Below are 112,000 nucleotides of genomic sequence, written 5' to 3'. Positions count from 1 at the left end.
GACGGCATCCTCGCCGTGCACGACCGCATCGAGGACAGCCGCGCCGAAGGCCTCACTCTCGTCGAAGCTGCGGCCAAGAACAATCTGAAGGCCGTGACCGTCGAGGCGATCGATGCGCAGGGCAACGACCAGAAGGGCGAGGAAGTCGCCGGCCTGCCGGAAGAGGCAGCGCTGCTCGGCGAAGTGTTCAAGACAGATGTCGGCATGGAAACGCAGCCGCTCAATGTCGGCCGCGAGGGCTATGCCTGGTACGAGGTGCTCGACGTGATCCCGGATCGCGACCGCACGCTCGATGAAGTTCGCGACCGCGTCGTCGCGGACTGGACCGCCGAACAGCAGCGTCAGGCGCTCGCCAAGAAGGCGGAAGAGCTGGCGGAGCGCGTGCGCAAGGGCGGCGACCTCGCCGCGATCGCCGGCGAACTCGGCATGGCGGTCGAGAACAAGACGGGCCTGCACCGCGGCGCCGAAGATCCGGTCCTCGGCCCGGCCGCCGTGGCTGCCGCCTTCGCCGGCCCGCTCGGCCATGTTGCCAGCACGCCCGGTGTCGACGGCGAAGGCCAGATCCTCCTGAAGGTGACCGAGGTCAACGATGCGGCGACCGACGCGCTGACCAACGACGAGCAGCAGATCCAGGCCGTCGCGCGCACCAGCGGCGATGACATCCTCGACCAGATGGTCAGCTCGCTCCAGTCGGCCTACGGTGTCTCCATCAACCGTGCGCTCGCCGAACAGAGCCTCGCGCGGTAAGGGAAAGGGAGCCGCATGTCCGACCTGAAACCCTATATCGCCAAGGTCGCCGCCGGCAACGCGCTCGACCGCGAGGATGCGCGCGGCGCGTTCGAGATCATCATGTCGGGCGCCGCCACGCCCTCGCAGATCGGCGGCTTCCTGATGGCCCTGCGCGTGCGCGGCGAAACCGTGGACGAGATCTACGGCGCCGTCGGCTCCATGCGTGCCCGCATGCTGCCGGTAAACGTGCCGGCAGACGCCATGGACATCGTCGGCACGGGCGGCGACGGCGCGGGCACCTACAACATTTCGACGCTCGCGGCGATCATCGTCGCGGGCGCCGGCGTTCCCGTCGCCAAGCACGGCAACCGGGCGCTCAGCTCCAAGTCGGGTACGGCGGACGCCCTCTCCTGCCTTGGTGTCAAGCTCGATATCGGCCCGGCCGATATCGCCCGTTGCGTGCACGATGCCGGCCTCGGCTTCATGTTCGCGCAGTTGCATCACCCCGCCATGAAGCATGTCGGCCCGTCGCGCGTCGAACTGGGCACGCGCACGATCTTCAACTTGCTCGGCCCGCTCTCCAATCCCGGCGGTGTCAAGCGCCAGCTCCTCGGCGTCTTCTCGCCGCAATGGCTGGTGCCGATCGCCGAGGTGATGCGCGACCTCGGCTCGGAAAGCATCTGGGTCGTGCATGGTGAAGGCCTCGACGAGGTCACCACGACCGGCGTAACGCAGGTCGCGGCGCTGGAGAACGGCAAGATCCGCACCTTCGAGCTGACGCCCGCCGATTTCGGCCTGCCGCAAGTGAAGCTCGATGACCTGCGTGGCGGCGACGGCGCGCACAATGCGGCCGCTCTGCTTTCCGTGCTCGGCGGCGCGCATATGCCGTATCGCGATATCTCGCTGGCGAACGCCGCCGCATCGCTCGTCATCGCCGGCAAGGCTGAGACGCTCGGCGACGGCATGAGGCTTGCGAGCGAATCCCTCGAAAGCGGTCGCGCCCGCGCCGCGCTGGAACGCCTCGTTGCGGTTTCCAACGAGGGCGGGACGGACTAGGATTGGCCATGACCGACATTCTGAAGAAGATCGAAGCCTACAAGCTGGAAGAGATCGCCGCCGCCAAGGCGCGCGTCGCCCCCGCCGAGCTTCGCGCGCGCATCCGTGATCAGGAGCCGCCGCGCGGCTTCTTCGCGAGCCTGAAGGACAGGAAGGCCGAAGGCCGCTTCGGTCTCATCGCCGAGATCAAGAAGGCAAGCCCCTCCAAGGGCCTCATCCGCCCGGATTTCGATCCGCCGGCCCTCGCGAAAGCCTATGAGGCCGGCGGAGCGGCCTGCCTTTCCGTGCTGACGGACACGCCGAGCTTCCAGGGCGCGCCGGAATTCCTGACCGCCGCACGCGGCGCCTGCGCGTTGCCGGCGCTGCGCAAGGACTTCATGTTCGACAGCTACCAGGTGCTGGAAGCCCGCGCCTGGGGTGCGGACTGCATTCTCCTGATCATGGCCTCGCTTAGCGACGATGCCGCGAAAATGCTGGAAGACGCCGCCTTCTCGCTCGGCATGGACGTGCTGATCGAAGTGCACGACGAACCCGAAATGGAGCGCGCGCTCAAGCTGAAGTCCAAGCTTGTCGGCGTCAACAACCGGAACCTGCGCACCTTCGAAGTCGATCTTGCGGTTTCGGAGAAGCTCGCCGGCATGGTGCCGGAAGACCGGCTGCTCGTCGGCGAAAGCGGCATCTTCACCCATGCCGACTGCCAGCGCCTCGGCAAGGTCGGCATCTCCACCTTCCTCGTCGGCGAAAGCCTGATGCGCAAGGAAGACGTGGCGGCCGCAACGCGCGAACTCCTGACCGGCAATGCCGGCATGCTGGCCGCCGAATGACGAAGCTCACGCATATCGACGCCTCCGGCGAAGCCAACATGGTGGATGTCGGCGACAAGGGCGAAACGGTGCGCATCGCTGTCGCCGAGGCCTTCATCCGCATGGCGCCTGCGACGCTCGACCTCATTCTTAAGGGCGACGCCAAGAAAGGCGACGTGATCGGCACGGCGCGCCTTGCCGGCATCATGGCCGCCAAGCAGACCTCCAGCCTCATCCCGCTCTGCCACCCGCTGATGCTGACCAAGGTGGCGGTGGAAATCCGCGAGGATCTCGCCCTTCCGGGCCTGCGCGTCGAGGCGATGGCAAAACTTACCGGCCGCACCGGCGTCGAGATGGAGGCGCTGACGGCCGTCAGCGTTGCCTGCCTCACAATCTACGACATGGCCAAGGCCGCCGACCGCGAGATGGAGATCGGCGGCGTGCGGCTGCGCGAAAAGTCCGGCGGCCGTTCCGGTGACTACAAACGCGGAGACGCCTGATGGCCCTTCTGCCCGTTGCCGATGCCCTTGAACGCCTGCTTTCCGCGGCAAGGCCGGTGCGACGGACGGAAAAGGTCCCGCTTCATGAGGCGGAGGGCCGCGTGCTTGCGGAGGATGTAGCCGCCCGCCTTACCCAGCCGCCCTTCGACAATTCCGCGATGGACGGCTACGCCCTGCGCCATGCGGACATCGCCGTGCTCGGCGCCGTCCTCAAGGTCGTCGGCACCTCCGCGGCCGGCCACGCCTTCGAAGGCTCTGCGGGTCCGGGCGAGGCCGTGCGCATCTTCACCGGTGCGCCGCTCCCCGCCTTCGCCGATACCGTGCTTTTGCAGGAAGATGCCGAGGTGCTGGAGGACGGCCGCATCCGCACGACCTTCCTCACCCCGAAGGGCCGCCATATCCGCCCCCGTGGCCAGGATTTCTCCGAAGGAGAAATCGTCCTCAAGGCCGGCGACATGCTCGATCCGGGCCGCCTCACCGTCGCTGCCGCGATGAACCATGCGGAGCTGACCGTATATACCCGTCCCCGCGTCGCCCTTCTGGCGACCGGCGACGAGCTGGTACCGCCGGGCACGTCGCCGGGTGCAAGCCAGATCATCGCATCCAACACCTATGGCGTCGCCGCCATCGCCCGCAGCGCCGGCGCGGAGATCGTTGATCTCGGCATCGTCCGTGACGACAAGCAGGCAATTCTCGAAGCGGTGCGGAATGCCCTTTCCCTCGACATCGATGTGCTGGTGACGCTCGGCGGCGCATCCGTCGGCGATTTCGACCTTGTCCAGCCAGTGCTTGGCGAAGCCGGCATGGAGCTCGACTTCTGGCGCATCGCCATGCGTCCCGGAAAGCCGCTGATGGTCGGCCGCCTCGGCGAGATCCAAGTCGTCGGCTTGCCCGGCAACCCCGTCTCCAGTCTCGTCTGCTCGTTGCTGTTCCTCGAACCCCTCGTCCGCCGTCTTGCGCATCTGCCGCCGAAAACCCGCCTGCGGGACGCCGTCACGGCGGTGCCGGTCAAGGAAAACGACCACCGGCAGGACTATGTCCGCGCCCGCCTGGCTCGCGGCCCCGCCGGCGAACTGCTCGTCACCCCCTTCGGCAAGCAGGATTCCTCGATGATGAAGACCTTCGCGGAAGCGGAAGGCCTGCTGGTCCGGCCGCCCCAGGCTCCGGCCATGGCCGTGGGAGCGCCGTGCAAGGTTCTGCTTCTGCGCGAACCCGCACCCTGAGAAACATTATTGTATCAGCAGCCCCTTGCGGAACACATATGGAACAGATAGTGTCTGTTCTGGATTTGTTTCACGATTCTCGGTGGAGAGGCCATGCTGACGCGCAAACAACAGGAACTCCTGCTGTTCATTCATGAGCGTATGAAGGAATCCGGCATTCCGCCCTCCTTCGACGAGATGAAGGATGCCCTCGATCTCGCCTCCAAATCCGGTATCCATCGCCTTATCACGGCGCTGGAGGAGCGCGGCTTCATCCGCCGCCTGCCCAACAGGGCGCGCGCGCTGGAGGTGATCAAGCTTCCCGATGCCTATTCGCCGAGCCTGCAGCCTCGCCGTGGCTTCTCGCCGTCCGTCATCGAGGGCAGCCGTGGCAAGCAGGCCGCCCCGCCGGCCGCTCCCGCGCAGCGCACGGCCCCGGCGGAGATTTCTTCTTCCGTCTCCGTTCCCGTCATGGGACGCATCGCCGCCGGCGTGCCGATCTCTGCCATCCAGAACAACACCCACGACATCACCGTGCCGGCCGAGATGATCGGCAGCGGCGAGCATTATGCGCTGGAGGTCAAGGGCGACTCGATGATCGAGGCCGGCATTCTCGATGGCGACACGGTGATCATCCGCAATGCAAGCAGCGCCAATCCGGGCGAAATCATCGTGGCGCTCGTCGATGACGAGGAGGCGACCCTGAAGCGTTTCCGCCGCAAGGGTGCCTCCATTGCCCTGGAAGCCGCCAACCCGGCTTATGAGACCCGTATCTTCGGCCCCGACCGTGTGAAGATCCAGGGCAAGCTCGTCGGCCTCATCCGCCGCTACAATTGATCATCCGCTTCCGGCTCGAAGGTTGCCTTGCGCCAGTCGTAGGTGCGGTGTCGTGACCATGGGCGGCTGAGCGTCCCGACCGCGGCCGTGAATTCGGCGTTGGAGAGCGCGGAAGACGCTTCTCCTTCGGCAGGCTGGATTTCCATTGCGCCGCTACGCCGCAAGTGCCGGGCGGTCATAAGTCGCGCACCGGAGCGGCAGGTATCGAGCCGCAGGGCGAAGGGTACGACGACGAGATCCGACCCGTCGCAGGCAACGCCGAGGAAAGCGGTGTCCTCGATCGTGACGATCCGCCAGCCGCTGGGCGAGACGGCGGCGCAGAAGGCCTTTGCTTCGCAGACGAAGCGGCCCGTCTTCTTCGAGGCATCGATTGCGCCGGCCAGCGCGGCTTTTGCCTTTTGCCGATCCGCCTTGCGGCGAGGCTGTTCCCGCCCCTCCGCTTTCACCTCGGTCTCCAGCGTCAGTCCCGCCGTCTTGCGCATGTCCGGCTTGACCAGATCGCCGAGCCGGAGCGCACGCCGCCATTGATCGTAGATGAAGCCCGGTGGCCGGACCCGGTTCGTCGCCGTTGCCTCCCCGGACAGGATGGCGACAAGGCGGCCGTCCTCCGAGACCAGGACTTCCGGCGCGGGGCGGCCGCCGGGCGAAAAGGCGACGCCGATACCCGACAGGACAAGCAGCGCGCCGACATGGCGCAGGCGTGTGCGCAGGATGCAGACGAGACCACCGCCCACGCCGATGAGCAGGAAGGCGAGCGGTGGAATTCGGCCGGTGACGACCTCCCCCTTCCAGCCGGCAACCCAGTTCGACAGGGCAATCATCCACTCGATGCCTTTTCCCATGATGGCGAACGGGACCGCATCCAGGCCGAAGGGCATCAGCAGCACGGCGATGAGGCCGAAGGGCATCACGATCGTGCTGATGACCGGCATGGCGAACAGGTTGCCGGCGAGGCCATAGGCCGGGATACGATGGAAGTGGCCGATGGAATAGATCAGCGTCGCAAAGCCGCCGATCAGCGACGATAGGAGAAGCCCGCCGAAGAGGCGCCCGAGCGAACCACCGAAAAGCCGCAGCGGCCCTCCCCGGCTCTCCCGCCGAACCGGCCTCTCCCGCCAGGCCGCATAGCCGGCGACTAGGCCGAGCGTCGCCGCATAGGACATCTGAAACCCGGGATTGGTGACGGCCGACGGCGTGGCCGCCAGAATGAGGATCGCGGAGATCGCCACATTGCGCAGGCTGATGGCGGAGCGGCCGGCGAGCACGGCGACGAGCATCACGCAGATCATGATCCAGGACCGCACTGCCGAGATCGCGCCGCCCGAGACAAGGATATAGAGCGTGACCATGACCAGCGCGCCGGCGGCGGCGATCTTCCTTACGGGGTAACGCTCGGCGAAGCCGGGGATCGCGGCCATGAGCACGCGCGCGCCGACCAGGAACGTGCCGGCGGCCAGCACCATGTTGAGACCCGAAATGGCGAGGACATGGGCAAGCCCGGCCTGCCTTAGGGCCTCCACTGTTTCGGGATCGATGGCGCGCTGTTCAGCCGTCACAAGGGCGGCGGCGATCGCGCCGGCATCGCCGCCGATGCGGCCTCGAATATGCTCGGTAAGGTTGTTTCGCCAGGTGGCGATCTCCTGCCGTATCCGGTCGGTCATGCGCGCCTGAGCGACCGGAAAAGTTTCCGGCTTGCTGTAGAAGTAACCGACCGCGCCATTACCGGCGAAATAGGCGTCGAAGGCGAAATCGTTGAGACCTGCCAGTGCCGGCCCCGAGGGCGGATTGAGCCGCGCCCGTCCCTTGATCCCGCCGCCGATGGGAACAGAGGGGTGCCGGCTTCGGGCAAGCAGCGTCACGGTCTCCGGCATGCGCTTCAATGCGGGGTCGCGCGTCGTCTCAAGCGCGATACGATAGCGGATGGCGCCTCTTTCGTCGCTTTCCCGCGACAGAACCCGGCCGGCGATCTCCGTCGTTACCGGCGCATCGAGGATGACCGTATCGAGTCGCTGGCTCTCGGCCGCCGCCAGCAACATGCCGACGGGGATCAGGAACACGCCGCCCGCGGCCAGCGCAGTCCAGTCTTCCCGGTGACGCAACCGCCAGGCAGGCCAGAATGTCGCGAAGGCGAGCAGTCCCAGCATGAGGGGCGACGGGTCGGACGCGATGGCAAACCAGAGTGCCGCCCCCACTCCAAGGAAGACGGGAACGAACAGGAAGAAATGCCCATGCGCCCGCTCCTGCGCAAAGTCGGGAGCAAGTGTCCGCCGCTCCGGCAGCCGACTGCCGAGCCGGGCGACCATACGCGACAGTCGGGCGGACCATGTTCTTCGAGGCGACGGCGGCAAGGACACCGGCGGTGCGCCGCCATGTTCGACCGTTGCCCGCCAGCCATAGGCTTCGGGCGCCTCCTCGCGCTCCGCGATCTTCCCCTCGGCCATGTCCCGGCCCCTCTATCCCCTTTCCATTGTGCAATCGAACGAGGAAATCTTCAATCGCCAGTATATATGACAATTGCTAAGCCAGACAGAAAGGATGCGCCCTCCATAATCTGAAGAGCACTCTCAAAGGTTGCTTGCAACTTCGCATAAAGGGTAGATATTGCGTTGCCGGAAAGCCTGTTTCCGCAATGCACAATTTGCCTTTCGTATCGCTTGGCAGGGTGCCGTAAATGGGCTAGCAAAACGAACATGTTCATGGCCGGGCACGCTTTCGTGCCGCCATTCGAAACAACGGAGGATCGTTATGACAGGAAAAAGCGCGGGTGTATCCATCGGTGACAAGACGGTCGACCTGCCGACGAGATCCGGGACGATCGGCCCCGATGTGATCGACATCGGCACGCTCTACAAGCATACCGGCGCCTTCACCTACGACCCCGGCTTCACCTCCACCGCCTCGTGCGAATCCAAGATCACCTATATCGACGGCGACGAGGGCGTGCTGCTGCACCGCGGCTACCCGATCGAGCAGCTTGCCGAGCATGGCGACTTCCTCGAAGTCTGCTACCTTCTGTTGTACGGCGAACTGCCCACCAAGACCCAGAAGGACGACTTCGACTACCGCGTGACGCACCACACCATGGTGCATGAGCAGATGAGCCGCTTCTTCACCGGCTTCCGCCGCGACGCCCATCCCATGGCCGTCATGTGCGGCTGCGTCGGCGCGCTCTCGGCCTTCTATCACGACTCGACCGACATCACCGATCCGCACCAGCGCATGGTCGCCTCGCTGCGCATGATCGCCAAGATGCCGACGATCGCTGCCATGGCCTACAAGTACCATATCGGCCAGCCCTTCGTTTATCCGAAGAACGATCTCGACTACGCGTCGAACTTCCTGCGCATGTGCTTTGCCGTTCCGTGCGAGGAATACACCGTGAACCCGGTGCTCTCGCGCGCCATGGACCGTATTTTCATCCTGCATGCCGACCACGAGCAGAACGCATCCACCTCCACCGTCCGTCTTGCCGGCTCCTCGGGCGCCAATCCGTTCGCCTGCATCGCGGCCGGTATCGCCTGCCTCTGGGGTCCGGCCCATGGCGGCGCCAACGAGGCGGCGCTCAACATGCTGGCCGAGATCGGCTCGGTGGAGCGGATTCCTGAATATGTCGCGCGGGCCAAGGACAAGAACGATCCGTTCCGCCTGATGGGCTTCGGCCATCGCGTCTACAAGAACTACGATCCGCGCGCGCGCATCATGCAGAAGACGACGCACGAGGTTCTGGGCGAACTCGGCATCAAGGACGACCCGATGCTGGAAGTCGCCATGGAGCTGGAGCGCATCGCGCTGACGGATGAGTACTTCATCGAGAAGAAGCTCTATCCGAACATCGACTTCTATTCCGGCATTACGCTGAAGGCGCTGGGCTTCCCCACCACCATGTTCACGGTGCTCTTCGCGCTCGCGCGCACGGTCGGCTGGATCGCCCAGTGGAACGAGATGATCGAGGACCCGGAACAGCGCATTGGCCGCCCGCGCCAGCTCTATATCGGCGCGCCCAAGCGCGATTACGTGCCGGTTTCCAAGCGCTGAACGCAGCGACGCTGAAAACACGAAGCCCGGCCGTCTCGGCCGGGCTTTTTTCGTGCCGGCCCCGTGGGAGCCGCCGGCAGGCGCAACTTCCTGTGGCGGGCGGACCGTTCGCCCACACTCCGCCACGTTCTTCGCCATGAGGTAACCTTGCGGCCGGGAACCAATGCACCGGATTCGCCATTATCGTGCCAGCTAGAAGGAGTGCACAGATGAACAAGAAGCTTGGAACCGTGCTGGCCCTGACGCTTGCGCAGGCTCTCGCGACGACGGCCGGCGCAGCGGACATGGTTTACCGCGACAAGGCGCCGACCTATGTGGACAACGGCGCACGCGGCGGCGTGAAGATCGGCATGCTGACCTGCGATGTCGGCGGCGGGGTCGGTTATGTGCTTGGCTCGGCCAAGACCGTCGATTGCGTGTTCAGCGCGAGCAACGGCGAGCGTGACAGCTATAGCGGCGTTATCCGCAAGATGGGCGTCGATCTCGGCTTCACCACGCAGGGCCGCATCGTCTGGGCGGTCTTCGCGCCGACGGCGGGTTACCATCAGGGCTCGCTCGGTGGCCTCTATCAGGGCGCCACGGCGGAGGCGACGGTCGGCGTCGGCATCGGCACCAACGTCCTCATCGGCGGTACGTCGGGATCGATCCACCTGCAGACCGTCAGCATCAGCGGCCAGATCGGCCTCAACCTCGCGGCGACCGGCACCTCGGTCACGCTGACGCCCCAGGGCTGAACATTCCGGAACGGGCGGCCTCGGCCGCCCGTTTTCTCTGGCGTGCAATGTGCTAGATTATACGGTGAGAGGTTCCCGACATGATCCGCACCGCCCTGTCCCTGTTCGCCGTCCTCGCGCTTTGCGCCTGCACGCCCACGACTGGCGTCGGCATCGAGCCTATTCCCGGCAGCATCACCTATGGCGGCCACCAGCCGCGCACGCGACTGACGAAGGCGCCCGTCGGCAGCACGTTCGAACACCGGTTCCGCGATCGCCCCGGCCGGGAGGTCTTCGAGACCTACCAGATCCAGCCGGACCGCTCGATCCTCCTGATCCGCCGGCGGGTGCGGCTCGATTACTTCTGACCCAGCAACGGCAACGGAGACAGACATGCTGGAAAGCACCGATATCGAACTCGAGGACGAACGGCTGAAACAGCTCGACCTTCTGGCGGACGAGCGCGCCATGACGCCACCGGAGCTGCTGGCGCACTATGCGTCCGGCTCCTTCGGCTTCCACGAGGCGGTGCACACGACGTCCATCGTGCTCGACCTCGTCGACGACCAGCTCCTCCACCACCCCGCCATTGCCGGAAATCCCGACTGGTTCCGTCTCGCCGCACGGGCGAGCGAAGCGTTGTTCAATCTCTATCAGGCGATGGGGTCTGCACAGCTCGTGGCGGCGCATGCCTCCAGCGAGGGTAAGCGGCCGGAAGAGCTGAACGCCAGCAACGACGATTGATTCGCCAAGGCGGCCCGTCATGCGGGCCACCCGTTTCCTGCCGGGCTATTCTTCCTCGCGCAGAGCCTGAACCACGCGTTCGCGGCCGACACGGATGACGTTCTCCATTGCGCGGCGCGCGCCCTCCTCATCCCGCCGGTCGATTTCCTCGACGATGCGGATGTGAGTCGCTGCCACCTCGCCCATCTTGCCGAGATCGGCGGCGGGGGAGCTGAGCTTGAAGGCGCCGACGAGCGCGGCCTCGATCAGGCTGCCGACCGTGCGCAGGAAGGGGTTGCGCGAGGCGTCCAGCACCGAGAGATGGAATTTCAGGTCCGCCAGCGCGAGCGATTCGGCTGTGTGCGACGTATCGCCCATGGCCACGGCAAGGCGCATCATCTGGCTGATGTCGGCCTCGGTGGCGTGGCGCGCGGCAAGCGCCGCCGCATGCGGCTCGAAGGCAAGGCGCACTTCGGAAAGGTGCAGGAGGAAGCTTTCGTCGATACCGACGGCGAAATACCAGGTCAGGATATCGCTGTCGAAGAGGTTCCATTGCGTGTTGGGCGTGACGCGCGTGCCGATGCGCGCGCGCGGAACGACAAGGCCCTTCGCGGCAAGCGTCTTCATCGCCTCGCGCAGCACGGTGCGCGACACCTTGAAGCGCGCCGCAAGCTCCGCATCGCCCGGCAGCGTCGCGCCGACAGGATATTCCCCTGCGATAATGGCAAGGCCCAACTCGTTGACCACCTGCGCATGACTGGTGCGCGTGTTCAGCCCGTTGATGACCGTCTCAAGCAATCCCTTGCGCAAAAATCGTCCCCTCCTCCGGTCCGAAACACCCCTTCTGTTCCGGAAGCCTTGCGCTGGTATAGAGCAAATCCAACAAAAGTGCGAAGCGGTTTTGCACTTGCAGCCACGTACAAACAAGGGGATAGGGCCTCGCCCGCTTCCGCGCATGCGGCCCTCTCGCCAGACGAGAAAGGCGCTCCCGTCCGGAGCGCCTTTCCGCCGTTCCATAAGCCGCGACTTACTGCGGCAGCTTGTCGTCCACGCCGGCGACGTAGAAGTTCATGCCGAGCAGCGTGCCGTCATCCGAAACCTGGCCGGCAGCCAGCCATTCGGAGCCGTCCTGCTTCTTGACCGGGCCGGTGAAGGGATGCAGCTCGCCGGAGCGGATCTTCGCCTCGACGTCTTCGGCGGCCTTCTTCACGTCGTCGGGCATGTTCGTGTAGGGCGCCATCGTCAGGATGCCGTCCTTCAGGCCGTCCCAGATCTGCTCCGACTTCCAGGTGCCGTCGAGAACCGCCTGCGTGCGCTTGATGTAATAGGCGCCCCAGGTATCGACGATGGCGGTGAGCTGGGTGTTCGGGCCGGCGGCAATCATGTCCGAGGCCTGGCCGAAGGCATGGATGCCGCGTTCGGCGGCGACCTGCATCGGGGCGGTGGAGTCGGTATGCTGCGTCAGGATGTCGACGCCCTGGTCGGCCAGCGCCTTGGCGGCGTCGGCTTCCTTGCCCGGATCGGCCCAGGTGTTGGCCCAGACGATCTTGACCTTGAAGTCCGGGTTGACGGACTGCGCGCCGAGCATGAAGGCGTTGATGCCCATCACGACTTCCGGGATCGGGAAGGAGGCGATGTAGCCGGCGACGCCCTTCTTGGACATCTTGGCGGCGATCACGCCCTGGATGTAACGACCTTCGTAGAAGCGGGCGTTGTAGGTGCCGACATTCTCGGCGCTCTTGAAGCCGGTCGCATGCTCGAACTTCACGTCCGGGAACTTCTGGGCGACCTTGATCGTCGCGTCCATGAAGCCGAAGGACGTGGTGAAGACCAGCGCGCAGCCCGAGCGCGCCATGCGCTCGACGGCGCGTTCGGCATCCGGGCCTTCCGGTACGTTTTCGAGGAAGGCGGTCTCGATCTTGTCGCCCATCGCCTTTTCGAGCTCCTGGCGGCCGCGGTCGTGGCCTTCCGAATAGCCGCCATCCGTCTTGGAGCCGACATAGATGAAGCAGATTTTCGTCTTGTCCTGTGCGCTTGCCGCGACGGCGAAGCCGAGGACGGCGGCGGAGGTTGCGAGAGCGAGAATGATTTTCTTCATTTTATCCTCTGAGGTTGGAGTGGTCGTTTTCCGTCTTTCTCACCGGTCGGGAACGAACGGCTTGCCGAGAGAGGCGGGTGTGTTGATCAGCGTCATGCGTCGATTGTGCGAGATCAGGATGAGCACGATGATCGTGGCGGCGTAGGGCAGCGCCGACAGGAACTGCGAGGGGATGCCGATGCCGAAGGCCTGCGCATGAAGCTGGCTGATCGACACGGCGCCGAAGAGATAGCCGCCGAGCAGCACGCGCCACGGCCGCCAGGAGGCGAAGACCACCAGCGCCAGCGCGATCCAGCCGCGCCCGGCTGACATGTTCTCCACCCATTGCGGCGTATAGACCAGCGAGAGCTGCGCGCCGGCAAGGCCCGCGCAGGCCCCGCCGAACATCACGGCGAGATAGCGCGTGCGGATGACATGGATACCGAGCGCGTGGGCGGAGGCATGGTTGTCGCCGATGGCGCGGATCTTCAGGCCCGCACGGCTTTTGAACAGGAACCAGTTCACGCCGATCACCAGCGCGATCGAAATGTAGAAAATGATATCCTGCCGGAAGAGCAGCGGGCCGATGAAGGGAATATCGGAAAGAAGCGGGATCGCGATCGGCTCGAGCCTTGCGCCGGACATGCCGACATAGGGTTCGCCGATCTGGCCCGAGACGCCGAGGCCCAGAATGGTCAGCGCAAGGCCGGTCGCCACCTGGTTGGCGACGAGCGTCAGCGTCAGGAAACCGAAGAGCAGGGAAAACAGCGCGCCGCCGGCAATGCCGGCGAGGATGCCGACATAGGGCGAGCCGGTGATCTGCGTTGCGGCGAAGGCGATGGCCGCGCCCATCACCATCATGCCCTCCACGCCGAGATTGAGCACGCCGGTGCGCTCCGTGACGAGTTCGCCGACGGAAGCAAGCACCAGCGGCGTCGCCGCCGTGATCACGGTGAGAAGGATTGCCTCGATCATGCCCATCAGTGCGCTTCCCCCTCGTTGCCGCGGCCGAGGCGGGAGAAGACCAGCCGGATCTTGTATAGAATGAGCGTGTCGCAGGAGAGCACGAAGAACAGCAGCAGCCCCTGGAAGACGCGCGTGACCTTGTCGGAGACGCTGAGAGTCAGTTGCACCGCCTCGCCGCCGACATAGGTGAGCGCGAGGAAGAGGCCCGCGGCGACGATGCTGAGCGGGTTGAGGCGGCCGAGGAAGGCGACGATGATGGCGGTGAAGCCGTAGCCGGGCGAGATGATCGGCTGCAGCTTGCCGATGGTGCCGCTGACCTCGGAAATGCCGGCAAGACCGGCGAGCGCGCCCGAGAGCAGCATGGAGAACCAGATCATGCGCCTGGAAGAGAAGCCGGCAAAGCGCCCTGCCCGCTCCGACTGGCCGAGCACGGTGATCTCGAAGCCCTTCAGCGTGTAGCGCATCATGATCCAGAGCACGACGGCCGCGATGATGGCGAAGGCGAAGCCGAGATTGGCCCTGCCGGAGGAGACGAGTTCGGGCAGGATCGCTTCCGGCGCGAAGTCGCGCGTCACCGGGAAGTTATAGGCATCCGGGCTGCGCCATGGACCGCGCACCAGCCAGTCGAGGAAGAGCTGGGCAATATAGACCAGCATCAGGCTCGTCAGGATCTCGTTGGTGTTCATATGCGCCTTGAGGAAGGCGGGGATGGCGGCATAGAGCGCGCCGCCGACCATCCCAAAAATGAGCATCAGCGGCAGGACGAGCGGCGAATGCCACTCGTGGAAGACCACCGGCACGATGGCGCCGGCAATCGCGCCCGCGATGAACTGCCCTTCCGCGCCGATGTTCCAGTTGTTCGAGCGGTAGCAGACGGACAGGCCAACGCCGATCAGGATCAGCGGCGCGGCCTTGATGGCGATCTCGTGCAGCGACCAGACGTCGAGCAGCGGCTCGATGAAGAAGCTGTAGAGCGCCGATGCCGGGCTCTTGCCGAGCAGCGCGAACATGATGCCGCCTGCGATCACCGTCAGCCCCAGCGCGAGGAACGGCGAGAGGACGGAGTAGAGCCGGGACGGATTGGGGCGTTTTTCGAGTTCAATGCGCATGGGCCGCCCCTTCGCCTTCCGTCTTGCCGTGCATGCCGCCCATCAGGAGACCGATCTTTTCGCGTGTCAGTTCATGGGCCGGATAGGCGTCCGACAGCCTTCCCTCGCTGATGACGGCGATTTCCGTCGCCACCTCGAAGATCTCGTCGAGGTCCTGGCTGATCACCAGCACGGCGGACCCCGCCTTGGCGAGGTCCACCAGCGCCTGGCGGATGCGGCTCGCCGCGCCCGCGTCGACGCCCCAGGTCGGCTGGTTGACGATCAGCACGGCCGGCTGACGGTCCAGTTCGCGGCCGACGATATATTTCTGCAGGTTGCCGCCCGAAAGCGAGCCGGCCGCAGGATCCTCCCCGCTCTTGCGCACGTCCATCGTTTCGGAGATGCGGCGCGAGGCGAGGCGCACGACGGCGTGGCGGATGACACCGAGGATGCCGCCGGCAAGGAATGTCTTGCGGTCGGACTGGCTGCGCGCCAGCACGAGATTGTCGGAAAGCGGCAGGCCTGGAACGGCCGCATGGCCATGGCGCTCCTCCGGCACGAAACCCGCGCCCATCAGGCGGCGGGCGGTGATGCCGAGATTGCCGGCGGCTTTTTCACGGATGAAGACGGCCGATGCGTCCGCGACGGGAAATTCGCCGGAAAGCGCATCGAAAAGCTCGCCCTGCCCGTTGCCGGCAACGCCGGCAATCGCAAGGACCTCGCCGCCGCGAACCTTCAGACCGACATCCTTCAACGCGACAGCGAACGGCGTGCGTGCCGGCACGCTCAGATGCCGCGCCTCCAAGAGGACATTGCCCTTGGCGTTCGTGCCGGCCGCGCTGACCGAGGCGACGTCGCTGCCGACCATCATGCGGGCGAGCGAAGCCGGCGTCTCCTTGCGTGGATCGCATGCACCGGTGACCTTGCCGTGGCGCAGAACCGTGGCGCGGTCGCAGATGCGCTGCACCTCTTCCAGCCGGTGGCTGATATAGAGCACCGAACGGCCCTCGGCCTTGAGCTTGTCGAGCGTTTCGAACAGCCGGTCCGCCTCCTGCGGCGTCAGCACGGAGGTCGGCTCGTCGAGGATGATGAGTTCCGGGTTCTGCAGCAGCGCGCGCACGATCTCGATGCGCTGGCGCTCGCCCACCGAAAGATCGGCGACATGCGCGTTCGGATCGAGCGGCAGGCCGTAGAGATGCGAGAGGCGGGCGGCCTCCTCGGCGACTTTCGACAGGGAGATTCCGGGGCTCAGCGAGAGCGCGATGTTCTCCGCCACCGTCAGCGCCTCGAAAAGCGAGAAGTGCTGGAAGACCATGCCGATGCCGAGACGCCGCGCCGCGCCGGGGCTTGGGATGCGAACGGACTCGCCCTTCCACAGAATCTCGCCGCTCGTCGGCGCGAGCACGCCGAAAAGCATCTTCACGAGGGTGGATTTGCCAGCCCCGTTCTCGCCCAGAAGGGCATGAATTTCACCGGGCTGTATGGCAAGGTCGATGCCGTTACAGGCGGCGAACGAACCAAATAGCTTTGTCAGGCTGCGAACAGCCAATAACGGACTGCCCATGCCCTCGGATGCTCCAACGGCTGACACTCTGCCCCCTCTTCCCCTGCGATCCCATTCCCCAGCGCCCGTTCGGGTCCTTGTCAGGGGATGAGCAATGTCGTTCCGCTCGTTTTTCTTGTTTCCAGATCCGTGTGCGCCCGCCCAGCTTCGGCCAACGGATAAGTCTGATTAATATTGATACGCACTTTGTTGCCTTGCACAACATCAAAGAGCGAGTTTGCACATGCATCGAGTTCCGCGCGCGTCGCAATATAGGCGAAGAGCGTCGGGCGCGTGGCGAAGAGCGAACCCTTCTGTGCGAGCAACCCCATGTTGAAGGCATCGACAGGCCCCGAGGAATTGCCGAAGCTGACGAAGAGGCCACGCGGCTTCAGGCAGTCCAGCGACCTGGGGAACGTATCCTTGCCGACGGAATCGTAGACGACGTCGACGCCCGCGCCGTTCGTCAGTTCACGCACCCGCGCGGCGAAATCTTCCTTGCCGTAATCGATGACATGATCGTAGCCATGGGCCAGCGCGAGATCGATCTTCGCCTGCGAACCGGCCGTGCCGATCACCGTCGCGCCGAGCGCCTTCGCCCATTGGCCGGCGATCAGGCCGACGCCGCCGGCCGCGGCGTGGAACAGGATCACGCTGCCGGGTTTCACCTTGTAGGTCTGGAGCAGCAGATATTGCGCCGTCATGCCTTTCAGCATCATGGCCGCCGCCGTCTCGAGCGGGATGCCGTCCGGCACCTTCACCAGATGCTTCGTCGCGACGTTGCGTTCCGCCGCATAGGCGCCGTCCGCGGACGCATAGGCGACCCGGTCGCCAATCGCAAAATCCGTGACACCTTCGCCGAGCGCAGTAACCGTGCCGGCGCCTTCCTTGCCCGGAACGAAGGGCAGATCGGTCTTGTAGAGGCCCGTGCGGAAATAGACGTCGATGAAGTTGAGGCCGACCGCTGCCTGCCTGATCTGCACTTCGCCCGGTCCCGGCGCGCCGAGCGGCACGTCTTCGAGCTTCAGAACCTCCGGCCCGCCGAGACTGCGGATGACGATCGCCTTGGTCATGTCATGCTCCCGATTGTTCTAGCGCCGGCCGAGGGCGGGAAAGGCCTGCAGCACCGCGCCGATGACATAGAGATAGACCCCCGTCGCGACGACGCCCCAGACGACCCAGGCCGGCGTATCGAAGTGAAGCAGAAGCGCATAGCCGCTAAGGCCGGCCCAGAGGAAGAAGACGGCGAGGTTCACCGACCTCAGGCGCTCGACGCGCACAGGATGCAGGAAATTGATCGGCATGAAGGTGAGGAAGACGGAAACGAAGACGATGATCGACGCCGTCAGCTCGCTCGCCTTGATCACGAAGAGCGTGAACACCACCATGTTCCAGACGACCGGGAAGCCGGAGAAGAAATATTCGTCCGTCTTCATGCCCATGTCGGCATAATAGATGGCGCTGGACACCACGATGGCGCCTGCGGCGACAAAGGACCACGGCTCGCCGATCATGCCGCCCTGGTAGAGCGCGAAGGCCGGCAGGAGCACGTAGGTCACGTAGTCGATGACATTGTCCAGCGTGTCGCCGGACCAGTTGGGCAGCACTTCCTTGACGCGCACCTTGCGGGCGATCGGCCCGTCGATGCCGTCGACGAGCAGCGCGAGGCCGAGCCACCAGAACATGTCGACGAAACGGTGTTCCGCCGCGGCCACGACGCCGAGAAAGGCGAGGAACGAGCCGGACGCCGTCAGGATATGAACGGAAAAGGCGCGAATCTCCGCGTAGGGCACGCGCTTGTAATTGAAAAACTTCATTGCCGTTCGCTGTCCATCCCTTGGGGCTTTTGCCCGGCCGCGCGCCGCCGAACCTGCCCTCTTGTGCGGTTACTGCCGGTAATATGCATTGATTGTCCGACGCCGCCAGAGAAAATCGCCTGTCCGCCCGGCGGTTCTTCCGGCTGCGCGGATTCATCCCATGGAAATTGCCCCTTTGCGGGCCTAGTCTTGGCGCAGTACAAGCACCGCAAATCTGTGGGTAACGCTTTCCGCCTCGGAGGCCGGTCATGAGACAATTCGATATCGCCGTCGTCGGCGCCGGCCTTGCCGGCAATCTCGCGGCCCTCGCGCTTGCCGATTCGGGACGCAGCGTCGCCCTTGTCGCCCCGCCCGCCCGCGCCGCCGATGGCCGCACGACGGCGCTCATGGACCAGTCCATCGCCTTCCTCGGCACGCTCGGCCTGTGGGACGAGATCGCCCCCCATGCCGCCGCGCTCGAGACCATGCAGATCCTCGACGGCACTGCGCGGCTGCTGCGTGCGCCGCCGGTCGCCTTCCGTTCCAGCGAAGTCGGGCTTGCCGCCTTCGGCTACAACATTCCGAACGCACCGTTCCTCGATGTGCTGGATGCGCGCATCGCCGCGACGAACGCCATCGTTCGCGTCGAAAGCGGCGTGACGGCCGCCAACGCCTTCGAGACCGGCGTGGAGCTGGCGCTCGACAATGGCGAGCGCGTCATGGCCTCCCTCGTGATCGGCGCCGACGGCCGCAAGTCGAAGATCCGCGAGAGCGCCGCCATCGGCGTCAAGGCATGGTCCTATCCGCAGGCCGCGCTGGTGCTCAATTTCTCGCACGAACGGCCGCACGGCAACGTATCCACGGAGTTCCACACGGAAAGCGGCCCCTTCACGCAGGTGCCCCTGCCCGGCCGGCGCTCCAGCCTCGTCTGGGTGTTGCCGCCGCAGGAAGCGGCACGGCTGCGCGCGTTGCCGCTACCGGACCTCAGCCGGGCCGTTGAGGAGCGCATGCAGTCCATGCTTGGCAAGGTTTCCGTCGAAGGCGGCGTGCAGAGCTTCCCGCTTTCCGGCATGACGGCGGAGCGATTCGGCAAGGGGCGCATCGCGCTCGTCGGCGAGGCCGCGCATGCCTTTCCGCCGATCGGGGCGCAGGGCCTCAACCTCAGCCTTCGCGATATCATGGCATTGCGCGAGCTTATCGCCGATCGTGAGCCGGCGAACGATATCGATATCGGCGAGCGCTTCGACCGCAAGCGGCAGGCCGATATCCGCTCGCGCACCCTCAGCGTCGATCTGCTGAACCGTTCGCTGCTTTCGGATTTCCTGCCCGTGCAATTCCTGCGATCCGCCGGACTGCACCTCTTGTCCGCCCTCGGGCCGCTGCGCGGCATCGTCATGCGCGAGGGTATCGAGCCGCTCGGCTCGCTGAAGGCCCTGCGCAGCGGTCTACGGGAACGGATCACCCGGCAGCAGGCCTGACTTGATGAGGTAGAGCAGGATCGTCACCGTCGCGACGGATAGCACGGTCGTGATGAGGATGGTCGCGGAGGCCCGCTCCTGCCATACGCCGTATTGCTGGCCGATGACGAAGACATTCGTGGCCGTCGGCAGGGCCGCGAGCAGCACGGCCGTGAATACCCAGACCGGATCGAAATTGCCGGCAAGTCCCAGCACGAGATACATCGTCACCGGCAGCAGCAGCAGCTTCGCCGGCACGATGTAGCCGATCTCCACCGGCACCCGCTTCAGCGGCCGCAGTGCGAGCGTCACGCCCATGGCGAAGAGCGCGCAGGGCGCGGCGGCCTGCGCGAGATAATCGATCAGCCGCTGCAACGGCGCCGGCGGCTCGAAGCCGGCGAAGGCTGCGGCAAAGCCCGCCGCCGTCGCGATGATGAAGGGATGCGTGACGATCTTGTGCAGCACGCCGCCGGCAATCCTGAGCGGGGGCTGCTTCTCGCCGCCCGCAAGCGCCATCAGCGCCGGCGCGACCGTGAAATGCAGCATGTTCTCGAAGCAGAAGACCAGTGCGACCGGCACCGCCGCCGGCTCGCCGAAGGCCAGCAGCGCAAGCCCCGGCCCCATATAGCCGATATTGCCGTAGGCGGCAGCAAGCCCCTGGATCGTCGCCTCGCCGACCGTGGCGCGGCGCAGCCAGAGGCCTGTGGCGAAGATCAGTCCGAAGATCAGGTAGGTGGCGCTGATATTGGCGAGGATGAAATCGACGCGCGTCAGTTGCTCGACCGGCGTCTTGGCCACCAGCTTGAAGAAGAGCGCCGGCAGCGCGATGTAGATGATGAAGGTGTTGAGCCAGCCGAGCGCCTCGACCGGCTGCTTCGTGATCCGCGCGACCACGTAACCGAGCAGGATCATGCCGAAGAACGGCAGCACGAGTCCGATAATGTCCGCCATGGGCCGAGGCCTGCTCCCGCTCGCTGAGGCTGATACCTCCGACTAGCCGATTTGCGAGAGGATGGGAAACGTTTGCTGGAACCAGATGGCGACGGCGCTGATATATCCGAAGATGAAAGCAAGGCCGGTGAGGATCAAAAGCACGCCCATCACCTTCTCAACCGTGCCGAGATGGCGACGGAAGCGCACGAGGAAGCGCATGAAAGCCCCCGAAAAGCCCGCCGCGATCCAGAACGGCACGGCCAGACCCAGCGAGTAGACGGCGAGCAGGATCGCCCCGTCGCCCACGGTCTCGCGTGCTGCCGCGACGCCGAGGATCGCGCCGAGCACCGGCCCGATGCAGGGCGTCCAGCCGAAGGCGAAGGCAAGGCCCATCAGATAGGCGCCGGACGCCGTCGCCGGCTTGCCGCCACCTTGGAAGCGCGCCTCGCGGGCAAAGAGCCCGATGCGCAGCACGCCGAGGAAATGCAGGCCCATCAGGATGATGATGACGCCGCCGATCTGCGCCAGGACATCGAGATGCCGGCGCAGCACCATGCCGATCGTCGAGGCTCCCGCGCCGAGCGCGATGAAGACCGTGGCGAATCCCAGCGTGAAGAAGAACGCCGCCAGAAGCACCGCGCCGCGCGTATCGCGCCGCACGGCCACCGCCTCGTTCCCACGGAACTGATCCACCGAAATGCCCGCCATATAGCACAGATAAGGCGGCACGAGCGGCAGCACGCAGGGCGAAAGGAACGACAGCGCCCCGGCAAGAAGCGCGCTCAAAAGGGAAATATCGGCAATCGACAAGGGACCACTCCGAAAGGACCGGAGGAATGCGGCCAGGGCTGTCCGACAACCCGCCCACGCCTCCGTTTGCGCTCTCAGATAGCCGCCGCGAACCTCTCCTGCCAATCACCTTTTGGAGAACGCGGCGAAATGCAGCAAAAGCTGTTTTCCGCCCCATTTTCTGGGTTGACCCGGCAAATCGTCCTGCCTATGTTCCGCGCACTTCCGCGGGGCGCCCTTCGCACCGCTTGGGAGCGCGTAGCTCAGCCGGTAGAGCAACTGACTTTTAATCAGTAGGTCCAGGGTTCGAATCCCTGCGCGCTCACCACCACTCAGCCCGTAACGTCCTGAAATTTGCAGAGATCGCTGGGCACACATGGACCGCTATGACGATAAGCAAGAACATGCCGGATTCCGCCCTGGACCTGCTGAACGACGCTATCCGTGATGTATATGAGTCCGCTGGAATGAGCGTGACTCACCCGGCCCGGCGCGAGGCCGAGAGCGCGGAATACGGAGCCTGCCGCTTCGGTCTGGACGGTCATGCCGTTGCCTTCCGCATCGCGAGGACGACGCCGACCAAGGTCGGGCAGTTCGTGACGATCTGGAAACGGCCGACGACGGAGGATGAGATCGCGCCGCTGGATATCGCGGACGGCGTGACGTTCGTCGTGATCAGCGTTTCGGATGCCGAACACCGAGGGCAGTTTATCTTCAATCGGGAGATCCTGCTTGAAAAGAACATCATGTCGCGCAACGGCAAAGGAGGAAAGCGGGCCATCCGCGTCTATCCTCCTTGGTGCCGGCCGACGGCGAAAGATGCGATACGAACGCAGCAATGGCAGGTTCAGTACTTTCTTTCCCTTGCTGCGGACGGGACACCCGAATCCTCCGAGCGGGTGAGAAAGCTCTTTCAGGCCTGAGGCACACCCGGATCAGCCTCTCAATAGACCGTGTATTTCAAGAGCCCGAGCGACCAGTTCACGCTGCGGTTCTCGGTGTCACGGGTCCAGGTCCCGTTCAACGTGCCAGCGATCTCGGCGATGGTGGTTCGGGCGTCGAGTTCCTTGGTGAGACCGTAGTCGCTCGGGGCGATCCTGGTAAGGTCCACGTCGTCGGCGACGACGATGGCCACCAGTACGTTCTCGCTCGGGCCTTCCGCCTCGAAATCGAAGCCATAATAGTCGTCGGGGATGGTGATCGGGGTATTTGCGGCAAGGCGGGTGATCTTCTGCGCCGCTTCGTTGGGGAATATCTGCGTCGCCTTGCCGTCCTTGTCCACGTCGTAGAGGACGAGATGCCCGCCGGTGACGCTCGTCACCGTGATGCGGAAGGTGTCGCCGCTCTTCAGGCGGTCGGAGGAAAGCGCAACCGTGACATCGCCGGTCTGCGCCTTGCCGAGGATATCGCCGACGGCCTCGACCGGGTCGGCCGCGACATAGGCGGTTTGCTGGGTATTGTCGATCTTCACCTCCTCGACCTTGCCGGAATCCGATGTCTGCTGGCCGGTCTCGGCGGCCGGGGACACGGCGCTGGCGCCGAGTAGCGCGTAATTGACCTCGAGTTGGGGATCGAGGCCCTGGCACTGGTCCTGTCCGGCGCAATAGGCCTGCGACTGCTTCTTCACATAGTCGAGCAACTCGGCATTCGAGACGATGCCGTTGCCGTTGCTGTCGGATGCGGCGATCTCGTGGCCGTCGACATAGGAGAGCGTGAAAACACCGTGGCGCTCCTCCGGCGGCAGGCGCGTATCGTCCCAGGCGACCTGATAGGAGGACGCCGCGCTCCAGGCCTCGACACCGCTCTGCTTTGCGACATCGGGCTTGTCGACGATCGCCAGATCGACGCGCAGGCCGCGCGTCTTCACCTCGTCCACCGGCTTGGCGCGGGGGCGCGGCAGGAAGCGCGCGCTTTCCATCGCATCGCCCACCTGTGCGGAAAGAGACCGCGAGATCGTGCCGGAGTGGCAGGCGTCGATGACGATGGAGACGGCGCGGTCCTTGAGCTTCGCGAGCATCGCGTCGATCTCGTCATCGAGAATCACGTTCGTCCAGTCGCCGTCGCCTGCGACGATGTCATAGGTCGACAGCGCCTCGTCCAGCCCGTCCTCCTCGTCGCCATCCTGATCCTTGACCTGAAGGCCGTGCCCGGAAAAATAGAGATAGACGCGGTCGCCGGGCTGCGTGCCGGCGACCAGCCATTCGTCGATACTGGCGAGGATCGCGGCGCGGCTCGCATCCTTGTCACGCAGGATGCGGATCGAATCGGCCGCATAGCCCTGCTTTTCCCTGAGCAGCTTCTCGATCAGCGGCACGTCATTCTTCGGCCCTTCGAGGAATAGCTTCTCCGGCAGGGTGGCATAGGTGCCGATGCCGATCAGGAGCGCGCGGTCGGCCGCGCTTGCGCCGGACGCCAGCAGGAGCGAAAGCAGGACGGCGGCGCAGCGGATCATCAGAGCGTTTCCCGCGTATAGAGAGGCTGGATGGCGACGCTCGCCGCCTTGCCGTCGAGGCGCGTCGCCAGTGCCTGCAGCAGGGCGTCGGCGGTCACGTTGCTGTCAGCGAGAACCGCGCCGATGGCATCGATCGGCTCGGCGGTCCAGATGGTGACGAGATGGTCGGCACCGAAGGGCCTGACGACCTCGACATCCGTCAGCTTGAACTGCGAGGCGCCGCTGCCGGCCACCTGCATGTCGAGGAACTGCACCTCGCCGGTATTGGCGAGGTTGAAGACCAGCATGTTCGGATAGCGGCCCGGCGGCGCATCGAAGCGCAGGCGGTCGCCGGCAGCGTAGATATCCTTCGCCGGCGTCAGGGAGACGGAGCCGGGATTCTGGCTCGCCATGGCCTTCAGGAAATCGAGGAGGACGAACTTGTCCACCACGGCCTGGATGCGATCCGGCCCGACATTTTCCGCCGCGACATCGCCGTTCGGCGTGTAGAAGACGCCGCTTGCCACATCCCAGAGGAAGGGCGTGCCGGTGCCATCGGCATTGTTCGGCCTTGCAGCGTCGCCATCGATGCGGAGGGCGATCCTGCCGGTCCAGCCGAGTTCACCGGCCGATTTCACGATCCTGTCGGCGGCGGCCGTATCGCTTGCGGCTCCGGCCGGAAGGCCGCGGGTCAGCGTTACCACGACCTCGCTCTCCGAACGCGCCACCTGCGGCATGAAGTTCGGCACCTGCAGGGCCTCCGAACGGTTCTTCACGTTCGAGAAGATGTAGTCCTCCAGCTCGATGCGCGTGATAAGGCCGTTGCCGTCGCGGTCGGCGCTGCCTTCCACGGCGCGGGCGAAGCTCCAGCTCAGCGCGCCGCGCGGCTCGCCGTCGATGATGACCTCGGGGGTCGGCTGGCTTTCCAGCGAGGCGGCGAGCACGGTCACCTGCTTGAAATCGATCTCCTTGAGGCTCGCCCCGTCGATCGCCTCCTGCGAGGGGGCCGAGAGCTTGACCGTCACGGCAGGCGCAAGACGGCTCTTGCCCGTCACGGACCGGCTCATGCCGCCGGAAAAGCAGCTATCGGACACGAAGAGCACATGCACGCCCTTGCCCTCCGCCTCGGCGAACCAGGCATTCATCTCATTGTCGACGATGATCTCGTTCGACGTTTCCTCGTAGCGATTGCGGTCGAAGCCCGGAAGCTGGAGGAATTCGTCCAGCCCGTCCGCCTCGTCGCCGGCGACAAGCTCGGGCATCTGCGCGCCATGGCCGGCATAGGTGAAGATGATCGTATCGTCCGCCGTCGCCGTCGCCACCATGTCGGTCCAGGCCTTGCGGATCACGTCCTTGCGCGCCTCGGCGTCGGTGAATTTGACGACCGTGAACCCCGCAGCAGTCATCGACCTGTAGACGTCCTCCGCATCGCGCACGGCGCCGTCGAGACTCACATCGTTCGGATAATGGTCGGCGCCGACTACCAGCGCATAGGTCTGCGCCGCGAGAGCCGGCCCGGGAAAGGCAAAAGCGAGGGAAAGCGCCAGCAGGCGGGGTAGCGTCCGCATCATTCCACGTCCACCTCCACCCGACGGTTGAGCTGGTTCAGCATTTCCGTGTCATAAGTGGTGGCGTCGTCCGGCTTGAAGGGCTGGTCCTCGCCCCTGCCCTCGGTGGTGATCGCACCCGCATAGCCGACATCGGCGAGATAGGCTTTCAACGTTTCGGCGCGTGCCAGCGAAAGCGTATAGTTCGCCTCGGCCGAACCAACCGAATCGGTGTGGCCGATCAGCCGGATCGAGGCGGGCTTGACGGCCTTCAGGCATTCGGCAAGGTCCTTGGCGGCCTCCACGCCCTCGGGCGTGAAATCCGCAGTCCCGAAGACATAGCGCACCGGCGTCGATTTCTTCTTTATCTTGACGCCGCGGAAGGAAATCTTGCAGCCGCCGCGCATGGCGAGCTGCACGGGACGCGGCGCGGCAAGGCGCATCTCGCTGGCCAGCCTGTCGAGGCGCAGGATGTATTGCGCGTCGGGCGCCATCCAGTCCGGCGTCAGCGTCTCGTTCGCGCTGTCTTCCAGCGCAAGCTGGTAGAGGCGTGCGGCCTGCTCGTAGTCCTTGCGTTCGCGCGCGAGATCTCCAAGCGCATCGTAGACCTGCCAGGGGCCGCCATACTGTTTCTGAAGCTCCTCGAGCAACGCCTGATGATCTGAAAGTCTCTCCCCGTTGCCGACTGCCGTGGTGATGCGGTTGAAGGTCGTCAGCGATGCGATGCGGCCGATCAGCGTGCGCTCGCCTGCGCGGCAATTGGCGGTGCCCGCCGCTGCGGCAAAGGCGCGGGCCTTCGCCTCGTCGCCCGCATTGAACGCCTCGACGACGCCGGTGAAGGCCTCGCAGGCGGCAGCCGCCGGCGCGGCGCCGGCCAGCAGGAAGAGTGTCGCCGCGACGGCCATTCCGGCAAAGGCGCCGCGCGGCCTTACATCTGTAACTGCCCCGCAGCGAAGGGATTGCATCAGCATCGTCGGCCCTGCCTTCATAGCCTTTGGAAATGACAGGGGCGTAAGGCCCCTGCCGTTCTTATCATCGGATCTCGAACGTCACCATCTGCAGGCCGCTCGCCCCGTTGTCCTCCTCCGCCTGCTTGGCAAGGTTGATGGCAAGCCCGCGTGTCGTCGGCTGCTTCGAGCCGGCGACGAGCTGCCTTGCCCTGTCCACCGTAAGCTTGCGGTCGCCGAGACCGCCGGCCTTGCAGACGGCGATCATGGTTTCGCCGGGCGACGGCGAATCGAAGGTCAGGTTGCCGGTGCCGGGCTGCGGGATGAGGCGGCGCTCGCCCGGGTTCAGCGTCGTGCTGCCGATCATCACGTCCGGGATGATCTCGACATTGCCGGTATCCTCCACATAGACGACCTGGAGTTCGCAGGCATGGTTCGTGCTCAGCTCGAAGCTCAGGCGGTCCCCGACCCTTGCCCGCGTCGAGGCGACATGCAGGGCCAGCTTCACCTTCTCGGCCTGCGCCTTGTCGTCCTGCTTGTAGGCCGGCACCATATAGGCCACGCTCGCCTGGTCGCTGGTTGCCACCTGCTGCTGGTGCGTGATGTCGGCGGGCATGTCCGGATTGACGCCGTGCTTCAGCGGCCTGAGCTGGCGAAGCGGCTCCAGCATGAAGGCGTATTGCTCTTCCAGTTCCACGCGCGGGATCGTCGCGCCGGCCTCGAGCGTCGCGACCCAGTCGAGCCCGATGCGCAGGGCATTGACGTCGGCGATGCGGCGGATATCCGAGGCGAACTCCTCAGGCGTCATCTCGAACTCGGATGCAAGCTGCTCGAAATCCAGCTGGTCTTCGTACTTGTCGGCGAAGTAGGTGAAGATCTCCGCGCCGCCGGGCGCCTTCAGGCCGGTCTTGCCGCCGCCTGCAGTGGTTTCCGTGATGCCGAGGCGGTCGAGCGCGGCGACGAAGCGATCGGTGTCGCGCTTGTAGACCTCATTCAGCTTCTCCTGCGGCACATAGACGGCCAGCAGCTCGTCCTGCTGGTCCTTGGAGAACAGCGTCGAGGTCTCGATATGCTCACGAAGCTGGTCGCGTTTCGACAGGATGCCGTCGAAATGGCAGTCGAAGCAGGACCGGGCGTTGACGATCTCCACGCCCTTGCCGATCGGCCGCTTGCGGAAGGACACGATCGAGGTCGGGCCGACGTCGAGCTGATCGCCCTTGTTGGTCGACAGATAATAGCCCTGCAAACCGTTCGGCAGCGAGAAGATCATTTCGCCGCCGTCATGCTCGAAGGGTTCGAGGCCCGCCGCCAGCGGAACGCCGTGCGGCCCCGCCGGGAAGCGTTTCAATACCTGGCGGCCGACATCGCCGGCAAAGTCGTAGGACTTCCAGTAATAGCCGCCGAAGGGCATGTCGTGGCGTTCCAGCATGCGGTTATGGTCGGAGACGCCGGATGAACCGTCGGCGAAGCCGGCGCGGACGATGCGGCGGCGCACGATATTGTCCTCGACATTCACCCCGAAGCGCTGTTCCAGCTCCAGGATGTTGGTCGGCAGCTTCATCAGGCGATTATAGACCTTGGGCCGCGCGCCGTTGCTCATGAACCAGTCGACGCGCATGATCGGTAGCTGGGTCTGCGTCGCCTTTGCCAGCGCATGAAGCTGCGCGTCGCTTTCCGGATCGACGCCGTAGACATATTCGTTGATCAGAAAATCGTAGTCGTCCTGGCTCCATTCGAGATCGCGCAGGTCGATGCGCACAAGCAACCCATCCGAACCTTCGACCTCTTCGGGAAGCACGAGCTGCGGACCGTAGGACAGCGAGTTCAGCAGCTTCTTGAAGCCGCCCGCCAGAACCTTCATGCGCTTCAGGAAGGTCTCGTGCGTCTCGCAGCTCATCATGCCGTTATACTGGTCGCGATAGCTGAAATAGCGCATGAAGGGCTGGTCGTGCTCGCTGACCTTCGAGATATCGCGCAGCGCCAGTTCGACGAAATCGAGATATTTCAGCATCGGGCGGGCGCGCTTGACCTGCGTCGCCGACACGGCGGTGGGGATGGCGGATTGGTTCAGCGAATTGATCCAGTTGGCCAGGCTCTGCACCTCGGCGTCGTCGGGGCGCTTGCCGAGCGGCATGCGGCCGCTGGTGACGCTGGTATAGAGCAACGACTTGGCGGCGTCGCCCGGCGTCACGAAAGCCGGATTGGCGGCAATCGAGGCAAGATCGCCCGAGGGGAAGGAGCCTTGCGAGCTTTCGCCCGGGCCGTGGCAGTTGCGGCAGTATTTGCCGATGAAGGCATCGGCCGCCGAGGCGAATTCCGTGCTCCCCCCACCCGCGGCGAGCGCGCTTTCGGAGGTTGCCTCGCTGCAGACCGGCGTGGCGCTGGTCTCGACGGGCGTCACCTTCACCTCGCGGTCGGCGAGGAAGGCGTACATGGCCTGCTTGTCCTCGTCGGACAGCATCGACAGGCCATGTGCGATGCGGCGCATGACCGGATCGGACAGCGGCGATCCGGAGAGCTTGTTGCCCTCCGCGATGAGGCCCTTCGTGAAAATCTCATGCGAGGCGAGGCCGCTCATGCGCGCTTTGGTGATATCGGGCGCGACGGCGCCGGTCAGGCCCTTCTCGCCCTCGTAGGCGCGGGCAAGGTCGAGGCCGTAGGTCGTGGTGCGCGGCGTGTGGCAATCGCCGCAGCCGCCGACATTCTCCACCAGGTAGCGGCCGCGCTCCATCTGCGTTTCCTCGCGCGGCTGGTAGGCCGGAACGGTGAAGTGGCTGCGCTTCCAGAGCGTGATCGTCGTCTGGCGGCTGAAGGGGAAGGCGATCTCGTGTTCCTTCGAGGCGGCGTCGGATTGCGGCAGCGTCTCGATATAGGCCTTGATGTCCAGCACGTCCTCCGGCTTCATGCCACCATAGGAGGTGTAGGGCATGACCGGATAGAGGTTGTCGCCGTCCTTCTTCAGGCCGACCATGACGGCGTTCAGGAAGTCCGCATTCGACCAGCCGCCGATGCCGTTCGGATGGGCGGAGATATTAGGCGCGAAGAACTTGCCGATCGCCGTCTGCATCTCCATGCCGCCGGAGAGGAGTTCGGTATTGTCGCCCGAGCCGTGGCAGGCGCCGCAGCCGGCGGCGCCGAACAGGATCTTGCCCTTCTCGGCATTCGCCTGATAGGTGCCGTAGGCATCCACCGCGAACTGGTCGACGGCAAAGGCCCCCGCCGGACAGATGATGGCGGCGGCAACGCCGAGCGCAGCGCCAAGCCGGACGATGGATGTGCTGAACAGGCGCATGGCGTGTTCCCTCGCTTCATGAGGCCGGCGGGCCGGCCGGAATTCTCTTACCGAAACTCGAAACGCTCGAACTCGACGCGCCGTGGCGTCTTGCCCAATTCCCTCAACCCCTTTTCGATGGCCATCCGCAACGGCGGCGGGCCACAGAACCAGAGGTCCGCCTCGGCGGGATTCATGCTGGTGCCGGCAACGAGCCGGGCGGCGTCGAGACGGCCGTCCGTCGACGAATTGTGCAGGATGAAGCTGAAATTGCCGAGTTTTTCGGCCTGCGTCCTGAATGTATCGAGACCGATGGCCTCGGCCCCGTCGCGCACGCAATAGACCATGTGGATATCCTGCCCCTCGTCGCCCTTCAGCCGCCCCGCCATCGCGAGGAACGGCGTGACGCCGATGCCGCCGGCGAGCCATATCTGCTTCTTGCCGCCGCGCCTGTGGTTGAAGTGGCCGTAGCCGCCCTCCAGCGTCAGCCCGTCCCCGACCGCGACCGCTTCGCGCAGGGCCTTCGTGTAATCGCCCAGCGGCTTGATGGCAAAGCGCACGGTCCCGTCGTCCTCGATGCCGGCGATGGTGAAGGGATGCGGCTCGCGAAGGCCGGACTTGTTTACCCGGAAGAAGCCGAACTGGCCGGGCAGCGCCCGCAGCTTGCGGCCTGTCGGCCGCGCCGTGATGATGGTCGCGCCATCGTGGCGCTCGACTTGCGCCACCGCGTATTTTCGCGTGCGCAGCCATGGCAGGAGCTGCGTGTAGGCATAGCTGACGATGCCGACGAGGGCGAAGGCGTTGAGATAGGTGGCCAGCAGCACCGTACCGTCATAGGGGCGCTTGATGAACATCTGGTGGAAGGCGACCATCACGAACAGCAGGCCGATGAAGCGGTGCGTGAAGCGCCAGTACTGGTAGGGAATCTGGAGGCGCGTCTTCGGAACGCCCTTCAGGAGGCTGAGGACGAGCAGGAGGACGAAGCCGCAGAAGGCCCATTCGCCCGCCGTCTTGGCGAGCTTGTTGAGATCGCCCGTCAGCGAAAGCCCTTGGAAGTCCGGTGTGACGAAATAGTGCACGAGGATAAGACAGAGCACCGCGATGCCGACCTTGCGGTGGAACTGGTAGATACGGTCGAGGCCGCCGAAGAGCCGTTCGATGAAGGGCGGACGCGTCGCCATGAACTGCGCGAGGCCCATGGCGACGAAAGCCATGGAGGAGGCCATCAGCGAAACGGTGGTGCCTGCATTGGTGTGGCTGACGGCCGGCACGGCCAGAAGGCCGGCGAAGACGATCAGAAGCGTCGCGATGATTGAACCCGCAGTCAATCCATGCCCCCACAAATGCAACTGAACGGTTCGACGTGGCGGGCATGCTGGCAAGGCCCATGACATTCGTCAACCGCAATCCTCCTATCGACGGGCCGGTGCACGGCTTTATTCGGGTCTTTCCAGGGCACGGGGGAAAACGCGCAGGAAGGCTTCATACGCAAGAGAAAATGTCCGTGGAAACGCACGCGGCGTCATCCCGCTCAATGCATGCGCCGCCGATCGCTTCTCATGCACCTCTCGCCCCTGATATATCAGTTGGCTTGCCATTCGTTTTGCGACATGCGACCATGTGATATATCAATCAGGATACCGGAATGACGGATACCGCGGCGTCGCAAGCCCACCTCGCCTATCTCGCCCTTGAAGGCCTCATCGTCACGCTCAAGCTGAAACCCGGCTCGCTGGTCACGGAAAAGCAGCTTATCGAGCTTGCCGGCCACGGCAGGACGCCGGTTCGCGAGGCGATCCAGAAGCTGGAATGGCAGGGATTGATCGCCGTACGTCCCCGCGCCGGGCTGCAGATCGCCGCGATCCGCCCCGACGACCACGCCGAGGTGATGGCAACGCGCCGGCAACTCGAGCCGCTGGCCGCCGACCTCGTCGCCCGCCATGCCGGCGACGAGCATCGCGACCGCCTCATCGCCTGCGCGCAGACGATGACCGCCTGCTCGATCCAGTCCGACATGGAAGGGTTTCTCGCGGCCGATAAGTCCTTCGACGAGATCATGGAGGAAGCCTGCCCCAACCGCTTCCTGACGGCGGCGCTCGCGCCGCTCCAGACGCATTCGCGCCGCCTCTGGTTCGCCCGCGCCGATCATCGGCACATGGACCGCTCGGTGGACCTGCACGTGAAGGTCATCCGCGCCATTCGCAATGGCGACGGCCCCGCCGCCGCATCCGCGATGAGCGACCTGCTGAACCACCTGTCCGACTGACCGGAAAAGCGCCCACAAAAAAGGCGCCCGGAGGCGCCTTTTCAAGGAATATCTGGCCGCTCAGTCGACGAAGGCGCGCTCGATGACGAATTCGCCGGGCTTGCTGTTGGCGCCCTCGGTGAGGCCCGCCTGCTCCAGCAGCGCCTTGGTTTCCTTCAACATCGCCGCGGAGCCGCAGATCATGCCGCGGTCGACCGCCGGGTCGAAATGCGGCACGCCGAGGTCGGCGAACATCTTGCCGTTGGTGATGAGGTCGGTGATGCGGCCCTGGAACGGGAAGTCCTCGCGGGTCACGGTCGCATAGTGGCGCAGCTTGTTGCCGACAACTTCCGACAGGAATTCGTGATTGCGGATCTCCTCCATGAGGTCGAAGCCGTATTTCAGCTCGGCGACCTCGCGGCAGGTATGCGTCAGGATGACCTCGTCGAATTTCTCATAGGTCTCCGGATCGCGGATGAGGCTCGCGAAGGGCGCGATGCCGGTGCCGGTGGAGAACATGTAGAGCCGCTTGCCGGGCGTCAGCGCATCGAGGACGAGCGTGCCGGTCGGCTTCTTGCGCATCAGCACGGTGTCGCCCACCTTGATCTGCTGGAGATGCGAGGTCAGCGGGCCATCCGGCACCTTGATCGAGAAGAATTCCAGTTCCTCGTCCCAGGAGGGGCTTGCGATGGAATAGGCGCGATAGACCGGCTTGTCTCCGACCATCAGGCCGATCATCGCGAATTCGCCCGAGCGGAAGCGGAAGCTTTCCGGGCGCGTCATGCGAAAGCGGAACAGACGATCCGTATAGTGCTGCACGCTCGTCACCGTCTCGGCAAAGACGCCGGCGGGGATGGCGGGAACGAATTCTTCGGTCTTGGCAGGTGCGTTCATTTCGGGATCGATCCTGGCTTGCGTCGGAAAAAATTGACGATAGGCAGATATTACATGTTGAGCGGCAAAGGAAGGTATACCGTTCCAATGCGCCGATTGGCCGCGCAATAGTTTGCCGCACGCTTCTTTTCGCGCAGAGCGTCGGCGTTGTCCTTGATCTTGCTCAAGACTATACCGCGATTGCGGCCATTCGCTGGCCGGGAGCGGAAAACGGGCCTGAAATCAGGCCCGCCGCCGCCAGCTATAGGAGCCGACATCCTGCGAGGGACGCGCGGTCGGCTGGTAGTGGTTGTCGATGCCCGGCAGGCGGCTTTCCGCTAGTCGCTTCAGCGCCGTTGCATTGCTCACGGCGAAACTGTCGACGCCACAGCGCAGCATCAGCGGGATCTGGTCGATCAGTACGTCGCCGACCGCCCTCACCTCACCCGTAAAGCCGAGCCGCGAACGCAGCAGCGAGGCATGACTGAAGGCCCGGCCGTCGTTGAAGGCCGGAAACGCGACCGCCACCAGCGCCAGCCGGTCGAGATGACCTTCCAGCCTGCGTACGTCATCAGCCGGGTTGATGAGCACGCCGAGGCCCGTCCCGTCCGTCTTCGCAAGAAAAGCGTCGAGGCCGAGGATGGCCTTCTCGTTCGAGCCGGCCTGCACCTCTTCGGTCTCGATGATCCACGGGTCGTCGGCCACGAAGCCGGATTCGTTCCAGATTTTCGTCATGACCGTTCTCCTCAGGCCGCTTCCGCCGTCTTGTCGCCATAGAGCGCATCCTTGAACGGCTGCGGCCCCACACGACGATAGGCGTCGAGGAAGATTTCGGACGGGTCTAGACGCAGGCCGAGATAAGTATCGACGATCACCTCGATGGCGTCCGTCACCTTCTCCGGCTCGAAGCCACGGCCGATTATCTCACCGATGGACGTGTTCTCGTCACCCGAGCCGCCAAGGGTGATCTGGTAAAGCTCCTCGCCCTTCTTCTCGACACCCAGAAGGCCGATATGGCCGACATGGTGGTGGCCGCAAGCATTGATGCAGCCGGAAATCTTGATCTTCAGTTCGCCGATCTCGGCCTGGCGCTCCGGCGCACCGAAGCGCGTGGAAATCTCCTGCGCGACCGGGATCGAGCGGGCGTTCGCAAGCGCACAGTAGTCCAGCCCCGGACAGGCGATGATATCGGTGATGAGGCCGGCATTGGCAGTCGCAAGCCCTGCCGCGACGAGGCCGCGATAGATCGGCTCCAGATCGGCCAGCGCCACATGCGGCAGGATGAGGTTCTGCTCATGGCTGACGCGGATCTCGTCGAAGGCATATTCCTCGGCAATGTCGGCAACGGCTTCCATCTGCGCGTCGGTCGCATCGCCCGGAATACCGCCGATCGGCTTCAGCGAGATCGTCACCATGCCGTAGTCGGGGTGCTTGTGCGGCTGCACGTTCTGGTGCACCCAGCGGGCGAAGTCCTCATCGGCCTTCTTCCACTGCGCAAGGCTCGCCCAGCCTTCGGCACGCGGCGCCAGTTCCGGCGGCGCGAAATAGGCGGAGATGGCGGCGACATCGCGCTCCGGCAGCTTCAGCTCGCTGTCCCTGAGGTCGGCGAACTCCACCTCCACCTGCCGCGCAAGCTCCTCTGCGCCCGTCTCATGCACGAGGATCTTGATGCGCGCCTTGTACTTGTTGTCGCGGCGGCCATGCAGGTTGTACACGCGCATGATGGCGGTCGTGTAGGACAGAAGGTCCTCTTCCGGCAGGAAGTCGCGGATCTTCTTGGCAATCATCGGCGTACGGCCCTGCCCGCCGCCGACATAGACGGCAAAGCCGATCTCGCCCTTCTCGTTCTTCTTCAGGTGCAGGCCGATATCGTGCACCTGGATGGCCGCGCGGTCGCGCTCCGCGCCGGTGACGGCGATCTTGAACTTGCGCGGCAGGAAGGAGAATTCCGGATGGACGGAAGACCACTGGCGCAGGATTTCCGCATAGGGCCGTGGATCGGCGACCTCGTCGGCCGCAGCCCCGGCGAAATGGTCGGCCGTCACGTTGCGGATGCAATTGCCCGAGGTCTGGAGCGCGTGCATCTCGACCGTTGCAAGTTCGGCCAACGCATCGGGCAGCTCGGAAAGCTTCGGCCAGTTGTACTGGATGTTCTGGCGCGTGGTGAAATGGCCATAGCCGCGGTCGTATTTGCGGGCGATATGGGCCAGCATGCGCATCTGGCGCGCATTCAGCGTGCCGTAGGGAATGGCGACGCGCAGCATATAGGCGTGAAGCTGGAGATAGACGCCGTTCATCAGGCGCAGCGGCTTGAAGGCATCCTCCGCCAGTTCGCCGGAAAGACGGCGGGTGACCTGGTCGCGGAACTGCTCAACGCGGCCGGAAACAAAGGCGTGATCGAATTCGTCGTAGCGGTACATGCAAAATCCTCAGGCCGGTGCGGCCGTCGCGGTCAGGCCGACATAGCCGGCGGCATAGGCAATGGTCGGGCCGAGCGCGCGGATGCGCTCGCGCATGCGCAGCGGGCGCAGCACGCCGTCGATTTCCTCTACATCGACGACGTTGACGTCAACCACCTTGTTATCGGCGAAGGCCTGCTTGCCGGTGGCTTCCAGCGCCTCGACGGCCTCCTTGTGGCGCGCGACGAAAGCCGCCTGGAGCGATTCGTTCCAGGTGCCGGCGGCATCCAGCCAGACGGAAATTCCGTCGGAAAGGCGGTTGGCTGTCAGAACCTTGTCGGCCATGTCATGCTCCCAGTGCTGCTGTGACGCGAACCGGCGCGCGGGCGGCGAGCGGTTCGGAATGTTCGAAATTGGCGCCGGCGACGGCTTCGCCGATGATCACCATGACCGGGCCGGAAAGCTCGTCGCGGTGCTCGAGGCCCGGAAGGTCCTTCAGCGTGCCGTGCAGCAGCCGCTTTTCGCGGCGGCTGGCATTTTCCACGACGGCAACGGTGGTTTCGGCAGGAAGACCGGCATCCATCAGCCGCGCGGCGACGGAGGCGGCGACCGTGCGCCCCATATAGACGGCGACCGTAGCGCCGGAAATCGCAAGCCGCGCCCAGTCCGGCAGCACGGCGCCCGTCAGGTCGTGGCCGGTGGTGAAGACGAGCGAGGAGGCGACGCCGCGCAGCGTCAGTGGCAGCTCGAAATCGGCAGCGGCGGCAAAGGCCGAGGTGATGCCGGGCACGACCTCGTAAGTGATGCCGGCCTGGCGGAGCGCGGCCATTTCCTCACCGGCGCGACCATAGACGAGCGGATCGCCGGATTTCAGGCGCACGACGCGCTTTCCCGACTTGCCGAGGTCGACGAGCAGATCGTTGATCTCTTCCTGCGACTTGGAATGGCAGCCCTTGCGCTTGCCGACGGACAGGCGCTCGGCATCGCGGCGGCCCATGTCGACGATGGCCTGCGGCACGAGCGCATCGAAGACGATAACGTCGGCTTCCATCATCACCCGCTGGGCGCGCAGCGTCAGCAGGTCCTCCGCGCCGGGACCGGCGCCGACGAGCCAGACATGACCGGCAGCCCTGCCCTGCGAATTCAGGAGCGTATTGGCGGAACGGCGAGCCAGTTCGATATCGCCGTTGTTGACGGCATCGGCGACCGCGCCCCGGAAGAAGCGACGCCAGAAGACGCGGCGGGTGACACCGCGCGGCAGGATGCGGTCGACCGCTTCGCGGTAGCCGTTGGCAAGGCTCGCGAGCCGGCCGAGCGACGGTGAAAGAACCTGGTCGACCTCGGCGCGGATCATCTGCGCAAGCACCGGGCCTGCGCCCTCCGTACCGATGGCGACGGCGACCGGCGCGCGATTAACCAGCGCCGGCGTGAAAAAATCGCAATGGTCAGGCTGGTCGACCGCATTGACGGGAATATGCAACTCCCGGGCAGTCGCGGCGATAGCGCGGTCGGCGGCCGCATCACCGGTTGCCGCGAAGACGAGCGTCGCGCCCGCGATGGCATCCTTCGAGAAGAGTACACGGACGAGATCGAGGCCCTTTTCCGCGATGAAGCGGGCGAAATCGGCTTCCGGCTCCTCAGCCAGAACGACGATCCGGGCATCCGTATTGAACAGCAGGCGCGCCTTGGCGAAGGCTTCGTCGCCCGCGCCGACGACAACGACCATCCTGCCGCTGACGCGGAAGAATGCCGGGAATGTCGTAAGCTTGTCTTGCGTTTCGGTCATGGCCTGGTCCGGTTAAAGTGTGCGCACTATCGCGAAAACCGGCAAGGAACAAAAGAAACAGAAATTCCAATGGCCTTGAAGGGGCGTATTGTTTTGCTCAGAGGTCCCGCATTTTGAGCATAAGTCACCGGCCGCCCTTGCCTGCCCGCCGCAGCGACCGCTAAGGATGCCTCATAGACTTCAGAACCCGGGACTTCCGCCATGAATCAGGCCGCCCTCGCCAAACGCCTCCTCGACGTCATCGAATTCGACATCCTGCCGCTGACGCGCGAGGGCGTCGCTGCCGGCAACAAGGTTTTTGGCGCGGCCGTCCTGCGCAAGTCGGACCTCTCGTTGGTATTGGCCGAGACGAACAACGAGACGGAAAATCCGCTCTGGCACGGCGAGGTGCACACACTGAAGCGCCTCTACGAGCGCATCGAGAAGCCGGACACAAAGGATTATATCTTCCTCTCCACGCACGAGCCTTGCTCCATGTGCCTTTCGGCCATCACCTGGGCCGGCTTCGACAATTTCTACTATTTCTTCAGCCACGAGGATTCGCGCGACAGCTTCGCCATCCCGCACGACCTGCGTATCCTGAAGGAAGTCTTCCGGCTCGATCCGGGCGGCTATGCCAAGACCAACGCCTTCTGGCACTCCGCCGCCATCGCCGATCTCATCGCCACGTCCGATGAGGCCGACAAGCCGGGGCTGCGCCGGCAGGACGCCGAAATCCGCGCGGCTTACGACGCCCTTTCGGACAGCTACCAGTCCGGCAAGGCCGGCAACAACATCCCGCTGAACTGAGAACCGCCATGCAGCCGAGCCGCGACATCGACCGCCTGATCGAAATCATGGCCGCCCTGCGCCAGCCGGAAACCGGCTGCCCGTGGGACATCGTGCAGACCTTCGAGACGATCAAGCCATACACGATCGAGGAAGCCTACGAGGTCGCGGACGCCATCGAGCGCAACGACATGGACGACCTTTGCGAGGAGCTGGGCGATCTTCTCCTGCAGGTCGTCTTCCATGCGCGCATGGCAGAGGAGCGGGGCGAATTCGATTTCGGCAATGTCGTGGAGGCCGTGACGCACAAGATGATCCGCCGCCACCCGCATGTCTTCGCCCGCTCGGATGCGGAAACGCCCGAGGCGGTGAAGCTGCAATGGGATGCGATCAAGCAGGCGGAAAAGCAGGAGCGCCGGGAGCGCCGTGCGAAGCGCGGCCTGCCGGAAGACCCGCTCCATCATCATCTTGGCTCCGTCCAGCGTTCTTTCCCGGCGCTCGTCGAGGCGCTGAAGCTTCAGGAACGCGCCGCCAAGGTCGGCTTCGACTGGTCGGAGCCCGCGCCGATCCTCGACAAGATCGAGGAGGAGATCGGCGAACTGCGCGAGGCGCTGCGTGACGGCAACCAGAAGGCCGTCGCAGACGAACTCGGCGACCTGATCTTCGCGCTCGTCAATATCGGGCGCCATGTCGGCGCGGACCCGGAAATGGCGCTGCGCGGCACGAACACCAAGTTCCGCAACCGATTCTCGCATATCGAGGACACGCTCGCAGCCAATGGCGAGAGCCTTGAAGAGGCGACGCTGGAGCGGATGGAAGAGCTGTGGCAGGCGGCAAAGGGGATCGAGCGGCAGTTGGCGAAGTAGGAGGGATTGCCCCTCATCCCGCTGCCGCGACCTTCTCCCCGCTTGCGGGGAGAAGGTCGCGGCAGCGGGATGAGGGGCCGTGCGCGAACAGGCCCACTGTCTCCCTCAGCGCTCCCAATCCTCACGCACCGGCTTCTGACCGATGCCGAGACGACGATCCAGTTCCGCCGCTTCCGTTTCCGTCAATCGCAGTTCCAGCCGCACATTGCCGTCTTCGAGGTCCTCGCGGGCATCGACGATCGAATGGTCGTATATCCACGGCAGAAGCTGCAACTGCATGACCGGCACGATGACATCGCGGTCCACCAGCACGCCGGAAAGCCGCCGGTTGATCTCGGCCAGCAACGCATCGACGCCCTCGCCCGAAATGGCGGAGACGGCCATCACGTTCGGCTGGGTCCCGGCCTTCTGCACCAGCGCCTCGCGCGCCTCCGGCTCCAGCCGGTCGATCTTGTTCCAGACTTCGAGGATGCGTTCCGCGCCGTCCTTCTCGTCGATGCCGAGATCGGCGAGGATGCGCAGCACGTCCGAGGACTGCGCGCCGTTATCCGGGTCGGACATGTCACGCACATGGAGGATCAGGTCCGCCTCCAGCACCTCTTCCAGCGTCGCGCGGAAGGCGGCGACGAGGTGGGTCGGCAGGTCGGAGATGAAGCCCACGGTATCGGAGAGGATGACCGTGCGGCCCTGCGGCAGCTTCATACGGCGCAGCGTCGGGTCGAGCGTGGCGAAGAGCATGTCCTCGGCCAGAACCCCTGCCCCGGTGATGCGGTTGAACAGCGTCGACTTGCCGGCATTGGTATAGCCGACGAGGGCGACGATGGGATGCGGCACCTTCTTGCGCTTGGAACGGTGAAGCTGGCGGGTGCGGCGCACCTGCTCCAGCTCGCGCTCCAGCTTGACGATCTTGTCCTGCAACAGGCGGCGGTCGGCTTCGATCTGCGTTTCGCCCGGGCCGCCCATGAAGCCCGCGCCGCCGCGCTGGCGTTCAAGGTGGGTCCAGCTCCGAACGAGACGGCCGCGCTGGTAATTGAGATGGGCAAGCTCGACCTGCAGCGTGCCTTCCTTGGTGGAGGCGCGGCGTCCGAAGATTTCGAGGATGAGGCCCGTGCGGTCGATGACCTTCGCAGCCCATTCCTTTTCCAGGTTGCGCTGCTGCACCGGCGTCAGCGGATGGTCTACGATGACGAGGCCGGCGTCGTGCGCGTCGAGCAGCGCCTTGATCTCCGCGATCTTGCCGGTGCCGAGCAGCGTGCCGGGCTTCGGCTGGCTGACAGTCACGATGGCCGATGCAGCAATCGTCAGGTCGATGGCGCGCGCGAGGCCGATGGCCTCTTCAAGACGCGCCTCGTCGGACCGGGGCGCGGGCGCCGCCGGATCGGGTTTTCCGCGCGCGGCCTTCAACACCGGCACGATGACGACGGCACGCATGTCGTCCCGGTGCTTTTCAGCGTCCGGAACGATGGAATCCTTGGCTATGTCGGATTTGCTAATGGTCTTGGGTCCTGTCAGGAGCCGCTTTCCTCGGTCTCGAACATCTGCAGCGGCTGGCCGGGCATGATGGTGGAGATCGCGTGCTTGTACACGAGCTGCGAATGACCGTCGCGACGGAGCAGCACGCAGAAATTGTCGAAGGAGGTGACAACCCCGGTCAGCTTGACCCCGTTGATGAGGAAGATCGTCAGGGAAATCTTCTGCTTGCGAACGGTATTAAGAAAAAGATCCTGCAGGTTCTGAGAACGTTCCGCCATGGCGCCGCTTCTTTCTGATTGCCGGCCCTTGAGACCGGTTGACTGAAAATAAATGTCCCCAGGCCCGGCTTGACAGCCGGACCGCCGATTTTGGTATCAAATCGCGGTCTTCTCCGCAACGGCGAAAAAAGCCTCCCGGATTTTCTGCGCGGTCATGCCGGGATGGCCGTTGGCGATGGTCTTGCCGTCGACGGAAACGACCGGGAGGCAGATCGTCGTCGCCCCAGTGACGAAAACCTCCCGGGCTTCCAGCATTTCCGCGACGGTAAAGCGCCGCTCCTCGACCTCGATGCCGAGTTTGGCGGCAACGTCCATCAATGTCGTGCGCGTGATGCCGCGCAGGATCGCATGGTCGGCGGGGCGCGTGACGAGCTTTCCGGCCTTGTCGACGATCCACAGGTTCGTCGCGCCGCCTTCCGTCACATGACCGTCCGCATCGACGAAAATCGCCTCCTGCGCGCCCGCTTCCTTCGCCTGCTGGCGCGCCAGCACGTTCGGCAGGAGGCCGACCGTCTTGATGTCCACCCTGCCCCAGCGGTTATCGGGCGCCGTTGCCGCCTTGATGCCGGCGGCGTATTTCGCGGCGTTCGCCGCCGGGTTGAGGGATTTCGCCGTGACGACGAGCGTGGGGCGCACGTCCGGCGAGGGAAAGACATGGTCGCGACGGGCGACACCGCGCGTCACCTGGCAGTAGACCATACCGTTGACGACGCGGTTGCGGCGCAGCACCTCGCGCATGACGGCGACCAGCGCGGCGCGCGGCATCGGCGAGCGCATGCGCAGTTCGCCCAGCGACCGGTCCAACCGATCGAGATGGCGCGTCAGGTCCACGATGAAGCCCTGCTGTATCTGGCAGACCTCGTAGACGCTATCCGCGAAGACGAAGCCGCGATCGTCGATATGCACCGCGGCATCCGCGTGGCGGACATATCGGCCGTTGACATAGGCGAAACGGGGCATGGCTTTCCTAGAAATACTGGATGCTGACGCGGAAGAGCTGCTCGACATGGCGCACGGCCCCGGCGGCGGCAAAGAGCACGACGCGGTCCTTCGCCTTGATCTTCGTGTTGCCGTCCGGGCGGATCACCGTCTGGTCGCGGTAGACCGCGCCGATACGGATGCCGGGCGGCAGCTCGATCTCGCGCAGCGGCTTGCCGACGAGCGGCGAGGTTTCCAGCGCCTCGGCCTCGATCACCTCGGCCGCCCCCTTCTGCACGGCGTAGACCGAGCGGATGCGGCCCTTGCGGACATGCTGGAGGATGCCGGAGATCGTGACGGCGCGCGGGTTGATATGCGCATCGATGCCGAGGGTCTTGGTGAAGTCCTCATAAGCCGGATCGTTGATCAGGACGAGGTTCTGCTTGCAGCCCAGCCGCCGCGCCATGACGCTGCCGAGAATGTTGATCTGGTCGTTGTTGGTCAGCGAAACGATGAGATCCGCATCCTGGATATCGGCCTGCATCAGCATCTTCTGATCGAGCGCCGAACCGTGCAGGACGACGGTGTTGCGCAGCTTGTCGGCAATGGCGACGGCGCGCTCGCGGTCGCTCTCGATGATCTTCAGCCGGGTCTTCGGCTGGTAGTCCTCGATGGCCTTGGCGACGAAGTAGCCGATATTGCCGCCGCCGGCGATGACGATGCGGGCCGCCTCCTGCTCCTCATGCCCGAAGAGCGCGAGCGTGCGCCGCACATGCCCCTTGTCGCAGACCACATAGGCAAGATCGCCGGAATGAAGCTGGTCGGAAGAACTCGGAACCGAGAGCTTTCCGTTGGAATAGATGCCGGTAACGGTGGCGTTGAGGTCCGGGAACAGTTCGCTGAGCTGCTTCAGCGGCGTCTCGACGACCGGGCAATCCTCCATGCACTCGATGGCGACCATGACGATGCGGTCGTCGGCAAAGCGCACGACATCCGTCGCGCCGGGGAAGGAGATGCGTCGGAGCACCATCTTGCCCACCTCCACCTCCGGCGAGATGGTCACGTCGATGGGCAGGTTCTCACGCGAGAAGAGGTCGGAATACTCCGGCGCCAGATAGTTCTGTGAGCGGATGCGGGCGATCTTGGTCGGAACGTTGAACAGCGAATGGGCGACCTGGCAGGCGACCATGTTGATCTCGTCGAACAGCGTCACTGCGATCAGCATGTCGGCCTGGTCCGCGCCGGCCTTCGCCAGCACCTCGGGATGCGCACCATGGCCGACGATACCGCTGACATCGAGCGTTTCCGTGATGGCGGCGATGAGCGAAGGCTGGTTGTCGATCACGGACACGTCGTTGCCCTCTTCGGACAAGCGCTCCGCGATGCCGTAACCGACGCGCCCGGCGCCGCAGATGATGACCTTCATATCGTCGAATCCCTCAAATCCCGGAGGGGCTTATACGCCAAGCGACTTCAGTTTGCGATGGAGCGCGGAGCGCTCCATACCGACGAATTCGGCCGTGCGGGAAATGTTGCCGCCGAAGCGGTTAATCTGGGCGATGAGGTAATCGCGCTCGAACATTTCGCGCGCCTCGCGTAACGGCAGGGTCATGATGTGCTGATCGCCCTGCGTGGAGATCTTCGGCAGCATGTCGCCGACTTCCGTCGGCAGCATGTCGGCGGTGATCGGCGTGTCAGGACCGTCGCTGCGTGCGAGGATCATCAGGCGCTCGATATTGTTGCGAAGCTGGCGGATGTTGCCAGGCCAGTCGTGCGCCTGCAGGACGGCCAGCGCATCGTCGCCGATCTTGCGCGAGCGGATGCCGGCCTGCTCGCTGACCTGCCGCATGAACATGTCGACGAGGAACGGGATGTCCTCGCGGCGTTCGGCAAGCGGCGGCACGCGCACAGGCACCACGGCGAGGCGATGGTAGAGGTCCTCGCGGAAGCCACCCTCGGCGATCAGGCTTTCCAGATTGTAGGCCGTGGAGGAGATGATGCGCACATCGACCTTCACCCGCTTGGAGCCGCCGACGCGCTCGAACTGCTGATCGACCAGCACGCGGAGAATCTTGTTCTGCGTCTCGCGCGGCATCTCGCCGATCTCGTCGAGATAGAGGATGCCGCCATGGGCCTCTTCCAGTGCGCCCGTCCGGCGTGGCTGGCCGGGCGTGCCCTCCGTGCCGAACAGCGCGATCTCCATGCGCTCCGGGGTGATCGCCGCCGCATTCAGCACGACGAACGGCCCGCCCGCGCGGCTGGACTTGCGGTGGATCATGCGCGCCACCAGTTCCTTGCCGGAGCCGGAGGGGCCGAGGATCATGATGCGACTGTTGGTCGGGGAGACCTTCTCGATGTTCTGGCGAAGCTGCGAGACGGCGACGGAGGTGCCGATCAGCTCGGCCGGATCGCCCGAGCGCTTCTTCAGTTCCGTCACCTCGCGGCGCAGCTTGGAATTTTCCAGCGCCCGCTCGGCGATCAGGATCAGCCGGTCGGCCTTGAAGGGCTTCTCGATGAAATCGTAGGCGCCGCGCCGGATCGCCGAAACGGCGGTCTCTATATTGCCGTGGCCGGAGATCATCACCACCGGGAGGTCCGGATGGCGGCTCTTGATCTCGTCGAGCAGCGCGAGGCCGTCGAGCTTGCTGCCCTGCATCCAGATGTCGAGGAAGACGAGGCGCGGCACGCGATCGCTGATGGCGGCGAGCGCACTGTCGCTGTCGAAGGCGGTGCGCGTTTCATGCCCCTCGTCGGAAAGGATGCCGGAGACGATCTCGCGGATGTCCTCCTCGTCGTCCACCACAAGAATATCAGAGGCCATGGCTCATTTCCTTGTTCTTCTTGTCCGCATCGGCGGCCACCGTTTCCTCATAGGGCAGGATCACGCGGATCATCGCCCCGTGGCCGTGATCGAAGTCCGCAGGCGCATCATGCAGCTCGAGCTGCCCGCCGTGGTCTTCGATGATCTTCTTGACGATTGCGAGGCCAAGACCCGTGCCCTTCTCGCGCATCGTCATATAGGGTTCGAGAATGCGATGCCGGTTCTCGGTCGGCAGGCCCTTGCCGTTGTCGATGACATCGACCACGAAGCGGCGTCCCGCATCGTCCGCCTCGGCGCGGACGAGAATCTTGCGCTCGTCACGCGAGGCTTCCGGCGGCAAAGCCTCGATGGCCTCCACCGCATTCTTGATGAGATTGCCGAAAGCCTGGCCGAGCATGCGCGCGTCGAACAGACCCGACAGCGCCACATCGCCCAGCTCCTTGCGGAAGACGACATGGGTATTGCCCATCTCGCGCAGGAACACGGCATCCTTGAGGATACTGCGCAGGTCGGAGCGCTCCTTGGTCGGCTTCGGCATGCGCGCGAAGGCCGAGAACTCGTCGACCATGCGGCCGATATCCTCGACCTGCCGCACGATGGTGTCCGTGCACTGGTCGAAGACCGCGCGGTCCTCCTGGTCGATCTGCTTGCCATAGCGGCGACGGATGCGTTCGGCGGAAAGCTGGATCGGCGTCAGCGGGTTCTTGATCTCGTGCGCGATACGGCGCGCCACATCCGCCCAGGCGGTCGAGCGCTGCGCGATGACGAGGTCGGTGATGTCGTCGATGGTGACGACATAGGATTCCTGCGCATCCTTCGCCTCCTCGCGCGTCACCTGCACGTTCAGCGTCCGCTCCTTGCCACCGTGCATGATGTTGATCTGCTTGCGGTGGTCGTTGCGGTAGCGCGTCGAACCTTCGGCGAGCACGGCGGCGATCTCCGGCGCGGCTTCCGCCAGCGGCATGCCGATGAGCGCGTTGACGTCGCGCCCGAGCAGGATTTCCGCAGAAAGGTTGGCGATGGTGATCCGCCCGTCCTCCTCCACGCCGATGACGGCGGCCGTCACGCCGGACAGCACGGCCTCGATGAAGCGGCGGCGATGGTCCACCTCGTCCTTGGCGTCGAGGATCTGGTCCTGCTGCGCGCGGATCTCGGCGATCATCTTGTTGAAGGTACGCGAGAGATTGCCGACGTCGCCATCCGCCACGCGGACCGGCACGCTGACGTCGAGATTGCCGGAAGCGACGCTGTCGGCCGCGCCGATGAGCTGGCGGATCGGCCGCACGATCCGGTCGGCGACCGCGATGGCGGTCCAGATGGCGGCGAGCAGCACGATCAGCGCGAAACCGAGATAGAGGACGCCGAAGGCGATCTGCAGCGGCGTGCGGCCGGCTTCCAGTGCGCGGTATTCCGCCGTGTTCTCCTCCATCATCCGCATGGAGCGCATGACTTCGGGGTCCACCGTGCGGACCGTGTAGAGGAAGGCGTTCGGGATGTTCTCGAGCTTGATGATGGCGCCGACAAGGTTTGTCGTGCCCGGCGGGATCAGCGTCGGCTGTCCGGCGGCCGATGCCCTGAGGGCATCCTCCGGAATCGGCGGCAACGGGCTCTCGGTCGGGATGTTGGCCTTCAGGATCGTGGAGCCGTCGGCACGCAGCAGGAAGGCGCCGAGCATGCCGCGCCCGCGCGCCTGCCGCGTCATCAGGTCGATGAAGCCGGTACGGTCAAGGCTGTAGAGCTGCCGGTTGCGCTCGAGGTCGTTGGCCATGGAGACCGTCTGGCCCTGCAGGTAGCTCGCGTTCTCCAGCACATAGGCCTGCGCGACGTTCAACGAGGAACTGACGATAGACTGGGTGCGGATGGAGAACCAGCGGTCGAGGCCGACATCGAGCGTGATGGAGGCGAAGATGGCGACGAGCACCGCCGGCGTGATGGCGACGATGGAGAACAGCGCCACGATGCGCACATGCAGGCGGGCAGCAGCGCGGCCGCGACTGCGCGCGCGCAGCAGGCGCAGGATCTCGCGGCCGATCAGGAACATCAGGCCGACGACGAAGAGCGCATTGATCGTCGCCGAAGCGATGACGACATTGGGTTCGGGCTTGATCGGTGTCAGGCCGAGCAGGATGAACAGCGAAATCGTTGCGGCAACCAGCGCGCCGCCGGCCAGCATGAGGCCCGGCAGGGCAAAGGAGGCGCGACGATCGGAAACCGCGCTGCCACCCTGTTCATTCGAAAGCAGGCTATCGCCTTCCGTCATCTGCGGCTTCGCTTCCCCGGCCGTATGCCTTTCGGCGTCGGCATTATCTCTTGTTGTCCGGGATGGCGCCGGCTGAGAGAACCGGCCGCATCCGCCTCCATGGTCCTGACGGCCGGAAGAACGGACTTATTCGGCCGCCACCCCTCTGTTACCCTCAAGCAACAGATTGTGGCTAAAATGCAACGCCCCCTGCCGCAAAGTCAAGCAGAGCGGGAACTTCTGTACACAGACACGCCAAGCTCGCGAATTTTCTTGCGCAGCGTATTGCGGTTGAGGCCGAGCAAGTCGGCCGCCTTGATCTGGTTGCCGCGCGTGGCGGTCAGGGCGGCGAGAATCAGCGGATACTCCATCTCGGCGAGCACGCGGTCGTAGAGGCCCGCAGGCGGAAGGCTGTCGCCGAAGCTCGCGAAATACTGGCGCATGTTCTCCTCGACGGCCTGCGAGATGGACAGCGAACCACTGCGCGTCACGGTCTTTTCGATGGGGCTGTCGGGGATATCGGCGCGAAGCTCCGCCTCGATGATCTCACGGGTGATGACATCCTGCGGATAAAGCGCAGTCAGGCGGCGCACGACGTTTTCCAGTTCGCGCACATTGCCCGGCCAGGGGTGCGCCTTCATCAGCTCCAGCGCCTCCTGGTCGAAGCGCTTGGCGTCCAGCCCTTCCTTCTCCGCCTGCTGCACGAAATGGCGCACAAGATCGGGAATGTCCTCCGCCCGATCGCGCAGCGGCGGCAGGCGCAGCGGCACGACGTTCAGGCGGTAATAGAGGTCCTCACGGAAGAGGCCCTGGTTGATCGATTGCTTCAAGTCCTTGTTGGTCGCCGCGACGATGCGCACATCCGTGCGGATGGGCGTGCGCCCGCCCACGGTGGTGTATTCGCCCTGCTGGAGCACGCGCAGAAGCCGGGTCTGCGCGTCCATCGGCATGTCGCCGATCTCGTCGAGGAAGAGCGTACCGCCCTCGGCCTGCTCGAAGCGACCGGTCGAGCGGTTCTGCGCACCGGTGAAGGCGCCCTTCTCGTGGCCGAAAAGTTCCGATTCGATGAGGTCGCGCGGGATCGCCGCCATGTTGATCGCCACGAAGGGGCCGTTGCGGCGCTTGCCGTAGTCATGCAGCGCGCGGGCGACGAGTTCCTTGCCGGTGCCCGATTCGCCGGTGATCATCAGCGTCAGGTCCGTCTGCATCAGGCGGGCGAGCACGCGGTAGATTTCCTGCATCGCCGCCGAGCGGCCGACGAGCGGCATGCCGTCCTGCGTGTCGTCGTCGAAATGCGCGGGCTTGCGCTTCGGCTCGGACAAGGCTCGACCGATGATAGCGATCAATTCCGTGAGGTCGAAGGGTTTGGGCAGATAGTCGTAGGCGCCCTTCTCCGAGGCCTTGATCGCCGTCATGAAGGTGTTCTGCGCGCTCATGACGAGCACCGGCAGGTCAGGCCGGGCCTTCTTGATGCGCGGCAGGAGGTCGAAGGCGTTCTCGTCGGGCATGACCACGTCGGTCACGACGATGTCGCCCTCGCCGGCGGCGATCCAGCGCCACAGGGTCGCCGCGTTGGAGGTGATCCGCACGTCGTATCCCGCGCGGCTCAAGGCCTGGTTGAGCACCGTGCGGATCGCGGCATCGTCATCGGCAACGAGGACTGTGGCGCCTGTCATCAATCATGTCCTTTGATCTTGGAAATGTCGTCGTCTTCGCTGACGCCGCGGGAGGCCGGCATCAGCACGCGGAAGGTGGTCCGCGATCCCTGGCTGTCGCATTCCACGATGCCGCCATGGCCGCCGATGATCTTGGCGACCAGCGCGAGGCCGAGGCCGGAGCCATTGGTCTTCGTGGTGATGAAGGGATCGAAGAGATGGGGAAGCAGATCGCCCGGCACGCCGGGGCCGTTGTCGTGCACGCAGAATTCCAGCGGCAGCGATATCTTCTCACGCGTTCCGGCGACCGAGAGGCGGATGCCGGGACGGTAGGCCGTCGTGAGCTGGATCTCGCCGTCCGGCCGGTCGCCGATGGCCTCAGAGGCGTTCTTGATGAGGTTGAGGAAGACCTGCACGAGCTGGTCACGATTGGCATAGACCGGCGGCAGCGACGGGTCGTAAAGCTCGGTAATCCTGATCTTGCGTCCGAAGCCGGCCTTGGCCACAGCCTTCACATGGTCGAGCACGGCATGGATGTTGATCGGCACACGATCGACCGGCCGCTCGTCGGAGAACACCTCCATGCGATCGACCAGCGAAACGATACGGTCCGTCTCGTCGCAGATGAGGCGCGTCAGCGCCCGGTCCTCGTCGATGACGGAGGTTTCCAGAAGCTGCGCCGCACCGCGAATGCCGGAGAGCGGGTTCTTGATCTCGTGCGCCAGCATGGAAGCAAGGCCCGTCACGGAACGCGCGGCCGTGCGATGGGTCAATTGCCGATCGATCTTGTCCGCCATCGAACGTTCCTGGATGACGACCACCACCGATCCCGGCTCCGTCGTCGCCGGCGCGACATAGATATCGACAAGCTTTTCCGCGCCGAGCCGCGGCGAACTTAGATCGACGCGGTATTCGTTGACCGGCGCCCGGCGCTCGCGCACCTGATCGATCAGCGTCAGGAGCGGGCTGCCGAAGGGAATGAAGGTCGAGACCTTGTGGCGCGCGAGATGGCTGGCGCTCGCGCCGAAGAAGGATTCCGCCTCCCAGTTGGCGAAGGCGATCAGCCCGTCGGCATCGACGAGGATCACGGGGTTCTGGATGGCGTTGAGCACGGCAAGCGCCAGTTCCGGGGCCTTGGCCGCATTCGGGTCAGCCGGCTTTCCGGTCATGCCGCGTCTCCCAGGGTCTGCGCCGCGCCGCCCAGCAGGGCCTCCGCCAGCCGGCCGGCGACGAAATCGGTGTCGCGCGCCGTCATGATCTCGGCCTTGGCAGGTCCCGTCAGGGCCGGCGCGAAGCGCTCCAGATACCAGCCGACATGTTTTCGCGCATGGCGAAGGCCACCTTCGACGCCGTAGAAATCAAGCATCATGCGATAGTGCTCCACGGCAAGCGCCGCGACCTCTTCCGGCGAGGGATGCGCGCAAGCGCCGGCGAGAACAGCCGGATGCCAGGGGCGGCCCTGCGCCGAACGGCCGACCATCACGGCGTCGGCGCCCGAACGGCGCAGGATTTCCAGCGCGTCCGCGGCCGTATCGACATCGCCATTGGCGACGAGCGGGATGGAGAGCACATCACGCACCGCGCGGATCGCGTCCCAATCGGCTCTACCCTCGTAGAATTGCATGCGGGTGCGCCCGTGCACGGTGATCATCGCCGCGCCCGCCGCCTCGGCGCGCGAGGCGATATGCGGGGCATTCAGCGAATCATGATCCCAGCCGAGCCGCATCTTCACCGTCACCGGCACCTTCACGGCCTTGACGGTCGCCTCGATCAGGCCGAGCGCGTGGTCCGGATCGCGCATCAGGGCGGAGCCGGAATAGCCGCCGATCACCTTCTTGGCCGGGCAGCCCATATTGATATCGACGATATCGGCGCCCTCGCCTTCGGCGATCCGCGCCGCTTCCGCCATCCAGTGCGCCTCGCGGCCGGCAAGCTGCACCATATGCGGCTGGATGCCGCAATTGCGGATGCGCGACCAGCTTTCGCGGGCGTTCAGCGCCAGTTCCCGGCTCGCCACCATCTCCGTCACGACGAGGCCGGCGCCAAAACGCCAGGCGAGATCGCGGAACGGCAGGTCCGTAACGCCGGACATCGGCGCCAGAACCACGCGGTTGCGCAGGGTCTGGTTGCCTATCGCCAGCGGCGCTGAGAGATCGGGGGTCGCCAAATGCTCATCTTTCAAGCAGATCATTTCCGTGCACTATTTTTAGACATTGTTGTCGTTCTTGCCAAGCCGCAATCCTGCGATCCGGCATTTTTCCGTGAAGCGCTGGAATTGCACCGCCCTTCCGGCTAAACCACCTCAAAACGCTTTGAAACGGGAGGCGATGGACCGAAATGCAGGCGGAAAACGCGTTTTCCTGCGGTGTTGTGATCGTTGCCGCCGGTCGGGGCGAACGGGCCGGCAGCCATGCCGAAGGCCCAAAACAGTACCGCCGCATCGGCGGAAGGCCGGTCATCTCCCATACGCTGGACCTCTTCGTCAATTGGCCGCACGCCCGGCGTATCGTCGTGGTGATACACCCCGATGACGAAGCGCTGTTCGAGACCGCCCGCGCCGCCGCCCTGCCCGCCGGCGACCGCCTCACCGTCGTTCACGGCGGTCCGACACGCCAGCAATCCGTCCTCGCAGGCCTCGAATTGCTGGCCGCGGACGCCGTCAGCCATGTCCTCATCCAGGATGCCGTGCGCCCCTTCGTCGAGCCGGCCATCCTTGAGCGCACGCTGACCGCCTTCCAGCACGGCGCGCGCGCCGTCCTGCCGGCCATCGCCGTCGCGGATACGCTGAAACGGGCCGACGCCAACGGCAATGTCGCCGAAACCGTCTCCCGCTCCGGCCTCTTCGCCGCGCAGACGCCGCAGTCTTTCCACTTCCCGACCATTCTGGAAGCCCATCGCCGAGCCGCGGCTTCCGGCCGCGCGGATTTCACCGACGACGCCTCGATTGCCGAATGGGCCGGCGTGCGCGTGCACCTCGTCGAAGGCGGCGCCGGTAACGTCAAGCTTACGCTGCAGAAGGATATCGCCATGGCCGACCAGCGCCTTTCCCACGGATTGCCCGATGTGCGCACCGGCAACGGCTACGACGTGCACCAGCTCGTCGAGGGCGACGGCGTGACGCTGTGCGGCCTCTTCATCCCGCATGACCAGAAACTGTCCGGTCATTCCGATGCGGACGTGGCGCTGCACGCCCTGACGGACGCCCTGCTCGCCACCTGCGGCGCGGGCGATATCGGCGATCATTTCCCGCCGTCCGATCCGCAATGGAAGGGCGCCGCTTCGCGCATCTTTCTCGAGCATGCCGCCGGCATCGTGCGCGCCAGGGGCGGCACGATCATGAACGCCGACGTCTCGCTGATCGCCGAAGCGCCGAAGGTCGGGCCGCACCGCGATGCGATGCGCCAGAACCTTGCCGATTTCCTCGGCATTTCCATCGACCGCTGCTCGGTGAAGGCGACGACGAATGAGAAGATCGGTTTCATCGGCCGGCGCGAGGGCATCGCCGCCATCGCCACCGCAACCGTCGTCTACAGGGGAACCGACGCATGAGCATCTGGCCCGACGATATCGAGGATGCCGCCCGCCGCATCGTCGCGGATTTCACCGAGCGCAAGCTGATGATCGCCACCGCCGAATCCTGCACCGCAGGGCTGATCGCTGGCGTCATTACCGAGATCGCCGGCTCCTCGTTGGTCTTCGACCGGGGCTTCGTCACCTATTCCAACGAGGCCAAGCGGGAAATGATCGGCGTTGCCAATGCGACGCTGAAGGCTCATGGCGCCGTCTCCCGTGAGGTCGCCCTGGAGATGGCGGAAGGCGCCATCGGAAATTCCGGCGCCAACGTTTCCGTCGCCGTGACCGGCATTGCCGGCCCGGGCGGTGGCTCGGAGGAAAAGCCTGTCGGCCTCGTCCATCTCGCCGCCCGCAAAGACGGCAAGAGCATTCACCGCGAAATGCGTTACGGCGATATCGGCCGCAGCGCCGTGCGATTGGCTACCGTGCGCACCGCGCTGGAAATGCTGGTGGAGATATCAGCTGATTGAGCCGCCGTAGATCGCCGACGCACGCTTTTCGAAGGCCTCGGTGAACATGCGGAAGGCGCGGTCGAACATCGACCCCATCAGCGCGCCGAGAATGCGGCTCTTGAACTCGTAGTCGATGAAGAAATGCACCGAACAGCCGCCGTCCGCTGTCGGCTCGAAGCGCCAGCGATTGTCGAGGTAGCGGAACGGCCCGTCGATATATTTCACGTCGATGGCCCGTTCGGCGCGGTTCAGCAGGACCTGCGTCGTAAACGTTTCGCGGATGGCCTTGTAGCCGACCGTCATGTCCGCGATCAGCAGTTCCTTGCCGTCGCGCTCCTTGCGCGAGCGGATCGCGAGCCCCTCGCAGAGCGGCAGGAATTCCGGGTAGCGCTCGACATCGGCGACGAGATCGAACATCTGGTCTGGCGTGTGGGGAACGGGCCTGCGGGTTTCGAACTGGGGCATGGCCGAGAGCTAATGAACCGCGGCAAGTCTTGCAAGTAGCCGGTCGTTCTCCCGCCGCGATTTCAACACGCAAACCGGCACGTCGGGTCCAAATGCCGCAAGATTTTCCGCAATCTCGGGGCTTTCCGTCTTTTCGAAATTCCAGACATAGGCGAGGAATTCGCGGTCTATCTTCTCCGGGCAATCATCCGCCATTTCCGGCCGCGAGCGCCCGCGATAGCGCAGCCAGCGCGATACGACGCCGTAGAGCGACATATAGCGCGGCGGACGAAGCCAGAGCACGAGATGGGCGCGAGGCAGGCGCAGCGGCAGGGTGCCGGGGCTGGTGCCGTCGATGATCCAGCGTTCGCCGGCAACGACCGCCTCAAGACGCGCCAGAGCCTCGGCGCGCGGCCGCGACTGCCAGCCCGGCAGCCAGAAGATTTCGCGGTCCATTGAAACGTAAGGCAGGCCGATCCGTCCGGCGAGCTTGCGCGCCAGGGTACTCTTGCCGCTGCCCGAGCAGCCGATGACCAGCACGCGCTCGGCCGTTTTCAAGCGCCCCGCCGCTTCCTCCATCGTGATAGTCATCGCCGCCTCCGAAACGAAAAACCCCGCCGTCCTGCAGGACGGCGGGGCTTAAAGGAGACCGGCGGAAAAGTCTATTCCGCGGCGGCGAGAAGTTTTTTCTCGCGGGCGGCGCGCAGGCGGGCGAAGTCGTCGCCGGCATGGTGCGAGGAGCGCGTCAGCGGGCTGGAGGAGACCATCAGGAAACCCTTGGTATAGGCGACGGTCTCGTAGGACTTGAACTCGTCCGGCGTCACGAAACGATCGACCTTGTGGTGCTTGCGCGTCGGCTGAAGGTACTGGCCGATGGTCAGGAAGTCGACGTCGGCGGTGCGCAGGTCGTCCATAAGCTGGAGCACTTCGTTGCGCTCCTCGCCGAGGCCCACCATGATGCCCGACTTGGTGAACATGGTCGGGTCCAGTTCCTTCACGCGCTGCAGGAGGCGGACGGAGTGGAAGTAGCGCGCGCCGGGGCGAACCGTGAGATAGTTGCCCGGCACGGTTTCCATATTGTGGTTGAAGACGTCGGGCTTTGCGGCGACGACGCGCTCCAGAGCGCCCGGCTTCTTCAGGAAGTCCGGCGTCAGAATCTCGATGGTGGTTGCGGGCGACGCGGCGCGGATCGCCCAGATCACCTTTTCAAAATGCTCGGCGCCGCCGTCTTCCAGATCGTCGCGGTCAACCGAGGTGATGACGACATGCGACAGGCCCATCTGCTTGACGGCCTTGGCGACGTTTTCCGGCTCCTCCATGTCGAGCGCATTGGGCTTGCCCGTCGCCACGTTGCAGAAGGCACAGGCGCGGGTACAGATCTCGCCCATGATCATGAAGGTCGCGTGCTTCTTGTCCCAGCACTCGCCGATATTCGGGCAGCCCGCTTCCTCGCAGACCGTAACCAGCTTGTGGCTGCGCACGAGATCGCGCGTTTCCTGATAGGCTTTTGAGACCGGCGCCTTGACGCGGATCCATTCCGGCTTGCGCAGCACCTCGGTATCCGGCCGATGGGCCTTTTCCGGGTGGCGAACGCGCGGAACGTTCGGGTCAGGATTGGTGCGGTCGAGAATGGTGACCATGTCTATCCACTTCCTAGCGGGCTTCTGCGCCCGTCTTGCGGACCGAAATTCGAAAGCCCGCCTCATGTGGAGGCGGGCTTTAGCACGTTCAAGCGTTCAGTGCACGCCCATAGGCGTCGAGAACGCTTTCCTTCATGGTTTCCGAGATCGTCGGATGCGGGAAGATCGTGTGCATCAGCTCTTCCTCGGTCGTCTCCAGGTTCATGGCGACCACGAAGCCCTGGATCATTTCCGTCACTTCCGCGCCCACCATATGCGCGCCGAGCAGTTCGCCGGTCTTCTTGTCGAAGATCGTCTTGACCATGCCCTGGTCCTCGCCGAGCGCGACGGCCTTGCCGTTGCCGGCGAAGGTGAAGCGGCCGACGCGAATGTCGCGGCCCTGTTCCTTGGCCTTGGCTTCCGTGAGGCCGACCGAGGCGACCTGCGGGTGGCAATAGGTGCAGCCCGGAATCTTGGACTTGTCCATCGGATGGACGTTCGGCAGGCCGGCGATCTTCTCGATGCAGATGACGGCCTCGTGCTCGGCCTTGTGGGCGAGCATCGGCGGGCCGGCGACGTCACCGATGGCATAGATTCCGGGAACGTTCGTCTTGCCGTAGCCGTCGATGGCGATGAAGCCGCGGTCGGTCTTCACGCCGATCGCCTCGAGGCCGATATTCTCGATATTGGCCTGCACGCCGACGGCGGAGATCATGCGGTCGGCCGTGATCTTCTCGATCTTGCCGTCCTTCATCTCGACATGGGCGGTGACCGAGTTGGCGCCCTTCTCCACCTTGGCGACCTTGGCCTCCAGATGGATCTTCATGCCCTGCTTTTCGAACTGCTTCTTGGCGAGCGCCGAGATTTCGACGTCCTCGACCGGCATGACGGACTTCATCACCTCGACGACGGTCACATCGACGCCGAGCGTGCGATAGAAGGAAGCAAACTCGATGCCGATGGCGCCCGAGCCCATGACGAGCAGCGACTTCGGCATTTCCTCCGGCTTCATCGCCTCGAAATAGGTCCAGATCAGCTTACCGTCAGGCTCGATGCCCGGCAGCGCGCGCGGACGGGCGCCGGTGGCGATGACGATGTGCTTGGCCGTGTAGGTGCCTTCGGGAAGGACGTTCTTCGGAACGGGTGCCTGCGGCTGCTGGATTGCCTTGGTCGTCTTGGAAACGACGATCTCGCCGGGCTTCGTGACCTTGGCCTCGCCCCAGATGACATCGACCTTGTTCTTCTTCATCAGGAAGCCGACGCCGCCGTTCATGCGCTGGGCAATGCCGCGCGAGCGGGCGACGATGGCCTTGAGGTCCGGCGTGACCGAGCCTTCGACCTTGATGCCATAGTCACCGGGATGCTGGGCGTAATGGAAAATTTCCGCCGAGCGCAGCAGCGCCTTGGTGGGAATGCAGCCCCAGTTGGAGCAGATGCCGGCGAGGTGCTCGCGCTCCACGATGGCCGTCTTCAGGCCGAGCTGCGCCGCACGGATCGCGGCGATGTAGCCGCCCGGACCCGAACCGATTACGATGACGTCGTAGGATTGAGCCATGTCGTTTCCTGCCTCACTTGTTGCGCGGGAACGAAGCGCCGCGTCTTGTCCTATATGTTTAGAGTCCGAGCATCATGCGCACGACCGGTTCCAGACCCTTGCCGATCGCCCGCGTATTGGCCGCATCGAGATGCACGCCGTCGAGCGGCGTCGTCTCAGCGACGGAGCCTGCATCGAAGAAGCCGCAGCCGGTTTCGTCCGCAAGGTCCGCATAGAGCGTCGCCAGCATGGCCGACTGCTCCACGCCGCCGGCAAACATCGCCGCGAAGACGGTGTTGGCGGTTTCGCAAAGCGGCGGCGGCGAGACGAGCAGCACTTCCGGCCCCTCTTCCGCACCGAACGACCAGGCGTGGTGGCGCACCAGCGACACCAGCCGCTCCATGCCCTGCACCGAACCGAAGGCCGTGCCGCAGATGGCAGGCTTCATGTCGTTGGCGCCCAGCAAGATGATCACGAGATCGATCGGGTCGTGGCTGTGCAGGATCGTCGGCAGGATGCGCGCGCCGTTGCGGTCGCAATCCGCCAGATGGTCGTCATAGGCGGTGGTGCGGCCATTGAGACCCTCCGCTATCACGGTGGCGTCAGGTCCGAGAGCCTTGGCGAGAACGCTCGGCCACCGATCCGCGAAGGCGTGCCGGTCGAGCGTTTCCGCGTTGTAGCCCCAGGTCAGGCTGTCACCGTAGCAGAGAACCGTTTTCATGGCCGCACCCCGCTATCAGACGAGCATCCCCATCGGGTTCTCGATGTAGCGCTTGAAGGCGCCGAGAAGCTCGGCTCCGAGCGCGCCATCGACGCAGCGATGGTCGGTGGAGAGCGTCACGGTCATCGCGTTGACGATGACCATCTCGCCCTTCTTGACCACGACTCGCTCCTCGCCCGCGCCGACCGCCAGGATCGTCGCGTGCGGCGGGTTCACGACGGCGGCGAAGTTCTTCACGCCCATCATGCCCATGTTGGAGACCGCGGTCGTGCCGCCCTGGTATTCCTCGGGCTTCAGCTTGCGTTCCTTGGCGCGCTTGCCGAGGTCCTTCATCTCGTTGGAGATGGTGGACAGGGTCTTCAGTTCGGCGCTGCGGATGATCGGGGTGATCAGGCCGCCCGGAATGGAGACGGCGACGCCGACATCCGCGTGCTTGTGCTTGACCATGTTGCTGTCGGTCCAGGAGACGTTGGCGTCCGGCACGTCGCGCAGCGCGAGCGCCATGGCCTTGATCACCATGTCGTTGACCGAGAGCTTGTAGCCCGGCTTGCCGTCCTTGTCCGTCGGGGCGGAGCCGTTGAGCTGGGCGCGTAGCGCGAGCAGCGCGTCGAGTTCGACGTCGACCGAGACGTAGAAGTGCGGGATCGTCTGCTTGGATTCCTGCAGGCGCTTGGCGATGGTCTTGCGCATGCCGTCATGCGGCACGAGCTCGTAAGAACCCGGCTCGAAGAGCTTGAGCACGGCATCTTCAGACATGCCCTTCGGAGCGCTGGCAGGCGCAGCGGACGCGGCAGCAGCAGCCGGGGCCGCAGCAGCGGCGGGCTTGGCGCCGCCGGAGGCCACGGCCTTCTCGACGTCGCTCTTGACCACACGGCCATGCGGGCCGGAGCCGGTGACGGCCGAAATGTCGATCCCGGCCTCCTTGGCGATACGGCGGGCGAGCGGCGAGGAGAAGAGACCGTTGCCGACGCGCGGGCCGGCAGCGGCGGCTGCCGTCGCAGGCGCAGCGGCGGCCGGGGCTGCGGCAGCAGCAGCGGGCTTTTCGGCTTCCTTCGGTGCTTCCGCCTTCGGAGCAGCGGCACTGCCACCGCCGGCAGCGGCGGCAGCCACGTCTTCGCCGTCAGCGGCGAGGATGGCGATCAGGCTGTTGACCTTTACGCCTTCCGTACCGGCCGGCACGACGATCTTGGCGACAACGCCTTCATCGACGGCTTCGACTTCCATCGTCGCCTTGTCGGTCTCGATCTCGGCGATGACGTCACCGGATTTCACGGTGTCGCCTTCCTTGACGAGCCACTTGGCGAGATTGCCCTCTTCCATGGTGGGCGAAAGGGCCGGCATCGTAATGTTGATCGGCATACCTCAACCCTCCCCTTACTTGTAGCAGACGGTTTTGACCGCCTGGACGACTTCGCCGACATTCGGAAGCGCCAGCTTTTCGAGATTGGCGGCGTAGGGCATCGGAACGTCCTTGCCGGCAATCGTCAGGATCGGCGCATCGAGATAATCGAAGGCCTGCTGCATGACGCGGGTCGCGATCTCGGTGCCGACGGAAGACTGCGGGAAGCCCTCTTCGACGACGACGAGACGGCCGGTCTTCTTGACCGATTCGATGACGGTCGGCAGATCCATCGGGCGGATGGTGCGAAGGTCGATCAGTTCGACGTCGATGCCGTCCTTCTCAAGTTCCGTGATGGCCTTCAGCGCATAGGTCATGCCGATGCCGAAGGAGACGACGGTGACGTCGTTGCCCTTCTTGTGAATGCGGGCCTTGCCGATCGGCAGCACGAAATCGTCCATCTTCGGCACTTCGAAGCTCTGGCCGTAGAGGATTTCGTTTTCAAGGAAGATGACCGGGTTCGGATCGCGGATGGCGGCCTTGAGCAGGCCCTTGGCGTCGGCTGCCGTGTAGGGCATGACGACCTTGAGGCCGGGAACATGGCTGTACCAGGCCGCATAGCACTGCGAGTGCTGGGCGGCGACGCGGGCTGCCGCGCCGTTCGGGCCGCGGAAGACGATCGGCGCGCCCATCTGGCCACCAGACATATAGAGCGTCTTGGCGGCGGAGTTGATGACGTGGTCGATGGCCTGCATGGCGAAGTTGAAGGTCATGAATTCCACGACCGGCTTCAGACCCGTCATCGCGGCGCCGACGCCGAGGCCGGCAAAGCCGTGCTCGGTGATCGGCGTGTCGATGACGCGGCGGTCGCCGAACTCCTGAAGAAGGCCCTGCGTGATCTTGTAGGCGCCCTGATATTCGGCCACTTCCTCGCCCATGACGAAGACGTCGGCGTCGCGACGCATTTCTTCCGCCATGGCGTCGCGCAGCGCTTCGCGCACCGTCGTCATGACCATTTCGGTACCGGCCGGGATATCCGGATCGGACGCGACTTCGCCCTTCGGCGCAGCCGGAACGGGCGCGGCAGCCGGAGCTGCAGCAGGCGCAGCGGCTTCCGCCGGCTTTTCCGCGGCGGCGGCCTTCGGCGCGGCAACAGCGTCGGCGCTTTCGCCATCCTGCAGCAGAACGGCGATCGCGGTGTTGACCTTGACGCCCTCGGTGCCGGCGGCGATCAGGATCTTGCCGATCACACCTTCGTCGACGGCTTCGACTTCCATCGTCGCCTTGTCGGTTTCGATTTCGGCGATCACGTCGCCGGACTTGACGGTGTCACCCTCGTTCTTGACCCACTTGGAGAGCGTGCCCTCCTCCATGGTCGGAGACAGGGCGGGCATGAGAATCTCGATTGGCATTGGTGTCCCTCCCCGGATTACAGCAGGATGTCGGTGTAGAGTTCGGATGCATCCGGCTCCGGATCGGCCTGCGCGAAATCGGCGCTGTCGGCGACGACGTCACGGATGTCCTTGTCGATCTGCTTGAGATCGTCTTCGCTCGCCCAGCCCTTTTCCAGAAGGCGCGCGCGCACCTGCTCGATCGGGTCGTGCTCGGAGCGCATCTTCTGCACTTCATCCTTCGAGCGGTATTTCGCCGGGTCCGACATGGAGTGGCCGCGATAGCGATAGGTCTGCATTTCGAGAATGATCGGACCCTTGCCGGAGCGGCAATGCTCGACAGCCTCGTCGGCCGCGGCCTTCACGGCGCGAACGTCCATGCCGTCGACCTGGTAGCCCGGAATGCCGAAGGAGGTGCCGCGCTCGGAGAAGTTCGTCTGGGCGGAGGCGCGCGAGACGGCGGTGCCCATGGCGTAGCGGTTGTTCTCGATGATGTAGATGACCGGCAGCTTCCAGAGCGCGGCCATGTTGAAGCTTTCGTAGACCTGGCCCTGGTTGGCCGCGCCGTCGCCGAAATAGGTCAGCGAGACGTTGTCGTTGCCGCGGTAGCGGTTGGCGAAGGCGAGGCCCGTGCCGAGCGACACCTGGCCGCCGACGATACCGTGGCCGCCATAGAAATGCTTCTCCTTGGAGAACATATGCATGGAGCCGCCCTTGCCCTTGGAAAGGCCGCCCCGGCGTCCGGTCAGCTCCGCCATCACGCCGCGCGCATTCATGCCGCAGGCGAGCATGTGGCCGTGGTCACGGTAGCCGGTGATGACCTGGTCGCCTTCCTTCAGCGCCATCTGCATGCCGACGACGACAGCTTCCTGGCCGATATAGAGGTGACAGAAGCCGCCGATGAAGCCCATGCCGTAGAGCTGGCCGGCCTTTTCCTCGAAACGCCGGATGAACAGCATCTCGCGGTAGGCCTTCAGGTCGTCTTCCTTGGAGAAGTCGGCGATGATGCCGCCGTTGAAATCTTTTTTCGCAGGCTTTGCCGCAAGCTTGCGGCTGGACGTGGACGCGTTTTTGCGCGGAGCCATTCGTACCTCCCTATGTTTGCCTCTTGGCGAAAACCATAGGGGAGAAAGCCCAGCGCAGCAATGCTATAAATGCATGGCTTATATTCTTCGCAAGCCGCTGATTACTAAGGCAGATTTATGATTAACCAGATTTCAGTTAATCGACTTTTTCAGTGGAAAATAACGATTTCGTCGGCCCGGGACATGTTGAGATACGAGCGCGCCTTTTCGTCGAGCATGTCGCGCTCGAGCGAGCCGTCACTCATCAAAGCCACCTCTTTTTCCAGGATCTGGCGCTGCCGCACGAGCACGTCCAGACGCGCCTGCCGTTCCACTCTCTGTCGCTCGAAATCCTCCATTCCGCGCAGACCCAAGTCGCCGTGAATGGAATGATACCCGAAGTAGGAAAGGAATGCGACTGTAATTACCGGTAGCGCCAAACGGCCGAATTTCCGCTTCTTATGATGCTTGGTCCACATGTCCGTGCCCTGATACGCAATACGGATTCGATACTAACGCCAAGGGGTTAACCGATCATTGACCATGATGGGGATGCGCAGGAAAAAGCGCGTGCGGCAGATACGGAGCGCCGCCGGCAGCCGCCCTGGACGGGGCCGGGCAGCACCGCCCGCGCAATCGCCCCGGGTTCGGCTCCGAAGGTATCTGACGGGGGAGAAAGGGTGATTTGGAGCGACGGGCCTGGCGCGTGACGCGACCCGGTGAAGCCCCCTCTCCGCTCCCTCGCCGACCTCACACCATCCGCTTTTTCATCGCCGTCCACCCTGCCCGCCGGGACTGCGCCGGCGGGTTGGCCGGGCGGCAAAAGGCGTAGCGAGCGCCTCTAAAAAGGGCCGTTCGCGCCCCTTCAAAAAACAAAACCCGCATCGTCAGATGCGGGTTTCGTCGTTTCGGAGAAACTGTTTCTCCAATCAGCCGCGCAGGATGCTGCGCCCTGCGAACCGGGCCTGTGCGCCAAGCTGCTCCTCGATGCGGATGAGCTGGTTGTACTTGGCGGTACGGTCGGAACGGGCGAGCGAACCGGTCTTGATCTGGCCGCAGTTGGTGGCGACGGCGAGGTCCGAGATGGTGGAGTCTTCCGTCTCGCCCGAGCGGTGCGACATGACGGCGGTGTAGCTCGCCTTGTGCGCGGTCTCGACGGCGTCGAGCGTCTCGGAGAGCGAGCCGATCTGGTTGACCTTGACGAGGATCGAGTTGGCGACGCCCATCTTGATGCCGTCACGCAGGCGTGCGGAGTTCGTCACGAACAGGTCGTCGCCGACGAGCTGCACCTTCTTGCCGATCTTGTCGGTCAGCGTCTTCCAGCCGTCCCAGTCGTCTTCCGCCATGCCGTCCTCGATGGAGAAGATCGGGTACTTGGCTGCCAGTTCGGCGAGGTAATCGGCCATGGCGGCCGGCTCCAGCGTGCGGCCTTCGCCTTCCAGCACGTATTTGCCGTCCTTGAAGAACTCGGTCGAGGCGCAGTCGAGCGCGATGAACATGTCTTCGCCCGGACGGTAGCCGGCCTTCTCGATGGACTTCATGATGAAGTCGAGAGCGGCGGGAGCCGAGGCGAGACCCGGCGCAAAGCCGCCTTCGTCGCCGACATTCGTGTTGTGGCCGTCGGCGGCGAGCTGCTTCTTCAGCGTGTGGAAGACTTCCGAGCCCATGCGCACGGCGTCACGGATCGTCTCGGCACCAACCGGAACGATCATGAATTCCTGGAAATCGATCGGGTTGTCGGCATGAGCGCCGCCATTGATGATGTTCATCATCGGCACCGGCAGGACGCGAGCGTTCGGGCCGCCGACATAGCGATAGAGCGGCAGGTTGGCGGCTTCGGCGGCGGCCTTGGCGACGGCGAGCGAGACGCCGAGGATGGCGTTGGCACCGAGGCGTGCCTTGTTCGGCGTGCCGTCGAGCTCGATCATCGTCTGGTCGACCTGGATCTGATCTTCGGCGTCGAGGCCGCCGATGGCTTCGAAGATTTCGCCGTTGACGGCGGCGACGGCGTTCTCGACACCCTTGCCGAGGTAGCGCGTGCCACCGTCGCGCAGTTCGACGGCTTCATGCGCGCCGGTGGAGGCGCCCGACGGAACGGCCGCGCGGCCGAAGCTGCCATCTTCGAGGTGCACGTCCACTTCAACGGTGGGATTGCCGCGGCTGTCGAGAATCTCGCGGCCGATGATGTCGATGATAGCAGTCATGGATATCGTCCTGGTTTCGGGGTTTATAAATCGATTAAAATCCACTTTTAATCGACCATGCGGAAATTACAATGGCGCGTCGGCGCCAGAAAAAACGGATGGCACGTCTCCGTGTCATCCGTTTGAAGTGTCAGGCCTTGGCGATTGCGTCGAAGGCGAGCAGCTTTTCGAGAAGCCTCGGCACGTCCTTGAGGTGGACCATGTTCGGCCCGTCGGAAGGCGCATGATCCGGGTCTTCGTGCGTTTCGACGAAGAGGCCGGCGACACCGACGGCGACCGCCGCCCGGGCCAGCGTCTCGACGAATTCGCGCTGCCCGCCGGAGGAGCCGCCCTGCCCGCCCGGCTGCTGCACCGAATGGGTCGCGTCGAACACGACCGGCGCACCGAGCGAGGCCATGATCGGCAGCGAACGCATGTCGGAGACCAGCGTGTTGTAGCCGAAGGATGCGCCGCGCTCGCAGAGCAGCACGTTGGGATTGCCGCTCTCGGTGAACTTGGCGAGCACGTTCTTCATGTCCCAGGGCGCGAGGAACTGGCCCTTCTTGACGTTGATCGTGCGGCCGGTCTTCGCCGCGGCGACGAGTAGGTCCGTCTGGCGCGACAGGAAGGCCGGGATCTGCAGGATATCGACCGTGCCGGCAACGAGGCCGCACTGCTCTTCCGTGTGAATGTCGGTCAGCACCGGAAAACCGAAATCCTTCTTGAGATCGGCGAAGATTTCCATCGCCTTTTCAAGCCCAATGCCGCGCTTGCCGGACAGCGAGGTGCGGTTCGCCTTGTCGAAGGAGGACTTGTAGACGAGGCCGATGCCGAGCTTTCCGCAGAGTTCAGCGAGCGTGCCGGCGATCATGTAGGCATGGTCGCGGCTCTCCATCTGGCAGGGGCCGGCGATCAGCGAGAAGCGTTTGTCTTGCGCGAAGGTGACCTTCCTGGCGCCTTCGCCGACAATAACGGTGGAATTGGTATTCATCTCATTCTCCAAAGACGAAGAGGACGCCCTGCCCCGGCGCCGGCGGCACCAGAAGACGGTTATCCCGTTCCCGGAAGGCGACGCCGCGCTCCGTCAGCAGGCGGCGACAATCGGACAGGCTGGAAACCTTGAAGACGACCGCCTGCCCCTTGAGGCCGCGATCCGCGCCGGCGACCGGCGCAATGCCGTAGAAGCCTTCGAGGCCGGCGTCGTTCAGCACAGTGATACGACCGCGCGGCGTCTCGACAGTCATGCCGAAGGACAGCGCCTCGACCTCGCGCTCGTCGGCGGCTTCCTGCACCAGATACTGGAAGTCGGTCGGGTTCTGTTCCGACAGCACGACTTCGGCAAGGGCGACGACGCCGTTCTCGTGCGCCTCCAGCGCCTTGCGGTCGGAGGGCAACGCCACGACGCGCTGGGACGCAAAGAAGAAGAAATCCGGGCTGCGCAGGTCGGCGGCGAAGGCAAGGCGGAAGCTGCCGGTCGCCTTCGTTCCATCAGGCAGCAGCATATCGCGGGAAAATTCCAGAACCTCGCCGCCGGAAAGGCCGGCCGCCGCGTAGCGCCGATCATCCTCGAAGGCATCGCCGGTCGCCATGGCGATACCGGAAAAGCCATCGAGGCCGCGACGGAAACGGAAGGCCTGGTCACGCGCGACGAAGGCGTTACCCTCGCGCGCCGCCGCCTCGCATTCCTCGCGATTGGCGATGCCGAGCGGTTCGAGGTAGCTGCCGTCGGCAAGGAAGACGCAACAGTTCTCCGTGCCGAACGGATGGCGGGCATCCTTCGCGACGGTGAAGCCAAGCGCCGTCAGCCGGTCGCGGGCAAGGGCAAGTTCGGATACCGGCAGCACCAGATGGTCGATCGGGCGGGGCGTTCTCGAACTCACGGTCATGGGCAAAATCCTGTCGTGTTTCAGGCGCGCTTGCTTTGCCTGCTTTCGCCGCGCAATGCAAGCGCCAGTACCGTGCTTGAAACATGGCGGGAACTTTTCCGCCCGCCCGCCATTTCGAACGACCTTCAACCATGGAGGCTGCACATTTCCCGGTCCCGCGATATCACCCGGCAACGCGATCTGCACCAGTCCCGTCCCGTTTGGGCGGATTCGCCGCGCATCTCCCTCAAAACACGATCAAGGCCGTCACGCGCCGATTACGACGTCATCGTCGTCGGCGCCGGCATATCCGGGGCACTGATGGCGCATGCTCTGGCGGACGGCAGGCGTTCCATTCTCGTCGTCGATCGGCGCGAACCCGTGCGGGGCAGCACGCTTGCCAGCACCGCGATGATCCAGCACGAGATCGATATTCCGCTCCACAGGCTTGCCGGCATGATCGGTGAGGAGAAGGCCCGGCGCGCGTGGCGGCGCTCTGCCCGCGCCGTCGAGCAATTGACGCATATCGTGTCGGATACCGGCATCTCCTGCGGCTTCGAGCGCAAGAAGACGCTGTTTCTTGCCGGTGATGCCTATGGCCGGCGGGCGCTGCACACGGAAGTCGAGGCCCGTCATGCCGCCGGCATCGCAGCGGATTTCCTCGCCGCCGCCGATCTTTCCAGCACCTTCTCCATCGACCGCACCGCCGCAATCCTCAGCGATATATCGGCCTCCGGCAATCCCGCGCAGATGGCGGCCGGCATCCTGCGGGCATCGGCGGGGCAAGGCGTGGAGATCGCAAGTCCACTCGAAATCACCGACATGCGCTCGACGCCGCAGGGTGTTTTCCTTGCAACCGCCACGGGCGCTCTGCTTTCCGCCCGCCACGTTGTCTTCTGCTCCGGCTATGAGTTTCTGGAGGCGGTGGCGAACAAAGACCATGCCATCGTCTCGACCTGGGCGCTTGCCACCCCACCGGCCACGAAGTTGCCGGACTGGCTGGGCGACTGCATCGTCTGGGAAGGCGCCGATCCCTATCTCTATTTCCGCCGCACCCGCGACGGCCGGCTGATCGCCGGCGGCGAGGACGAGGAAAGCGAGGATGCCTATGCCTCGCCGCGCAAGCTGAAAAGCAAGACGAGGACCATTCGCAGGAAACTGGAAGCGCTGCTCGATATCTCCCTTCCGGAGCCGGACCATATCTGGGCCGCGCCCTTCGGGACGACACGCACCGGCCTTCCGCTGATCGGCCGCGTTCCGGGCCACGAGAATGTCTTCGCGGTGATGGGATTCGGCGGAAACGGCATCACCTTCAGCCAGATCGCCGCCGAGATCGTCTCCGCGGACATTGCCGGCCACGGCGATGCGGATGCCGACCTCTTCGCCCTGACACGCGGTAAAACTTGACGAACCGCCAGTCACGCACCGCGATATTCCCCTTCCGTCGAATGGCTGCGGCGGGCAAGGCACGCTATGGTCTACGACGACTACAGATCGGATCGCCATGCTGCTCGCCATCCTCTCCGATATCCACGCCAACCGCGAGGCCTTCGAGGCCGTGCTGGCGGCCGCCGAGGACGCGGGCGCCGAACGCTTCGTGCTGCTCGGCGATATCGTCGGCTACGGCGCGGACCCGGAATGGTGCGCCGAGCGGGCGATGGCGCTTGCCGAAACGGGCGCGATCGTTTTGCGCGGCAACCACGACGATGCCGTCGGCAATCCTTCCGTCTCGATGAACCCGACGGCGACGCTCGCTCTCGAATGGACGCGCCGGCAGCTCGGCGGACGCACGCGCGCCTTCCTGGCCGCGTTGCCCTTCACCGCCCGCGAAGGCGATTGTCTCTTCGTCCACGCCGATGCCAGCGCACCGGCCGACTGGAACTATGTGCTTGATACGGGCGACGCCGGGCAACACCTTGCCGCCTGCACGGCACCCGTCAGCTTCTGCGGCCATGTGCACAAGCCGGCGCTCTACTGCACCGCGCCGGGCGGCAAGGTCACGTATTTCTGTCCCGTCGCCGCAACGCCGGTGCCGCTTCTGCCGCAGCGCCGGTGGCTCGCCGTCATGGGCGCCGTCGGCCAGCCGCGCGACGGCAACCCAGCCGCCGCCTTCGCGCTCTACGATACGGCAAGCGCGACGCTGCGCTTCCTGCGCGCCGCCTACGACGTGGGGAAGGCCGCCGGCAAGATTCACGCGGCGGGCCTGCCGGCCTCGCTCGCCGACCGCCTGTTCCGGGGACGCTAGATGGTGAAAGCACGCTTGAAACCCGGCGACGAGATCGATGGCTTCGTCATCGAGGATATCGCCCATAACGGCGGCATGGCGCGGATCTGGAAGGTCAGCCGGCCGGATATCGACATCCCGATCCTGATGAAGGTGCCGGTGATCGGCGAAGGCGACGACCCGGCGGCCATCGTCGGCTTCGAGATGGAGCAGATGATCCTGCCGCGCCTTTCCGGCCCGCATGTGCCGCGCTTTATCGCCAACGGCGACTTTGCGATGCTGCCCTATATCGTCATGGAGCGCCTGCCCGGCGGCTCGCTCTATCCGCTGCTGGAGCGCCTGCCGTTGCCGCCGGAAGAGGTCGCCGCCATCGGCGCGAAGGTGGCGGTGGCGCTCGATTCGCTGCACCGCCAGCATGTCGTGCATCTCGACCTGAAGCCCTCCAACGTCATGTTCCGCGAGACCGGCGAGGCGGTGCTGATCGACTATGGCCTTGCACGCCACATCCACTTGCCGGACCTGATGGACGAACAGTTCCGCCTGCCCTACGGCACCGCGCCCTATATGGCGCCCGAACAGGTGCTCGGCACGCGCAGCGATTTCCGCAGCGATCTCTTCGCGCTCGGCGTCATGCTCTATTTCTTCGCCACCGGCGAGCGCCCCTTCGGCGATCCGCAGCGCCTGAAGGGCCTGAAACGCCGGCTCTGGCGCGATCCGCTGCCGCCCCGCGCCCGCAATGCCGCCATCCCGCCGGCCTTGCAGGAGATCATCCTGCATTGCCTGGAGGTGAACCCGGCCTGGCGCTATCCGAGCGCCGCCCAGCTCGCCCTCGACCTGCAGGACCTTTCCGCCGTCAAGCTGACGGCGCGCGCGGACAAGATGAAACGCGACCCGCTCGGCACGGTGCTGCGCCGCCGGTTCAATCCGGTGCCCATCGAAACCGTGAAACCGCAGACCGCGGAAGCGCAGCTCGCCAACGCGCCCATCGTCGCCGTGGCGATAGACCTTGCCGGCAACGCACCGGACCTCGATGACGCCAAGCGCAAAACCGTCGCCCGCATCATCGAGAACACGCCGGACGCCCGCATCGCCTGCATCAATGTCCTGAAGATCAACCGCATCGCCATCGACACCTCGCTGGACGAGGAGGGCCGCAACAAGCACGTCCTGCGCCTCGTGCAACTGCGCAACTGGTCGACGGACCTTCCGACACCCGGCGGCGGCATCACCTTCCATGTGCTGGAGGCCGTCTCGCCGGCCGATGCCATCCTCGAATATGCCAGGGAAAACTATGTCGATCACATCGTCCTCGGCGCGCGCGCCGAATCGACGATGCGCTCCATGCTCGGCAGCGTCTCCGGCGAGATCGCGGCCCATGCGCCATGTACCGTGACGGTTGTGCGCAATCGCCAGCGGCCGGAATAGGCTCGTCAGGAGCGGAAGCGCTTGCGGTATTCCCCCGGCGTCAGCCCGACAATGCGGGCGAAGACCTTCCGGAACGCGCCGGGGTCGTTATAGCCGACATCGTTCGCCACGAGATCGACGGAGCGCGCGCCGAACTGCAACAGCTCCTGCGCCTTCGCCACGCGCAACCGCTGGCAATAGTCCGTCGTCGTCAGGCCCGTCGCCTTGCGGAAACGGCGAAGGAACGTCCGCTCCTCCAGTCCGGCCTGCGCGGCGAGCGCATCGATACCCACCTCCCGCGCCTCCGTCGCCTGCAGCCAATGCTGCACCTTCAGGATCGCCGCATCGCCATGCAGCAGGCGCGGCGAGAAGGTGCTGTAGTAACGCTGCTCGCGCCCCGGCGGATCGATGACGAACTGTCGTGCAATCTCCAGCATCACCGTTGGCCCGAGGAAGCGGTCGATCAGTTTCAGCCCGAGGTCGACCCAGGCCATGACGCCGCCCGCCGTGACGATATCGCCGTCGTCGCTGAGCAGCCGGTCCGTATCCACCCGCACCTGTGGGAAGCGCAGTTCGAACGTTTCCGCGATCACCCAGTTGGTGGTGATCGTCCGCCCGGCGAGAAGTCCCGTCTCCCCCAGCAGGAAAGCGCCCGCACAGATCGAGGCAAGCTGGATGCCGCTTGCATGACACTCGCAGAGCCATGCGGCAAAGGGCGCGGCGTCCTCGCGCCGGATCGGATCGCCAAGTGCCGGCGGGAGCACGAGCACGCAGGGCCGGGACGCTTCGCCGGACACATCGCCCACGCCGGTGCGGACCGGCTTGCCCTCATCGAGCCGCCAGTGGCTCACGCACAACCTCGGACCGGCCTTGCCCTTGCGGCCGGCAAGCTCCGTCGCGGCATTGAACAGATCGGTCATGCCAAGCACGGCGGCCATCTGCACGCCGGGATAGATCACCAGACCGATCTCCACCGAAGCAGCCATGTCATTTCCACCCTGAATTATGTCGGTATCGCCAATAGTCAGCGATGGCAGACCCGGGGCAATATGTCCATGACACTCCGTCAGGAAAGGATTTCCCATGAGCAAACGCGCCATTATCGTCGTCGATCTCCAGAAGGACTATCTCGCCACCGGCAGTTTCGCGCTGACCGGCATCGACACGGCCGCCGCCAATGCCGCCCGCGTCGTCGAGGCGGCCCGCCGGAAGGGCGACCGCATCGTGCATGTCCACCACATCTCGAAGGAGGCCGACTCCCCGCTGTTCGCGCCGAACACGGACGGCATCCAGCCGATCCCGGTCGTCGCGCCGCAAACGGGCGATACGGTCATCGTCAAGGCCTACCCGAACTCCTTCCGTGAGACGGCACTGCAGGAGACCCTTCAGGCAGACGGCGTCAGCGACGTCGTGGTGGTCGGCGCGATGAGCGACGTGTGCATCGACGCCACGGCGCGCGCGGCGGCCGATCTCGGCTACGGCCTCACCGTCGTGCACGACGCCTGCGCGACCCGCGACAAGGCCTTCGGCGATTCGGTCGTGCCGGCAGCGCAGGTCCACGCCACGATCATGTCCGCCCTCGAATTCGGCTACGGCACGGTCACGACGACTGCCGAATTCCTGTCATAACCTCCTGAAACCACGCGGGAAGCGCTGTTCGGCCCATCGATCCGGACGGCGCATTCCGGCCGAGGGGCGCGCACCGTCATGCCCCTGTCATGGGACGATGGTGTCTCTTGCCGCGTGAATGCACCCGGCAGCGGCCGCAAGACGGCCGGCGCCCATCGGAGTATGCCTGAATGGACATGGCCCAGGCCCTCGCCCTTGCCTCCGGCGCCCTCGTTGCGACCAATCTCGCCAGCATCCTTATCGCCGGAAAACGGCTGAAACCCGCCGGCGCGCCGCCGCCGGCCCTCGGCGGCAAGCCGCCGGTCTCCGTCGTCATCCCCGTGCGCGGCGTCGAGCGCTTTTCGGGCGAGACACTCGCTCGCGCCTTCCGCCTCGACTGGCCGCGCTATGAGCTGCTCTTCTGCGTCGCCCACGGCAACGATCCGATCGTCGCGATGATCGAGAAGACGGCCGCCGCCTATCCGCACATCGAAGCGCGCATCCTCGTCGGCGACGACCGCGTCGGCGCGAACCCGAAGCTCAACAACTGCGTCAAGGGCTGGCAGGCGGCCCGCCACGCCTGGGTGATCCTCGCCGATTCGAACGTGCTGATGCCGGCGGACTATATCCAGCATCTCGTGGGCGGCTGGCGCCGCGATTCCGGCCTCGTCTGCTCCACGCCGCTCGGCTCCCGGCCGGACGGTTTCTGGGCGGAGGTGGAATGCATGTTTCTCAATACCCAGCAGGCGCGCTGGCAATATGCCGGCGAAGCGCTCGGCCTCGGCTTCGCGCAGGGCAAGAGCATGCTCTGGCACAAGCCGCTGCTGGATGCGAATGGCGGCATCCACGCCCTGAATGCGGAAATCGCCGAAGACGCCGCCTCGACCAAGCTGGTGAACCGTCTCGGCCTCAAGGTCCACCTCGTCTCCTCCCCCTTCGAACAGCCGCTGGGGCGGCGCACCGGGCGGGAAATCTGGTCGCGCCAATGCCGCTGGTCGCGCCTTCGCCGTGTCACCTTCCCCCGCTTCTTCGCGCCGGAGATCCTGCTCGGCATACTGCCGCCCCTGCTGCTTGCCCTCGCCGCCGCCACCCTTGCCGGCGCATCGCTGCCGCTCGCCGCTCTACTGGTCTTCATCGGTATCTACCTGCCGGAAGCCGCCCTCGCCCGCGCCAAGGGCTGGCGGTTCTCGCTCCTGTCGATCCCGGCGCTGATTGTCCGCGACCTCCTGCTGCCCGCTATCTGGCTGCGTGCCTGGCTCGGTGGAACCATCGACTGGCGCGGCAATACGATGACGATCGGCACCGGCGCCTGCGAACTCAAGGAGGCCGCGGCCGGCCCCTGAACGGCCGCCCCGATAGGCCTTGCCGCATTTCCTTCTACAAGTGTGTCAAACCACCCATTTGCTGTTGCGACGGGAGCCGGATGCGTGTATCTCCCCATCGCCGGGACGGACGGAGTGTAGCGCAGTCTGGTAGCGCATCTGGTTTGGGACCAGAGGGTCGGGAGTTCGAATCTCTCCACTCCGACCACGTCCGGCGGGCGTCTCGATGCCGAATGTTCCTTCCAGTCATTCCCCCTTTACGGAATCTGGGTTATGCATTCCCGAACGCGCGCCGGCGGAACGGCGTGTCCGTATGCGAGAATTCTGGAGCCGCTTCGATGACCGCGAAGATCTATCGTCCCGCCAAGACAGCCATGCAGTCCGGCAAGGCCAAGACTCACCTCTGGGTGCTGGAGTTCGATGCCGAAAAGCCGCGGACGATCGATCCGATCATGGGCTACACCAGCTCGGGCGACATGTACCAGCAGGTGAAGCTGACCTTCGAAACGAGCGAGGAAGCGATTGCCTATGCGGAACGCAACGGTATCGAATACCGCCTGATCGAACCGAAGGAATCGACCCGCAAGCGCGTCGCCTACCCGGATAACTTCCGCTTCAACCGCATGCAGCCCTGGACCCACTAAGGTCCCTCCGGCCCCTTAGCTCAGCTGGATAGAGCATCTGCCTTCTAAGCAGAATGTCGCAGGTTCGAGCCCTGCAGGGGTCGCCATTTCCAACATGAGCATTGTTGCGCGTTTCCTTTGCATTGGTGGCGACGCATCCTGCAGATTTGCGCTACAAAGTTGCATTTTACGCGAAAGCAATTTTCACTTGCTTTTCACCCAGCCGGATGATTACATCCAATGGTAGAGCGATCCACGAACAAAACAATCTGACACCTAAGCCGCGACAGAAAAGACATGTCGAGGGCGATGGCGGCATCGCGCTATGGAACCAATGGGCTGGAGGAAACCACGATGCGTAAAGTATTACTGCTGTGCCTGTTTTCCGCAATCGGCGGCGCGGCATTCGCTCAAGACTCATGGCAGAACGATGTAAGCTGGGCCATGCAGGACACCGGCCCTGCCGATTGCGATGGCGCCTATGCGCAACTCGGCGTGGATGCCTGTCTTGGCAAAGGGAACCGCGCCTGCGTCATGGAGCACGCCGTAAAGGCTGCGGAAGAAGGGAAGTGCCAGCGCGCCTTTCGTCTCACCTCCATGACGCAATGCCATAACGGTGCGGCTCAGGCGCGACTGCTCGCCGCCGGCTTCAAAACGATCTGCGATTACATAAGAAACTAAAGGGTACGGGCGGGCGTTGTCCCGCCCAGCTAGTTCACGGCAACTACCTGGCATCACTTATAAAAGGAGGCCTGTTACCGGGCCTCTTTTCTTCCCGGGCAGAAGGCGAACGGTAGCGCCAATTCCGCAAGCGGTTCTCCCATCTTCCCAGAGCGGAGAAGATGAGCGCCTGTTATTGTCCCTTGCGCAGCGAATCCATCAGTTCATTCCGCACGCGGTTGCCGGCGCGGATGCCGAGACGTTTCGCGGTGCCGCCGTTCAGTTCCAACACATAATCGATCGGGCCGCCCGAATCGATGATCGCCTCGGAAAGCGGTTCGGCATTCTGCCTGATGGTGCGGATTTTGCCGTCCTTGCCGATGAAGAGCATGTCGAGCGGGATATAGGTGTTCTTCATCCACATATAGACCTGCCGCGTCTCGCCGAAGGCGAAGAGCATGCCGTGGTCATCGGCCATTTCGCGGCGGTTCATCAATCCCTGCTCGCGCTGGCGCGGTGTCACGGCGAGCTCCACCGTGAAGGTATGGCTCTTGCCGTCCTTCGTGACAATGGTCAGCGGCTGGCTGTCGAATTTTTCGCCGGCCGCAGCGTTGAACGACAGGCAAAGAAAAAGCGCCAGGACGGCGCTTGCCAGACGGGCGAAGCCGAAGGGGCGTGCGAAAGCCGCTGACATCAGTGCGCCCTGTTTCCGGCGACCGGCATGTCCGGGTGGATTTCCGCGGCCATCAGGCCCTTGTCGCCGTCGCCGAAACGCACCAGCACGACCTGGCCGGGGCGCAGCTCCGTAAGGCCGAAGCGACGCAGCGTCTCCATATGGATGAAGATATCTTCCGTGCCCTCGCCGCGCGTCAGGAAGCCGAAACCCTTGGTCCGGTTGAACCACTTGACGAGAACGCGCTCCAGCCCGCTCGACGGCGTAACCTGCACATGCGTCTTGACCGGCGGAAGCTGCGAGGGATGAATGGCCGTCGTCTGGTCCATGGAAAGGATGCGGAACGCCTGGTAGCCGCGGTCGCGCTTCTGGATGAGGGCGACGACGCGCGTGCCTTCCAGAACCGTCTGGTAGCCGTCGCGGCGCAGGCACGTCACATGCAGGAGAACGTCCTGCATGCCGTTGTCCGGCACGATGAAGCCGAAGCCCTTGGCGACGTCGAACCACTTGATGACGCCGGTGATCTCAATCAGATCGACAGCGTCGTTGCCCTGGTCATCACGCATCGTGATTTCCTTTGAAGACACCCTGTCCACCATGACCTGCCAGCCCCTCGTTTACGCGTCACATGAGTTACGGTTAACTGATTCTTGATAATCAGAATAACATTGTCCCGATGCGAATGCGCAAGCCCCTTTGAAAGTTTTGCCGATCGCATTGGTAGGCCGCAAGGCTTGCCTGAAGCTGACAAAACCCTAACCTTCCGGGCGATTCCCTTTCAGAGGATTTTCCAATGCGTTATCTTCATACGATGGTCCGCGTCAAAGATGTCGACCAGTCCCTTCATTTCTACTGCACGCTTTTCGGCCTTCAGGAAGTCCGCCGCCACGAGAACGAGAACGGCCGTTTCACGCTGATCTTCCTCGCCGCGCCCGAGGACGTCGCGGCAGCGCGCGACAAGGCCGCCCCCTGCCTGGAACTCACCTATAACTGGGACAGCGAGGATTATACCGGCGGGCGCAATTTTGGCCACCTCGCCTATGAGGTCGACGATATATATGCGTTCTGCCGCAAGCTGATGGACGGCGGTGTCACGATCAATCGCCCGCCGCGCGACGGCCACATGGCCTTCGTGCGCTCGCCGGACGGCATTTCCATCGAAATCCTGCAGAAGGGCGAACGCCTTGCACCGGCCGAGCCGTGGGTCTCGATGGGCAATACGGGCGCCTGGTAAACGGCCGGGACGCAAGCTCCGGGTAAAGCTTGCGTCCTATACCCTCCGTCACAAACCATTGTTTCGCCGTATTTGACCGGGATTTTCTTGCGATTCCGGTCGTTCGCCAGCGTGAGGGGGCGTTTGGCCGTTTTTGGGCCGGATTGCTTCCCGTTCTGCGTTTCACGGCTTCAGCGCTTCGGCCTTTACACCCTTGGCCGAAACGGTAACATCGCGGCAACCGCAGCCTGGCCCGTCCGGCTTTCTCGATTGCGGTTGCGACTGTTTGAAGAAATGGCCCGACGGCGGCAAGACCGGGGGCACGAACGTCGAAAGCGGGGGAAAGCCTTTGCAGGACATGCAAGGAAAGCGGCCGGTCTTGAAAACGCTGCGGTATGGATTGCTGCTGGCCGTTTCGGTCGCCACACTCTCGGGCTGCGTTTCCGCAGTCTCCAGCGATATGCGCGCGGACATGACGCCCGCGCAGGAAGAAGAGACCGTGGCCGAAGGCGGCGCGGCGGAGACCACGACGCCTGTCGTCGCCGGCGCATCGACGCAGGCTTCCGGCGTCGCCGCAGATGCAACGGCCGATCAGCAGCAGGCGGGCGGCGAAGCCGCGCGCGACATGGCCGGTGCGATCATGCAGCCGGCGGCACTCAATGCCGGTCAGGCCAGTATCTATTCCAACGGCGGACAGGTCAGCCCGGCGGGCTCGGCCTATGCAGGCCAGACCGCCGGCACGAACGCCGCCGTAAACAGCCTCTATGCCGGGACAGCCCAGCAGGGCACCGACCAGACCGGCCGCCTGCCCGTCGAGGACATGCCGCCGGTCGGCGCAACGGGCCAGCAGGTCGCGACCTTCGAGGACGGCCAGGCCGTCGTGTTGCCGGCGAATATTCCTATCCCCAAGACGGCCCGCACCGCGCTTGTGGAAGAGCCGGCGGCAGGCAACGCCGCCGACCGGGCGCTCGCCATGCCGGCGACGGCCGATGCGCTGCCGGACGGTTCCCTCTTCGCCGACAAGAGCGGACAGGCGGAACAGTTCGACGGTCAGCGATTCTCCGGAACGGCGCGCCGCACGCTCAACCGTAACAGCGCCGGCGCCATGCAGACGGCCTCACTCGGCACCCTGCCCGGCGTTAAAGGCGCCAACGCCCTTTTCTCCACCGACACCAACGATCACTCCGAAGCCGAAGAGGTCGAGGATGGTACGCCGCAGTTCAAGGAAGTGGCCTCGCTCGCCGGTCTCGCACGCCTAGCGCCGAACGGCCTTTGGCTGCAGACCGAGAAGGTGAAGACGGGCTGCTTCAAGCCGGAGCTGCTGCAGGTGCTGAAGACGATCGAGAAGCACTACGACAAGCCGATCATCGTCACCTCAGGCCTGCGCGACATCAAGGTGAACCGCGCCAAGCAATCGCTGCACACGCGCTGCGAGGCGGCCGATATCCAGATCGCGGGCGTCACCAAATGGGAGCTGGCGGAATATCTGCGCAGCATGCCCGGACGTGGCGGCGTCGGCACTTATTGCCATACCGAATCCGTGCATATCGACGTCGGCCCGGAGCGCGACTGGAACTGGCGCTGCCGCCGGCGCAAATGACGGTAGATGCCAAGCCATTGCGATCGATGGTTTTTTCGCCATCCAGAGCCGCCTTCGGGCGGCTTTCCATTTTTTTGCCGCAACGGCTTTTTCCCGCTTGCGCATTAAAAAGCGCCCTTCTATAAGACGCCCACCGCACGCGCCCTTCGTCTATCGGTTAGGACGCCAGATTTTCATTCTGGAAAGAGGGGTTCGACTCCCCTAGGGCGTGCCACGGTTCCCTCCCCTGAAACAAGCCGTTTTATCTGTCTGAACCATCCGTGCGCGCTGTTGAAAAAGTTGCGCGGAACATGATTTTCCGTCTTGCGCATCCGCCGCGTCCCGACTAGAAGACGCCCACCGCACGCGCCCTTCGTCTATCGGTTAGGACGCCAGATTTTCATTCTGGAAAGAGGGGTTCGACTCCCCTAGGGCGTGCCACCCTCTCCCTTCGCAAACCCTTGAACCGTGCCTCCGCAACGCGCGCAGCCATATGCTTGCGCCAGCGAAAAAAACTGAAAATTCCTGCATTTAGGGACTTGCGCGAATCCGCGCTCCCGACTAGAAAACGCCCACCGCACGCGCCCTTCGTCTATCGGTTAGGACGCCAGATTTTCATTCTGGAAAGAGGGGTTCGACTCCCCTAGGGCGTGCCACCTTCCCTCCCCGAATTTCGACAGTCCAGCGCGCTTCAGAACGCTTTCGCTGCGTCGATGATGCGGAACTGGATACGCTGGTTTCCCTGCCAGCTATCGGCCGAGAGCGTGCCGGCCAGATGCACGGTCTGACCACGCTCCTTCATCAGGAAAAGCCCGAGATCGGCCTCCGCCGCGCGGAAGGCCATGGCGTCGAGCCGGCCGCCATCCGGGCCTTCGAGGCCGACACGCAGATGGTTCACGCCGACAGGCCGCACATCGCGAACGCGGTGTGCCGGCAGCGCGAAGATGGGCTGCGGATGGCCGGAGCCGTAGGGACCGGCCTGTTCGAGTTGATCGGCGAGCGCCAGCGTCGCGCCCGAGGCGCTGAGCGCGCCGTCGATCTTCAGGGTTTCCGTCGCCACCAGATTCGGCACGGTGCGCTGCGTACGCTCCTCGAAGAAGCTGCGCAGGCGGCCGAGCTTTTCCCGCTCCACCGTCAGGCCCGCCGCCATGGCGTGGCCACCGCCCTTGACGAGGATGCCCTCCTCCACCGCCGCACGGACCATGCGCCCAAGGTCGAAACCGCTGATCGAGCGGCCGGAACCGGTGCCCTTGCCGGAAGGGTCGAAAGCGATGGCGAAGGCCGGGCGGCGAAAACGGTCCTTCAGCCGCGAGGCGAGCAGCCCGACGACTCCCGGATGCCAGCCCTCACGGGCCGTCAGGATCACCGAGGCGTTGTCGCCCGTTCCGTATTCGGCCTGCGCTTCGGCCTCGGCTTCCGCCAGCATGGCGGCCTCCATGGCTTGCCGCTCGCGATTCAGCTCGTCGAGTTGTTTCGCTATGCGTTCGGCCTCACCCGGCTCGTCAATGGTCAGCAGGCGGCTACCGAGCGCCGCGTCCCCGATGCGCCCGCCGGCATTGATGCGCGGGCCGACGAGGAAGCCGAGATGATAGGGCGTCACCGGCCCGCCGATACCCGCCTGCTTCAGCAGCGCCGTCAGGCCCGCATTGCCGAGATGGCGCGCGGCGACGAGGCCCTTGACCACATAGGCGCGGTTCAGCCCCTTCAGCGGAACGACGTCGCAGACCGTGGACAGCGCCACAAGGTCGAGCATGGAGAGAAGGTCGAAGCTCGTAGCCCGTGCATCGCCGCGCTGGCGCAGAAGCCGCTGCAGCGCCACCAGCACGAGGAAGACGACACCGGCGGCGGACAGGTGCCCCTGTCCCGACAGGTCGTCCTCGCGGTTCGGATTGACCAGCGCCGCGGCCGGCGGCAGCTCCTCACCGACCTGATGGTGATCGATGACGATGACATCGATGCCCCGCTCCTTCGCGACGGCGAGCGATTCGTGGCTCGTGGAACCGCAATCGACCGTCACGATCAGTTGTGCACCCCGGTCGATGAGCTGGCCGATGGCGTTGGGGTTCGGGCCGTAGCCCTCGAAAATACGGTCGGGGATATAGATTTCCGCCGGCACGCCGAAATGCGTCAGGAAACGATAGAGCAAGGCGGAGGACGACGCCCCGTCGACATCGTAGTCGCCGAAGATCGCCACCCGCTCGCGCCGCTCGATGGCGCGCGCCAGCCGCTCCGTCGCCGCCTCGCAATCCACCAGGCTGTAGGGTTCCGGCATCAGCCGGCGCAACGTCGGATCGAGGAATTCCAGTGCGCCCTCGAAAGCAACGCCCCGCCCCGAAAGCACGCGGGAGATGAGGTCCGGCAGGCCATGGGTCTGGCTCATCGCCAGCGCGCGGTTCTCCCCCACCTGGTCGAGCCTCGCCACCCAGCGCTGCCCGGTCGCCGAGCGCTCGACGCCGAGAAAGGCCCGGCTGACGGGATCTGCGTTTTCCAACATGCTCATGGCGGCGTTCCTGCTTGGCCTAAAAGACCAGTGCCCGCGCTCCGGCGCAAGGGCGGAGGCGGGCACTGGATGGTTTACGGTGACAAGCGAAAATCAAGCCGCCTTCGGCCGCTCGATGCGGATCACCTGCGGTTCGCCGACGAGGTAGCCTTCGCTCTTGATGGAAGCGACGGCCTTGCGGACGGAATCCTCCATCGTCGCATGGGTGACGAGGATGATCGTTTTCGGATCGGTCGATTCGGCCGTGGACTGCGCGCGCTGCACGATGGATTCCAGCGAGATGCCGTTCTCCGCCATGTGCCTGGCGATGCTGGCGAAGACGCCCGTGCGGTCCTCCACCGAAAGGCGGATGAAATAGCCGCCGTGATGCTTGCGGATCTGCGCGCGCTTGTAGGGCGCAAGCGCCGCGGCCGGGCGGCCGAGGACCGGAACGGTCTGTGCGCCCGGACGGCTCTTGGCGATGTCGGCGATGTCGCCGAGCACGGCGGAGGCCGTGGCATTGCCGCCGGCGCCGGGGCCGACCATCAGGAGTTCGCCCAGAATGTCCGATTCGACGGCGACCGCATTCGTCACGCCGTCCACCTGCGCGATGACGCTGTCGAGCGGCACCATGGTCGGGTGAACGCGCTGTTCGACGCCCGTATCGGTCTTCTGCGCCACGCCGAGCAGCTTGATGCGGTAGCCGAGATCGGCGGCGGCGCGGATGTCGTCGATGGAGATGTTGGTGATGCCTTCGAGATAGATGTCGTCGGCCGCGATCTTCGTACCGAAGGCAAGCGTCGTCAGGATCGAAAGCTTGTGCGCCGTATCGTTGCCCTCGATATCGAAGGCCGGGTCGGCTTCGGCATAACCGAGGCGCTGGGCTTCCTTCAGGCAGGCCTCGAAGGACAGCCCCTCCTTCTCCATCTTGGTGAGGATGTAGTTGCAGGTGCCGTTCATGATGCCATAGACGCGGGAAATCGTGTTGCCCGTCAGGGATTCACGCAGCGCCTTGATGACCGGGATGCCACCAGCAACCGCCGCCTCGTAGTTGAGGATGCAGCCGTGCTTTTCGGCAATGCCGGCAAGCTCGACGCCGTGGGCGGCAAGCAGCGCCTTGTTGGCCGTCACGACATGGACGCCGCGCGACAGCGCCGCCTTAACGGCGGAATAGGCCGGGTCGCCCGACCCACCCATCAATTCCACGAAGACGTCGATCTTCGCATTTCCGGCGAGCGAAACCGCATCGTCGAACCATTCGGCCGCGGACAGATCGACGCCGCGATCGCGACCCTTCGTGCGCGCCGTGACGGCGACGATCTCGATCGGCCGGCCGCACGTCGTCTGAAGCATGTCCCTGCGTTCGACGAGAATCTTCGCGAGCGAGGCACCAACGGTCCCCAAGCCCGCAATGCCGATCTTCAGGGCATCAGCCATGGTCATGTCCTATGCGTTTTTGGAAAAGCCCTCCGCTGGAAGCGCGGAGGGCGGATTTCATTAGCGATGGGCGTTCAGCGAGATGACGTTGTGCATCGTCTCGTCGGCCGTGGAAAGGAACTTCTTGATATTGCGCGCAGCCTGGCGGATGCGGTGCTCGTTCTCGACCAGCGCGAGGCGGACGTAATCGTCGCCGAGCTCTCCGAAGCCAACGCCCGGGGCGACGGCGACATCCGCCTTCTCGACGAGCAGCTTGGAGAATTCCAGCGAGCCGAGATGGCGGAACTTTTCCGGGATCTTCGCCCAGGCGAACATGGTTGCGGCCGGCGGCGGCACTTCGAAACCGGCCTTGCCGAAGCTCTCGACCATCACGTCGCGGCGGCGCTTGTAGACATTGCGCACTTCTGCGATGTCCGAACCATCGCCGTTCAGCGCATGGGTCGCGGCCACCTGGATCGGCGTGAAGGCGCCGTAGTCGAGATAGGACTTCACGCGCGTCAGGGCGGCGATCAGACGCTCGTTGCCGACGGCAAAGCCCATGCGCCAGCCGGGCATGGAAAAGGTTTTCGACATGGAGGTGAACTCCACCGTCACGTCCATGGCGCCCGGCACTTCCAGCACGGACGGCGGCGGCGTGTCGTCGAAGTAGATTTCCGAATAGGCAAGGTCGGAAAGCACGATGATGTCGTGCTTCTTCGCAAAGGCGATGACGTCCTTGTAGAAATCGAGCGTGGCAACCTGCGCCGTCGGGTTCGACGGATAGTTCAGAATCAGCGCCAGCGGCTTCGGGATCGAGTGGCGCACGGCGCGCTCGAGCGGCGGGAAGAAGGTCTCGTCCGGCTCCACCGGAATGGAACGGATGACGCCGCCGGTCATCAGGAAGCCGAAGGCGTGGATCGGATAGGTCGGGTTCGGGCAGAGGATGACGTCGCCCGGCGCGGTGATGGCCTGCGCCATGTTGGCGAAGCCTTCCTTGGAGCCGAGGGTCGCGACGACCTGCGTCTCCGGGTTCAGCTTCACGCCGAAGCGGCGGGCGTAATAGGCGGCTTGCGCGCGGCGGAGGCCGGGAATGCCCTTGGACGAGGAATAGCGGTGCGTGCGCGGGTCCTGGACCACTTCGCACAGCTTGTCGACAATGGCTTTCGGCGTCGGCAGGTCGGGGTTGCCCATGCCAAGGTCGATGATGTCGGCGCCGCCCGCTCGCGCGCTTGCTTTCAAACGGTTGACCTGTTCGAAAACATACGGCGGCAGACGCCGGACCTTGTGAAACTCTTCCATCTCTAACCCCGTTGGGCGCGGAGCCCTCCGGCAGTCCGGCCGGACGACGAAACTCCACGCGATTCAAATGACCGGATAAGGGCGAAAGCGTTCAAAATGAAGGCGCTCCGCCCGCGCCGGCGGCCAAATGGCCGTCTTCCGCTTTGCTGCCAAACGGCAAGAAACGCAAGCGCTATTTCGTGCCTTCGATCTCGGCAAGCGCGGCCTTGCCGTGGTTGTCGCGCAGCGCCTGCAATTCGGCAAGCTGGCGACGGTACTCGGCGTCGGAAATCGTACCCGACTTGCGGCGGCTTGCAAGCGCCGAGAGACGCGAACCGTAATCGGCGACTTCCTCGTCACTCATCTGCTTCGTCTCGGCGCTCACGATCGCGGTGATATCCGGATAGGTGTCCGCGCGGTTGGCGCCGGCATTGACCGTGGCGGGCGCTTCGGAAGAGGCGCAGGAAACGAGGGCCGCCGACGTTGCGGCCATGAGAAGAACGGCGCTCAAGCGCCTGATTTCGAACGCCATGTGGCTGTATGCTCCTGTCGAAACCACCGGTTCCGGATATTGCGGCGAAAGGCTGTCAGGCCCTTGTAATCTGTTTCGAACAGAATGTAAAAATACAAACGTAACAATAAAATCGGGAGGGAACGATGTCCGAGGAACGCAAGGCGAAGGAACGCGTTGCAGCCGGGGACAAGCCCGGTTTTCAGCCCTTCGATCCCGCCGCCATCGAGCCCTATATCGTCAAGGATCCCGAGGCGCTGACAGTCAATTTCGCCCGCACCGTCGAACAGCTCGGCAAGGCCGCGTCTGCATGGCTCGCGCCCCGCGAGAGCGGCGAGAAGGTCGATACCGTCGCCGAGCCGATGGTCGACATGGTCAAGACCCTCTCCAAAGTGTCGGAATACTGGCTTGCCGACCCGCGCCGCACACTTGAGGCGCAGACCATGCTGCTCGGCAGCTATTTCAACATCTGGTCGCGCACGCTGAACAGGCTTGGCGGCCAGGAGAGCGACCAGACACCCGACCCGCACGCCAAAGACAAGCGTTTCGCGGACGAAGACTGGGTGAAGAACCCGTTCTTCGACTTCCTGCGGCAGGCTTATTTCGTAACCTCCGACTGGGCGGAAAAGCTGGTCGCCGACGCCGACGGCCTCGACGAGCACACCCGCCACAAGGCAGGCTTCTATGTGAAGCAGATCGCGAGCGCGATTTCGCCGACCAACTTCGTCACCACCAACCCGCAGCTCTACCGCGAGACGGTCGCCTCGAACGGCGAGAACCTCGTGCGTGGCATGAAGATGCTCGCCGAGGACATCGCCGCCGGCAAGGGCGACCTCAAGATGCGCCAGACGGACACCAGCAAGTTTGCCATCGGCGAGAACATGGCGATGACGCCGGGCAAGGTGCTGGCGCAGAGCGATGTCTGCCAGGTGATCCAGTACGACGCCACGACGGACAAGGTGCTGAAGCGCCCTCTCCTCATCTGCCCGCCATGGATCAACAAGTTCTACATCCTCGACCTCAACCCCGCGAAATCCTTCATCAAATGGGCGGTCGATCAAGGCCATACGGTCTTCGTCATCTCCTGGGTGAACCCGGACGAGCGGCATGCGGACAAGGATTGGGAATCCTATGCCCGCGAGGGCATCGGCTTCGCGCTTGATACGATCAAACAGGCAACGGGCGAGGAAGAGGTGAACGCCATCGGCTACTGTGTCGGCGGCACGCTGCTGTCCGCCACGCTCGCCCTGCACGGACAGGAAGGCGACAAGCGCATCCGCACCGCCACGCTCTTCACCACCCAGGTCGATTTCACCCATGCAGGCGATCTCAAGGTCTTTGCCGACGAGGACCAGATCGGTGTCATCGAAAGGGGCATGAAGGCGACCGGCTATCTCGACGGCTCCAAGATGGCGACCGCCTTCAACATGCTGCGCGCCTCGGAACTGATCTGGCCCTATTTCGTCAACAACTACCTGAAGGGCCAGGAACCTATGCCCTTCGACCTGCTCTACTGGAATTCAGATTCCACGCGAATGCCTGCCGCCAACCATTCGTTTTATCTGAGGAATTGTTATCTTAATAACACCCTCTCCAAGGGCGAGATGGTGCTGGCCGGCAAAAAGCTTTCGCTGAAGGACGTGAAGATACCGATCTACAATCTCGCCACCAAGGAGGACCATATCGCGCCGGCGAAATCGGTCTTCGTCGGCAGCAAGTCCTTCGGTGGCAAGGTCACCTATGTCATGGCCGGCTCCGGCCATATCGCCGGCGTCGTCAACCCGCCCGACAAGATGAAGTACCAGTACTGGACCGGCGGCCCGGTGAAGGGCGAGTTCGAGGACTGGGTGAAGAAGGCGGAGGAAACGCCCGGCTCCTGGTGGCCGCACTGGCACGAATGGATTAAGGCCGAGGACGACCGCATGGTGCCGGCCCGCAAGACCGGCGGGAAGATGAACTCCATTGAAGAAGCTCCCGGCTCCTATGTGCGCGTGCGTGCCTGACGCTCCATGAAGTTCGATCCGCCGCTGGTTTCCGGCACCCTCGTGCAGCGCTACAAGCGTTTCCTTTTCGACGCCATCCTTGATGACGGGACGGCGATCACCGGTTCCTGCCCCAATACCGGCTCCATGCGCGGCCTCACTGCACCCGGCTCGCGCGTCTGGATGTCGGAGAGCGACAGCCCGACGCGCAAGCACCGCCATCGCCTCGAACTCGTGGAAACGGACGACACCGTCGTCGGTATCAATACGGGCCTGCCGAATCGGCTGGCGGAGGAAGCGATCCTTGCCGGCCTCGTTGCCGATCTCGGCACCTATCCGGTGCTGGAGCGGGAGAAGAAATACGGCCGCAACTCGCGCATCGACATCCTCCTGTCCGGCGATACCCGCCCGCAGGCTTATGTCGAGGTGAAGAACGTGCATTTCCGCCGCACGCCGGGCCTTGCCGAATTTCCCGATACGGTGACGGCGCGCGGCGCAAAGCATCTGGAGGAGCTGGGCGACATGGCCGAGGCCGGCTTCCGCGCCATCATGCTCTATCTCATCCAGCGCGAGGACTGCGACACCTTCCGCATCTGCGCCGATCTCGACCCCTTCTATGCCAGCGGCTTCCGGCGCGCGCTTTCGCGTGGCGTCGAGGCCTATGCGGTCAAATGTGCCGTTACTTCGGAGCAAATCCGGCCTGTGGCGTCGATCGCCATGGACGAACCCGGTGTCGCTGATTTATGACGGTCTTTCAAAGACGAGTGAAAGTTCGACCATGGTGACCTATATCGACGCGACCTCCGCGCCGCTCAAGAACACGGGCGTGATCCGCCTCTACGACGCGGACGCCTTCGCCGGCATGCGCAAGGCCTGCCAGCTCACGGCCCGCTGCCTCGATGAGCTTTACCCGCTGGTCAAGCCGGGCGTCGCCACCGATGTCATCGACCGCTTCGTCTTCGAGTTCGGCATGGATCACGGCGCACTCCCCGCGACGCTGAACTATCGCGGCTACACCAAATCGAGCTGCACCTCGATCAACCACGTCGTCTGCCACGGCATCCCAAACGACAAGCCGCTGCGCGAGGGCGATGTCGTCAATATCGACGTCACCTTCATCCTCGACGGCTGGCACGGCGATTCGAGCCGCATGTATCCGGTCGGAGAGATCAAGCGCGCCGCCGAGCGCCTGCTGGAAGTCACTCATGAATGCCTGATGCGCGGCATCGCCGCCGTAAGGCCCGGCGCACGCACCGGCGCCATCGGCGAGGCCATCCAGACCTATGCGGAAGCGGAACGCTGCTCGGTGGTACGCGACTTCTGCGGTCACGGCGTCGGCCGGCTCTTCCACGATGCGCCGAACATCCTGCATTACGGCCGCGCCAATGAAGGGCCGGAAATGAAGGAAGGCATGATCTTCACCATCGAGCCGATGATCAATCTCGGACGCCCCCATGTGAAAGTGCTTTCGGACGGCTGGACGGCGGTCACGCGCGACCGCTCGCTTTCCGCCCAGTACGAGCACACCGTCGGCGTCACGACCGATGGTTGCGAGATATTCACCCTGTCGCCCGGCGGCCTCGACCGCCCCGGCCTTCCCGCATAGGCCGCCCATGACGGGATCGCGCGGACGCACCGGCATTCCTTCCCTCTCCGAGGTGGAGGACGCCGTGCCGCCCGCTGACGATCTCTTCGACGGTGGCGACGAGCGCGGCCATTTCTTCGAGCGACCGGCCCGCGCCACCCCGGCAAAGCCCGTGCCGCAGGCGGACGACAAACACTATCACGGCCATCGCGAGCGCCTGCGCACCCGCTTCCGCGACAACGGCGACACCGCCCTCGCCGACTACGAAATCCTCGAACTCCTCCTCTTCCGCCTCATTCCACGTCGCGACACCAAGCCGGTGGCAAAGGCGCTGCTCGACCGATTCGGCACGCTTTCCGGCGTCTTCGGCGCGACGCCCGCCTTGCTGCAGGAGGTCAAGGGCATTGGCGAGGCCGTGGCGCTCGATCTCAAGCTCATCTCCGCCGTCGCCCAGCGCACGCTGAAGAGCGAGATCCGCAACAAGACCGTGCTCGCCTCGTGGTCCTCCGTCATCCAGTATTGCCATGCCGCCATGGCGCACGAGCCGCGCGAGCAGTTCCGCATCCTCTTCCTCGACAAGCGCAACGCGCTGATCGCCGACGAGGTGCAGGGCCGCGGCACGGTCGATCACACGCCGGTCTATCCGCGCGAGGTGGTGCGGCGCGCGCTGGAACTTTCCGCCACCGCCATCATTCTCGTCCATAACCACCCCTCCGGTGACCCGACCCCGTCGCGGGCGGACATAGACATGACGAAGACGATCGTGGAAACCGCCCGTCCGCTTGGTATCACTGTCCATGACCACATCATCATCGGCAAGGACGGGCACGCCAGTCTCAAAGGACTGAGACTTATGTGAAATTCCAAAGCCGGGGGCGGGCTTTCATCCGTTTGAAACGGTTTCCCGCCATATTCGGTCGACGAAAATTGCTCGGTGAAGACGTTTGCCGCGTGGCAACGGCCTTCCCGCAAAGACTGGGGCAATCTCACATGCAGGAATATGATCTCGTCGTCGTGGGCAGCGGCCCCGCAGGCCGCCGGGGCGCCATCCAGGCAGCCAAGCTCGGGCGCAAGGTTCTCGTCATCGAACAGGGCAAGCGCGTCGGTGGCGTCTCGGTGCATACCGGCACCATTCCCTCCAAGACGTTGCGCGAAACGGCGCTCAACCTTTCCGGCTGGCGTGAGCGCGGCTTCTACGGCCGCGCCTACCGCGTGAAGCAGGAAATCAGCGCCGACGACCTGCGCCGCCGCCTGCTCATCACGCTCGATCATGAGGTGGAGGTGCTGGAGCATCAGTTCGCCCGCAACCGCGTACAGCACATCCGGGGCAAGGCACGGTTCGTCGCCGCCGATACGCTCGAAATCGTCAAGGACGACGGCGAAACCATCCATGTGCAGGCCAAGAGCATCATGCTCGCCGTCGGCACGAAGCCCTACCGGCCGGAGAGCATTCCGTTCGACGGCGCCAGCATCCTCGATAGCGATGAACTGCTCGACATCAAGGAACTGCCGCGCTCCATGGCCGTTATCGGCGCGGGCGTCATCGGCATCGAATATGCGACGATCTTCTCCGCGCTCGATACGCAGGTCACGGTCATCGATCCCAAGCCGACCATCCTCGACTTCATCGACCGCGAGATCGTCGAGGAATTCATCCACGACCTGCGCGACCGCAACATGAAGCTCATCCTCGGCCAGAAGGCCGACAAGGTGGAGAAGCTCGAAAACGGGAAGTGCGAGATCACGCTGGACAACGGCCGCCATGTCACCTGCGACATGGTGCTCTATGCCGCCGGCCGCGTCGGCGCGACGGACAGCCTGAACCTTGCCGCCGCCGGCCTTACCGCCGATTCGCGCGGCCGCCTCAGCGTCAACCCGGAAACCTTCCAGACCGAGGTGCCGCATATCTATGCCGCCGGCGACGTCGTCGGCTTCCCCAGCCTTGCCTCCACCTCCATGGAACAGGGCCGCATCGCCGCCCGCGTCGCCGTTGGGGCGATCGCCAAGGAGCCGCCGAAATACTTCCCCTACGGCATCTATGCGGTACCGGAAATCTCGACCTGCGGCCTCACCGAAGAGGAAGTCAAGGAGCGCGGCATTCCCTATGAATGCGGCATGGCGCGTTTCCGCGAGACGTCGCGCGGCCACATCATGGGCCTCAATTCCGGCCTCCTGAAGATGATCTTCTCGCTGAAGACGCGCCGTCTGCTCGGCGTGCATATCGTCGGCGAAGGCGCGACCGAGCTGGTGCATATCGGCCAGGCCGTGCTGAACCTGAAGGGCACCGTCGAATATTTCGTCGAAAACACCTTCAACTACCCGACGCTCGCCGAAGCCTACAAGATCGCCGGCCTCGACGCCTGGAACCGCATGGGTGACCTCTCGCAGCAGGAGTGACGGCGCTCCGGCGCTTCACCCATCGCAACGCTCAAATGCAAAAAGGCCGCCCGAGGGCGGCCTTTTCGTTTGTGATTGCAAGAGCCGATTACTCGGCGTCGCCTTCAGCGGCCTTCTTCTTGGCCGGGGCCTTCTTCTTCGGAGCGGCATCTTCGCCTTCCGCAGCTTCGGCCTTGGCGGCAGCCTTCTTCTTCGGCGCGGCCTTCTTGGCGTCCTTGTCGGAGCCTTCTTCGTCGTCAGCCATCAGCTCGTCCTTGGAAACGGACTTGTCCGTTACCTTGATCTCGCCGAGCAGGTGATCGACGACCTTCTCTTCGAAGATCGGTGCGCGGAGCGAAGCGGCTGCGCCCGGGGTCTTCTGGAAGTATTCGAGGATCTGCTTTTCCTGGCCCGGGAACTGGCGGAGCTGCTGGAAGAGCGACTGCTGCATCTCTTCGTCCGTTACCTGGACGCCGGCCTTTTCGCCGATTTCTGAGAGAACGAGGCCGAGGCGAACGCGGCGTTCGGCCAGCTTGCGGTATTCTTCGCGAGCGGCTTCTTCGGTCGTGTCTTCGTCAGCGAAGGTCTTGCCCGACTGTGCGAGGTCCGTGTTGATCTGACGCCAGATGTTTTCGAACTCGGCGTCGACCAGGCGCGAAGGCGTGTCGAACTTGTACATCTCGTCGAGCTGGTCGAGGATCTGACGCTTGACCTTCTGGCGGGTGACCGAGCCGTACTGGCTTTCGATCTGGCCGCGGACGATTTCGCGCAGCTTGTCGGCCGATTCGAGGCCGAGCTTGGAAGCGAGGTCGTCGTTGATCTCGATGTCGGCAGCGGCAGCGACTTCCTTGACGTTGATGTCGAAGGTGGCTTCCTTGCCGGCAAGGTTTGCGGCCGGGTAGTCAGCCGGGAAGGTAACGGTGATGACCTTCTCGTCGCCAGCCTTCAGGCCGACGAGCTGCTCTTCGAAGCCCGGGATGAAGCGGTTGGAGCCGAGGACGAGTTCTGCGTCTTCGTCCTTGCCGCCGTCGAAGGCGACGCCGTCGACCTTGCCGAGATAGTCGATGGTAACGCGGTCGCCGTCGGCGGCCTTGCCCTTCTTCGTCTCGTAGGAACGGGCGCTTTCGGCGATCTTCAGGATCTGGTCGTCGACTTCCTTGGCGTCGACGTCAACGACTTCGCGCGTGACGGCGATGCCGGAATTGTCCTTCAGCGCGATGGCCGGAATGACTTCGTAAGACAGGGTGAATTCGAAATCTGCCTCGCCGGCGAGGATCTTTTCCGCTTCGGCCTGGTCTTCGGTCATGCCGACTTCCGGCTGCGTGGCGGACTTTTCGCCGCGCTCGGAGAGAATCGCGGACGGACGGTCGCGGACGATTTCGTTGACGAGTTCGGCCATGACGGACTTGCCGTACATCTTCTTGAGATGTGCGAACGGCACCTTGCCCGGACGGAAGCCGTTGATGCGGACACGGCCCTTCACGTCTTCAAGACGCTCGTTCATCTGAGCTTCCATGTCCTTGGCCGGGATGACGACCTTGATTTCGCGCTTCAGCCCTTCAGCGAGCGTTTCGATAACCTGCATGTTCAAACCTTCATTTCGAGTTGGCGGTGCTCAAACCGGCCTTCCGGTTATGGCGAGCACCCCGCCGGTCCATTTGCCGGCTGTGGCTTTACTGAATTCGATGGCCTTTTGGCAAGCAAAATGGCGCTCTCATGCTCCACACGGCGCGGAAACCTCCGTTTCCGTGTCCGGTGGCTCTGGTGCGGGTAGAGAGACTTGAACTCCCACGCCTTGCGGCACCAGAACCTAAATCTGGCGTGTCTACCAATTTCACCATACCCGCGCCTCGAGAAACCGCCGTGCCACGAGCGGGCCGATGCCGCTGCTCATGACGCCTTCCGAGCGCGGCGTCTCTATATCATCCGTTTTCGGTGGATCAAAGGAAAAATGCGGGGGGATCGAGCGCGTCGATCCCGCTTCAATAGAGCGGTTCTTCGTAGATCGGCTCGCCCTTGAGAATCAGCCGGGCGATCTGCGCGGTGCCGTCCCTCGACACCCGGGCCTCGACTTCCAGCTCTTCCTGGTTCCGGGCGTCCTCCAGCGCCTTGCCATCGCCTTCCGGCACATAATAGCGCTCGATACCGTATTGCACGAAGAGCGTATCGGGCATGCCGCCGTCGGCCCCGGTGTAATAATCGAAGGGAAGCGTGCGCAGCACGACGCTGCCCTCCTGCGCCGGCAGGGTGGCGAAGCTTGCCTCGGTCGCCGCCCAAAGCCCGTCCGCGCCCGGCTTCAGGCGCACGAAAAGGCGCGTCCATGCACCGCCTTTCGGCCCCTCTCCAGTCACGATGGATTTCGGAATCGTCGAGATCGGGTAGGACAGGATCACATAGTCGCCGCGCAGAAGGTCCCGCGGATCGACGGGCTGCGTCTTCAGCCGGATGTCCGCGCCGCTGCGCAGGATGGAGGCGCGGCCTTCAACCATATAGCCGATGACGGCCGTCTGGAGCGCGGCCGCGACGACGGCGGCAACGAGCGGCGGAACGCGGAAGAAACGGGATTCGGTCATGGCTCAGGCCTCCACCTTCGCTTCGGCATTGGAAAGGCGCCGCTCCAGCGCGATCACCGCCCAGGCGATCAGCGCCACCACGAGGCCCGCGACGAGGAAGAAACCGGAAGTGCCAATGATCGAGCCGATGGTTTCCGAGGCAAGATACAGCGTTTCGGCGGCAAAGGCGGCATAGCCGAGATAACGCACCGCGCCGTTCTCCTTGCCGGAAAGCGCAATGCCGGCAATAGCCGCGCCCAGCGTGACGATGCCGACGAAAAGCCGGTCCGCCACGCCGTTGAATTCGGCATGCAGCACGAGAAGGCCGAGGAGCAGCACGAGATAGGAATAGAAGGCCGGCGCTGCGCCGGCGCTACGCGCAAGCGCGTGGAGCGGCGATTGCGGCACGGCGGCGAGAAGATAGGCGACCGCGCCAAAAGCGGCGATGGCAATCGCGGTGCCGGGCGTTTCGTTCTCGCCATATATATAGGCGAGCCAGGCGACGAGCAGCAGATAGGCGAGATGGCGCACCCGGTCGGCCCCGCTGTAGCGCACCAGCAGGATGACAATGACAGCCATCAGCGGCATCAACCAGAGCAGCACCGTTTCGTCGGCACTATAGGACTGCGTCCAGTGCGCGCCCGCGACGACGAAGGCGAGAAAGCCGGCAATCGCGGCGACCGCGCCGGAGCGGAAGAGCGCCGCGGCCACGACTGCGCCCGCGAACCAGACGAGCATCGCCTGGAACGTATCGCCGGAGAGATGGTACATCTGCCCCACCAGCGCGATCGCGCCGCCGAAGGCGAGCGTGCCGAGCATCAGGAAGGCAGCGGCCAGCCGCTCGGCGCCCCGCGCGATCAGGAGGCCGCCGGCAAGGTACGCCCCCCAGATCAGCGCGAGGACGCCGACAAGCCGGACGATGCGGGGAATGACATCCCAGTTCGCCGCGACGAGCAGAAGCATCGCCGCCGCGACAAGAAGCGCGGCGATCATCATCAGCACGCGGCCGACGCTGAAGGCGCTTTCGCGGCTGTCGTATTCCCTGAGCAGGCGGCCGGCCGTTTCCACATCGATAAGGCCCTGCGTCGCCCAGAGTTTGAGATCGCGTTCCAGCCTGCCCCTGTACATCCGTTCCCGCTCCACATTCGCACAGACCGACTCCGGCCCTGTCAACACGGACGATATAGGGGCACAGGAAATTCGCAATCTCGGCAAAAATCGCGAAATCGGCATGTCTTCACCGAAATATGCGCAAAACTGCCGCCAAGACCGATCAGGATTAACGGAGAATAAAGAAATCCATGGCAGATTTGGCAATAACGGAGCCGAATGGCCTTCCCGTTCAGGGCATGCAAGGGGCGCATATCATCCATTCCCATATTGCACTGCACAAAATCGGGGCCGCGGCTATACTGCAGACATCGGATCAGAGATGATCCACCGGAATTCGGAGCGACGCACTCCTCCTCCCAGCGTCCCTCCGATACGATTGGCAACACTCCTCCTCCCAGTTGCCAATCACCAATATGACGCCCGCTGGACCTCCTCCCCCAGCGGGCGTTATTGTTTTCCCCAGGCGCCAATTCCAATATTTTTCATCCGCTTGGCAACCAGGCCCACATATGCGGACGACGCATGGGTGCCATTCCGACCGGACGCTGGCGTGCGTCGGCGGCCAGCGCTACAGGACAGCCATCGATCGGGCGACGCACTCCTCCTCCCAGCGTTCCCCGAACAGGATTGGCAGCCCCTCCTCCTCCTCCTCCCAAGCTGCCAATCGATATCAGCAACGCCCGCCGGATTTCCTCCCCCGGCGGGCGTTCGCTTTTCGGGGCCTTCCCAACCTCAATGCATAACTGGCCTTAACCTTTGTGACAAAAGCGCGAATTTTGGCCAGATTCTTGCCAAAATTTCCGCTTGACATGCGAATTACGCATAGGTGCCGTGCCATTCCAGCGCTGTTCATTTTTGCACTGCAGCGTATATTCCAAATCAACAGATCGGGGCGGCGCCAAAGACGAGCGGCCGCCCAGCAGGAAGCCCAAGAAAGGGGTAAAGACATGAACCTGGCACGCTCTTTCAACAACTGGCGCAAGTACCGTCAGACCGTCAGCGAACTCGGCCGCATGACGGACCGTGAACTTCGCGACCTCGGCATCGGCCGCAGCGATATCCCGTATATCGCCCGCAAGGCTTCCAACTAAGCCGACCAGATCCTTCCGGATCCCAATTCGAACGTCCTTCGGTTCCCGCCGGAGGGCGTTTTCGTTTGCGCGTCTTTTTGCGGCGCACAATGTCGCAAACAATCATATGCGACAAGATGGAGCAGCCTGAAACTTCGGCAGAACATATGGCTATCCAGCTGAAAACGCCTGTTTTTCAGCCTGTTGCGACTGCATGTGATGCATCTGCATCATCGCCGGGCGTCTTATTGCACAAATGCATAGCAGCTCCATTCTCTTTGCACTGCACATTGACAAGGCTATCGCCTATATAGGCGTCACGAGCCGGTGAGACAGACCTCCCGGCCAAACACTTCGAGGAAGACGATCATGAACCCGATCCGCATTGCAAAGAACTGGATGTCCTACCGCCGCACCATGAACGAGCTCGGCAACCTGTCGAACCACACGCTCTCGGACATCGGCCTGACCCGTTACGACATCCGCGACATCGCTTCGCGCTCGTTCCGCTAAGACATCGCTGGTTTCCGCCGCTGCGGCCGGAAACGGCGACGCGCGAGGAACACTTCAAACGGCACCGCATGGTGCCGTTTTTGATTCCGGGACCATGAAGAGGCGCGGAGCGCTTTTCCTTGGAATGCGCCGGCCGCCATGGTAACGAACCGCCCATGACAAAGACCTCCTCCCTCAGCCCCATCCACGTCATCGGCGGCGGCCTTGCCGGTTCAGAAGCAGCCTGGCAGATCGCCGAAGCCGGCGTTCCCGTCGTCCTGCATGAAATGCGCGGCGTGCGCGGCACGGATGCCCACAAGACGGACGGCCTTGCCGAACTCGTCTGCTCCAACTCCTTCCGCTCGGACGACGCCACCAGCAACGCGGTCGGCGTGCTGCATGCGGAGATGCGGCTTGCCGGGTCGCTGATCATGCGCTCGGCCGACGCCAACCAGGTGCCTGCCGGCGGCGCGCTCGCCGTCGACCGCGACGGCTTCTCCATCGCCGTCACCGCCGCGCTGGAAAGCCATCCGCTGATCACCATCCAGCGCGAGGAAGTGACGGGCCTGCCGCCGGAGGACTGGGATCAGGCGATCATCGCCACCGGCCCCCTCACCGCCCCCTCGCTTGCCGAAGCGATCCAGGCACGCACCGGCGCCGATTCGCTCGCCTTCTTCGACGCCATCGCGCCGATCGTCCACACGCAGAGCATCGACATGGATATCTGCTGGTATCAGTCGCGCTACGACAAGGTCGGCCCCGGCGGCACGGGCAAGGATTACATCAACTGCCCGATGGACGAGGCGCAGTACAACGCCTTCATCGACGCGCTGATCGCGGGCGACACGACCGGGTTCAAGGAATGGGAAGGCACGCCCTATTTCGACGGGTGCCTGCCGATCGAGGTGATGGCCGAGCGCGGCCGCGAGACGCTGCGCCACGGCCCGATGAAGCCCATGGGCCTCACCAACGCGCATAACCCGACGGTCAAGCCCTATGCGGTCGTCCAGCTCCGGCAGGACAATGCGCTCGGCACGCTCTACAACATGGTCGGCTTCCAGACGAAGCTGAAATACGGCGCGCAGGCGGAGATCTTCCGCCTCATCCCCGGCCTCGAGAATGCGGAATTCGCCCGCCTCGGCGGCCTCCACCGCAATACCTATATCAACTCGCCAACCCTGCTCGACCGCTCGCTGACGCTCAAGGGCCGGCCGGGCCTGCGTTTCGCCGGGCAGATCACCGGCTGCGAGGGCTATGTCGAAAGCGCCAGCATCGGTCTTCTGGCCGGCCGTTTCGCCGCTGCCGAGCGGCGCGGCGAAACGCCGTCGCTGCCGCCCGAGACCACCGCCTTCGGCGCGCTGCTGAACCACATCACCGGCGGCCATATCGTTTCCGACGACGAGCCGGGCAAGCGTTCCTTCCAGCCGATGAATGTCAATTTCGGCCTGTTCCCCCCACTGGAACCGGGCACGGTGACGAAGCCGGAGGGCGTGAAGCGCTTTCGCGGCAAGGACAAGGCGCTCGCCAAGAAGCACGCGACCGCCGCGCGGGCGCTGGAAGACTGCGCCCGCTGGCTCGGGCGCTGAGCCTCAGCCCGGCTGGCCGGATATCTGCGGATTCTGGCCGGCAAGGCCCGGCATGAAGCTGCCGAGCAGCCAGAGCGAGACCTCGGCCGCCTGCTTCTCGTCCCTGAACTCGAACGTGCCGCCCTCGAAGGCGGCATTGGCGAAGCGCACCTCGAGCCGCTTCGGGCCGGCGCTGGAAACGCGCACCGTGCCGGGCTCGATAAGGTGGCAGGCATAGTGATGGCCGTGGGCGTGCATGCAGCCCGCCTTGCCATCGTGCAGTCGCAGGAAGACCGTACGGCCGTTCGCCGTCGTGATCACGGCGCGGATCGCTTCTCCCGGGAAAGCCCGGCCGAATTCAAGGATCGCCAGTCCCGCATCCTCGCCCAGTGTCTCCGCCGCCTCGTGCCGCTTGCGGAAACTCTGACGGAAGATCAGGCCCGCCAGCAACAGGCAGGCAATGGTGATGGTCCAGAGCATCTCGGCACTCCTTGGCGAAAACGTCCCGTCGCTGTAGCGGACAAGGCTTGCGCCAGTTTGGCGTCCCGTCAAGAACTTTGGCCGCGCAGCGCAGTCCTGCTCAGAACGGGCTGCCGCGAAGCGCGCGCCACATCCACCATTGCCGCCGCCATTGCGACGGCTGCAGGGAGCGTTCGAGCGCATCCGCGCCGGCCTTTTCCGCCGCGCTGAGGACATGCGGCACAAGGGCGACCGGCAGGAAGGCCGGGCGATTGGCCACCGAAATGCCGTTGGCGGCACGCGCCTTGGCCAGATGCTCGCGGCCGAGGCCGGCGAAAGCCTCGACGGCGCGCGCCGCGGCGGCCTTGTCGCTGCCACCGAGGAGGGCTTCCGGCGTCAGGCCCGTGGCGGCCATGAGATCGGCCGGCAGATACACCTGCCCCCGCCGGCGGTGGATCGGCAGCATCAGCAGGGTTCCGGCCACCGTCTGCGCCACGCCGGCATGGCCGGCGGCAACGGCCGACTGCGGCGCATTCTGCGGATCGAGGATGAGGCTTGCGAGCTGGATGAGCGCCGAGGCCGTCTCGCCGGCATAGCCCTCCAGCGCGGAGCGGCTTTCCATGGGGTCGTTATAGACGTCGAAGATGCGCGCCTCGATCATGTCCGTCAGCACGGCGACGGGAAGGCGGTGCTCCTCCACGCAGGCGAGCAGGCCCGCCGCGAGCGGGTTGGCCATGGCGTCGCCATCGGCGGAGCCTTCCAGAAGGTCACGCCACCATTGCAGGCGGATTTCACCCGGCAGCGCCTCGCGCACCAGATCGCGCACCCGCGCGATCTCGGCATTGAAGGCATAAAGCGCCGCCAGCGCGCCACGCTTTTCAACCGGCGCCAGCAGGCAGGCCAGATAGCGATCACGATCGGTGTCGCGAAGCACTGCAAGGCAGTGCGCGTAATTTTCCTGTTCCTTGCCCGTCACGTCCGTAATCCGCCTTCCGCTCACACCGCGATGAGCGCGGCGGCGACCGCGCGGCCCTCGGCCAGCATGACGTTGAACGTGCGCACGGCCGCGCCCGTGCTCATCGGGTCGGAACTGATCTTCCGTTCGCGCAGCGCCGCCTTGATTTCCGGCGACAGCGGACGAATCTCCATGCCGGTGCCGACAAGCAGAACCTCGATATCGCCCGCCTCGTCCAGCACGCGTGTAAGGTCGGCGAGCGTCAGCGGCGTCTCTTCGGTCTTGTCCCAACCGTGGATGCCCGAGGGCAGGCAGAGGATGGAGCCGCGATGCGACATGTCGGCGAAGCGGAAGCCGCCATTGCCATATGCGTCGATCGGCGCACGCCCGGGGAAATGCGCCTCCCGGATTTCGATGCCCTTAGCCATTGGCTCCCGTCGCTTCCGTCACAGGTCCCTTGCCGCTCTTGCCGGGACGGTAGTGTTCCGGCCGAAGGCGGAACAGGATGAGGACCGGTCCGGCAATATAGATGGAGGAAAGAGTGCCGATCGCCACCCCGAAGAGCAGCGTCAGCGCGAAGGTGCGGATCGCCTCGCCGCCGAAGATCGCGAGCGCGGCCAGCGCGATCAGCGTCGTCGCAGAGGTCAGGACGGTACGCGAAAGCGTGCGGTTGATCGCGTCGTCGATGAGGATCGGCAGCGGCATATGCTTGAAATGCCGGAGGTTTTCACGGATGCGATGATAGACGACCATCGTGTCGTTCAGCGAATAGCCGGCGACCGTCAGCAGCGCCGCGACGGCGCTGACATTGAACTCGATATTGGCTATGGCAAGGAAACCGAGCGTGAAGAACACGTCATGCGCCAGCGCGATGATCGCGCCGATGGCGAAGTGCCACTCGAAGCGGATCCAGATATAGGCGACGAGCGCGAGAAGACCGGCGACGAAGCCGATCGTCGCCGTGTCGATCAGCTCGCCCGAGATGGCGGGGCCGACCACCTCGACGCGGCGGAAATCATAGGCGTCCTCAAGCTCGCCGCGTGCAACGAGCACGGAGGTCTGCTCGGCATTCTCGCCCTCGCCCATCGAGGACAGGCGCACCAGCGCGCGGCGGTCGTTGCCATGGGTGTCTATGCTCTGCACGTCGATACCGGCGTCCGCGAGGCGCGCGGAAATGTCGAAGAGGTCCGCGTTGCCGGACTTGGCCTGGATCTCCACCGCTGCCCCGCCGGTGAAATCGATGCCGAGGCGTAGCTCGCCGAGCACCAGCAGGCCCGCGATAACCAGCGACAGCGCCGCCGTCGCCAGGAACACCACGTTGCGCACAGCCATGAAACGCAGATTGAGCCGGTCGAAGACGCCGGTACGCACGCCCTTCGGCAGGTGGGTCGCGTGGCTGCGGCCGAGCCATGCCCGCACGAGGCCCCGCGTCAGCGTGAAGGTCGTGAAGAGCGTCGCGAGCAGGCCGATGGCGACGGTGAGCGCGAAAGCGCGGACGGGCGCGGCGGACAGCAGGAGGAGAACCGTGACGGCGATGAGCATGGTGACGGACGCATCCACCACCGTCCTGCGCGCCCGGCCGAAGCCGATGGCGACGGCATCGGCCAGCGAACGGCCGTTCCTGACCTCCTCACGGATGCGCTCGAAGATCAGCACGCTGGCATCGACCGTGACACCGACGGTGAGCACCACGCCGGCGATCATGGAGAGCGAGATCGGCGCGCCGACGAGCGCCAGAACGGCGAAGGTCACCAGCACGTTGAAGAATAGCGAGAGCGAGGCGATGACGCCAAGCACGCCGTAGAAAATGGTCATGAAGGCGACGACCGCCGCGACGGCGGCGGCAAGCGCGAGCAGGACCGTTCCGACCGACGTGGTGCCGAGCGCCGGCTCGATGGAGCGCTCCTCGATGATGGTGAGCGGCGCGGGCAAGGGGCCGCTCGCGACAATGCGCGCGATGTTCGCCGCGCCCTCGGCGTCGAAGTCGCCGGAAAGGCGGCCGACGCCATCGACGATGGCGCCCTGAATCTGCGAGGTCGAGATGACCTGATCGTCGAGCAGGACAGCGATAGTCCGTCCGCTGTTTTCCCGCGTGAAGGCCGCCAGCCGCTCGGCGGCCTCCGCCTTGAGGACGAATTCAACGAAGGCTTCGCCGTTCGCCGCCGGCTGGGCCGAGGCCACGTCGACGGCCGTGAAGAGATCGTCACGCTTCACAAGATAGCCGACCGGCGGTTCGCCGGTGGAATAGAGCACCTCGGAGCCTTCCGGCGGGCCATCCTCGATCGCGGTGTTGACCGGCATACTGTCGTCGACCAGCCGGGCAGAAAGCCGGCCGACCTGCGCCAGCATGTCCTTGACGCGTTGCGGATCGGTCAGCCCCGGCATGGAGACCACGATACGGTCACGCTCGCCGCGCGACACCAGAAGAGACGGGATATCGAGGCTTTCGACGCGGCGACGCACGGCATCCACCGCGCCCAGGGAGGCAGCGCCGACCGCCTCGTCGATAGCCTCGGAAGGCAGGACGATGCGAAACTGACCGTTCTCCGGTTCGCTGAGGGCGCCGAGATCAAGGCCCGTGAGCGTCTGGCGCGCCGCATCGATGCGCTCAGGCACCGTCACCGTCACATCGATGGCGCCTTCCGAGCCGTTGAGATCGCTATAGGGAACGCCTGCAGCGCGAAGCGCATTGCCGATGGTGCCGACGCCGGCGCGCAGCCGCTCTTCGGTCATGTCAGCGCGTGAGACTTCGAGGACGAGACGGGAGCCGCCGGTCAGGTCGAGGCCAGGAACGAGGCGATGCTCGCCCATCCATTCCGGAAGCCCGGCGGCCATGCGCGCCGGCAACAGGCTCGGTAGGATGACGACAAGACTCGCCACGAGGACGAGCCAGAAAGAAACGGTCTTCCAGCGGGCGGATTGCTGCATCGCGATCTCGTCTAGGGTCCGGCATCGGCGCCGGCTGAAAACCAGTCGGGCCGCCGGCCGAGAGTATCCCCGGCCTGGCGGCAGGCCAAGCTTATTCCTTGACGGGTTCGCCCTTGACGCGGACTTCGCTGACGCCGCTGCGCACGACACGCAGCTTGACGCCTTCGGCGACTTCGACTTCAAGCTCGCTATCGTCGACGACCTTGGTGACCTTGCCGACGATACCGCCGCCGGTCACGACCTGATCACCGCGGCGGATGTTCTTCAGAAGCTCCTCGCGACGCTTCATGGCAGCGCGCTGCGGGCGGATGATGAGGAAATACATCACCACGAAGATCAGCAGGAACGGCAGGATCGACATGAGAATGTCCGCGCCGCCTGCTGCCCCGCCGGGTGCCGCCGTCTGGGCGAAGGCCTCGGTAATGAACATCAGTTACTCCTTGAAATCTGGGATTCTTGCCGCCTGAGCGGCCATTTCGGTTGCCGGAATATAGGCAAGCGGCCATTGATTGCAACACACGAGACCGCGAAGCTCTCGTTTTTCAAGCGCTTTACCTCTTTTCGCGACCTGCCGGCGCATGCTACCCGGCTAGCAGCATGAGGAGAAAGACCTTGCAGGAAGATCACGTCAAGCATCTGCTGGCCGAAATCGGCCGCATCACCGCCGCGCTGGAACGCCTCGCCGGCCCCGCCCCTGCCGTCAACGACTGGAACGCCGCCGACGTCTTCGTCTGGGCGCCGGCACGCCTTCAGGTGCAGCCCGTCAAGCGGCCGAACCGCATCGACATCGACCTTATCCGCGGCGTGGACCATGTGCGCGACATCCTCGTCGACAATACGGTGCGTTTCGCGCGCGGCCTGCCGGCCAACAACGTGCTGCTGTGGGGCGCGCGCGGGATGGGCAAATCCTCGCTGGTCAAGTCCGTGCACGCGCTCGCGGCTAGGGAGACCGGAAGCGGCCTCAAGCTGATCGAGGTGCATCGCGAGGATATCGCCACCCTGCCGGCGCTTCTCGACGTGCTGAAGGATGCGCCCTTCCCGGCCATCATCTTCTGCGACGACCTGTCCTTCGATCATGACGACACGTCCTACAAGTCGCTCAAGGCGGCGCTGGACGGCGGCGTCGAGGGCCGGCCGGACAATGTGCTGCTGTACGCCACCTCGAACCGCCGGCACCTCCTGCCGCGCAACATGATAGAGAATGAGCAGTCGACCGCCATCAATCCGTCGGAAGCCGTGGAGGAGAAGGTCTCGCTCTCCGACCGCTTCGGTCTCTGGCTCGGCTTCTACAAGTGCAGCCAGGCGGAATATCTTGAAATGATCGACGGCTATGCCGGCCATTTCGACCTCGACCTGCCGCAGGAACAGCTCCACGCGGAGGCGCTCGAATGGGCCACCACGCGCGGCTCGCGCTCAGGCCGAGTCGCCTGGCAATATGTGCAGGACCTGGCGGGCCGCCTCGGCAAATCGCTCAACAAGTGACCGGATCGGCTCCAAACGCAAAGGGCGGCCCCATGGAGCCGCCCTTTGCGTTTCAAAGATAGTCGCCCGGCCTATTCGAGGAAGGTCATCGGGTTGACCGGCGTCGCGTTCTTGCGCACCTCGAAATGCACCTTCGGGCGGGTGGCATTGCCGCTCATGCCGGACGTGGCGACCGTCTGGCCGCGCTGGATCTTCTGGCCGCGCTGGACGTTGAGGTCGCCGGCATGGCCGTAGACCGTGACCGTGCCGTCGTCGTGGCGCACGAGGACCGCGTTACCGAGTTCCTTCAGGCTGCTGCCGGCATAGATGACCACGCCGTTCTCGGCGGCCTTGATCGGCGTGCCCTCGGGAACCGAGATATCGATGCCGTCGTTACGGTTGCCCTCGACATTGGCGCCGTAGCCGGCGATGACCGCGCCGCGCACCGGCCAGCGGTACTTGCCGATACCGGTCGATTCGGGGGCCTCGTCGGTCACGTCGGATTTTTCCGTCGCTTCCGTCACCGAAACGGTCTTCACAGGCGCCTTGTAGGCTTCCGGCTTCTTCTCGGCCGTTTCGATCTTCTTTTCCTTGGAGACCGGGATGGATGCGGTCTGCGTCTTGTCGGTCCCCGTCTCGACGGCTGCGCCGCCGGCCGGAATGACGAGCTTCTGGCCGATGCGGATCGATGCGGTGTCGATGCCGTTCGCCTTCTTCAGCGCCGCGACGGAAACGCCGTTGCTGCGCGCGATCTTAGCGAGCGAATCGCCGGGCTTGACCTCGTAGCCGCCCTTGCCGCTGCCTTCGCCGGCATCCGCGACGTTGGAATTCGTCTGGCCGCTCTCCGACTTCACCTTGTCGCGGGTCGTCGTGCCCGGCAGGATGGCGACGTTCTGCTCGCCGTTACGCTCGGGCGTCGGCAGCTTGTTGTCGACCTTGAGGGTATGATCGGTCGAAGCCTTGGCGGCGCTCGCCGTCGTGCTGAAGGTGGGGATGACGATCCGCTGGCCCGGCTCGGCATCCGAGGAGCGCTTGAGACCGTTGGCGGCGAGAATTTCCTTTTCCGGCACGCCGTAGCGGTTGGCGAGCGTCTTCACGCTTTCGCCCTGGCGCAGCATGACGACCGGGCCATTGTTGGCCGACCAGCCCGCCTTGCTCTTGACGGTCGCCGTCTTGAGCGTATCCACGTCCTCCGCAACGGCCTTGGCCTTGCGCTGCGGCAAATCCTGAGCCAGGGCGGCCTGACGCTCGGCCGAACGGCGGGCGTCCGCGGTCGGATCGGCAAGCTCGCCGCGCTGAACGCTCATCGGCGTCGTCGCGAAGCGCGTGCCGGAACCGGCCGTCGTGGCCGTATTGATCGGGTCGTAGGAAACGTTGCCCTGATCCGGGAACGGCTGATTGAGCGCCTCGTTGCGGGTGCCCATCTGGTTGCCGGCGGCATATTGCTGCCCGCCATTGCCGACATCGCCGCGCGGAACAGGATTGCCGCCGCCACCGCCGAACAGCGTGCGGCGCGGAACCGAACTCGTGGTCATATTGTCCTGACCGGAGCTGGAGAAAAGGCCGCCGAAGCGGCTGACGTCCGAGCTGCACCCGGTCGCTACGCTTGCCAGCAGGGCAGCCGCCATAAGACGGGTCGCGGTCCTACCAAAACTCGGCGATACACTCTTACGCATGAAACTACCCAATCGGTACGCTACTTGATGTAGGCCGATTAAAGCGCGTTAGAGTTACTGCCCGGTTAAAGCCGGACTATCCGCATCTGTTTTTTGATGAATTGATAACCATGCCCGGAATGGGCAGGTCAGAAGCCCGTCGCGTACATGCTGTCGGCGCGCGAGATCCGGCCGCCGAAGCGGGCGGCGTTCTCGAAATCGCCGGCACTCGGCTGGAAGATTGCGGCGATCGGCGTTGCCCGGCGTGCAGACCTGCCGTCATCAGGCTCAGAGACATTCTCCAGCGCGGCATCCGGTGCCGTCATGTCGAGGGCGCTTTCGTTATAGGCAATGGCGCGAAGCGCTGCCACGGCCGGTTCGCGCGTGCCGGCATAGCGCGAACTACGCTGATCCTGCGCCGGCATGCTGTCGAAATATTCGATATAGGCACGCAGATAGGCCTTGCGATCTCCCTCGTCGAGGAAGCGGCCGTAGGCGGCGTGTTCACGCTTTTCCAGTTCCGTCGTGTCGAGATTGTTCCGCTCTGCCTCGGTAAGGGCGGGCTGACCGTAAGCCGTCTCTTCCCGCGTGGCGCTCAGCACCAGAAGCGCGTCCACGGACAGACTGACCAGCGCGGAGGGGTCGTAGCTGCCGCCGGCCAGATGAGCCGTCGATCCCGCCTCGGCGTTCTCCTCGGCAACGCTTCCGGCAGCCCGTGTCGCGAGATACGCGAGGCTGTCGCTTGTCGAGCCGCTGGCAATCCTGTTCGAAACGTACATTTCCCTCTCCATCGCGGCCGAACCAACTGGAAAACCGGCGTTCCAGCGGCGTGCAGGCGCACGCCGCTGGAACGCCGGCTTTCCGGCGAAAACGGTAAAAGACTCAGCAGGCGGGCGCCTGCCGAGCCGGAGGAAAACGACTGGAAATCTGCTAGAGGGCCTGTGCCATCTGGGGCACGATGGGCAGATAGGGGACCGCGAAAAGGTCCTCACGGTCGAAGCGGCTGCCGGTCTTGACGAGCTTGAGCATGCGACACTCGGTTTCGCTGGTCATGACGGGCGCGATCAGCATGCCGCCGGAAACGAGCTGTTCGGCGAAGAAGCGCGGCAGGGCCGGAAAGGCGGCGGTCACCAGAATGCGGTCGAAGGTCCCCTCGCCCGGCATGCCGTTGCTGCCGTCGGCCTGCCGCACGATGACGTTGCGGATACCGGCCTTCTCCATGGACTGCTGCGCATTGGCGACGAGCGTGCGGTAGCGGTCGATGGTCAGGACGCGCTCGGTGAGCCGGCCCATGACGGCGGCGGTGAAACCGCTGCCGGTGCCGACCTCCAGCACGCGCTGGCCGGCCTTGAGATTGAGCAGGTTGAGCAGCCGGACGGCAAGGTCGATGCCTTCGACGAACGAACCGCAATCGAGCGGCAGGAGGCGGCTTGAATAAGCTTCGCCGGCAAACTGCGGCGGCACGAAGAGCGTGCGCGGCGTCTGCTCGACGGCCGTGAGGAGGTCGAGATTGTTGATGCCCTCACCGCGCAGACGCAGAGCCAGCGCGGCAAAACCTTCCTTCTCAATCACCCGCCCCGTGTTCAATCGTCACCCCTTGCGCTGAGTGCCCGCTGCACCCGGTCGAGCACCGTGTAGTCCGTGAGGTCGAGTTTCAGCGGCGTCACGGAAATCTTGTGGTTCTTCACCGCATGGATATCCGTGCCCACGCGGAAGTCGCCCTTCCGCTCGCCGAAGCGCAGCCAGTAATAGGGCAAGCCGCGGCCGTCGGCGCGTTCCTCGATCGTCAGGCCGAAATCGAGCTTGCCCTGGCTCGTCACCTCGATGCCCTGGAGATCGGACGGCGCGCAGTTCGGGAAGTTGAGGTTGAAGAAGGTCCAGTCGGGCAATTCGACGTCCATGAGCTGGCGGATCAGTTTCGGCGCGAAAGCTTCGGCGACCTCCCACGGCACGACGCGGCCGCCGGCATGGTTGTAGGCCTGGCTCAGCGCCATGGACTTGATGCCCTGCAGCGTGCCCTCGATGGCGCCGGCGATGGTGCCCGAATAGGTCACGTCGTCCGCCATGTTCGCACCGACATTGACGCCGGACAGGACAAGGTCGGGCTTCTCGTCGAGCACTTCGCGCACGCCCATGATGACGCAATCCGTCGGCGTGCCGCGCAACGCGAAACGCTTGTCGTCGATCTTGCGCAGGCGCAGCGGCTCGGAGAGCGTCAGCGAATGGGCAAGGCCACTCTGGTCCGTCTCCGGCGCGACGATCCATACGTCGTCGGTCAGTTCGCGGGCGATCCGCTCGAGGACCGCAAGGCCCTCGGCGTGGATACCGTCGTCATTGGTCAGAAGGATACGCATCCCGTCCCCGCTCAAGCAGCCTTGTCGATCTTCTTCAGCCCGCTCATATAGGGCAGCAGCGCATCAGGCACAGTGATCGAGCCATCCTCGTTGAGGTAGTTTTCCATGACGGCGATGAGCGCGCGGCCGACGGCCGTGCCCGAGCCGTTCAGCGTGTGCACGAACTTCGTCGCCTTGTCGTCCTTGCCGCGATAGCGCGCATTCATGCGACGGCCCTGGAAATCGCCGCAGACCGAGCAGGACGAGATTTCGCGGAACGTATCCTGGCCGGGCAGCCAGACTTCGAGATCGTAGGTCTTGCGCGCGCCAAACCCCATGTCGCCGGTGCAAAGCGTCATGACGCGGTAATGCAGGCCGAGGCGCTTCAGGATTTCCTCGGCGCAGGCCGTCATGCGCTCGTGCTCGTCTACGGCGCTTTCCGCATCGGTGATCGAGACCAGCTCGCACTTCATGAACTGGTGCTGGCGCAGCATGCCGCGCGTGTCGCGGCCCGACGAGCCGGCCTCCGAGCGGAAGCACGGCGTCAGCGCGGTGAAGCGCAACGGCAGCTTCTCCTGCTCCAGGATTTCCTCGCGCACGAGATTGGTGAGCGAGACTTCTGCGGTCGGAATCAGCCAACGGCCGTCCGTGGTGCGGAACAGGTCCTCGGAGAACTTCGGAAGCTGGCCGGTGCCGAACATGGCGTCGTCGCGCACGAGAAGCGGCGCATGGACTTCCGTATAGCCGTGATCCTGCGTGTGCACGTCGATCATGAACTGGCCAAGCGCGCGTTCGAGACGGGCAAGCTGGCCCTTCAGCACGGTGAAGCGCGAGCCGGCGATCTTGGCGGCGGCCTCGAAATCCATGTAGCCGAGCGCTTCGCCGATCTCATAGTGTTCCAGCGCCTTGTGGCTCCAGCCGGGCTTGCTGCCCCATTTCAGCTTCTCGACATTACCGGTCTCGTCCGAGCCGACCGGCACGTCATCAAGTGGAATGTTCGGGATGCGCGACAGGGCGTCATTCAGCTCGGCCGTGACCTGGCGCTCTTCTTCCTCGGCGGCCGGAAGCTGGTCCTTGATGGCCGAGACTTCGGCCTTCAGCTTTTCGGCAAGCTCGGCGTTCTTGGCAGCCATCGCCGCGCCGATCTCCTTGGAGGCGGCGTTGCGACGCGACTGCATGTCCTGCGCCTTCTGGATGACGGCGCGGCGCTTCTCGTCGAGATCGATCAGCGCCTCGGCGAGAGGGCTTGCGCCGCGCTTTGCGAGGGCGGCGTCAAGGGCGGCGGCATTGTCGCGGATCCATTTGATATCAAGCATTGTCGTTCCAGGCGCTTCCGTGGATTGAAGCCCATCCACGCCCGGCAGCGACTAGCGGCAACGCCGCCGACGAAGCCTCAATCGGCTTTGTCCGGCGTTGCAACGACCTCGTTTTCCGCATCCTGCGCTTCCGAGGCGCGCGCCCGCTGCCGTTCGATGAGTCGGGCCGTGTAGATGGAAATCTCGTAGAGAAGGATGGCCGGCAGCGCAAGGCCGATCTGGGAAACCGGATCGGGCGGCGTCAGCACGGCCGCAACGACGAAGGCGATGACGATGGCGTATTTGCGCTTGTCCGCCAGAGCCTTCGAGTCGATGAAGCCCGACCGCACCAGCAGCGACGAGATGACCGGAAGCTGAAAGACGAGGCCGAAGGCGAAGATCAGCGACATGATCAGGCTGAGATATTCGGAAACCTTCGGCAGAAGCTGGATGGAGACCTGCCCCTCGCCGCCGCCCTGTTCCATGGCGAGGAAGAACCACATGACCATGGGCGTGAAGAAGAAGTACACCAGCGCCGCGCCGATGAGGAAGAGGATGGGCGATGCGATCAGGAACGGCAGGAAGGCGGCGCGCTCGTTCTTGTAAAGACCGGGAGCGACGAACTTGTAGATCTGCTGGGCGATCACCGGAAAGGCGATGACCAGCGCGCCGAACATGGCGACCTTGATCTGCGTGAAGAAGAATTCCTGCGGCGCCGTATAGATCAGCTCGACATTGCGATGGGAAAGCCCCGCCCATTCCACCGCCCACTTGAAAGGCAGGACGAGCAGGTTGAAGAGCTGCTTGGCGAAATAGAAGCAGACAAGGAAGGCGACGAAGAACGCACCAACGGCCCAGAGCAGGCGCTGGCGAAGCTCGATCAGGTGCTCGATGAGCGGCTGGGGCTTGTCGTCAAGATCGCCGCTCATGCCTCGTCCTTCTTGGTCTTTACGGTCTTCGGCTTTGCGGAGGCCGCCTTCTTGGCCGGAGCTTTTTTGGAGGTAGCCTTCGCCTCAGCCTCGGGCTTGGCAGCCGCCTTGCGCGGCTTTGCCGTCTTCACGCCCTCGCCTTCGGCCTTCTTCGTCGAAGACTTGGCGACCGGCCCGGCCTTCAGCGGCGCTGCGGCGACGGGTTCGGCGGAAGCCGGCTTACCCGCTTCCGATGACACGGCGGCGGGAATGTCGGAGGCGCCCTCAGCCGGATTTCCGGCTGGGGTGGACGTGAAGCTCGTCGCCTTCTGGAGATCGGACTTGATCTCGTCGCCCATCTGGCGCAGCGGATTGACCGCATCGCGGATGGTGTTCAGCGGATTGAGCTTCTGCGCCTCGCCGATCGTCTTCCTGACGTCGTCGAGGTCGGCTTCGCGCAGCGCCTCGTCGAACTGCTGGCGGAAATCGCTCGCCATGCCGCGCATCTTGGAGACCATGCGGCCGAACGTACGCAACATCTGCGGCAGGTCCTTCGGACCCACCACGATGATCAGGACGATGGCGATGACGAGTATTTCGGTCCAGCCGACATCAAGCATAGGGTATTGTCCTCAAGGGCCGGGAACCGGGGTTCCCGGCCGGATGCGATCACTTGGCCTCGTCGGCCTTGTGCTCGACCGTCTTGGACGTATCGGCCGCAGAGGCTTCCTCGTCGGCCATGCCCTTCTTGAAACTCTTGATGCCCTTGGCGACGTCACCCATCAGTTCCGGAATCTTGCCGCGGCCGAACAGCAGCAGCACAACCACCAGAACGATCAGCCAATGCCAGATGCTGAAAGAACCCATTCCCTTAACTCCCGTTGAAACCTGAACCCCGATTTAAGACGTTCGGCCATCTTTTTCAAATACCAGTATGTCGCGGTGGTTAGCCGAAAGCGTGACGTCGCGCAATCCGGGTGCCAATTGATCAGCCCGCACTCGCGCGCGGATCGGCCTGTCCGCCCCGGGAACCGCCAGTTCCAGCAGCTCGACCACCCCGAGAAAGCGCCGCGACAATATGCGCGCCGGCGTCTCGCCGTCCTTCTCGTGCACGGTGAGGCCCGAAAGGCGTACGGCGACGCGCACCGTCTGTCCGTCCGCGAAACGCTTGCCGTCCACATTGCCGAGCGGCGTTTCCACGACGCCGCCGCGCACATGGCCGGAGAATTCGTTGATCTCGGAGAAGAAGGCGGCGGCAAAGATGCTCTGCGGGTTGAGATAGAGTTCCTCGGCCGTGCCGACCTGCACGAGCCGGCCGTCCTTCAGGAGGGCGATCCTGTCGCCCATGCGCATCGCCTCCTCCGCATCGTGGGTGACGACGATGGCGCTGGCGCGCGACTGGCGCAGAATCGCCAGCGTATCGGCGCGGATCGAGTCCTTGAGGCGCGAATCGAGCCCAGAGAACGGTTCGTCCATCAGGAGCACCGAGGGGCGCGGCGCAAGCGCGCGGGCAAGCGCCACTCGCTGCTGCTCGCCGCCCGACAGGACATGTGGATATTTCTGCGCATAATGCGCAAGGCCGACGCGCTCCAGCGCCACCTGCGCCTCCGCCTCCGCCTCGGCGCGCGGCAGGGCCGTCAGGCCGAAACGCACGTTGTCGAGCACCGACATATGTGGAAACAGCGCAAAATCCTGGAACATCAGCCCGACGCCGCGCCGCTCCGGCGGCAGGAAGACGGCGGGACCGGCGATCTCGCGATCGTTGAGCAGCACACGGCCCGAGGTCTGCGCCTCGATGCCGGCCGCAATCCGCAGCAGGGTCGTCTTGCCCGAACCGGACGGGCCGAGCAGGCACAGCACCTCCCCCGGCTCCGCGGTCAGCGATATGCCGCGGATCGTTTCCTTGCTGTGGTAGCTGTGATGGATATCCTCGAAGGCGAGGCGCGCCGCGAAGGTGACCGCCGATGCCCGTCTCGTCTCGATACCATTCCCGCCTGACGGGTCCGAAGCCATTGTCGAAGTCTTTCCCTGCCGCCGGCCGGAGAGCCGAGGCCTATAAGCTTCGCCTATTCGTCTTCTTTTCCGCCCGGTGTCAAGAGACCGAGTTCCTCGAGGTCGAGCTGGGTGATCGGATCCTCGTCCTCGGCAAGCTCGTCCTCGCCCAGCGGCAGCGGCACCTGGAAATTCGACGGGATGCGGCCGGAAAGCAGGCCCGCACCCTTCAATTCCTCAAGACCCGGCAGGTCGCGCAGTTCCTCCAGGCCGAAATGGTCGAGGAAATCGCGCGTCGTGCCGAACGTGACGGGGCGGCCCGGCGAACGGCGGCGACCGCGAAAACGCACCCAGCCGGCCTCCATCAGCACGTCGAGCGTGCCCTTGGAGGTCTGCACGCCGCGAATGTCCTCGATCTCGGCACGCGTCACCGGCTGGTGGTAGGCGATGATCGACAGCACTTCGAGCGCGGCGCGCGACAATTTACGCACCTCGGTCTCGTCGGTGCGGATGACGAAGGAGAGGTCCGGCGCGGTGCGGAAGGCCCAGGCATCGCCGGCCTGCACGAGCTGCACGCCCCGGCCGGCATAAAGCCCCTTCAATTCGCGCAGCACATGCTGCACGTCGACGCCGCGCGGCAATCGCTCGGCGATATAGGTCTCGGAGACCGGCCCGGCGGAGGCGAAGACCAGCGCCTCGGCAATCCGCGCCGCCTCATGCAGCCGGCGCGGATCGACGACGATGCCGCTCTCCGTCTCTCCGGAAACGTCTTCGTCCTCAATCACGCTGCCCGCCCCCGTCTTCCCCGTCCTCGCCCGCCTTCGGGCCACGGCGAAGATAGATCGGCTGGAATACACCGTCCTGCCGAAGCTCCAGCCGCCCCTCCCGCACGAGTTCGAGCGTTGCGGCGAAGGCGCTGGCGATCGCCGTCGTGCGCTCGGCGGGATCGCTCAGATAACGCAGCATGAAATGGTCGAGCGCCGTCCAGTCGTCTTCGAAATCGCCGATCAGCAGCTGCAGGATCTCGCGGGCGTCGGAAAGCGACCAGACGCTGCGCTTCTCGATGGTGACCTGCGTGACCGCATGGCGCTGGCGCAGCGACGCGTAGGCATTGAGGAGATCGTAGAGCGAGGCCTCGAAGGCCGAGCGGCGCTCGGTAAGGATATGCTCCGGCATGCCGCGAGCGAAGACGTCGCGGCCGAGACGGTTGCGGTTGACCAGCTTGGTAGCGGCGTCGCGCATCGCCTCCAGCCGCTTGAGGCGGAAGGCAAGGCTCGCCGCCATCTCCTCACCGGAAGGACCGTCGTCCTTGGCCTGTTTGGGGATCAGCAGGCGCGACTTCAGGTAGGCGAGCCAGGCCGCCATGACGAGATAATCGGCGGCAAGCTCGATGCGGATCTTCCGCGCCTTGTCGATGAAGACGAGATACTGCTCGGCAAGCGCCAGCACAGAGATGCGGGTCAGGTCCACCTTCTGCGTGCGGGCAAGGTGCAGGAGCAGGTCGAGCGGGCCTTCGAAGCCGGCAAGGTCAACGACGAGACTTTCCTCGGAAAGGCCCCGCCCCCCGGCATCGTCCTGCCACAGGTCTTCCATCGGCGCATCCGCGCCGCGACCCTTCCTCGATGGCTTCGACCCCGTTACCTGCACATCGCCCCTCTTCGACGCGGTCGCAGCCGTCAGGCCACCGCGATCATGGCGTTGAATTCGTCGCGCAGCGCCTGCTCGTCCGCCCCATCCGGCGCCGGGAAGGCCGCGCGCACCGCATTCGCCCGCCGCAGGCTTTCGCCCGAAAGTGGCGGAGCGTTCTCGGTCACCTGTATCATTTCCTCCATGATGCCATGGCAATGCAACACCATGTCGAGGCCGGCGGCGACGATTCCCCGGGTTCTTTCGGCAATATCGCCGCGAAGCGCGTTCATCGAGACGTCGTCGGACATCAGCAGGCCGTCGAAGCCCATAAAGCCGCGGATGATCTCCTCCACCACCTTCGCAGAGGTCGTCGCCGGATTGTCGGCGTCGATGGCGGTGAAGACGATGTGCGCGGACATCGCCATCAGTTCGTCCTTCATGCGGCGGAAGGGCACGAAATCGCAGGCTTCAAGCTCCTCTCGGCTCGCATGAACCACCGGCAGGTCGTGATGCGAATCGACCATGGTGCGGCCATGGCCCGGCATGTGCTTCATGATCGGCAGCAGGCCGCCCGCCTTCAGGCCCTCGGCCGCGGCCTTGCCCATGATCGAAACGATCTCCGGCTCCTGCCCGTAGGCACGGTTGCCGATGACATCGTGCACGCCCGGAACGGCGACGTCGAGCACCGGCAGGCAGTCCACGTTGATGCCGAGGCGCAGGAGATCGAAGGCGTGCAGGCGCGACATCAGCCAGGCGGCACGCAATCCCTTTTCCGCATCCGCGCGATAGATCGCGCCAAGCGCGGCGGCATTCGGATATTGCTGGACATAAGGCGGCTTGATGCGCTGGACGCGGCCGCCCTCCTGGTCGATCAGGACGGGGATATCGGCGCCGCCTCCAATGCAGTCGCGCATTTCCGCCGTCAGGTCCGCGACCTGCGCCGGCTCGCCGATATTGCGGCCGAAGAGGATGAAGCCCCAGGGCCGCTCGCTGCGGAAGAAGGCCTTTTCGTCGGCGGTGAGGCTCAGGCCCTTGCAGCCCGAAATGAAGGATTTCGATTCGCTCATGTCCGCAATCTTAGATGTTGGATTGGAAAAGACGAGGGGCGCGGACATGGTCCGCGCCCCTTGGAAAAGTCCATGCAAGCCTCAGCGGGTGACGAGGCAGCTACCGCCCGCGCTCTTGTAACGGGCGCAGAGGGCGTTGGCCTCCTCGCGCGAGCCGGCGGGGATACGGATGCGGAAGAACGTGCCCTTATTGGGGATTTCCGCCTTCTTGATATCCACGCCACGGCCGCCGATGACGCCCGAGAACTTAGAAGAGAGCGACTTGTAGGTCTTCTGCGCCTCGGCCTCGGAAGGCAGCGAGGCGATCTGGATGACGTAGCTGCCCGGGGCGACGGCGGCGACTTCGGTCTGTTCGGCCGTCTTCTGGGTCTCGGCAGCCGCAGCGGTCTGCTTGGCCGCGACATTGCCGTTCTCGGTGACGGTCTCGACCACGTTGACGGGCTGGTCGGCCGGGCGGGTACCCGGAACCGGCGCCTTGCCGCCCTTGGCCGCCGTGCCATCGGCGCCGATGGTCGTCGTCTTCACCGTACGCACCGGCGCGGCGTCGTCGACCTGTGTATCGGCGACTTCGGCAAGCGCCGAGCGCGGCTTGCCCCCTGCCGTCTGTTCCGCGCGCAGCGACGCATCAGAGTCGATCACGGCATTGGCCGTCGCGCCGCCGGACGCGCTGCCGGTGGTCGCAGTCGCCTTCGCGTCGAGATCCGCAGTTTCCTCGGCCGGCGCGGCGACCGTATCCTCACGGGCGACGAGCGTGCCGTCCGGCTTGACGATCATGGTCTTGACCTTGCGCGGCGAGACGACAGGCTTTCCGGCCGTCTCGGCCGAGGCCGTTTCCGGCTCGTCGACGCCGGGCAGCAGGCGGCTCTGGTCGTCGGCGGCATCCGCCATGTCGGTGCCGTCCTCCGGTCCGTCGAACGGCAGGGTTTCGGGCGTCAGCGTGCGCTGCACGACATCGACCGGCTCTTCCGTGGAGGTGACGAGCTGTTCCTGCTGCGGCGCATTGGCGGTGTCGCCGGCAACGCGGTCATAAACGGCCTTGTCCTGGTTCGGCACGGTCTTGCCGCCCTTTTCAGCCGGCACGACCTTGATCGGATCCTTGTCGGCAAGGATGACGCGCGGCTCACCCGAGCCGGCCGAACCGCCCGTGAAGGCGGACCAGGCATAGGCGCCAGCGCCGCCAACCAGCAGAAGCCCGGCGATCGATGCTGCGATCATCAGGCCCCGGCGCGGACGCGCGGCCTCGTCATCATAGCCGTCACCCGCATAGAGGACGTTCGCCTGACCGGGATCGACCGGGATCGCCATGCGCTCGGGCTGGCTCAGCGAGCGGCGGAAGTCTTCCTCCAGCGCGCGCTCGAAATCATCGACATCGTTGATCTGCGTAACCGGCTGAGCGACGGCGGCGGACGCTCCGGCGACAGCAGCGCGTGCCGGCATGTCCTCGACGCGCGGCTTTGCCGCCGGCTCGCTGAAGAGCTGCGCCATTTCCGCATCGATATCGAGATCGTAGTCGGGCTGGTAGACCGGCGGCTTTTCCTTCTCGATGACGGGAAGCTGCGGTACGTCGAGTTCCGTGACCGGCGAGACGCCCACGTCGGTCTCGGCGATCATCGTCGGGTCGAAGGGCAGCGCGCCGTCATTGGT

Annotated in this window: 105 protein-coding genes and 7 tRNA genes (2 of these 112 only partly in view); 42 read left to right on the top strand and 70 right to left on the bottom strand. The window is 64.6% G+C overall.

Features of this window, described 5'->3' with window-relative positions:
* The 6 genes from MOE34_RS08615 to lexA form a co-directional block, all read left to right on the top strand.
* Nucleotides 1-747, top strand: the 3' end of a protein-coding gene (locus MOE34_RS08615) for a peptidylprolyl isomerase (protein ID WP_242222913.1). 1,140 nt of this gene lie to the left of the window's left edge; 747 of the gene's 1,887 nt are visible here — the last part of the coding sequence; its start codon lies beyond the left edge, outside the window; its stop codon occupies nt 745-747.
* A gap of 15 nt (nt 748-762) precedes the next feature.
* Entirely contained in the window at nt 763-1,785 is a 1,023-nt protein-coding gene (gene trpD, locus MOE34_RS08610) for an anthranilate phosphoribosyltransferase (protein WP_242222910.1), read from the top strand.
* A gap of 8 nt (nt 1,786-1,793) precedes the next feature.
* Complete coding sequence (trpC, locus tag MOE34_RS08605; protein ID WP_242222908.1) at nt 1,794-2,609, top strand: indole-3-glycerol phosphate synthase TrpC; 816 nt, start codon at nt 1,794-1,796, stop codon at nt 2,607-2,609.
* The gene (gene moaC, locus MOE34_RS08600; protein ID WP_242222906.1) at nt 2,606-3,088 is read left to right on the top strand and encodes a cyclic pyranopterin monophosphate synthase MoaC; all 483 of its coding nucleotides are present in this window, start codon (nt 2,606-2,608) and stop codon (nt 3,086-3,088) included. Before trpC ends, moaC begins: the two co-directional genes overlap by 4 nt.
* Nucleotides 3,088-4,311, top strand: coding sequence for a molybdopterin molybdotransferase MoeA (locus MOE34_RS08595; RefSeq protein WP_242222904.1), 1,224 nt, complete (start codon nt 3,088-3,090; stop codon nt 4,309-4,311). Before moaC ends, MOE34_RS08595 begins: the two co-directional genes overlap by 1 nt.
* Nucleotides 4,312-4,404: 93 nt before the next feature.
* Nucleotides 4,405-5,127 carry a transcriptional repressor LexA gene (lexA, locus tag MOE34_RS08590; RefSeq protein ID WP_242222902.1) on the top strand — a complete coding sequence of 241 codons (723 nt, stop codon included), beginning with the start codon at nt 4,405-4,407 and terminating at the stop codon, nt 5,125-5,127.
* Here the strand turns inward: lexA and MOE34_RS08585 are convergent.
* Complete coding sequence (locus MOE34_RS08585; RefSeq protein WP_242222901.1) at nt 5,118-7,568, bottom strand: ComEC/Rec2 family competence protein; 2,451 nt, start codon at nt 7,566-7,568, stop codon at nt 5,118-5,120. The two genes, lexA and MOE34_RS08585, sit on opposite strands and share 10 nt — an antisense overlap.
* Before the next feature lie 304 nt (nt 7,569-7,872).
* Here MOE34_RS08585 and gltA point away from each other — a divergent pair, with 304 nt between their 5' ends.
* The 4 genes from gltA to MOE34_RS08565 all read left to right on the top strand — a co-directional run bounded on the left by gltA (nt 7,873) and on the right by MOE34_RS08565 (nt 10,619).
* Nucleotides 7,873-9,162, top strand: a complete 1,290-nt coding sequence (gltA, locus tag MOE34_RS08580) for a citrate synthase (RefSeq protein WP_242222898.1) — start codon at nt 7,873-7,875, stop codon at nt 9,160-9,162.
* Between the two features lie 209 nt (nt 9,163-9,371).
* On the top strand, nt 9,372-9,896 hold the full coding sequence (locus MOE34_RS08575; RefSeq protein ID WP_242222896.1) for a DUF992 domain-containing protein: 525 nt from the start codon (nt 9,372-9,374) through the stop codon (nt 9,894-9,896).
* An 80-nt stretch (nt 9,897-9,976) separates the two neighbouring features.
* A complete protein-coding gene (locus MOE34_RS08570; protein WP_242222894.1) occupies nt 9,977-10,243 on the top strand; it encodes a hypothetical protein in 267 nt (88 codons plus the stop codon).
* A 25-nt stretch (nt 10,244-10,268) separates the two neighbouring features.
* Nucleotides 10,269-10,619, top strand: coding sequence for a hypothetical protein (locus MOE34_RS08565; RefSeq protein ID WP_242222892.1), 351 nt, complete (start codon nt 10,269-10,271; stop codon nt 10,617-10,619).
* Between the two features lie 45 nt (nt 10,620-10,664).
* Here the strand turns inward: MOE34_RS08565 and MOE34_RS08560 are convergent, their stop codons facing one another.
* The 7 genes from MOE34_RS08560 to pcsA form a co-directional block, all read right to left on the bottom strand.
* Nucleotides 10,665-11,408, bottom strand: coding sequence for a FadR/GntR family transcriptional regulator (locus tag MOE34_RS08560; RefSeq protein ID WP_242222890.1), 744 nt, complete (start codon nt 11,406-11,408; stop codon nt 10,665-10,667).
* A 217-nt stretch (nt 11,409-11,625) separates the two neighbouring features.
* Complete coding sequence (locus MOE34_RS08555) at nt 11,626-12,696, bottom strand: BMP family ABC transporter substrate-binding protein (RefSeq protein ID WP_242222889.1); 1,071 nt, start codon at nt 12,694-12,696, stop codon at nt 11,626-11,628.
* A gap of 39 nt (nt 12,697-12,735) precedes the next feature.
* On the bottom strand, nt 12,736-13,656 hold the full coding sequence (locus MOE34_RS08550; protein ID WP_242222887.1) for an ABC transporter permease: 921 nt from the start codon (nt 13,654-13,656) through the stop codon (nt 12,736-12,738).
* Nucleotides 13,656-14,750, bottom strand: coding sequence for an ABC transporter permease (locus MOE34_RS08545; RefSeq protein WP_242222885.1), 1,095 nt, complete (start codon nt 14,748-14,750; stop codon nt 13,656-13,658). Before MOE34_RS08545 ends, MOE34_RS08550 begins: the two co-directional genes overlap by 1 nt.
* Nucleotides 14,740-16,293 (bottom strand): ABC transporter ATP-binding protein, encoded by a 1,554-nt coding sequence (locus MOE34_RS08540; protein WP_242222883.1) that lies wholly within the window; start codon nt 16,291-16,293, stop codon nt 14,740-14,742. Before MOE34_RS08540 ends, MOE34_RS08545 begins: the two co-directional genes overlap by 11 nt.
* An 80-nt stretch (nt 16,294-16,373) precedes the next feature.
* The gene (locus MOE34_RS08535; RefSeq protein ID WP_242222881.1) at nt 16,374-17,345 is read right to left on the bottom strand and encodes a quinone oxidoreductase family protein; all 972 of its coding nucleotides are present in this window, start codon (nt 17,343-17,345) and stop codon (nt 16,374-16,376) included.
* An 18-nt stretch (nt 17,346-17,363) separates the two neighbouring features.
* Entirely contained in the window at nt 17,364-18,089 is a 726-nt protein-coding gene (gene pcsA / locus MOE34_RS08530) for a phosphatidylcholine synthase (RefSeq protein WP_242222879.1), read from the bottom strand.
* A 248-nt stretch (nt 18,090-18,337) separates the two neighbouring features.
* On the opposite strand from pcsA, the gene MOE34_RS08525 reads away from it, so the two are divergent.
* On the top strand, nt 18,338-19,546 hold the full coding sequence (locus MOE34_RS08525; RefSeq protein WP_242222877.1) for a UbiH/UbiF family hydroxylase: 1,209 nt from the start codon (nt 18,338-18,340) through the stop codon (nt 19,544-19,546).
* Here the strand turns inward: MOE34_RS08525 and MOE34_RS08520 are convergent.
* Together MOE34_RS08520 and MOE34_RS08515 are read right to left on the bottom strand one after the other, a co-directional pair.
* Nucleotides 19,514-20,476, bottom strand: coding sequence for an AEC family transporter (locus MOE34_RS08520; protein ID WP_160784195.1), 963 nt, complete (start codon nt 20,474-20,476; stop codon nt 19,514-19,516). The genes MOE34_RS08525 and MOE34_RS08520 overlap by 33 nt on opposite strands.
* A gap of 42 nt (nt 20,477-20,518) precedes the next feature.
* Nucleotides 20,519-21,268, bottom strand: a complete 750-nt coding sequence (locus MOE34_RS08515) for a cytochrome c biogenesis CcdA family protein (protein ID WP_242222875.1) — start codon at nt 21,266-21,268, stop codon at nt 20,519-20,521.
* Nucleotides 21,269-21,499: 231 nt separating this feature from the next.
* Between MOE34_RS08515 and MOE34_RS08510 the strand changes: the two genes are divergently transcribed.
* Nucleotides 21,500-21,575 (top strand) — tRNA-Lys (locus MOE34_RS08510).
* A 76-nt stretch (nt 21,576-21,651) separates the two neighbouring features.
* Entirely contained in the window at nt 21,652-22,170 is a 519-nt protein-coding gene (locus MOE34_RS08505; protein WP_242222873.1) for a MepB family protein, read from the top strand.
* Between the two features lie 20 nt (nt 22,171-22,190).
* On the opposite strand, the gene MOE34_RS08500 is transcribed toward MOE34_RS08505, so the two are convergent.
* The 5 genes from MOE34_RS08500 to MOE34_RS08480 form a co-directional block, all read right to left on the bottom strand.
* On the bottom strand, nt 22,191-23,699 hold the full coding sequence (locus MOE34_RS08500) for a caspase family protein (protein ID WP_242222871.1): 1,509 nt from the start codon (nt 23,697-23,699) through the stop codon (nt 22,191-22,193).
* Nucleotides 23,699-25,249 carry a caspase family protein gene (locus MOE34_RS08495; RefSeq protein WP_242222869.1) on the bottom strand — a complete coding sequence of 517 codons (1,551 nt, stop codon included), beginning with the start codon at nt 25,247-25,249 and terminating at the stop codon, nt 23,699-23,701. The genes MOE34_RS08500 and MOE34_RS08495 overlap by 1 nt, the downstream gene beginning before the upstream one ends.
* Entirely contained in the window at nt 25,246-26,196 is a 951-nt protein-coding gene (locus MOE34_RS08490; protein WP_242222867.1) for an OmpA family protein, read from the bottom strand. The genes MOE34_RS08495 and MOE34_RS08490 overlap by 4 nt, the downstream gene beginning before the upstream one ends.
* Nucleotides 26,197-26,257: 61 nt before the next feature.
* A complete protein-coding gene (locus tag MOE34_RS08485; RefSeq protein WP_242222865.1) occupies nt 26,258-29,464 on the bottom strand; it encodes a c-type cytochrome in 3,207 nt (1,068 codons plus the stop codon).
* Nucleotides 29,465-29,511: 47 nt separating this feature from the next.
* Entirely contained in the window at nt 29,512-30,771 is a 1,260-nt protein-coding gene (locus MOE34_RS08480) for a ferredoxin reductase family protein (RefSeq protein ID WP_242222863.1), read from the bottom strand.
* A 317-nt stretch (nt 30,772-31,088) separates the two neighbouring features.
* Between MOE34_RS08480 and MOE34_RS08475 the strand changes: the two genes are divergently transcribed.
* Nucleotides 31,089-31,709 carry a GntR family transcriptional regulator gene (locus MOE34_RS08475; protein WP_242222861.1) on the top strand — a complete coding sequence of 207 codons (621 nt, stop codon included), beginning with the start codon at nt 31,089-31,091 and terminating at the stop codon, nt 31,707-31,709.
* Nucleotides 31,710-31,769: 60 nt separating this feature from the next.
* On the opposite strand, the gene MOE34_RS08470 is transcribed toward MOE34_RS08475, so the two are convergent.
* The 5 genes from MOE34_RS08470 to cysG form a co-directional block, all read right to left on the bottom strand.
* Nucleotides 31,770-32,582: a ferredoxin--NADP reductase gene (locus MOE34_RS08470; protein ID WP_242222858.1), complete on the bottom strand. Its 813-nt coding sequence runs from the start codon at nt 32,580-32,582 to the stop codon at nt 31,770-31,772.
* A 222-nt stretch (nt 32,583-32,804) separates the two neighbouring features.
* On the bottom strand, nt 32,805-33,296 hold the full coding sequence (locus MOE34_RS08465) for a DUF934 domain-containing protein (protein WP_242222856.1): 492 nt from the start codon (nt 33,294-33,296) through the stop codon (nt 32,805-32,807).
* Nucleotides 33,297-33,307: 11 nt separating this feature from the next.
* Complete coding sequence (locus MOE34_RS08460) at nt 33,308-34,981, bottom strand: nitrite/sulfite reductase (protein ID WP_242222855.1); 1,674 nt, start codon at nt 34,979-34,981, stop codon at nt 33,308-33,310.
* A gap of 9 nt (nt 34,982-34,990) precedes the next feature.
* Nucleotides 34,991-35,305 carry a DUF2849 domain-containing protein gene (locus MOE34_RS08455; RefSeq protein ID WP_242222853.1) on the bottom strand — a complete coding sequence of 105 codons (315 nt, stop codon included), beginning with the start codon at nt 35,303-35,305 and terminating at the stop codon, nt 34,991-34,993.
* 1 nt (nt 35,306) lies between these two features.
* On the bottom strand, nt 35,307-36,746 hold the full coding sequence (cysG, locus tag MOE34_RS08450) for a siroheme synthase CysG (protein WP_242222851.1): 1,440 nt from the start codon (nt 36,744-36,746) through the stop codon (nt 35,307-35,309).
* 201 nt (nt 36,747-36,947) lie between these two features.
* On the opposite strand from cysG, the gene MOE34_RS08445 reads away from it, so the two are divergent.
* A complete protein-coding gene (locus MOE34_RS08445; protein ID WP_242222849.1) occupies nt 36,948-37,535 on the top strand; it encodes a deaminase in 588 nt (195 codons plus the stop codon).
* 8 nt (nt 37,536-37,543) lie between these two features.
* The gene (gene mazG, locus MOE34_RS08440; protein ID WP_242222847.1) at nt 37,544-38,380 is read left to right on the top strand and encodes a nucleoside triphosphate pyrophosphohydrolase; all 837 of its coding nucleotides are present in this window, start codon (nt 37,544-37,546) and stop codon (nt 38,378-38,380) included.
* 105 nt (nt 38,381-38,485) lie between these two features.
* Here the strand turns inward: mazG and hflX are convergent, their stop codons facing one another.
* The 9 genes from hflX to dusB all read right to left on the bottom strand — a co-directional run bounded on the left by hflX (nt 38,486) and on the right by dusB (nt 49,955).
* Entirely contained in the window at nt 38,486-39,811 is a 1,326-nt protein-coding gene (hflX, locus tag MOE34_RS08435) for a GTPase HflX (RefSeq protein WP_242222832.1), read from the bottom strand.
* A 77-nt stretch (nt 39,812-39,888) separates the two neighbouring features.
* Nucleotides 39,889-40,131, bottom strand: a complete 243-nt coding sequence (gene hfq / locus MOE34_RS08430) for an RNA chaperone Hfq (protein WP_023514954.1) — start codon at nt 40,129-40,131, stop codon at nt 39,889-39,891.
* A 96-nt stretch (nt 40,132-40,227) separates the two neighbouring features.
* The gene (locus MOE34_RS08425) at nt 40,228-41,091 is read right to left on the bottom strand and encodes a D-amino-acid transaminase (RefSeq protein WP_242222830.1); all 864 of its coding nucleotides are present in this window, start codon (nt 41,089-41,091) and stop codon (nt 40,228-40,230) included.
* 7 nt (nt 41,092-41,098) lie between these two features.
* Nucleotides 41,099-42,475 carry a Trk system potassium transporter TrkA gene (gene trkA / locus MOE34_RS08420; protein WP_242222828.1) on the bottom strand — a complete coding sequence of 459 codons (1,377 nt, stop codon included), beginning with the start codon at nt 42,473-42,475 and terminating at the stop codon, nt 41,099-41,101.
* 30 nt (nt 42,476-42,505) lie between these two features.
* A complete protein-coding gene (locus MOE34_RS08415) occupies nt 42,506-43,870 on the bottom strand; it encodes a sigma-54-dependent transcriptional regulator (RefSeq protein ID WP_242222826.1) in 1,365 nt (454 codons plus the stop codon).
* Nucleotides 43,860-46,130 carry a sensor histidine kinase NtrY-like gene (locus MOE34_RS08410; protein ID WP_242222824.1) on the bottom strand — a complete coding sequence of 757 codons (2,271 nt, stop codon included), beginning with the start codon at nt 46,128-46,130 and terminating at the stop codon, nt 43,860-43,862. The genes MOE34_RS08415 and MOE34_RS08410 overlap by 11 nt, the downstream gene beginning before the upstream one ends.
* Nucleotides 46,131-46,330: 200 nt before the next feature.
* Nucleotides 46,331-47,785 (bottom strand): nitrogen regulation protein NR(I), encoded by a 1,455-nt coding sequence (gene ntrC, locus MOE34_RS08405; protein WP_242222823.1) that lies wholly within the window; start codon nt 47,783-47,785, stop codon nt 46,331-46,333.
* Complete coding sequence (locus MOE34_RS08400; protein ID WP_242222821.1) at nt 47,785-48,933, bottom strand: two-component system sensor histidine kinase NtrB; 1,149 nt, start codon at nt 48,931-48,933, stop codon at nt 47,785-47,787. Before MOE34_RS08400 ends, ntrC begins: the two co-directional genes overlap by 1 nt.
* Nucleotides 48,930-49,955: a tRNA dihydrouridine synthase DusB gene (gene dusB / locus MOE34_RS08395; protein ID WP_242222820.1), complete on the bottom strand. Its 1,026-nt coding sequence runs from the start codon at nt 49,953-49,955 to the stop codon at nt 48,930-48,932. The genes MOE34_RS08400 and dusB overlap by 4 nt, the downstream gene beginning before the upstream one ends.
* On the opposite strand from dusB, the gene MOE34_RS25425 reads away from it, so the two are divergent.
* The 3 genes from MOE34_RS25425 to MOE34_RS08385 are packed head-to-tail and all read left to right on the top strand — an operon-like array spanning nt 49,932 to nt 51,807.
* Nucleotides 49,932-50,060 (top strand): hypothetical protein, encoded by a 129-nt coding sequence (locus MOE34_RS25425; protein WP_277955666.1) that lies wholly within the window; start codon nt 49,932-49,934, stop codon nt 50,058-50,060. The two genes, dusB and MOE34_RS25425, sit on opposite strands and share 24 nt — an antisense overlap.
* Nucleotides 50,061-50,101: 41 nt before the next feature.
* Nucleotides 50,102-51,313 (top strand): bifunctional 2-C-methyl-D-erythritol 4-phosphate cytidylyltransferase/2-C-methyl-D-erythritol 2,4-cyclodiphosphate synthase, encoded by a 1,212-nt coding sequence (locus tag MOE34_RS08390; protein WP_242222817.1) that lies wholly within the window; start codon nt 50,102-50,104, stop codon nt 51,311-51,313.
* Nucleotides 51,310-51,807, top strand: a complete 498-nt coding sequence (locus MOE34_RS08385) for a CinA family protein (RefSeq protein ID WP_242222816.1) — start codon at nt 51,310-51,312, stop codon at nt 51,805-51,807. The genes MOE34_RS08390 and MOE34_RS08385 overlap by 4 nt, the downstream gene beginning before the upstream one ends.
* Here MOE34_RS08385 and MOE34_RS08380 read toward each other — a convergent pair.
* The 12 genes from MOE34_RS08380 to MOE34_RS08325 all read right to left on the bottom strand — a co-directional run bounded on the left by MOE34_RS08380 (nt 51,796) and on the right by MOE34_RS08325 (nt 63,970).
* The gene (locus tag MOE34_RS08380) at nt 51,796-52,254 is read right to left on the bottom strand and encodes a type II toxin-antitoxin system RatA family toxin (RefSeq protein WP_242222814.1); all 459 of its coding nucleotides are present in this window, start codon (nt 52,252-52,254) and stop codon (nt 51,796-51,798) included. The two genes, MOE34_RS08385 and MOE34_RS08380, sit on opposite strands and share 12 nt — an antisense overlap.
* Nucleotides 52,255-52,263: 9 nt before the next feature.
* Entirely contained in the window at nt 52,264-52,824 is a 561-nt protein-coding gene (locus MOE34_RS08375; protein ID WP_242222813.1) for an AAA family ATPase, read from the bottom strand.
* Between the two features lie 71 nt (nt 52,825-52,895).
* The gene (lipA, locus tag MOE34_RS08370) at nt 52,896-53,873 is read right to left on the bottom strand and encodes a lipoyl synthase (protein ID WP_242222811.1); all 978 of its coding nucleotides are present in this window, start codon (nt 53,871-53,873) and stop codon (nt 52,896-52,898) included.
* A gap of 88 nt (nt 53,874-53,961) precedes the next feature.
* A complete protein-coding gene (gene lpdA / locus MOE34_RS08365; protein ID WP_242222808.1) occupies nt 53,962-55,407 on the bottom strand; it encodes a dihydrolipoyl dehydrogenase in 1,446 nt (481 codons plus the stop codon).
* A gap of 58 nt (nt 55,408-55,465) precedes the next feature.
* Entirely contained in the window at nt 55,466-56,107 is a 642-nt protein-coding gene (locus MOE34_RS08360; RefSeq protein ID WP_242222806.1) for an SGNH/GDSL hydrolase family protein, read from the bottom strand.
* Between the two features lie 15 nt (nt 56,108-56,122).
* Nucleotides 56,123-57,466, bottom strand: a complete 1,344-nt coding sequence (locus tag MOE34_RS08355; RefSeq protein ID WP_242222805.1) for a pyruvate dehydrogenase complex dihydrolipoamide acetyltransferase — start codon at nt 57,464-57,466, stop codon at nt 56,123-56,125.
* A gap of 15 nt (nt 57,467-57,481) precedes the next feature.
* Nucleotides 57,482-58,858, bottom strand: a complete 1,377-nt coding sequence (locus tag MOE34_RS08350; RefSeq protein WP_242222803.1) for a pyruvate dehydrogenase complex E1 component subunit beta — start codon at nt 58,856-58,858, stop codon at nt 57,482-57,484.
* A 17-nt stretch (nt 58,859-58,875) separates the two neighbouring features.
* The gene (gene pdhA, locus MOE34_RS08345; RefSeq protein WP_242222801.1) at nt 58,876-59,922 is read right to left on the bottom strand and encodes a pyruvate dehydrogenase (acetyl-transferring) E1 component subunit alpha; all 1,047 of its coding nucleotides are present in this window, start codon (nt 59,920-59,922) and stop codon (nt 58,876-58,878) included.
* A gap of 149 nt (nt 59,923-60,071) precedes the next feature.
* Complete coding sequence (locus tag MOE34_RS08340) at nt 60,072-60,380, bottom strand: FtsB family cell division protein (protein WP_242222799.1); 309 nt, start codon at nt 60,378-60,380, stop codon at nt 60,072-60,074.
* Nucleotides 60,381-60,830: 450 nt separating this feature from the next.
* Nucleotides 60,831-62,105: a phosphopyruvate hydratase gene (gene eno, locus MOE34_RS08335; protein WP_242222798.1), complete on the bottom strand. Its 1,275-nt coding sequence runs from the start codon at nt 62,103-62,105 to the stop codon at nt 60,831-60,833.
* Between the two features lie 130 nt (nt 62,106-62,235).
* Nucleotides 62,236-63,075: a 3-deoxy-8-phosphooctulonate synthase gene (gene kdsA, locus MOE34_RS08330; RefSeq protein ID WP_242222796.1), complete on the bottom strand. Its 840-nt coding sequence runs from the start codon at nt 63,073-63,075 to the stop codon at nt 62,236-62,238.
* Nucleotide 63,076: 1 nt separating this feature from the next.
* Complete coding sequence (locus MOE34_RS08325; protein WP_242222793.1) at nt 63,077-63,970, bottom strand: VOC family protein; 894 nt, start codon at nt 63,968-63,970, stop codon at nt 63,077-63,079.
* 300 nt (nt 63,971-64,270) lie between these two features.
* On the opposite strand from MOE34_RS08325, the gene MOE34_RS08320 reads away from it, so the two are divergent.
* The 3 genes from MOE34_RS08320 (at nt 64,271) to MOE34_RS08310 (ending at nt 67,598) form a co-directional block, all read left to right on the top strand.
* Nucleotides 64,271-65,356 carry an NAD(P)/FAD-dependent oxidoreductase gene (locus tag MOE34_RS08320; protein ID WP_242222791.1) on the top strand — a complete coding sequence of 362 codons (1,086 nt, stop codon included), beginning with the start codon at nt 64,271-64,273 and terminating at the stop codon, nt 65,354-65,356.
* A 97-nt stretch (nt 65,357-65,453) separates the two neighbouring features.
* On the top strand, nt 65,454-66,194 hold the full coding sequence (locus tag MOE34_RS08315) for a metallophosphoesterase family protein (RefSeq protein ID WP_242222789.1): 741 nt from the start codon (nt 65,454-65,456) through the stop codon (nt 66,192-66,194).
* Nucleotides 66,195-67,598 carry a bifunctional serine/threonine-protein kinase/universal stress protein gene (locus tag MOE34_RS08310; protein ID WP_242222787.1) on the top strand — a complete coding sequence of 468 codons (1,404 nt, stop codon included), beginning with the start codon at nt 66,195-66,197 and terminating at the stop codon, nt 67,596-67,598.
* A gap of 5 nt (nt 67,599-67,603) precedes the next feature.
* Here the strand turns inward: MOE34_RS08310 and MOE34_RS08305 are convergent, their stop codons facing one another.
* Nucleotides 67,604-68,563 (bottom strand): GlxA family transcriptional regulator, encoded by a 960-nt coding sequence (locus tag MOE34_RS08305; RefSeq protein ID WP_242222785.1) that lies wholly within the window; start codon nt 68,561-68,563, stop codon nt 67,604-67,606.
* Between the two features lie 97 nt (nt 68,564-68,660).
* Here MOE34_RS08305 and MOE34_RS08300 point away from each other — a divergent pair, with 97 nt between their 5' ends.
* The 6 genes from MOE34_RS08300 (at nt 68,661) to MOE34_RS08275 (ending at nt 71,811) form a co-directional block, all read left to right on the top strand.
* A complete protein-coding gene (locus tag MOE34_RS08300) occupies nt 68,661-69,206 on the top strand; it encodes a cysteine hydrolase family protein (protein ID WP_242222784.1) in 546 nt (181 codons plus the stop codon).
* A gap of 170 nt (nt 69,207-69,376) precedes the next feature.
* The gene (locus MOE34_RS08295; protein ID WP_242222782.1) at nt 69,377-70,528 is read left to right on the top strand and encodes a ceramide glucosyltransferase; all 1,152 of its coding nucleotides are present in this window, start codon (nt 69,377-69,379) and stop codon (nt 70,526-70,528) included.
* 110 nt (nt 70,529-70,638) lie between these two features.
* Nucleotides 70,639-70,715: transfer RNA gene (locus MOE34_RS08290), tRNA-Pro, on the top strand.
* Between the two features lie 130 nt (nt 70,716-70,845).
* Nucleotides 70,846-71,151 carry an ETC complex I subunit gene (locus MOE34_RS08285; protein WP_242222780.1) on the top strand — a complete coding sequence of 102 codons (306 nt, stop codon included), beginning with the start codon at nt 70,846-70,848 and terminating at the stop codon, nt 71,149-71,151.
* A gap of 9 nt (nt 71,152-71,160) precedes the next feature.
* Nucleotides 71,161-71,237, top strand: a tRNA-Arg gene (locus tag MOE34_RS08280).
* A gap of 190 nt (nt 71,238-71,427) precedes the next feature.
* A complete protein-coding gene (locus MOE34_RS08275; protein ID WP_242222778.1) occupies nt 71,428-71,811 on the top strand; it encodes a hypothetical protein in 384 nt (127 codons plus the stop codon).
* A gap of 172 nt (nt 71,812-71,983) precedes the next feature.
* On the opposite strand, the gene MOE34_RS08270 is transcribed toward MOE34_RS08275, so the two are convergent.
* Together MOE34_RS08270 and MOE34_RS08265 are read right to left on the bottom strand one after the other, a co-directional pair.
* Nucleotides 71,984-72,484 carry a DUF192 domain-containing protein gene (locus tag MOE34_RS08270; protein ID WP_242222775.1) on the bottom strand — a complete coding sequence of 167 codons (501 nt, stop codon included), beginning with the start codon at nt 72,482-72,484 and terminating at the stop codon, nt 71,984-71,986.
* Complete coding sequence (locus tag MOE34_RS08265) at nt 72,484-73,062, bottom strand: cold-shock protein (protein ID WP_242222773.1); 579 nt, start codon at nt 73,060-73,062, stop codon at nt 72,484-72,486. The genes MOE34_RS08270 and MOE34_RS08265 overlap by 1 nt, the downstream gene beginning before the upstream one ends.
* A 194-nt stretch (nt 73,063-73,256) precedes the next feature.
* On the opposite strand from MOE34_RS08265, the gene MOE34_RS08260 reads away from it, so the two are divergent.
* From MOE34_RS08260 to MOE34_RS08240, 5 genes are all read left to right on the top strand, one after another.
* A complete protein-coding gene (locus tag MOE34_RS08260; protein WP_242222771.1) occupies nt 73,257-73,697 on the top strand; it encodes a VOC family protein in 441 nt (146 codons plus the stop codon).
* Between the two features lie 358 nt (nt 73,698-74,055).
* A complete protein-coding gene (locus MOE34_RS08255; RefSeq protein ID WP_242222769.1) occupies nt 74,056-75,276 on the top strand; it encodes a D-Ala-D-Ala carboxypeptidase family metallohydrolase in 1,221 nt (406 codons plus the stop codon).
* Between the two features lie 139 nt (nt 75,277-75,415).
* A tRNA-Glu gene (locus MOE34_RS08250) sits at nt 75,416-75,490 on the top strand.
* A gap of 131 nt (nt 75,491-75,621) precedes the next feature.
* Nucleotides 75,622-75,696 (top strand) — tRNA-Glu (locus tag MOE34_RS08245).
* A 140-nt stretch (nt 75,697-75,836) separates the two neighbouring features.
* Nucleotides 75,837-75,911 (top strand) — tRNA-Glu (locus MOE34_RS08240).
* Nucleotides 75,912-75,946: 35 nt separating this feature from the next.
* On the opposite strand, the gene recJ is transcribed toward MOE34_RS08240, so the two are convergent.
* The 4 genes from recJ to MOE34_RS08220 all read right to left on the bottom strand — a co-directional run bounded on the left by recJ (nt 75,947) and on the right by MOE34_RS08220 (nt 80,960).
* Nucleotides 75,947-77,749, bottom strand: coding sequence for a single-stranded-DNA-specific exonuclease RecJ (recJ, locus tag MOE34_RS08235; protein ID WP_431522434.1), 1,803 nt, complete (start codon nt 77,747-77,749; stop codon nt 75,947-75,949).
* 99 nt (nt 77,750-77,848) lie between these two features.
* A complete protein-coding gene (locus tag MOE34_RS08230; RefSeq protein WP_242222765.1) occupies nt 77,849-79,171 on the bottom strand; it encodes a homoserine dehydrogenase in 1,323 nt (440 codons plus the stop codon).
* 60 nt (nt 79,172-79,231) lie between these two features.
* Nucleotides 79,232-80,449: an LL-diaminopimelate aminotransferase gene (locus MOE34_RS08225; RefSeq protein ID WP_242222763.1), complete on the bottom strand. Its 1,218-nt coding sequence runs from the start codon at nt 80,447-80,449 to the stop codon at nt 79,232-79,234.
* A gap of 172 nt (nt 80,450-80,621) precedes the next feature.
* The gene (locus MOE34_RS08220) at nt 80,622-80,960 is read right to left on the bottom strand and encodes an SHOCT domain-containing protein (RefSeq protein ID WP_242222761.1); all 339 of its coding nucleotides are present in this window, start codon (nt 80,958-80,960) and stop codon (nt 80,622-80,624) included.
* Between the two features lie 125 nt (nt 80,961-81,085).
* Between MOE34_RS08220 and MOE34_RS08215 the strand changes: the two genes are divergently transcribed.
* The 5 genes from MOE34_RS08215 to sthA all read left to right on the top strand — a co-directional run bounded on the left by MOE34_RS08215 (nt 81,086) and on the right by sthA (nt 86,903).
* Nucleotides 81,086-82,942 carry a PHA/PHB synthase family protein gene (locus MOE34_RS08215; protein ID WP_242222759.1) on the top strand — a complete coding sequence of 619 codons (1,857 nt, stop codon included), beginning with the start codon at nt 81,086-81,088 and terminating at the stop codon, nt 82,940-82,942.
* Between the two features lie 6 nt (nt 82,943-82,948).
* Nucleotides 82,949-83,668, top strand: a complete 720-nt coding sequence (sfsA, locus tag MOE34_RS08210) for a DNA/RNA nuclease SfsA (RefSeq protein WP_242222758.1) — start codon at nt 82,949-82,951, stop codon at nt 83,666-83,668.
* Nucleotides 83,669-83,699: 31 nt separating this feature from the next.
* Nucleotides 83,700-84,527, top strand: coding sequence for a type I methionyl aminopeptidase (gene map, locus MOE34_RS08205; RefSeq protein WP_242222756.1), 828 nt, complete (start codon nt 83,700-83,702; stop codon nt 84,525-84,527).
* A gap of 7 nt (nt 84,528-84,534) precedes the next feature.
* Nucleotides 84,535-85,365 (top strand): RadC family protein, encoded by an 831-nt coding sequence (gene radC / locus MOE34_RS08200; RefSeq protein ID WP_242222754.1) that lies wholly within the window; start codon nt 84,535-84,537, stop codon nt 85,363-85,365.
* A 131-nt stretch (nt 85,366-85,496) separates the two neighbouring features.
* Nucleotides 85,497-86,903, top strand: a complete 1,407-nt coding sequence (gene sthA / locus MOE34_RS08195) for a Si-specific NAD(P)(+) transhydrogenase (RefSeq protein ID WP_242222753.1) — start codon at nt 85,497-85,499, stop codon at nt 86,901-86,903.
* Between the two features lie 88 nt (nt 86,904-86,991).
* Here sthA and tig read toward each other — a convergent pair whose 3' ends face one another.
* The 4 genes from tig to MOE34_RS08175 all read right to left on the bottom strand — a co-directional run bounded on the left by tig (nt 86,992) and on the right by MOE34_RS08175 (nt 90,562).
* Entirely contained in the window at nt 86,992-88,467 is a 1,476-nt protein-coding gene (tig, locus tag MOE34_RS08190; RefSeq protein WP_242222751.1) for a trigger factor, read from the bottom strand.
* A 177-nt stretch (nt 88,468-88,644) separates the two neighbouring features.
* Nucleotides 88,645-88,729: transfer RNA gene (locus tag MOE34_RS08185), tRNA-Leu, on the bottom strand.
* 135 nt (nt 88,730-88,864) lie between these two features.
* Complete coding sequence (locus tag MOE34_RS08180) at nt 88,865-89,455, bottom strand: GDYXXLXY domain-containing protein (protein ID WP_242222749.1); 591 nt, start codon at nt 89,453-89,455, stop codon at nt 88,865-88,867.
* Nucleotides 89,456-89,458: 3 nt separating this feature from the next.
* Nucleotides 89,459-90,562, bottom strand: a complete 1,104-nt coding sequence (locus MOE34_RS08175) for a DUF2157 domain-containing protein (protein WP_242222748.1) — start codon at nt 90,560-90,562, stop codon at nt 89,459-89,461.
* 932 nt (nt 90,563-91,494) lie between these two features.
* Between MOE34_RS08175 and MOE34_RS08170 the strand changes: the two genes are divergently transcribed.
* The 3 genes from MOE34_RS08170 to trmFO all read left to right on the top strand — a co-directional run bounded on the left by MOE34_RS08170 (nt 91,495) and on the right by trmFO (nt 93,695).
* Nucleotides 91,495-91,638, top strand: coding sequence for a DUF1127 domain-containing protein (locus MOE34_RS08170; protein WP_242222746.1), 144 nt, complete (start codon nt 91,495-91,497; stop codon nt 91,636-91,638).
* Nucleotides 91,639-91,986: 348 nt separating this feature from the next.
* A complete protein-coding gene (locus tag MOE34_RS25585) occupies nt 91,987-92,130 on the top strand; it encodes a DUF1127 domain-containing protein (protein ID WP_431522420.1) in 144 nt (47 codons plus the stop codon).
* Between the two features lie 155 nt (nt 92,131-92,285).
* Nucleotides 92,286-93,695, top strand: coding sequence for a methylenetetrahydrofolate--tRNA-(uracil(54)-C(5))-methyltransferase (FADH(2)-oxidizing) TrmFO (gene trmFO, locus MOE34_RS08160; RefSeq protein ID WP_242222744.1), 1,410 nt, complete (start codon nt 92,286-92,288; stop codon nt 93,693-93,695).
* Nucleotides 93,696-93,698: 3 nt separating this feature from the next.
* Here trmFO and MOE34_RS08155 read toward each other — a convergent pair whose 3' ends face one another.
* The 5 genes from MOE34_RS08155 to yajC all read right to left on the bottom strand — a co-directional run bounded on the left by MOE34_RS08155 (nt 93,699) and on the right by yajC (nt 98,446).
* Nucleotides 93,699-94,154, bottom strand: a complete 456-nt coding sequence (locus tag MOE34_RS08155; protein ID WP_242222742.1) for a hypothetical protein — start codon at nt 94,152-94,154, stop codon at nt 93,699-93,701.
* A gap of 100 nt (nt 94,155-94,254) precedes the next feature.
* Entirely contained in the window at nt 94,255-95,109 is an 855-nt protein-coding gene (locus tag MOE34_RS08150) for a phytoene/squalene synthase family protein (protein WP_242222740.1), read from the bottom strand.
* A gap of 20 nt (nt 95,110-95,129) precedes the next feature.
* Complete coding sequence (locus tag MOE34_RS08145) at nt 95,130-95,516, bottom strand: Mth938-like domain-containing protein (RefSeq protein WP_242222738.1); 387 nt, start codon at nt 95,514-95,516, stop codon at nt 95,130-95,132.
* Nucleotides 95,509-98,016, bottom strand: coding sequence for a protein translocase subunit SecD (secD, locus tag MOE34_RS08140; protein WP_242222736.1), 2,508 nt, complete (start codon nt 98,014-98,016; stop codon nt 95,509-95,511). The genes MOE34_RS08145 and secD overlap by 8 nt, the downstream gene beginning before the upstream one ends.
* A 91-nt stretch (nt 98,017-98,107) precedes the next feature.
* A complete protein-coding gene (gene yajC / locus MOE34_RS08135) occupies nt 98,108-98,446 on the bottom strand; it encodes a preprotein translocase subunit YajC (RefSeq protein WP_242222734.1) in 339 nt (112 codons plus the stop codon).
* Between the two features lie 167 nt (nt 98,447-98,613).
* Here yajC and MOE34_RS08130 point away from each other — a divergent pair, with 167 nt between their 5' ends.
* Nucleotides 98,614-99,498 (top strand): ATP-binding protein, encoded by an 885-nt coding sequence (locus MOE34_RS08130; RefSeq protein ID WP_242222731.1) that lies wholly within the window; start codon nt 98,614-98,616, stop codon nt 99,496-99,498.
* A 71-nt stretch (nt 99,499-99,569) separates the two neighbouring features.
* On the opposite strand, the gene MOE34_RS08125 is transcribed toward MOE34_RS08130, so the two are convergent.
* The 13 genes from MOE34_RS08125 to MOE34_RS08065 all read right to left on the bottom strand — a co-directional run.
* The gene (locus tag MOE34_RS08125; protein WP_242222729.1) at nt 99,570-101,153 is read right to left on the bottom strand and encodes a peptidoglycan DD-metalloendopeptidase family protein; all 1,584 of its coding nucleotides are present in this window, start codon (nt 101,151-101,153) and stop codon (nt 99,570-99,572) included.
* Nucleotides 101,154-101,281: 128 nt separating this feature from the next.
* A complete protein-coding gene (locus MOE34_RS08120) occupies nt 101,282-101,911 on the bottom strand; it encodes a biotin biosynthesis protein BioC (RefSeq protein ID WP_242222727.1) in 630 nt (209 codons plus the stop codon).
* A gap of 151 nt (nt 101,912-102,062) precedes the next feature.
* On the bottom strand, nt 102,063-102,719 hold the full coding sequence (locus MOE34_RS08115) for a protein-L-isoaspartate(D-aspartate) O-methyltransferase (protein ID WP_242222725.1): 657 nt from the start codon (nt 102,717-102,719) through the stop codon (nt 102,063-102,065).
* A complete protein-coding gene (surE, locus tag MOE34_RS08110; protein ID WP_242222723.1) occupies nt 102,716-103,486 on the bottom strand; it encodes a 5'/3'-nucleotidase SurE in 771 nt (256 codons plus the stop codon). Before surE ends, MOE34_RS08115 begins: the two co-directional genes overlap by 4 nt.
* A gap of 11 nt (nt 103,487-103,497) precedes the next feature.
* The gene (gene serS, locus MOE34_RS08105) at nt 103,498-104,781 is read right to left on the bottom strand and encodes a serine--tRNA ligase (RefSeq protein ID WP_242222720.1); all 1,284 of its coding nucleotides are present in this window, start codon (nt 104,779-104,781) and stop codon (nt 103,498-103,500) included.
* Nucleotides 104,782-104,858: 77 nt separating this feature from the next.
* Nucleotides 104,859-105,689, bottom strand: a complete 831-nt coding sequence (gene tatC / locus MOE34_RS08100; protein WP_160784622.1) for a twin-arginine translocase subunit TatC — start codon at nt 105,687-105,689, stop codon at nt 104,859-104,861.
* A complete protein-coding gene (gene tatB, locus MOE34_RS08095) occupies nt 105,686-106,288 on the bottom strand; it encodes a Sec-independent protein translocase protein TatB (protein ID WP_242222718.1) in 603 nt (200 codons plus the stop codon). The genes tatC and tatB overlap by 4 nt, the downstream gene beginning before the upstream one ends.
* Before the next feature lie 49 nt (nt 106,289-106,337).
* The gene (locus MOE34_RS08090; protein WP_160784624.1) at nt 106,338-106,535 is read right to left on the bottom strand and encodes a twin-arginine translocase TatA/TatE family subunit; all 198 of its coding nucleotides are present in this window, start codon (nt 106,533-106,535) and stop codon (nt 106,338-106,340) included.
* Between the two features lie 33 nt (nt 106,536-106,568).
* Nucleotides 106,569-107,681, bottom strand: coding sequence for an ABC transporter ATP-binding protein (locus MOE34_RS08085; RefSeq protein ID WP_242222715.1), 1,113 nt, complete (start codon nt 107,679-107,681; stop codon nt 106,569-106,571).
* A gap of 53 nt (nt 107,682-107,734) precedes the next feature.
* A complete protein-coding gene (gene scpB, locus MOE34_RS08080) occupies nt 107,735-108,442 on the bottom strand; it encodes an SMC-Scp complex subunit ScpB (RefSeq protein ID WP_431522433.1) in 708 nt (235 codons plus the stop codon).
* Nucleotides 108,438-109,253, bottom strand: coding sequence for a segregation and condensation protein A (locus tag MOE34_RS08075; RefSeq protein ID WP_242222714.1), 816 nt, complete (start codon nt 109,251-109,253; stop codon nt 108,438-108,440). Before MOE34_RS08075 ends, scpB begins: the two co-directional genes overlap by 5 nt.
* A gap of 83 nt (nt 109,254-109,336) precedes the next feature.
* On the bottom strand, nt 109,337-110,356 hold the full coding sequence (gene nagZ / locus MOE34_RS08070; protein ID WP_242222712.1) for a beta-N-acetylhexosaminidase: 1,020 nt from the start codon (nt 110,354-110,356) through the stop codon (nt 109,337-109,339).
* Between the two features lie 81 nt (nt 110,357-110,437).
* Nucleotides 110,438-112,000 carry the 3' end of an SPOR domain-containing protein gene (locus MOE34_RS08065; RefSeq protein ID WP_242222710.1) on the bottom strand. The gene runs 1,581 nt beyond the window's last position, so only the last 1,563 of its 3,144 coding nucleotides appear in the window; its start codon lies off the right edge, out of view; it ends in the stop codon at nt 110,438-110,440.

It is taken from the genome of Shinella zoogloeoides (genome assembly GCF_022682305.1).
Lineage (GTDB): Bacteria > Pseudomonadota > Alphaproteobacteria > Rhizobiales > Rhizobiaceae > Shinella > Shinella zoogloeoides_B.
This window is presented reverse-complemented; position numbering and strand designations above follow the sequence as displayed.

Coding starts and splice junctions, on each gene's coding strand:
- MOE34_RS08390 (WP_242222817.1), top strand. CDS start 50,102: ATGCAGGCGGAAAACGCGTTTTCCTGCGGTGTTGTGATCGTTGCCGCC.
- MOE34_RS08495 (WP_242222869.1), bottom strand. CDS start 25,249: ATGATGCGGACGCTACCCCGCCTGCTGGCGCTTTCCCTCGCTTTTGCC.
- recJ (WP_431522434.1), bottom strand. CDS start 77,749: ATGTTGGAAAACGCAGATCCCGTCAGCCGGGCCTTTCTCGGCGTCGAG.
- tatB (WP_242222718.1), bottom strand. CDS start 106,288: ATGCTTGATGTCGGCTGGACCGAAATACTCGTCATCGCCATCGTCCTG.
- MOE34_RS08130 (WP_242222731.1), top strand. CDS start 98,614: ATGAGGAGAAAGACCTTGCAGGAAGATCACGTCAAGCATCTGCTGGCC.
- MOE34_RS08575 (WP_242222896.1), top strand. CDS start 9,372: ATGAACAAGAAGCTTGGAACCGTGCTGGCCCTGACGCTTGCGCAGGCT.
- sfsA (WP_242222758.1), top strand. CDS start 82,949: ATGAAGTTCGATCCGCCGCTGGTTTCCGGCACCCTCGTGCAGCGCTAC.
- secD (WP_242222736.1), bottom strand. CDS start 98,016: ATGCAGCAATCCGCCCGCTGGAAGACCGTTTCTTTCTGGCTCGTCCTC.
- MOE34_RS08555 (WP_242222889.1), bottom strand. CDS start 12,696: ATGAAGAAAATCATTCTCGCTCTCGCAACCTCCGCCGCCGTCCTCGGC.
- surE (WP_242222723.1), bottom strand. CDS start 103,486: ATGCGTATCCTTCTGACCAATGACGACGGTATCCACGCCGAGGGCCTT.
- MOE34_RS08595 (WP_242222904.1), top strand. CDS start 3,088: ATGGCCCTTCTGCCCGTTGCCGATGCCCTTGAACGCCTGCTTTCCGCG.
- MOE34_RS08550 (WP_242222887.1), bottom strand. CDS start 13,656: ATGGGCATGATCGAGGCAATCCTTCTCACCGTGATCACGGCGGCGACG.
- MOE34_RS08295 (WP_242222782.1), top strand. CDS start 69,377: ATGGACATGGCCCAGGCCCTCGCCCTTGCCTCCGGCGCCCTCGTTGCG.
- MOE34_RS08265 (WP_242222773.1), bottom strand. CDS start 73,062: ATGGTGGACAGGGTGTCTTCAAAGGAAATCACGATGCGTGATGACCAG.
- MOE34_RS08175 (WP_242222748.1), bottom strand. CDS start 90,562: ATGTACAGGGGCAGGCTGGAACGCGATCTCAAACTCTGGGCGACGCAG.
- MOE34_RS08315 (WP_242222789.1), top strand. CDS start 65,454: ATGCTGCTCGCCATCCTCTCCGATATCCACGCCAACCGCGAGGCCTTC.
- MOE34_RS08285 (WP_242222780.1), top strand. CDS start 70,846: ATGACCGCGAAGATCTATCGTCCCGCCAAGACAGCCATGCAGTCCGGC.
- MOE34_RS08505 (WP_242222873.1), top strand. CDS start 21,652: ATGCCGGATTCCGCCCTGGACCTGCTGAACGACGCTATCCGTGATGTA.
- MOE34_RS08305 (WP_242222785.1), bottom strand. CDS start 68,563: ATGGCTGCTTCGGTGGAGATCGGTCTGGTGATCTATCCCGGCGTGCAG.
- MOE34_RS08475 (WP_242222861.1), top strand. CDS start 31,089: ATGACGGATACCGCGGCGTCGCAAGCCCACCTCGCCTATCTCGCCCTT.
- MOE34_RS08415 (WP_242222826.1), bottom strand. CDS start 43,870: ATGGCCTCTGATATTCTTGTGGTGGACGACGAGGAGGACATCCGCGAG.
- MOE34_RS08490 (WP_242222867.1), bottom strand. CDS start 26,196: ATGCTGATGCAATCCCTTCGCTGCGGGGCAGTTACAGATGTAAGGCCG.
- ntrC (WP_242222823.1), bottom strand. CDS start 47,785: ATGACAGGCGCCACAGTCCTCGTTGCCGATGACGATGCCGCGATCCGC.
- serS (WP_242222720.1), bottom strand. CDS start 104,781: ATGCTTGATATCAAATGGATCCGCGACAATGCCGCCGCCCTTGACGCC.
- MOE34_RS08215 (WP_242222759.1), top strand. CDS start 81,086: ATGTCCGAGGAACGCAAGGCGAAGGAACGCGTTGCAGCCGGGGACAAG.
- MOE34_RS08465 (WP_242222856.1), bottom strand. CDS start 33,296: ATGACGAAAATCTGGAACGAATCCGGCTTCGTGGCCGACGACCCGTGG.
- MOE34_RS08180 (WP_242222749.1), bottom strand. CDS start 89,455: ATGACCGAATCCCGTTTCTTCCGCGTTCCGCCGCTCGTTGCCGCCGTC.
- MOE34_RS08230 (WP_242222765.1), bottom strand. CDS start 79,171: ATGGCTGATGCCCTGAAGATCGGCATTGCGGGCTTGGGGACCGTTGGT.
- MOE34_RS08085 (WP_242222715.1), bottom strand. CDS start 107,681: ATGGCTTCGGACCCGTCAGGCGGGAATGGTATCGAGACGAGACGGGCA.
- trmFO (WP_242222744.1), top strand. CDS start 92,286: ATGACAAAGACCTCCTCCCTCAGCCCCATCCACGTCATCGGCGGCGGC.
- MOE34_RS08155 (WP_242222742.1), bottom strand. CDS start 94,154: ATGCTCTGGACCATCACCATTGCCTGCCTGTTGCTGGCGGGCCTGATC.
- MOE34_RS08380 (WP_242222814.1), bottom strand. CDS start 52,254: ATGCCCCAGTTCGAAACCCGCAGGCCCGTTCCCCACACGCCAGACCAG.
- pdhA (WP_242222801.1), bottom strand. CDS start 59,922: ATGGCTCCGCGCAAAAACGCGTCCACGTCCAGCCGCAAGCTTGCGGCA.
- nagZ (WP_242222712.1), bottom strand. CDS start 110,356: ATGAGCGAATCGAAATCCTTCATTTCGGGCTGCAAGGGCCTGAGCCTC.
- MOE34_RS08545 (WP_242222885.1), bottom strand. CDS start 14,750: ATGCGCATTGAACTCGAAAAACGCCCCAATCCGTCCCGGCTCTACTCC.
- dusB (WP_242222820.1), bottom strand. CDS start 49,955: ATGATCTGCTTGAAAGATGAGCATTTGGCGACCCCCGATCTCTCAGCG.
- MOE34_RS08570 (WP_242222894.1), top strand. CDS start 9,977: ATGATCCGCACCGCCCTGTCCCTGTTCGCCGTCCTCGCGCTTTGCGCC.
- MOE34_RS08325 (WP_242222793.1), bottom strand. CDS start 63,970: ATGACCGTGAGTTCGAGAACGCCCCGCCCGATCGACCATCTGGTGCTG.
- MOE34_RS08410 (WP_242222824.1), bottom strand. CDS start 46,130: ATGACGGAAGGCGATAGCCTGCTTTCGAATGAACAGGGTGGCAGCGCG.
- MOE34_RS08220 (WP_242222761.1), bottom strand. CDS start 80,960: ATGGCGTTCGAAATCAGGCGCTTGAGCGCCGTTCTTCTCATGGCCGCA.
- MOE34_RS08425 (WP_242222830.1), bottom strand. CDS start 41,091: ATGCCCCGTTTCGCCTATGTCAACGGCCGATATGTCCGCCACGCGGAT.
- lipA (WP_242222811.1), bottom strand. CDS start 53,873: ATGGTCACCATTCTCGACCGCACCAATCCTGACCCGAACGTTCCGCGC.
- MOE34_RS08320 (WP_242222791.1), top strand. CDS start 64,271: ATGGCGCATGCTCTGGCGGACGGCAGGCGTTCCATTCTCGTCGTCGAT.
- MOE34_RS08525 (WP_242222877.1), top strand. CDS start 18,338: ATGAGACAATTCGATATCGCCGTCGTCGGCGCCGGCCTTGCCGGCAAT.
- MOE34_RS08260 (WP_242222771.1), top strand. CDS start 73,257: ATGCGTTATCTTCATACGATGGTCCGCGTCAAAGATGTCGACCAGTCC.
- MOE34_RS08500 (WP_242222871.1), bottom strand. CDS start 23,699: ATGATCCGCTGCGCCGCCGTCCTGCTTTCGCTCCTGCTGGCGTCCGGC.
- MOE34_RS08075 (WP_242222714.1), bottom strand. CDS start 109,253: ATGGAAGACCTGTGGCAGGACGATGCCGGGGGGCGGGGCCTTTCCGAG.
- tatC (WP_160784622.1), bottom strand. CDS start 105,689: ATGAGCGGCGATCTTGACGACAAGCCCCAGCCGCTCATCGAGCACCTG.
- MOE34_RS08350 (WP_242222803.1), bottom strand. CDS start 58,858: ATGCCAATCGAGATTCTCATGCCCGCCCTGTCTCCGACCATGGAGGAG.
- MOE34_RS08585 (WP_242222901.1), bottom strand. CDS start 7,568: ATGGCCGAGGGGAAGATCGCGGAGCGCGAGGAGGCGCCCGAAGCCTAT.
- MOE34_RS08400 (WP_242222821.1), bottom strand. CDS start 48,933: ATGACCGGAAAGCCGGCTGACCCGAATGCGGCCAAGGCCCCGGAACTG.
- MOE34_RS08120 (WP_242222727.1), bottom strand. CDS start 101,911: ATGTACGTTTCGAACAGGATTGCCAGCGGCTCGACAAGCGACAGCCTC.
- MOE34_RS08270 (WP_242222775.1), bottom strand. CDS start 72,484: ATGTCAGCGGCTTTCGCACGCCCCTTCGGCTTCGCCCGTCTGGCAAGC.
- MOE34_RS08170 (WP_242222746.1), top strand. CDS start 91,495: ATGAACCTGGCACGCTCTTTCAACAACTGGCGCAAGTACCGTCAGACC.
- MOE34_RS08485 (WP_242222865.1), bottom strand. CDS start 29,464: ATGCGCCTGTTCAGCACATCCATCGTCCGGCTTGGCGCTGCGCTCGGC.
- MOE34_RS08125 (WP_242222729.1), bottom strand. CDS start 101,153: ATGCGTAAGAGTGTATCGCCGAGTTTTGGTAGGACCGCGACCCGTCTT.
- pcsA (WP_242222879.1), bottom strand. CDS start 18,089: ATGAAGTTTTTCAATTACAAGCGCGTGCCCTACGCGGAGATTCGCGCC.
- lexA (WP_242222902.1), top strand. CDS start 4,405: ATGCTGACGCGCAAACAACAGGAACTCCTGCTGTTCATTCATGAGCGT.
- MOE34_RS08355 (WP_242222805.1), bottom strand. CDS start 57,466: ATGCCGATCAACATTACGATGCCGGCCCTTTCGCCCACCATGGAAGAG.
- gltA (WP_242222898.1), top strand. CDS start 7,873: ATGACAGGAAAAAGCGCGGGTGTATCCATCGGTGACAAGACGGTCGAC.
- trpC (WP_242222908.1), top strand. CDS start 1,794: ATGACCGACATTCTGAAGAAGATCGAAGCCTACAAGCTGGAAGAGATC.
- MOE34_RS08375 (WP_242222813.1), bottom strand. CDS start 52,824: ATGACTATCACGATGGAGGAAGCGGCGGGGCGCTTGAAAACGGCCGAG.
- MOE34_RS08460 (WP_242222855.1), bottom strand. CDS start 34,981: ATGTACCGCTACGACGAATTCGATCACGCCTTTGTTTCCGGCCGCGTT.
- MOE34_RS25585 (WP_431522420.1), top strand. CDS start 91,987: ATGAACCCGATCCGCATTGCAAAGAACTGGATGTCCTACCGCCGCACC.
- MOE34_RS08275 (WP_242222778.1), top strand. CDS start 71,428: ATGTCGAGGGCGATGGCGGCATCGCGCTATGGAACCAATGGGCTGGAG.
- MOE34_RS08385 (WP_242222816.1), top strand. CDS start 51,310: ATGAGCATCTGGCCCGACGATATCGAGGATGCCGCCCGCCGCATCGTC.
- mazG (WP_242222847.1), top strand. CDS start 37,544: ATGCAGCCGAGCCGCGACATCGACCGCCTGATCGAAATCATGGCCGCC.
- yajC (WP_242222734.1), bottom strand. CDS start 98,446: ATGTTCATTACCGAGGCCTTCGCCCAGACGGCGGCACCCGGCGGGGCA.
- MOE34_RS08360 (WP_242222806.1), bottom strand. CDS start 56,107: ATGAAAACGGTTCTCTGCTACGGTGACAGCCTGACCTGGGGCTACAAC.
- MOE34_RS08565 (WP_242222892.1), top strand. CDS start 10,269: ATGCTGGAAAGCACCGATATCGAACTCGAGGACGAACGGCTGAAACAG.
- MOE34_RS08300 (WP_242222784.1), top strand. CDS start 68,661: ATGAGCAAACGCGCCATTATCGTCGTCGATCTCCAGAAGGACTATCTC.
- MOE34_RS08520 (WP_160784195.1), bottom strand. CDS start 20,476: ATGGCGGACATTATCGGACTCGTGCTGCCGTTCTTCGGCATGATCCTG.
- eno (WP_242222798.1), bottom strand. CDS start 62,105: ATGACTGCTATCATCGACATCATCGGCCGCGAGATTCTCGACAGCCGC.
- MOE34_RS08470 (WP_242222858.1), bottom strand. CDS start 32,582: ATGAACGCACCTGCCAAGACCGAAGAATTCGTTCCCGCCATCCCCGCC.
- MOE34_RS25425 (WP_277955666.1), top strand. CDS start 49,932: ATGCTCATCTTTCAAGCAGATCATTTCCGTGCACTATTTTTAGACATT.
- MOE34_RS08455 (WP_242222853.1), bottom strand. CDS start 35,305: ATGGCCGACAAGGTTCTGACAGCCAACCGCCTTTCCGACGGAATTTCC.
- MOE34_RS08445 (WP_242222849.1), top strand. CDS start 36,948: ATGAATCAGGCCGCCCTCGCCAAACGCCTCCTCGACGTCATCGAATTC.
- moaC (WP_242222906.1), top strand. CDS start 2,606: ATGACGAAGCTCACGCATATCGACGCCTCCGGCGAAGCCAACATGGTG.
- tig (WP_242222751.1), bottom strand. CDS start 88,467: ATGCAGGTTATCGAAACGCTCGCTGAAGGGCTGAAGCGCGAAATCAAG.
- MOE34_RS08340 (WP_242222799.1), bottom strand. CDS start 60,380: ATGTGGACCAAGCATCATAAGAAGCGGAAATTCGGCCGTTTGGCGCTA.
- hfq (WP_023514954.1), bottom strand. CDS start 40,131: ATGGCGGAACGTTCTCAGAACCTGCAGGATCTTTTTCTTAATACCGTT.
- MOE34_RS08225 (WP_242222763.1), bottom strand. CDS start 80,449: ATGGAAGAGTTTCACAAGGTCCGGCGTCTGCCGCCGTATGTTTTCGAA.
- trpD (WP_242222910.1), top strand. CDS start 763: ATGTCCGACCTGAAACCCTATATCGCCAAGGTCGCCGCCGGCAACGCG.
- MOE34_RS08540 (WP_242222883.1), bottom strand. CDS start 16,293: ATGGGCAGTCCGTTATTGGCTGTTCGCAGCCTGACAAAGCTATTTGGT.
- trkA (WP_242222828.1), bottom strand. CDS start 42,475: ATGAAGGTCATCATCTGCGGCGCCGGGCGCGTCGGTTACGGCATCGCG.
- MOE34_RS08310 (WP_242222787.1), top strand. CDS start 66,195: ATGGTGAAAGCACGCTTGAAACCCGGCGACGAGATCGATGGCTTCGTC.
- cysG (WP_242222851.1), bottom strand. CDS start 36,746: ATGACCGAAACGCAAGACAAGCTTACGACATTCCCGGCATTCTTCCGC.
- map (WP_242222756.1), top strand. CDS start 83,700: ATGGTGACCTATATCGACGCGACCTCCGCGCCGCTCAAGAACACGGGC.
- kdsA (WP_242222796.1), bottom strand. CDS start 63,075: ATGAATACCAATTCCACCGTTATTGTCGGCGAAGGCGCCAGGAAGGTC.
- sthA (WP_242222753.1), top strand. CDS start 85,497: ATGCAGGAATATGATCTCGTCGTCGTGGGCAGCGGCCCCGCAGGCCGC.
- hflX (WP_242222832.1), bottom strand. CDS start 39,811: ATGCGTGCCGTCGTCATCGTGCCGGTGTTGAAGGCCGCGCGCGGAAAA.
- lpdA (WP_242222808.1), bottom strand. CDS start 55,407: ATGGCTCAATCCTACGACGTCATCGTAATCGGTTCGGGTCCGGGCGGC.
- MOE34_RS08090 (WP_160784624.1), bottom strand. CDS start 106,535: ATGGGTTCTTTCAGCATCTGGCATTGGCTGATCGTTCTGGTGGTTGTG.
- MOE34_RS08535 (WP_242222881.1), bottom strand. CDS start 17,345: ATGACCAAGGCGATCGTCATCCGCAGTCTCGGCGGGCCGGAGGTTCTG.
- MOE34_RS08145 (WP_242222738.1), bottom strand. CDS start 95,516: ATGGCTAAGGGCATCGAAATCCGGGAGGCGCATTTCCCCGGGCGTGCG.
- radC (WP_242222754.1), top strand. CDS start 84,535: ATGACGGGATCGCGCGGACGCACCGGCATTCCTTCCCTCTCCGAGGTG.